Raw genomic sequence first — 115,343 nt, forward strand, 5'->3', positions numbered from 1 at the left:
TGCGTGCCCGGGTGCGCGCTGCGGCGCGCGACGTCGTGCGTGGCGCGCGGCGCGACGGCTACCTCGAGCCAGGGCGGGCGCGCCACCTCACGGAGAAGGGCGAGGCCGTGCGGGCCGAGCTCGTCGCGCTGGAGGACGCGGTCGAGCGGGAGGTCGCGGACGCCCGCGCGCACGACCACGCGCGCGAGCACGTCTCGTCCGGCGCGCTCCCGTGGGCCGTGCTGTTCGGGCACGAGCCGGGGTGGGTGCCGGTCGACCGCCGGACGGTCCGGTTCGACGTCGCCGCCGTCTGCGCGGCGGCCGACGCGCTGCGCTGACGGCCTGACGGTCTACGGCTCCGAGAGCCGCTCGTTGCGGCCGAAGTCCTGGAGGAACCGCGGTCCCGACTCCGCGAGCTCGGCCTCGAACTCGTCGCGCCACGAACCGTAGGGCCGGCTGGCCAGGGCGTCGTTGGAGAAGCGCGGGTCGTCGGTGAGCTCCGTGACGCAGAAGGCGGGGATCTGGAGGTCCGTGACGGGTCCGGTGCGCTCGCACTCCGCGACGACGAGCGGGTGGTTCGCCCCGCCGAACACGTCGACGACCCAGCCGTCCGTCCCGACCCACACCGAGTACCGGGTCTTGACGACGCGCGCACCGCCGCGCCGGATCATCTGCACGCCGACCGCGACGTCGACCTCGCGCTCCGCCTCGTACCGCGTGCCGCCCGCCATGGGCCCCTTCACGGTGAGCGTGCACAGGTCGACGGCGGGCGCGAACCGGTCGAGCAGGCGCACCGGGTCCGTCTCCGCGTCCATCGTGGCGTCCACCGTCGGCACCTTAGCGCGCAGCCGCAGCGCGTAGCCCTCGTCCGCCAGGTAGTAGCTCTGCACGATGAGCGCCGGGGCGTCGCGCAGGTCCTCGGGCAGGTCGCGCACGAGGAACCGGCGCTCGAACTCGAAGTCCCCGTAGCCGCCGTCGGTCATGGCCCCACCGTAGCGGGCGCGCGGGACGGGTGCGGGACGCGGGCGAGGTCGAGGGGTCCGGAGACGACGCGAGCCCGGCCGCCGGAGGCGGGCCGGGCTCGTCGGAGCGGAGCAGGGTGCCCTCGATAGGATTCGAACCTACGACCTTCTGCTCCGGAGGCAGACGCTCTATCCACTGAGCTACGAGGGCGAGCGCCGACGGTGTCCGCCGACGCGATGCACGAGACTACCAGCACGTCCGGGGTGCGCGGGCCCGGTGGTGCCACGCCGGTCGATCCCCGGCCCGCCGGCGCGCCGGAGAGCCCGCGAGCACCGCGTGAAACACCGCGACGGGGGGCGCGCGCGCCTCGGTAGAATCGCCCGGTGACCCCCGACGAGCTCTCCGAAGCGCTGAGCGCTGCCCTGGCCGCCGCCGTCGCCGACGGCACCCTCGCCCTGGACCCCACCGCGGTCCCCGAGCGCGTCCACGTGGAGCGACCCCGCCAGCGCGAGCACGGCGACTGGGCCACGAACGTCGCGCTCCAGCTCGCCAAGAAGGCGGGCACGACGCCGCGCGCCCTCGCCGAGGACCTCGCGACGCGGCTCGCCGCGACCCCGGGCGTCAAGGCCGTGGACGTCGCAGGCCCGGGCTTCCTCAACATCACGCTCGACGCGGCCGCCGCGGGCGAGCTCGCGCGCACGATCGTCGAGGCCGGCCCGGCGTACGGGCGCGGCGACTCCGAGGCGGGCACGAAGGTCAACCTCGAGTTCGTCTCCGCGAACCCGACCGGGCCCATCCACATCGGCGGCGTCCGCTGGGCCGCCGTCGGCGACTCGCTCGCGCGCGTGCTCGAGGCGAGCGGCGCGGACGTGACGCGCGAGTACTACTTCAACGACCACGGCGCGCAGATCGACCGCTTCGCGCGCTCGCTGCTCGCGCGCGCCCGCGGCCTGGAGGCGCCCGAGGACGGGTACGGCGGCGAGTACATCAGCGAGATCGCGGACGCGGTCATCGCGGACGCGGTCGCCGCCGGCGACCCCGACCCGCGCACGCTCCCGGACGCCGAGGCGCAGGAGGTCTTCCGGGCGCGGGGCGTCGAGCGCATGTTCGGCGAGATCAAGGCGTCGCTGCACGACTTCGGCGTCGACTTCGACGTGTACTTCCACGAGGACTCGCTGCACGAGTCGGGTGCCGTGGAGCGTGCCGTCGAGCGCCTGCGCGAGTCGGGCCACATGTTCGAGCAGGACGGCGCGACGTGGCTGCGCACGACCGACTTCGGCGACGACAAGGACCGCGTCGTCATCAAGTCGGACGGCGACGCCGCGTACATCGCGGGCGACATCGCGTACTACCTCGACAAGCGCGAGCGTGGCTTCGACGAGGTCATCATCATGCTCGGCGCCGACCACCACGGGTACGTGGGCCGCATGATGGCGGTGTGCGCCGCGTTCGGCGACACCCCCGGGAAGAACCTCCAGCTCCTCATCGGGCAGATGGTCAACCTCGTCAAGGACGGGCACCCCGTGCGCATGTCCAAGCGCGCCGGGACCGTCGTGACGCTCGAGGACCTCGTCGACGCCGTCGGCGTCGACGCCGCGCGCTACTCGCTCGCGCGCTCGTCGGCGGACCAGAACATCGACCTCGACCTCGACCTGCTCGCGCGGGCCACGAACGAGAACCCCGTCTACTACGTGCAGTACGCGCACTCGCGCACGGCGGCGGTGGACCGCAACGCGGCCGACCGCGGCGTCGCGCGCGCCGACGGCTTCGAGCCCGCGCTGCTCGACCACCCGAGCGAGGCCGCGCTCATCGGTCGCCTGACGGAGTTCCCGCGCATCGTGGCCCAGGCGGCGGAGCTGCGCGAGCCGCACCGCGTCGCGCGCTACCTCGAGGCGCTCGCCGGCGACTACCACACGTGGTACCAGCAGAAGTCCCAGCGCGTCCTGCCCTACCCGGACGAGGAGGTCACGGACACGCACCGCACGCGCCTGTGGCTCAACGACGCGGTGCGCCAGGTGCTCGCCAACGGCCTCGGCCTGCTCGGCGTCTCCGCGCCGGAGCGCATGTGAGCACCGGTCTGCCGGGGTACCCCGGCGAGCCGTGGTCGCGGGGCGTGCGCCGCGGTGAGGACGGGGTGGTCGAGGTCGCGGGCGTCGGCGTCCACGACCTCGCGGCCGAGCACGGCACGCCCGCGTACGTGCTCGACGAGGCGGACTTCCGCGCGCGCGCCCGGGCGTACCGCACGGCGTTCGAGACGGCGTTCCGCGCCGTCGGGTCGGACGTCGACGTGTACTACGCGGGCAAGGCCCTGCTGACGGTGGCCGTCGCGCGCTGGGCGCGCGAGGAGGGCCTGCGGGTCGACACCGCGAGCGGGGGAGAGCTCGCCGTCGCGCTGCGCGCCGGCGTGCCGGGCGCGGAGATCGGCCTGCACGGCAACAACAAGTCCGACGCCGAGATCGCCCGGGCGCTGGACGAGGGCGTGGGCCGGATCATCGTCGACTCGCTCGTCGAGGTCGAGCGCGTCGCGCGCCTCGCGGGGGAGCGCGGCGTGGTCGCGCCCGTCATGGTGCGCGTCACGACGGGCGTCCACGCGGGCGGGCACGAGTACATCTCGACCGCGCACGAGGACCAGAAGTTCGGCCTGTCGATCGCCGCGCCGCGCGCGACGGACGGCACCCGGACCGGCGACTCCCCGGCCATGACCGCGCTGCTCGACGTGGTCGCGCGCCCCGACCTGCACCTGCTGGGGATCCACTCGCACATCGGGTCGCAGATCCTCGACCCGTCGGGGTTCGAGGTCGCGGCGCGCGCGGTGCTGGAGCTGCGCGCCGAGCTCGCCGCGCGCACGGGCGTGCTCGTCGACGAGGTCGACATCGGCGGGGGTTACGGGATCGCGTACCTCCCCGGGGAGGTCGCGCTCGACCCGGAGCGCGTGGCGAAGGACGTCGCCGCCGCGGTGGACGCGGTGGCCGCGGACCTCGGGACGCCGCTGCCGCGGTTCTCGATCGAGCCCGGCCGGGCGATCGTCGGGCCGGCCGGCCTCACGCTCTACACCGTGGGCACGGTCAAGCCGGTGACGCTCGACGACGGCCGCGTGCGCACGTACGTGTCCGTCGACGGCGGTATGAGCGACAACATCCGCCCCGCGCTCTACGCGGCGCAGTACCACGCCGAGGTCGTCGGCCGGGCGTCCGAGGCCGAGCCGGTGCTGGCGCGCGTCGTCGGCAAGCACTGCGAGAGCGGCGACATCGTCGTCCACGAGGTGCAGCTCCCCGGCGACGTGCGCGCAGGGGACCTCCTGGCGGTCCCGGCGACGGGTGCCTACGGCCGCTCGATGGCGTCGAACTACAACCTGCTGACGCGTCCGCCCGTGGTCGCCGTGCGCGACGGCGGGAGCCGCGTGCTCGTGCGGCGCGAGACCGTCGAGGACCTGCTGGCGCTCGACGAGGGCTGACCGTGCGTCGCGCCCGGGAGGGCCGGCATCCGACCCGTGGGCACGCCCCGGGCGGTCGCACGGGGCGCCGTATCCTGTGCCTGCGGCTCCCGAGCCACCCGGGCACGACCCGGGCCGCGTGCACGGCGCCGCACCCGTCCTGACCACCCGAGGAAGGTCCGTCGTGCCCCCTGCCGCCGAGTCCCACCCGCCCCTGCGCGTCGCCCTGCTGGGGTGCGGCGTCGTCGGCACCCAGGTCGCGCGGCTGCTGACGGAGCAGGCCGACGACCTCGCGTCGCGCGTGGGCGCCCGCCTCGAGCTCGTCGGGATCGCGGTGCGCAACGCGGCCGCGCCGCGCGCCTCGTCGGTCGACCGCTCGCTCCTGACCGAGGACGCCGAGGGCCTCGTCGCGCGCGCGGACATCGTCGTCGAGGTCATGGGCGGCACCGAGCCCGCCCGGTCGCTCCTGCTGCGCGCGATCGACGCCGGCGCCGCCGTCGTCACGGCGAACAAGGCGCTGCTCGCCGAGGACGGGCCCACGCTCTACAAGGCCGCCGACGCGGCGGGCGTCGACATCTACTTCGAGGCCGCCGTCGCGGGCGCCATCCCCATCGTGCGCCCTGTGCGCGAGTCGCTCGCGGGCGACCGCGTGCGCCGCGTGCTCGGCATCGTCAACGGGACGACCAACTACGTCCTCGACCAGATGGCCACCACGGGCATGGACCTCGAGGAGGCCGTCAAGGAGGCGCAGGACCTCGGCTACGCGGAGGCGGACCCGACGGCCGACGTCGAGGGGTACGACGCCGCCGCCAAGGCCGCGATCCTCGCGAGCCTCGCGTTCCACACGCGCGTCTCGCTGGACGACGTCGCGCGCGAGGGCATCATGTCCGTCACGGCCGAGGACGTCGCGTGGGCCGCGCAGACCGGCCACGTCATCAAGCTCCTCGCCATCGCGGAGCTGCGCGAGGGGACCTCGGCAGGCACGTCGGTCGGCGCAGCGGCGGGCGCGCCCGCAGGCGTGTCCGTGCGCGTGCACCCGGCGCTCGTACCCACGTCGCACCCCCTCGCGAACGTCCGTGGGTCGTTCAACGCGGTGTTCGTCGAGGCGGAGTCCGCGGGCGAGCTCATGTTCTACGGTCGGGGCGCCGGCGGCGCGCCGACCGCGTCGGCCGTCCTGGGCGACGTCGTCTCGGCCGCGCGGCACCGCGTGCTCGGGGGCAAGGGCCCGCAGGAGTCCACCTACGCGGAGCTCGCGATCCTCCCCGCGAGCGCGGCCGTGACCCGCTACCAGGTCCGCCTCGAGGTCGACGACCGCCCGGGCGTCCTCGCCCAGGTCGCGCACGCCCTCGCCGAGCACGGCGTCTCCATCGAGGCGGTCCGTCAGCCGACGGCGCCGGGCGTCTCCGACGTCGCCGAGCCCGGGGTCGCCGAGCTCCTCATCACCACGCACGCGGCGCCGGAGTCGGCGCTGTCGGCGACCGTCGCGGCGGTCGCCGGGCTCGAGCCCGTCCGCACGATCACGTCCGTCCTGAGAGTCGAGGGAGCCTGATGGCCCACCAGTGGAGAGGCATCATCGCCGAGTACGCGGAGCGTCTGCCCGCGCACGTCACCGAGCGGATCGTCACGCTCGGTGAGGGCGGCACGCCGCTCGTCGAGGCCCCGGCGCTCTCCGCGCGCACGGGCGCGCAGGTGTTCGTCAAGGTCGAGGGCATGAACCCCACGGGGTCGTTCAAGGACCGCGGCATGACGACGGCGATCTCCGCCGCCGCGGGGCGCGGCGCGCAGGCGGTCGTCTGCGCCTCGACGGGCAACACGTCGGCGTCGGCCGCGGCGTACGCGGTGCGTGCGGGCATGACGTGCGCGGTCCTCGTCCCGGACGGCAAGATCGCGATGGGCAAGCTCAGCCAGGCGATCGCGCACGGCGCGCGCCTGCTGCAGGTCGACGGGAACTTCGACGACTGCCTCGTCGCCGCGCGCAAGCTCGCCGACTCCTACCCGGTCGAGCTCGTCAACTCCGTGAACCCCGACCGCATCGAGGGCCAGAAGACCGGTGCGTTCGAGATCGTCGACGCGCTGGGCGACGCGCCCGACATCCACGCGCTGCCCGTCGGCAACGCGGGGAACATCACCGCGTACTGGAAGGGCTTCCGGGAGTACGCCGGCCAGGGCGCCCCGGGGCACGCGGGGGAGGGCCTCCCGGCCGTCGCGACGCGCGTGCCGCAGATGTGGGGCTTCCAGGCGGCGGGCGCCGCGCCGATCGTCGCGGGCCACCCGATCACCGAGCCGGAGACGATCGCGACCGCGATCCGCATCGGCAACCCCGCGTCGTGGGAGCTCGCCGAGTCGGCGCGCGACGACTCGGGCGGCGTCATCGAGGCCGTCACGGACGAGCAGATCCTCGCGGCGCACCGGGTCCTGTCGAGCGAGGTCGGCGTGTTCGTCGAGCCCGCGTCGGCGGCCGGCGTCGCCGGGATCCTGTCGCGCGCCGAGCGCGGGCTCGTGCCCGCGGGCGCGCGCATCGTCGTCACGGTCACGGGCCACGGGCTCAAGGACCCGCAGTGGGCGCTGCGCACCCTCGACGGCAGCGAGGTGACGCCGACGCGCGTGAGCGCCGACGTCGTGTCCATCGCCGACGCCCTCGGGCTCGACTGATGCAGCTCGGCGCGGACCACGTGCGGGTGCGCGTCCCGGCGACGAGCGCGAACCTCGGCCCCGGCTTCGACGCGCTGGGCCTGGCGCTCGCGCTCCACGACGTGCTCGAGGTGCGCGCGCTCGCGACCGACGAGGTCGTGGTCGACGTCGAGGGCGAGGGCGCCGGCGAGGTGCCGGCGGACGAGACGCACCTCGTGGTGCGGGCGCTGCGGGCCGCGCTCGACGTGGCCGGCGCGCCGCAGACGGGGTTGCACCTGACGTGCGTCAACCGTGTCCCGCACGGGCGGGGCCTCGGCTCCTCGGCGGCCGCCGTCGTCGCGGGCGTCGTGGCGGCGCGGGCGCTCGTCGCCGACCCGTCGGTCCTCGACGACGACGTGGCGCTCGGCCTCGCGACCGCCATCGAGGGGCACCCGGACAACGCGGCGCCCGCGCTCCTGGGCGGTGCCACGGTCGCGTGGGACGCGGGCCAGGGCGACGGGCCCCGCGCCGTGCGGCTCGACGTGCACCCCGACGTCCGGGCCACCGTGCTCGTGCCCTCGGCCCGGCTCGCGACGAGCCGGGCGCGGGGGGTGCTCCCGACGCACGTGCCGCACGCCGACGCCGCCTTCAACGCGGGGCGTGCGGCCCTCCTCGTCGAGGCGCTCACCCGGCGACCCGACCTGCTGCTCGACGCGACGGACGACCGCCTGCACCAGGCCTACCGGGCCGACGTCATGCCGTCGTCGTTCGAGCTCGTCCAGGAGCTGCGGGCACGCGGTCTCGCCGCGACCGTCTCGGGGGCGGGACCGACCGTGCTGGTGCTCTCGACGCCGCACGGGCTGGAGGAGGTCGCTCGCGTCGCGGACTCCCTCGTCGGGGGGACCGCCGACTGGGCGGTGCACCGCCTCGACGTCGACACGCGTGGCGTCGTGGGCGAACGGCTCTGACCTCGGGCGTGCCGGTGCTAGGATGATTGCCAGCCTTCGGTCACGCTCTCGCACACCAGCACATCCGCACGCGGAGCGCGCTCTCGCCCACCGGGTGTGCCGCGACCGAGCAGTCCGAGAGAAGGCAATCCAGCCCCGCGTCAGATGACGTCGTCGTACCACTGACGCGTGGCGACACCTACGCACCGGCCGTCACGGCCGGGCGTCGACCACCCGCGGCCCGCCCTCTGAGCGGCGGGCGCAAACGAGGGGGAAGGGTCCTTCGTGACAGACACCATCGACACCGCCACGAGCAGCGCGACCGGTTCGGCCGCTGCCGGCGGGAACGCCCGGACCGGCGCGCTCTCCACGCTGCGCCTCCCGGAGCTGCAGGCTCTCGCCTCGCAGCTCGGGGTCAAGGGCACGTCCAAGATGCGCAAGGGCGATCTTGTGGACGTCATCCGCGCACGCACCGGCGAGCAGGGCGCGTCCGAGCGCCCCGCCACGCCGCGGCGCGACACGGACGGGGCGGACGCCGCGGGCCGTGAGACGAGCGAGGCGCCCGCCGCCTCCGGGCGCGGCCGCAGCCGCCGCGCCGAGCGCCCCGCCGCGAGCCCGGCGGGCACCACCGACACCGCGACGACGGCGCGTCAGGACGCGCCCTCGGCCGCGAGCCGCGAGGAGCGCACCGCCGCTCCCGTGCTCGACCTGCCCGTGCGCGCCGACGAGCAGCGCACGGACCAGCGGGGGGAGCGTCGCGACGGCCGTCGCGACTCCCGCTCGGAGGCCGCCGCCGCGGTCGCCGAGGCGCTCGGCGAGCAGGGCGTGCGCACGCGCGACACCTCGAACGAGTCCGCCGACGAGCGCGCCGCGCGCGCCGCCGCGGCGGTCGGCCTCGTCACGGGCGAGCGGGGCTCGCGCCGTGCGGGCCGCGGCGCCGGCGCCCCCCGGACCGGGGAGGGCGACGGCGACGCGACGCGCGCCGACCGTCAGCGCGACCAGCAGGGCGGCGAGCGCCAGCGCGACCAGCAGGGCGGTCAGCAGCGCGAGCAGCAGGGCGGCGGCCAGCAGACCCGCGGCGAGCGCCAGGCGGACCGGCGGGACGACCGCCAGCTGCTGGACGACGAGCGCGGCGGCCGCCGGCGCCGGGGCCGCGACCGCGGCCGCGAGCGCGACCGCAAGCGCGGCCGGAACCGCCAGGGTCCGGACGTCGCGGGCCTCGACGACATCGAGGTCAACGAGGACGACGTGCTGCTCCCCGTCGCGGGCATCCTCGACATCCTCGACAACTACGCGTTCGTGCGCACCAGCGGGTACCTGCCGGGCCAGAACGACGTCTACGTCTCGCTCGGCCAGGTGAAGAAGGCCGGCCTGCGCCGCGGCGACGCGGTCACGGGCGCCGTGCGCCAGCCGCGCGAGGGCGAGAACCAGGGCAGCACGGCGCGCCAGAAGTTCAACGCGCTCGTGCGCCTGGACACCGTCAACGGCATGTCGCCCGACGAGGCGCGCCAGCGCCCCGAGTTCACCAAGCTCACGCCGTTGTACCCGCAGGACCGCCTGCGCCTGGAGAACACCGAGGCGACGCGTCTGACGCCGCGCGTGATCGACATCGTCGCGCCGATCGGCAAGGGCCAGCGCGGCCTCATCGTCGCGCCGCCCAAGGCCGGCAAGACGATCATCATGCAGCAGATCGCGAACGCGATCACGGCCAACAACCCCGAGGTCCACCTCATGGTGGTGCTCGTGGACGAGCGGCCCGAAGAGGTCACGGACATGGAGCGGACGGTGAAGGGCGAGGTCATCGCCTCGACGTTCGACCGCCCCGCGTCCGACCACACGATCGTCGCCGAGCTCGCGATCGAGCGCGCGAAGCGCCTGGTCGAGCTCGGTCAGGACGTCGTCGTGCTCCTCGACTCGCTCACCCGCCTGTCGCGCGCGTACAACCTCGCGGCGCCCGCCTCGGGCCGCATCCTGTCCGGTGGTGTGGACGCGTCCGCGCTCTACCCGCCCAAGCGGTTCTTCGGCGCGGCCCGCAACATCGAGAACGGCGGCTCGCTGACGATCCTCGCCTCGGCGCTCGTCGAGACGGGCTCGAAGATGGACGAGGTCATCTTCGAGGAGTTCAAGGGCACGGGGAACATGGAGCTCCGCCTGTCGCGCAACCTCGCGGACAAGCGCATCTTCCCGGCCGTGGACGTCAACGCGTCCGGCACGCGCCGCGAGGAGATCCTCCTGTCGCAGGACGAGCTGAAGATCGTCTACAAGCTCCGTCGTGTCATGGGCGCCCTCGACCAGCAGCAGGCGATCGAGCTGCTGCTCGGCCAGCTCAAGAAGACCCAGACGAACGTCGAGTTCCTGCTCCACGTCCAGAAGACCACGCCCGGTGGTCTGGCGGACGACGACAACGTCGGCCGCACGATCTGACGGTCGTCCGGCAGGAGCCGACGGCGGGCGGCCCCGGGAAGTTCTCGGGGCGCCCGCGCGTTCTGGCACAATAGTTCGTCGGCCTGCGATCGTCAGGCCGCCTGTCGCCGGTTCACAGGCGCGGTCGCCGCACCTGACCCGGAGACGTCACCCCAAGGAGAAAACCGTGAAGTCTGGTATCCACCCCGAGTACGTCGTCACCGAGGTGACCTGCACCTGTGGGAACACCTTCGTGACGCGCAGCACCGAGGCGTCGGGCAAGATCAGCTCTGACGTGTGCAGCGCCTGCCACCCGTTCTACACGGGCAAGCAGAAGATCCTCGACACCGGTGGCCGCGTGGCCCGCTTCCAGGCGCGCTACGGCAAGAAGGACGCCGGCAAGTAGCCGCTCCGCAGCGCCGGTGGTCCGAGCCCGACAACCTCTCCAGGGGCAGTCGGCGAGCTCGGACCACCGGCGCTGTTGCTTTGCCCGAGCGATCCTCCGATCCTCGCGCGGTCGCCGCCCCGGCGCGCCGGCCGCGACCCAGCCCGCCACCGAGGAGCAGTCCGTGACCGAGTCGTTCGCCGCCGTCGAGCCGCTGCTGGCCGAGCACGCCGACATCGAGGGCCAGCTCGCCGACCCCGCCGTCCACGCGGACACCGGTCGTGCGCGCACGCTGGGGCGGCGCTACGCCGAGCTCAACCAGGTCGTCGGCGCGTACCGCGCGTGGCGCGAGGCGAGCGACGACGCCGAGGCCGCCGCCGAGCTCGTGGCCCTCGGGGGCGAGGACGGCGACGCGTTCGCCGCGGAGCTCCCGGGCCTGCGCGCCGCGGAGGAGGAGGCGCGCGAGCGGCTGCGCCGCGTGCTCGTGCCCCGCGACCCCGACGACGGGCGCGACGTCATCCTCGAGATCAAGGCGGGCGAGGGCGGCGAGGAGTCCGCCCTGTTCGCGGGCGACCTGCTGCGCATGTACCTGCGGTACGCGGAGCGTCGTGGCTGGAAGACCGAGGTCCTCGAGTCCACCGAGTCCGACCTCGGCGGCTACAAGGACGTCCAGGTCGCGGTCAAGGCGCGCAGCACGCCGACCGACCCCGCCGACGGCGTCTGGGCGAACCTCAAGTACGAGGGCGGCGTGCACCGCGTCCAGCGCGTGCCGGTGACCGAGTCGCAGGGCCGGATCCACACCTCCGCGGCCGGCGTGCTCGTGTTCCCCGAGGTGGAGGACGCGGGCGAGGTCGAGATCGACCCCCACGACCTGCGCATCGACGTGTACCGCTCGTCCGGACCCGGAGGGCAGTCCGTCAACACGACCGACTCCGCCGTGCGCATCACGCACCTGCCGACGGGGATCGTCGTGTCGATGCAGAACGAGAAGTCGCAGCTCCAGAACCGCGAGCAGGCGATGCGCGTGCTGCGCGCGCGCCTGCTCGCCGCGCAGCAGGAGGCCGCCGCCGCGGAGGCCGCCGACCTGCGCCGCTCCCAGGTCCGCACGGTCGACCGCTCCGAGCGCATCCGGACGTACAACTTCCCGGAGAACCGCATCGCGGACCACCGCACGGGGTACAAGGCCTACAACCTCGACCAGGTGCTCGACGGCGACCTCGACCCCGTCGTGCGCTCGGCGGTCGAGGCCGACGAGGCGGCCCGCCTCGCGAGCGCCGGCGATGCCTGAGCCGGTCGCTCCGAACCCGCCGTCGGACGCCCGCACCTCCACCTGGCTCCGCTGGGCGACGGCCGTCCTCGACGCCGCGGGGGTGCCCTCGGCGCGTGCGGACGCCGAGCTCCTGCTCGCCCACGCGCTCTCGGTGCCCCGGAGCGACGTGGCACGTCGCGCGATCCTCGGCACGCCCGTCCCCGACGACGTGGCGCCCGCCCTCGCGGAGCTCGTCGCCCGGCGCGCGCGGCGCGTGCCGCTCCAGCACCTCGTGGGCACCGCGCCGTTCCGGCACCTCGAGCTGGCCGTCGGGCCGGGCGTCTTCGTCCCGCGGCCCGAGACCGAGCAGGTCGCGCAGGTCGCCGTCGACGAGGCCCGCGCGGTCGTGGCCGGATCGGGGCGCGCGACCGTCGTCGACCTGTGCGCCGGCTCGGGGGCGATCGCGCTCGCCGTCGCGACGGAGGTCGCCGGGACCGACGTGCACGCGGTCGAGCTCGACGCCGCCGCCCACGCCTGGGCCGAGCGGAACGTGACGGCCGTGCGCGAGGCGAGCGGCGTCGTCGTGCACCTGGTGCGGGGCGACGCCCGCACGGCGCTCGCCGGGCCTGCCGCCGACGGCGGTCTCGACGGCACGGTCGACGTCGTCGTGTCCAACCCGCCGTACGTGCCCCCCGGTGCCGTCCCGCGCGACCCGGAGGTGGCCGACCACGACCCCGGCGTGGCGCTCTACGGCCTCGGGCCGGACGGTCTCGAGGTGCCGCGGGGGATCACGGCCGCGGCCGCGCGGCTCCTGCGCCCCGGCGGTCTCTACGTCATGGAGCACGCCGAGGTCCAGGCCGCGGCCGCGCGCGACATGGTCGCGGCGACCGGCGCGTTCGCCGACGTCCGCACCGTCGTCGACCTCGCGGGACGCGACCGCATGGTCGTGGCCCGGCGCTCCGGACCCGAGCGCGCCGGTGACCCGGAGCCCGCCCGTGGGCGTGGAAGGATGGACCCGTGAGCTCCGTCCACCCCGTGACCGACCCGAACACCTGGGGCGCCGGCATCGACGAGGCGGTCAACGCGATCTCCCGCGGTGGCCTCGTTGTGCTGCCCACCGACACCGTCTACGGCATCGGCGCCGACGCCTTCGACGCCGAGGCCGTCGCCGCGCTGCTCGCGGCCAAGGGCCGTGGCCGACAGATGCCCCCGCCCGTGCTCGTGCCGGACGCCCGCACGCTCGACGGCCTCGCCACGGACGTGCCCGACGCGGCGCGCCGCCTCGTCGAGGCCTTCTGGCCCGGCGGCTTCACGATCATCCTGCGTGCCCAGCCCTCGCTCGCGTGGGACCTGGGGGAGACGCACGGGACCGTCGCGCTGCGCATGCCCGATCACCCGGCCGCGCTCGCGCTCCTGCGCCGGACCGGGCCGCTCGCGGTGTCGTCGGCGAACGCGACCGGCCGTCCCGCGGCCCTCGACGTCGACGACGCGCAGGCACAGCTCGGCGACGCCGTGACGGTCTACCTCGACGGCGGCGTGGCGCCCGGCGGGGTGGCGTCGACCATCGTCGACGCGACGTCCGACACGCTGCGCGTCGTGCGCCAGGGCGCGGTCACGCTCGACCGGCTCCGCGAGGTCGCGGACGTCGCGGGCCCGGACGACCCGCCCGCCGGTGCTCCCACCGACGCGCCCACCGACGCTCAGACCACCGACGACGCCGGGGAGCCGGAGGCGAACGGCGGGTGAGGGTCTACCTGCTCGTGATGCTCGTCGCCGCCGTGGTGACGTTCCTCGCGACGCCCTTCGCGCGCTGGGTCGCGCTGCGCACCGGCGCGATCACCGCGGTGCGCGACCGCGACGTCCACACGATCCCGACCCCCCGGCTCGGCGGGCTCGCCATGCTGCTGGGCCTCGTGGTGGCGGTGGTCTTCGCGTCGCAGATGCCGTTCCTCGAGAGCGTGTTCGTCAGCGAGGTCGCGGGCCGGCTCGTGGCGGACTCGCGGGCGTGGGGGATCGTCGGCGCGGCCGCGATCGTCTGCCTGCTCGGGATCGCCGACGACATCTGGGACCTCGACTGGATGACGAAGCTCGCGGGGCAGGTGCTCGCGGCGGGGTTCATGGCGGCCCAGGGAGTCGTCCTCTTCACGCTCCCCCTCGGGATCGGCGAGCAGCAGCTCATCTGGTCCTCGCGCCTCCAGCTCGCCGCGACGATCCTCGTCGTCGTCGTCGCGATGAACGCCGTGAACTTCGTCGACGGCCTCGACGGTCTCGCGGCCGGGCTCGTCGCGATCGGCGGTGCGGCGTTCTTCGTCTACTCCTACGTGCTCACGCAGAAGGCGAGCGCCGACGACTACTCGAGCCTCGCGACCCTCGTGATCGCCGTGCTCGTCGGCATCTGCGTGGGTTTCCTGCCGCACAACTTCCATCCGGCGCGCATCTTCATGGGGGACTCGGGATCGATGGTCCTCGGGCTCGTCTTCTCCGCCGCGGCGATCGTCGTGACGGGCAAGATCGATCCCGACGCGCTCTCCGGCGCCCAGCAGATCCCGGCGTTCATCCCGATCCTGCTGCCGCTCGCGGTGATCCTCCTGCCCCTGCTCGACATGGGCATGGCGGTGGTGCGCCGGGTAGCGCGCGGGAAGTCGCCGTTCCACCCGGACCGCATGCACCTGCACCACCGGATGCTCGCGATCGGGCACTCGCACCGGCGCGCCGTGCTCATCCTCTACGTCTGGACGTCGGTGTTCGCGTTCGCCGCGGTCGCGCTCGTCCAGTGGCACTGGCACGGCGTGGCCGTGGGCCTCGCGGTCGCGGTCCTGGTCTCCGCGGTCCTCACGCTCGGCCCGCTGCGCACGCGCGGCCGGTTCCTCGACGACGACGCCGCGACCACGACGTCGTCCGTGCCCGTCACGACCACCACCTCCGACGACGACCCGAGCGAGGCCGCCCCGCCGTCCTCGCCCGCCGTCACGACCCCGCCGAAGGAAGCCCTCAGATGACCACGAGCCAGCCCGAACCCGCCCAGCCGGACGGCGCGGAGCCCGCCGAGAAGTCCGCCGAGCAGACGATCGGCCCGCACGGGCAGGCCGTCCGCGCGGTCTTCCGGACCGCGCTGCGGGACGTGCTCGTCCTGCTCGGCGCGCTCACGGTCCTCGGCGTCGCGATCGGTGCGCTCGTCGCCGGTCTGCCGGGCGTGTGGGGTGCCCTCCTCGGCGTGGGCGTGGCGCTGCTCTTCTCGGCCACCACGGTCTGGGCGATGCTCCGCACGGTGGACGCCAGCCCGACGACGACCGCGGCGGTCGTCATGGGGAGCTGGCTCGCGAAGATGGTCGTGCTCATCGTGATCCTCGTGGTCCTGCGCGGCATGGACTTCTACGACCGCTGGGTCTTCGCGGGGGTCCTGCTCGTCGGCGTCATCGGCTCCGCGGTGCTCGACTACCGGGCCGTGAGCAGGGGGCGCATCCCCTACGTCGAGCCCGACGCCCGCTGACCGACCGCGCCCCTACCAGGAGGGCGGCGCCCGGGCCAGGGACCAGTTGCCCGGAGCGCATGAGCAAAATGTCACAAGCGCCGCCAGATCGGCGTGAGCACGCCGATCCATACGTTAGGCTACTGGCGAATCCATGACGGCCAGGTCCGACGGCGTGCCCACCAACGAGTGACGGCTGCCCGGACCACACGACCATTGGGAGTCCACCCTGTCCACGCTTGCGACCCCCGTGCTCCTCGCTGCTTCCGAGAGCGAAGGTGGCTTCCACGCGCCGTCGATCGCCGACTTCTTCCCGCCGGCCATCCTCTTCGAGGGCACGATCTTCCAGATCGACCGCATCTGGATCGTCCGCGTCGTCGCGACGGTCGCCCTGCTGGCGATCTTCGTCATCGCGGCGCGCCGCGCGAAGCTCGTCCCCGGCCGGTTCCAGAACGCCATCGAGATGATCCTCGACTTCGTGCGCGTGCAGGTCGTCGAGGAGATCATGGGCAAGGAGAACGCCAAGCGTTTCGTGCCGATGATCACGACGATCTTCTGCGCGATCCTCGCGTTCAACATCACGGGCATCATCACCGGCCTCAACATGGCCGGCACCGCCCGGATCGGCATCCCGCTGCTCCTCGCCCTGTGGGTCTTCGTGACCTACTGGTACGTCGGCATCAAGAAGCACGGCCTCGGCGGCTACCTCAAGAGCAACCTGTTCCCCCCGGGGATCCCGGCGCCGATCTACCTGATCGTCACGCCGATCGAGCTGCTCCAGATCCTCATCATCCGGCCGGCCTCACTGGCCATCCGTCTCGTCGCCAACATGGTCGCCGGGCACATCATGCTCGTGCTCTGCTTCGCGGCGACGCAGTACTTCTTCTTCGAGGCGGCTCCCGCGATGAAGGCGCTCGGCGTCCTCAGCCTGGCCGGCGGCTTCGCCTTCACGCTCTTCGAGATCCTGGTCGCGGCGCTGCAGGCGTACATCTTCGCCCTGCTCGCGGCGGTCTACATCAACATGTCGCTCGAGGAAGAGCACTGACCTGACGGTCGGCGCACCTCGCCGCTCGCACCACCAGCTCGCTCCAGACGCATCAACCCACGCGACGCCGGACCACCCAGGGCCGGCGCCCAACGGAAGGAACACCCATCGTGGACGTCACCACCCTCGCCGAGGTCACCGGTAACCTCAACTCGGTCGGCTACGGCCTCGCCGCGATCGGCCCGGGCATCGGCCTCGGTATCCTCATCGGCAAGACCATCGAGGGCATCGCCCGTCAGCCCGAGGTCGCCGGCCAGCTCCGCGCCACCATGTTCCTCGGTGTCGCGTTCGTCGAGCTCCTCGCCCTGCTGGGTCTCGTCGCCGGCTTCCTCTTCCCCGCGGCGTGATGTCGGCGCTGACGAGCGCCGCCGGTTCGCTGGTGGCGCAGACGGAGGAGCCGGAGGGGATCGACCTCTTCCTGCCGGCCGGCTACGACCTGCTCTGGTCGGCGGTCGTCCTCGTCGTCATCGCGATCGTCTTCTACAAGGCCATCCTGCCCAAGTTCCAGGCGGTGCTCGACGAGCGCACCGCGAAGATCGAGGGTGGCCTCGCCAAGGCGGAGTCCGCCCAGGCGGAGGCCGCGGCGGCGCTGGCGGAGTACCACCAGCAGCTCCAGGAGGCGCGCACGGAGGCGGCGAAGATCCGCGAGGAGGCACGGGCCGAGGGCTCGGCCATCGTCTCCGACCTGCGGGCGAAGGCGTCGGACGACGCCGCGCGCATCGTCGAGACGGCGCACCGCCAGATCGAGGCCGAGCGCCAGCAGGCCGCGGTCTCGCTGCGCAACGACGTGGGTCTGCTCGCGACGGAGCTCGCCTCGAAGATCGTGGGCGAGTCGCTCGCCGACTCGGCGCGCCAGAGCCGCGTCGTCGACCGCTTCCTCGACGAGCTCGAGGCCGCGGGTCCCGCGGCGGCGAGCGCGGCGGGCACGGCTTCCGAGGAGCGCTGATGCGCGGAACGAGCGGCGAGTCCCTGACGCAGGCGCGGGACCGGTTCGAGCCGGTCCTGCGCTCGGCGGGCGAGGGCGCGCTCGCGCTGGGCGAGCAGCTCTTCGCGGTCACCGCGGCGTTCGACGAGTCGGCGCCGCTGCGGCGCTCACTCGCGGACCCGTCGCGGTCCGGCGCGGACAAGGCGGCCCTCGTGTCCGCCGTCCTCGCGTCGGGCTTCGACGAGCGGGTCGTGGACCTCGTGTCCGGCCTGGTCCGGTCCCGCTGGACCCGCGAGGGCGACCTCGCGGACGCGACCGAGCGCCTGGGCCTGGACGCGGTCCTCGCGTCGGCCGAGGCCCGCGGTGCGCTGGAGAAGGTCGAGGACGAGCTGTTCCGGACCTCGCGCGCGCTCGTCGGGCAGCGCGAGGCGCGGCAGGTCCTCTCGGACGACACGACCGATCCCGGGCGCCGTGCCGCGTTCGTGCACGCGCTGCTCGACGGCAAGGTCGACCGCGTCACCGAGGTGCTCGCGGTCCACGCGACGCGCGCGCTGCGCGGTCGCCGGTTCGTCCCGACGCTGGGGTGGATCGGGGAGATCGCGGCCGAGCGTCGCCAGCGCCTCGTCGCCTCGGTCACGTCGGCCGCGGTGCTCACGCAGGCACAGCTCGACCGTCTCGCGGGACTGCTCGAGCGGGCCTACGGGCGAGCCGTGCAGCTCAACGTCACCGTGGACCCCACGGTGCTCGGCGGGCTGCGCGTCCAGGTGGGTGCCGACGTCGTGGACTCCACCGTGCTCTCCCGGCTCGCCGACGCGCGCCGTCGCCTCGTGAGCTGACGAGCCGACCCTTCCGACCGACGACCGTCCTGCCGGCCACCGGCCGCACAACCGACAAACGTTCGACCGCACCCGAACCACGAGGTGCGGCCACGACAGGAGAAGAGCAATGGCTGAGCTGACGATCCGGCCGGAGGAGATCCGGGCCGCTCTGGACAGCTTCGTGAAGTCCTACGAGCCCGAGGGCGCCGTGTCCGAGGAGGTGGGCCGGGTCACCCTGGCCGCCGACGGCATCGCCCAGGTCGAGGGTCTGCCGGGCGCGATGGCCAACGAGCTGCTGCGCTTCGAGGACGGGACCCTGGGTCTCGCCCTCACCCTCGACGTCCGCGAGATCGGTGTCGTCGTCCTCGGCGAGTTCACCGGCATCGAGGAGGGCCAGGAGGTCCGCCGGACCGGCGAGGTCCTCTCGGTCCCCGTCGGCGACGGGTACCTCGGTCGCGTCGTCGACCCGCTGGGCAACCCGATCGACGGCCTCGGCGAGGTCGCGACGGAGGGCCGCCGCGCCCTCGAGCTCCAGGCGCCCGGCGTCATGGACCGCAAGTCGGTCCACGAGCCGCTCCAGACCGGCCTCAAGGCGATCGACTCGATGATCCCGATCGGCCGCGGCCAGCGCCAGCTGATCATCGGTGACCGCCAGACGGGCAAGACGGCGATCGCGATCGACACGATCATCAACCAGAAGGCCAACTGGGAGTCGGGCGACCCCGAGAAGCAGGTCCGCTGCATCTACGTCGCCATCGGCCAGAAGGGCTCCACGATCGCGTCGGTGCGCGGCGCGCTCGAGGAGGCCGGCGCGCTCGAGTACACGACGATCGTCGCGGCTCCCGCGTCCGACCCGGCGGGCTTCAAGTACCTCGCCCCGTACACCGGTTCGGCCATCGGGCAGCACTGGATGTACGGCGGCAAGCACGTCCTCATCGTGTTCGACGACCTGTCGAAGCAGGCCGAGGCCTACCGTGCCGTGTCGCTCCTGCTGCGCCGCCCGCCGGGCCGCGAGGCGTACCCCGGTGACGTCTTCTACCTGCACTCCCGCCTGCTCGAGCGTTGCGCGAAGCTCTCGGACGAGCTCGGCGCCGGCTCGATGACGGGCCTGCCGGTCATCGAGACCAAGGGGAACGACGTCTCGGCGTACATCCCGACGAACGTCATCTCCATCACCGACGGCCAGATCTTCCTCCAGTCCGACCTGTTCAACGCCGACCAGCGCCCGGCCGTCGACGTCGGCATCTCGGTGTCCCGCGTCGGTGGTGCCGCGCAGGTCAAGGCCATGAAGCAGGTCTCCGGCACGCTGAAGCTCGAGCTCGCGCAGTTCCGTGCGCTCGAGGCGTTCGCGATGTTCGCGTCCGACCTCGACGCGGCGTCGCGCGGCCAGCTGAAGCGCGGCGCGGCCCTGATGGAGCTGCTCAAGCAGGGCCAGTACTCGCCGTACCCGGTCGAGGACCAGGTCGCGTCGATCTGGGCCGGCACCAAGGGCAAGATCGACGACGTCCCGGTCGAGGACGTGCGTCGCTTCGAGTCCGAGCTGCTCGACCACCTGCGCCGCAACACGGACGTCCTGTCGACGATCGCGGAGACCGGCAAGCTGTCGGACGAGACCGAGGCCCAGCTCTCCTCGGCGGTCGACACGTTCCGGTCCGGCTTCCTCACGGGTGACGGCACGCCGCTCGTCGGTGGGGACACCGAGGACGAGGCCGAGACGGAGATCGAGCAGGAGCAGATCGTCCGGCAGAAGAGGGCCTGACGATGGCCGGATCCCAGCGCGTCTACAAGCAGCGGATCAAGTCGACGCAGTCGCTCAAGAAGATGTTCCGCGCGCAGGAGCTCATCGCCGCGTCGCGGATCGGCAAGGCGCGCGACCGCACGGCCGCCGCGTCGCCGTACGCCCGGGCGATCACCCGGGCCGTGTCGGCCGTCGCGACCCACACGTCGACGAAGCACCCGCTGACGAGCGAGCGCACGGACACCAACCGCGTCGCGGTGCTCGTCGTCGCCTCCGACCGCGGCATGGCCGGCGCCTACTCGGCGTCGATCATCCGCGAGACGGAGCGCCTCGTCGAGCGCCTCGTGGCCGAGGGCAAGGAGGTCGCGCTCTACGGGGCCGGTCGTCGTGCCATCTCGTACTACACGTTCCGCGGGCGCGAGCTCGCCGGGTCGTGGTCGTACGGGTCGGACGCGCCCAACTCCGAGGTCGCGGGCGAGATCGCGGACGCCCTGCTCGGGGCGTTCCTCGCGCCGGCGGCCGAGGGTGGCGTGAGCGAGCTGCACATCGTGTACACGCAGTTCGTCAACATGGTCACGCAGCGCCCGCGCGTCGTGCGGATGCTCCCGCTCGAGGTCGTCGAGGGCGTCGCACCGGCGGGCAAGCACGACGTGCTCCCGCTGTACGACTTCGAGCCCTCGCCCGAGGCCGTGCTCGACGAGCTGCTCCCTCGCTACGTGCGCAGCCGGATCTTCAGCTGCCTCCTCGAGGCGGCGGCGTCCGAGCTCGCGGCACGTCAGCGCGCGATGCACACGGCGACGGACAACGCGGAGGACCTCATCCGCAACTACACGCGGCTGGCGAACCAGGCGCGTCAGGCGGACATCACCCAGGAGATCAGCGAGATCGTCTCGGGTGCCGACGCCCTGGCGGCGTCATGACGGGCCGCACGGCCCGCGCGGCCAGCACCATCACCGACATCCTGACCGACACCGCCGGGGACCACTCCGGCACTGCGAAGCGAGGCCAGCAATGACCGCCACCACCGTGGAAGCACAGGTCGAGCACTCCAGCGGTCCCGGCGTGGGCCGGGTCGCTCGTGTGATCGGCCCCGTCGTGGACATCGAGTTCCCGGCGGACGCGATCCCCGACATCTACAACGCGCTGACCGTCGAGATCGACCTCTCGTCGCAGGGCGAGGGCGAGAAGTCGTTCACGCTCACGCTCGAGGTCGCCCAGCACCTGGGTGACTCGCTCGTGCGCGCCATCGCCCTCAAGCCGACGGACGGCCTCGTCCGCGGTGCCCAGGTCACCGACACCGGCGCGCCGATCAGCGTGCCCGTCGGCGACGTCACCAAGGGCAAGGTCTTCAACGTCACGGGCGACGTGCTCAACGGCGCTCCGGGCGAGACGGTCGAGGTCACCGAGCGCTGGCCGATCCACCGCAAGCCCCCGGCGTTCGACCAGCTCGAGTCGAAGACCACGATGTTCGAGACGGGCATCAAGGTCATCGACCTCCTCACCCCGTACGTCCAGGGTGGGAAGATCGGCCTCTTCGGTGGTGCGGGCGTCGGCAAGACCGTCCTCATCCAGGAGATGATCCAGCGCGTGGCGCAGGACCACGGTGGCGTGTCCGTGTTCGCCGGCGTCGGCGAGCGCACGCGTGAGGGCAACGACCTCATCGTCGAGATGGAGGAGGCCGGCGTCTTCGACAAGACCGCCCTCGTCTTCGGCCAGATGGACGAGCCCCCGGGCACGCGTCTTCGCGTCGCGCTCTCCGCGCTGACCATGGCGGAGTACTTCCGCGACGTGAAGAAGCAGGACGTCCTCCTGTTCATCGACAACATCTTCCGCTTCACGCAGGCGGGCTCCGAGGTGTCGACGCTGCTCGGCCGCATGCCCTCCGCGGTCGGCTACCAGCCGAACCTCGCGGACGAGATGGGTCTGCTCCAGGAGCGCATCACCTCGACGCGTGGTCACTCGATCACGTCGCTCCAGGCGATCTACGTGCCGGCGGACGACTACACCGACCCGGCGCCGGCGACGACGTTCGCGCACCTCGACGCGACGACCGAGCTCTCCCGTGAGATCGCCTCGCGCGGTCTGTACCCCGCGGTGGACCCGCTCGCGTCGACGAGCCGCATCCTCGACCCGCGCTACGTGGGCCAGGAGCACTACGACGTCGCGACGCGCGTGAAGTCGATCCTGCAGCGCAACAAGGAGCTCCAGGACATCATCGCGATCCTCGGTGTGGACGAGCTCTCGGAGGAGGACAAGACGGTCGTCGCGCGTGCGCGCCGCATCCAGCAGTTCCTCTCCCAGAACACCTACATGGCCGAGAAGTTCACGGGCGTCGTCGGCTCGACGGTGCCGCTGAGCGAGACCATCGAGGCGTTCAAGAAGATCGCGGACGGCGAGTTCGACCACGTCGCCGAGCAGGCGTTCTTCAACATCGGTGGCCTCGAGGACCTCGAGCGCAACTGGGCGCGCATCCAGCAGGAGTACGGCGCCTGATCCGACGCAGACGCGGGGCCGGGCCGCTCGGCCCGGCCCCGCGGGCGTCGCACCCGGACCCGGACACCACGCCGGGCATGAACCGCCCATGAAGGAGTTCCCGTGGCACAGCTGAACGTCGACCTCGTGGCGGCGGACCGCAAGATCTGGTCGGGCCGCGCGCAGCGGGTCACGGCCCCTGCGGCGGACGGTGAGATCGGCATCCTCGCGGACCACTCGCCCCTGCTCTCCGTGCTGCGCGAGGGCTCGGTGCGCATCGTGGCCGAGGGTGAGACCCTCGACGTGCGCGTCAGCGGAGGGTTCCTCTCCGTCGACTCCAACCAGGTCACGATCGTCGCGGACTCGGTCGAGTCCGTACCGGCCCGCTGACCCTCGCACGACCATGACGCCCCTGGCCTGGCTCGCGATCGGACTGCTCGTCCTCGTCCTTCTCGCGATCGGGCTGGGGGCGTGGCGTCTGCGCGCCCTGTCCCACCGCGTCGGCTCGTTCGAGTGCGGTGCACGGCGCGCGGGCGCGGCCGGTGCCCCCTGGGTCGCGGGCATCGCGCACTACGGCGTCGGTCGTATCGACTGGTGGCGGCTGTGGTCGGTGTCGATCCGCCCCGCCCGGACGTGGTCGCGCTACGACCTCGTCATCGCGGGCCGCGAGCCGTTCGTCGGCGACGGCCCCGACACCTACCTCGTCCGGTGCCGCTACCACGGCCAGGACTTCGAGCTCACGATGTCGCGCGCCGCGTACGAGGGGCTCGCCTCCTGGCTGGAGGCCGCGCCGCCCGGTCGGCGCAACGTCGTCGTCTGAGGCGTCGCCCGTGGGCTGACGCCGCGTCCCGGACCGCCCACCATCGACCCGGAGGACCTGCCTCATGCGTCTCGTCGTCGCCCGCTGCTCCGCCCGCTACACCGGCCGTCTCTCGGCCCACCTGCCGCTCGCGACGCGCGTGCTCATCGTCAAGGCCGACGGGAGCGTGCTGCTGCACTCCGACGGCGGCTCGTACAAGCCCCTCAACTGGATGAGCCCTCCGTGCTCGCTCGCGGTCCGCGAGCCGTCCGAGGAGGCGCGCGAGCGCGGCGTGACCGAGGTCTGGGCGGTGCAGCACGCCAAGAGCGACGACCGCCTCGAGATCGAGCTCCACGAGGTCCAGCACGACAGCTCGCACGACCTGGGCATCGACCCGGGCCTCGTCAAGGACGGCGTGGAGGCCCACCTCCAGGAGATGCTCGCCGCGCAGATCGAGCTGCTCGGCTCGGGGCACACGCTCGTGCGCCGCGAGTACCCGACCGCGATCGGCCCCGTGGACATCCTCGCGAAGGACGCGAGCGGCGCGACCGTCGCCGTCGAGATCAAGCGCAGGGGCGACATCGACGGCGTCGAGCAGCTCACGCGCTACCTCGAGCTGCTCAACCGCGACCCGCTCCTCGCCCCCGTGCGCGGCGTGTTCGCCGCGCAGGAGATCAAGCCGCAGGCGCGCGTCCTCGCGACGGACCGGGGGATCGGCTGCCTCGTGCTCGACTACGACGCGATGCGCGGCGTCGACGACGTGGACTCCCGCCTCTTCTGACGCGCGAGACTTCCGGCGCGGGAGCCGCCCACCCGGACGAGCAGGCGGTCGTGGCGCGTCTCGCAGCGGAGAAGGGCCACGACCGCCTGGTCGAGGGGTCAGGACCGCGGGCTCGGCCGACCGGTCAGCACGTGAGGGCCGCGAACGGCGCCGCGTGCTCGGTGACCGTCCCGGCGGCGTCCGTCACCTGCACCGTCGCCGAGCCCGCCGGGATCGACGCGGCGCGCGCGGAGAACGACTGGTAAGCGTTGGCGCCCGGGGCGACGCCCGTGATCGTGCGCGACCCGAACGGCGTCACGAGCTCGACGTCCACCGGGCCGCCCGCCCCGGGGCCGCCCGTCCCGGCGTACGACGCCCGGACCGCGACGTACGCCGTGCCGGCGAGGCAGCGCGGCACCGCGGTGACGTCGACCTGGGGCGTGGGCACGTCGGTGGTGCGGGAACTCACCTCGAACGACGCGACGCTCACCGTGCCGCGGTCGGCCCGGAAGCCGATCGTCGGCAGGAGCTCGGCGAGCACGTCCGGGTCGGACGTGTCGAGCGCGCCGCCGGTCGTCGTGCCGCCGTACCAGGTCCACCCGCCGTCCTCCTCGGCGAACACGTCGACGCGCGCGCCGTTCACCTGGAGGGCGATCCGGTCGCCGGGGCCGTAGCCCCGCAGGCCGAAGTACGGTGACGACCCGTCCGCGCCCCCGACGTAGTCGAGGCCCGAGGCGACGTTCGTGTGGTTGAACCACGCGAGCGCGTAGGTGCGGTCCGCCGCGGCGAGGCCGAGGAACAGCGAGTCCTCCTGCGTGCCCGCTCCGGAGAACGCGCCGATCTCCGCGATGACCACGGACGTCGGCGTCGCGCGGGCCGTGCGGTGCCCGTACAGCCCCCAGTAGCGCGCGTCGCCGGACGCGGCGAGCACCCCGTCGCCGGCCGCGACGGCCGGCAGCGCCTCGCCGGAGGGCCGCAGCGTCGTCCAGTCCGCGGTCGTGTCGGCGTCGAAGTCGTCGTGCAGCACGACGTCGTCGTACCAGGCCGGGTCGAACGTCAGCCGGGCGGTCGTCGTCGCGCGTGCCTCCTCCGGCGTGCTCGACCCGCCCCAGCGCACGACGGCGCCGATCCGCACCTCGCTGCCGGGGACGGCGTCGGGCCCGGGTGTGACGTCCCACGACCGGGTCGCCCGGTCCCACGCGCCGAGGTCGAGCGGGCCTTCCGCGCCCACGGCGACGGCGGTCCAGCCGGCCGGGAGGTCGGGCGAGACCTCGGCGCCGGCGACGGCGTCGTCGCGCGTCGAGATCGTCACGTCGACGCGCGAGGCGCGCCCGACGGCGGGCTCCGCGGCCTCGACGCGTGCCGAGACGGCGCGGGACACGGGACTCCAGGACTCGAGCTCGGTCACCCCGACGGACTTCCCGGGGGCGGCGTCGAACGTGAGGCGGTAGCTCGTCGTCCGGAGCGGCGGGAACGTGATGCGGTTCAGGCCGTTGCCGACGGGCTGCTCGGGCACGCGCGTCTGGTCGGGGACGACCTGCCAGGCCGCGCCGTCCCAGTACTCGAGCTCGTAGCCGGCAGCGGGCTGGACGGCGTCGGCGTCCTGGTAGCCGTGGAAGCGGACGTCGCCGATCGTCGTCGGTTCGGCGAACTCGACCCCGAGCCAGTCGCGCGCGTTCGGCGAGGAGTAGTTCGACCAGCGCGTGTTCTGCGGCACCTCGTCGTACCAGACCTTGCCGTCGAGGACCCGCCACGCGTCGTCGTACCGCCACGTGGAGGAGGCGACGGGGCGCGGGTAGGCGTTCCGGAGCGGGTTCGCCGACGTGTTGACGGCGTGGGGGAGGCGCTGCGGGTCGCCGCTCGGCACCGGGACCTCGACCGGGTCGGCGCCCTCGGCGACCGCGTCGGCGTCGGCGTGCAGCACCTGCTCGCCGTCGACGTAGACGCGCAGGCCCGCGCCCGCCCCGTAGCGCGAGCCGTCGCGGTCGAAGAGGACCGTGACGTTGCGCCCGTGGTAGGGCACGTTCTCCGCGGCGAACCAGTCCCAGTCGGCGGGCACGAGCGGGTCGAGCACGAGCGAGTCGTCGGACTGCGGCTGGAGGCCGAGGAGGTCCTGGAGCACGAGGTCCACGTAGCTGGAGTGCAGGTAGTCCTCGGAGTGGTTGTTCCCGTCGTAGATCCAGCGGTCCTCGTCGGGGTGGTGCGCCTCGGCGACGTACGGCTCGCCGTCGCGGAACTGCGTGCGGACGTAGGTGTCGAACAGGTCGAGGTAGTCCGCGCGCGTGAGGTCGCCCGCGGCGTCGTCGCGCAGCGCCGTCGCGACGCCGTCGAGCGTGAGCGACGTCGAGAACGGCCACGACGGCCCGTCCCACTTGCAGCAGCCCTGGTCGGACGAGCGCCAGAAGTCGGGGGAGCGGCGCTCGGTCACGGTCGGACCGTACGGCGCCGCGAACCCCTGCGGGTCGAGGAGCTGGTCGAGCGCGACCGCCTGCTCGGGCGTGGCGAGGCCGAACTTCCACGGCACGAACCCGACGTCGAGCCGGTCGCGCAGCCGCTCGTGGTCCGGGTTCTCCCAGTCCACGACGTCGTAGAAGAAGTCGCGCTCGTCGTCCCAGAGGTAGGTGTCCACGGCCTCGCGCAGCGCGGCGGCGCGGTCGCGGTACTCCGTCGCGGTCGCCTCGTCGCCGTTGAGCGTCGCGACCTCGACGAGCGCGAGCATGTCCCCGTAGAGGTAGGCGTTGATCGACGGCCGGAACGTGTGGCGACCCGCGTAGTCGCGGTCGGTCACGTACGACGCGGGCGAGCTCTCCTTGGCGTCGTACTCGGGCGTCTGCCAGTAGAGCCCGAGGTCGGCGTCGAACTGGTTCCCCCAGTCCTCGACGAAGGTCTCCAGCTCGGGCTGGAGCGCGCGCAGGCGGTCGAGGTTGCCGGTGACCTTCGCGCGCTCGACGATCGCGGTGACCGCCCAGAAGGAGTACTGGTGCGCCCAGTCGGCGGCCTCGGGGTTCTGCGCCGGCTCGATCTGGCCGGGGCCTGTGAGCCAGTAGTCCTCGTAGTCGTCGAGATAGCGCTGGTCGCGCAGCCAGCGGCCCTCGGCGAGCTGGTGGCCCGCCGCGGCGTTGATGGCCTGGTACGGCGCGGCGTAGCCGCAGCAGTCGAGGAACTCCGTGAGCACCCAGCCCGTGCCGGGCTCGGTGTAGCGCAGGTGCTCCTTGAGCACGCGCCAGCGGTAGTAGTAGACCGCCTCGGCGTCCGCGTCGGGGAGGTCGACGACCGGGACGTTGGCTGCGTACCAGTCGGGGTCGGCGTAGCCGTCGAGCTTCTCGCGGACGTCGACGAACGAGGTCCCCGGCCCGACCTCGGGCCGGTCGAGGGGCGTCGTCGGGTCGCCGGTCGTGGCAGCCGGGGACGTGGCGGGGACGGCCGCGGGGACCGGCGGTGTCGCCGCGACCGCCGGTGCCGCGAGGGCGAGGGCCAGGAGGCCGGAGGCGAGCGCCAGGGCGCCCGTCGAGCGTGGTCGTCGCATGCGTGTCCTTCGTCGTCGAAGAGCGGGTCCCGCGTGGTCCAGGCACGGGGACGTGACTGCGCTGTCGGCCACAGATTCCCACAAGAGCGAACAGAAAACAACAGGCGTCGGCCATAGCCTCCCGCGTCCGCCAGCGGGCAGGCGCATGATAGGTTTTGAACATGTTCAAAAAATGCCTCGGCGCATGAGCGCGACGCCGAAGTCCGAGCGCACGCGCGCGCACCTGCGCGACGTCGCGGTGCGGATGCTGCGCGACGTCGGGTACGAGCGCACGACCATGCGCGCGGTGGCCGCCGAGGCCGGCGTGAGCACGGGGAACGCGTACTACCACTTCCCGTCCAAGGACGCGCTCGTCCAGGAGCTCTACCTCGAGGTGCAGCGCGAGCACGCCGAGCGCGCCGCCCCCGTGCTCGCCGCCGGCGGCTCGCTCGCCGACCGGCTGCGCGGCGTCTGGGGGGCGTCGGTCGACGCGTTCGCCCCCTTCCACGCGTTCGGGGGCGAGTTCGTGTCGGTCGCGATCCGCCCCGGCTCGGACGCGAGCCCCTTCTCCGCCGCCTCCTCCGGCTCGCGCGACCTCTCGCGCGCCCTCTTCGAGGAGGTCGTCGCCGGGACGTCGACGCGCGTCTCCGAGCGGCTGCGCGCCCAGCTCCCCGAGCTGCTGTGGCTCGCCCAGCTCGGCATCACGCTCTTCTGGGTGCACGACACCTCGCCCGGGTTCGCGCGCACCCGCCGGCTGATCGACGGCGGGGCGGCGCTCGTCGGCAGCCTCGTCCGGCTCGCCCGGCTGCCCGTCGCGCGCGGTGTGGTCGACGACGTCCTGCGCCTCGTGCGCGCGGTCCACCCGGGAACGCCCGGGGCGACGGTCCCGGCGGACGCGGCCCGCGGGCGCGGGGGCGAGCCGGAGATGGGCGCGTGAGCCCCGCCGGCGCGGCCCTCGTCTCGGGCCTGGTCGTCCTCGGCATGGTCGTGGTCCTGCCGCTCGGCCTCCGGCTCCTGGGGCCCGACGTCGTCCCCGCGGCGCGCAGCGTGGCGTGGCCCCTCGCGGGGGTCGCGGGGGCCGCGGCCGTCGTGCTCCCGCACGGCACCGTGTCCGCCCTCCTCGCGCTCGTCCTCGCCGTGGGGACCGCGGTGCTCGCCCTCGCCGGCGCACGTCTGGCTGTCCGCACGGTGCGCGACGTCCGCGCCGGGCGGGTCGCCGCGGCAGCCCTCGCCGCGCGCGCGGCGACCGTGACCGCGCTGGCCATGCCGGCGGTGGGCGCGAGCGCGCTCGTCGCCGAGCGCGCCGGGTGGGGGCTTCTCGGGTTCTCCGGGACGTACCTCGCGCTCACGGTCCCGCACATGCTCTACGCCGGGTTCGGCGCGGCACTGGTCGCGGGCACGGTCGCGCGCCTCGCCGCCACCGAGGGGCTCGCGGTCGCCGGAGCGTGGGGCGTGCCGCTCGGGACGGTGCTCGTGCTGGTCGGCTACTTCGTCGGCGACGTCGCCGAGCTCGTCGGCGCGGGAGTGCTCACGCTCGCCCTGTGGGCGACGGCGGTCGCGGCGGTCCGCTCGCTCGCGCGACCTTCCGGTCCGGCGCGTGCGGCCGGAGGCGGGCACCTCGCGGCTCCCGGGAGCCCGGCGAGCACGGCGGGCGCCCGTGCGCTGGTCGGGACGGGTGCCGTCGTCGTCGGGCTGTCGATGCTGCTCGCGCTCTGGTGGGCCGCGGGCGAGGCGCTCGGGTTCGCGCACCCGAGCCTCGACGTCATGGCGGCGACGCACGGCGTCGCGAACGCGCTCGGATTCGTGCTCTGCACCCTCCTCGGGCTGCGGGTCCTCGCGGCCCGGCAGGTGCTCCCGCACGAGATCGAGGGTGTGGACGAGGGGCGCCGCGACGCGGGACAGGACACGACACGCGGGCCCGGGCGGGCCCCGGAGGGGAGTGCGGCATGACGTTCACGTACCCGGAGGTCGGCGCGACCCGGACGGACAGCTGGCCCGCGGGGTATCGCCACCTGCACGTGCGCCGTCGGCTCACGGACCGGCCCCGGACGCCCGACGACCTCGCGTGGCTCGGGGAGCAGCTCCTCACGTGGCGCGTGCACGCCGCGGCGCGCGTGCGGCTCGAGACGGGGGCGCCAGTCGCCGAGCCCGGTGCGCGGGTGACGACGCTGCTCGGTGTCGGGCGGCTCCGGCTGCACGAGCCGTGCGAGGTCGTGTGGGTCGAGCGGTCCGCGTACCGGGTCGCATTCGGGTACGGCACCCTCCCCGGGCACGCGTTCGTGGGGGAGGAGCGCTTCGCCGTCGAGCGCGACGAGGCGGGCGACCTGTGGTGGAGCATCGACGTGTTCAGCCGCCCGGTGCTGTGGTGGGTGCGCCCGCTCGCCTTCGCCGTGCCGACGTTCCAGCGGCTCTTCGCCCTGCACCTCGGCCGCGGCGCGAGGCGGCTGCTCGCCTCGCGCGACCGCTGACGTCTCGCCTCCCGACCCCCGCGCGTCCACGGCCGCACGAGTTTGCACGCCAGGTGTACGAAGTGCGCCAGAATGAGCCCATGACCGACGCCCGCAGCCCTCGTCCCGACCAGCAGCCCGGTACCGCGCGAGTCCTCGTGGGCCGCGTCGTCACCCCCACGGGAGTGCTCGACGACGGCGTCGTGGCCGTGCAGGACGGGCGTGTCGCGTGGGTGGGCGCCCGAGCGGACGCCGCGGCCGCGGGGTACGCCGACGTGCCCGCCGGCGACGGGGCGACGCTGCTCCCCGGGCTCGTCGACGTCCACGACCACGGCGGGGGCGGGTCGAGCTTCCCCGACGCGACGAGCGTCGAGGAGGCGCGCGTCGCCGCGCGCGAGCACCTGCGCCACGGCACGACGAGCCTCGTCGCCTCGCTCGTCACGGCCCCGCGCGACGTCCTGCTCGAGCGCACGGCGAACCTCGCGGACCTCGCCGACGCGGGCGAGATCGTCGGCATCCACCTCGAAGGGCCGTTCCTCTCCGAGGTGCGGTGCGGCGCGCAGAACCCGCACGACATGCTCGAGGGCGACCCGGACCTCGTGCGCGCGATCGCGGCCGCGGCGCGCGGGTACCTGCGGACCATGACCGTCGCGCCCGAGGTGCCGGGCGTCGTGGGCGCCGGGGGAGTGATCGAGACGCTCGTCGAGGTCGGGGCGCTACCGTCGATCGGGCACACCGACGCGAGCACGGAGCAGACCGAGGCGGCGATCGCGGCAGGCGTCGCGGCGCTCGCGGCCGCCGGTCGGCCCGGCGCGCGGCTGACCGCGACGCACCTGTTCAACGGCATGCGGCCGCTGCACCACCGTGAGCCCGGCCCCATCGCGGCGTGCCTCGCGGCGGCCGCGCGCGGCGAGCTGGTCGTCGAGCTCGTGGCCGACGGCACGCACCTCGCGCACGGCACGATCCGCAGCGTCGTCGAGCTCGTGGGGTCGCACGTCGGTGCCGACGGCGCCGTCGCCGGGCCGGACGCCGTCGCGCTCGTCACCGACGCCATGGCCGCGGCGGGCATGGCGGACGGCGCCTACGAGCTCGGGCCGATGCGCGTCACCGTCGCGCACGGCGTCGCGCGGCTCACCGAGGGCGGTTCCATCGCGGGCGGCACGTACCACCTGCTCGACGTCGTGCGCGAGACGGTCGAGGCCGGCGTGCCGCTGGTCGACGCCGTCCGTGCCGCGTCGTGGACGCCAGCCGGCGTGCTCGGCCTCGACGACCGCGGCGGCCTCGTCGCGGGCCGCCGCGCCGACGTCGTCGTCACGGACGCCGGCCTGCGTGTCCGCGAGGTCCTGCGCGCGGGCGACCCGGTCGACCTCGCGCCCTGACCCGCCCGCGCCCGCACCCGTCGCGCGGCCGACCGCACCCGCCGAACCCGGGGTCGTTCCTCACCCAGCCCGTCCCGTGAGGAGCGACCCCGGTCTCGTCCGGTCGGGGGAGCGCGGCGACCCCGGGGTTGCGGGCGACCTGCGGGTCGAAGCCACCGATATGCCCGGGTTCGGCGCTCCGCAGGGCTGGCGGGTCGTCTCCCGCGTCGGCCCAGGTCGGCGGGGGTGCCCTCAACCAGAGAGCGCGTTCTCGCTCCGCGGGCTTGACTCTCCTCATTTGTTCATCCAATACTCGTAACAGCGAAGCGCTTCGACGATGCGTTTCGACGAAGCGCTTCGACGGACGAGGCGACGGACCGGACCACAGGGGAGTGGTGACGATGGCGACGATGCAGGACGTGGCGCGACGCGCTCAGGTCTCGCTGAGCACGGTCTCCTACGCGCTGTCCGGGACCCGTCCCGTCTCCGACGCCACGCGCCGCCGCATCGAGGACGCGATGGCCGAGCTCGGCTACCAGCCCAACGCGATGGCCCGCGGGCTCGCGTCGCGCCGCAGCCACGTGCTGGCGCTCATCTACCCCGCGATGGAGAAGGGCCTCGGCGGCACGGTCGCCGAGTTCGTCTCGTCCGCCGCGGAGACGGCGCGCGAGAACGGCTACCACCTCGTGCTGTGGCCCTTCCGCACGACCCAGGCCCCGGAGGTCCGCGACCTCGTGCGCCAGGGGATGGCGGACGGCGTCCTGCTCATGGAGGTCGCGCTCGACGACGACCGGGTCGACGTGCTCGACGAGGCCGGGGTCCCGTACACGATGATCGGCCGGACGCGCGACGTCACGGACCGGCCGTCCGTGGACATCGACTTCGAGCGCACGACGGACGACGCGGTCCAGCACCTCGTCGACCTGGGGCACCGGCACGTCGCCCTCGTGAACCACTCGCAGGCGACGGCGGACGACGGCTACGCGCCGACGTTCCGCGCCGAGGAGGGCTTCGAGGCGGCCATGCGTCGCCGCGGGCTCGAACCGATCGCGCTGCGCGTCGACGAGTCCCCGCGCGCGGGCCGCGACGCCGTCGCGACGTTGCTCGAGCGAGAGCCGCGCCTGACGGCCTTCGTCACCATGAACGAGATCGCGACGTTCGGCGTCGTCGCCGAGCTGCAGCAGCGCGGCGTCGCGATCCCCACCGACATGTCGATCCTGTCGATCGTCACGTCGCCCGGCGTCGGGGAGATGAGCAACCCGCCGCTGACCACGATGCACGCGCCCGGGGCCGAGCTCGGCCGACTGGGCGTGCAGAAGCTGCTGTCCCTCGTGGACGGCTCCCGTCCGAGCACGCCGAACGTGCTCATCCCGTGCGTCCTCGAACCCGGCAGCAGCGTCGCCCCCGCGGCCGGCCGGGCCCCGGACGACGACGACCGCGAGCCCGAGGCTCGCTGAACCGACCGGCCGGGCGACGCCCCGGTCACCCTCCGGCTCCAGCGCCGGAACTCGATGAGGAGGACACGCACATGCTGCGATCCCGGAAGATCTCGCTCGTCGCTGCCGTGGCAGCGCTCCCACTCGCCCTGGCGGCGTGCGGGGGCTCCGGCGGCAGCGGCGGGTCCGACGACCAGACCCTGACGATCTGGCACTACGAGAACGAGGACTCCGCCATGGGCCAGGCGTGGGCCAAGGCGATCGAGATCTTCGAGGAGGAGAACCCGGACGTCGACGTCGTCGTCGAGAAGCAGACGTTCGAGCAGATCCAGAAGAACGCCAAGATCGTCCTCACCGGCAACGACGTGCCCGACGTCATGGAGTACAACAAGGGCAACGCGACCGCCGGCCAGCTCGCGGCGCAGGGCCTGCTCACCCCGCTCACCGACGCGGCGACCGAGCGCGGCTGGGACGAGAAGCTCAGCGGCTCGCTCCAGACCACCGCGACCTACGACGACCAGGGCCTCATGGGCTCGGGCGAGTGGTACGGCGTCCCGAACTACGGCGAGTTCGTGCAGGTCTACTACAACAAGGACATGTTCGCCCAGTACGGGCTCGAGGTGCCGACGACGCTCGAGGAGCTCGAGACCGTCATGCAGGCCTTCAAGGACCAGGGCGTGACCCCGCTGGCCGAGGCCGGCGCCGAGTACCCGATGGGCCAGCTCTGGTACGAGCTCGTGCTGGCGAACTCCGAGCGCGACTTCATCGACCAGTACCAGCTCTTCGACGGCGACCCGGACTTCCACGGCCCGGAGATGACGGAGGCGACCGAGAAGCTCGACTCCTGGATCAAGTCCGGGTACGTCGCGTCCGACTCCGCCGCGCTGACCGCCGAGGACATGGGCGTGTCGTTCATCAACGGCACCTACCCGATGATGGTCTCCGGCTCGTGGTGGTTCGGCCGCATCGTCGAGGAGATGGACGCCGACTGGGGCCAGTTCAACTTCCCCGGCAACACGCTCCAGGTCGGCTCGTCCGGCAACCTCTGGGTCGTCCCCGCGAACGCGGACTCGCCCGACCTCGCCGAGGAGTTCATCGACATCACGCTGCGCCCCGAGGTGCAGAACATCCTCGCGGAGAAGGGCGGCCTGCCCGTCGCCGGTGACGCGTCCGTCATCACGGACGAGCGCACGCAGCAGCTCACCGAGAACTTCCAGGCGATCCTCGACGACGACGGCCTCGCGTTCTACCCGGACTGGCCCGTGCCCGGCTACTACGACGTGATCGTCAGCGAGCTCCAGTCGCTCATCAACCAGTCGAAGTCGCCGACCGAGGTGCTCGACGGCCTCGAGTCCGCGTACGTGGACGGCAAGGCGGACCTGCTCGACAGCTGAGCGGACGCACGCGCCCGGCCGGCCGGGGCCGATCCCAGGATCGCCCCGGCCGGCTCGGCCCCCCACCCGAGGACCTCCCGCGAAAGAGACCGTCATGACCACCCGCACCGACACCGTGCCCGAGGCCGGGCCCGGCCCCGCGCGCGAGGCGTCGCGCGCGACCGCGGCGCCCCGCCGCCGTCGCCGGCCCGCCTGGCTCCCGTACCTGCCCTACCTCCTGCCCGGCGCGGTGGCGTTCGTCGTCGTGATCGGCTACCCGTTCGTGATGAACGTCTACTACAGCCTGTTCAAGTGGCGCGGCGGCATGGCGCCGATGCGCTGGTACGGGCTGGGCAACTACGCCGACCTCATGAACGACTCGGCGTTCTGGACCTCGTTCCAGAACTCGATCGCGATGATCCTCGCGATGGTCGTCGCGCCGACCCTCATCGGCCTCGTCCTGGCGGCCGTGCTGTTCGACTACCTCGGCCGCCGGTTCGGCCCGCGCGTCGCGGCGTTCCTGCGCGCCACGTACTACCTGCCGCAGATCCTGCCCGTCGCCGTCGCCGGCGTGCTGTGGAACTGGATCCTCAACGCCCAGACCGGCGCGCTCAACGTGATCCTGCGCGGGATCGGCATCGAGAACCCGCCGAACTGGCTCGGCGACACGACGACCGCGCTGCCGAGCGTCATGCTCGTCCTGATCTGGGTGCAGATCGGCTACCCCGTCGTCATCTTCATGTCCGCGCTCCAGCGCGTGGACCCCGAGCTGTACGAGGCGGCCGAGCTCGACGGCGCGGGCTGGTGGCGCCGCTTCCGGGCCATCACGATCCCGCAGATCCGCCCGGAGACGTTCGTGGTCACGCTCACGTGCACGGTCGCCGCGCTCAAGGTGTTCGGCCCCATCTACGTGCTCACGCGCGGCGGGCCCGAGAGCTCGACGCTCGTCCCGAGCTACTACTCGTACCTCAACTTCTTCGACAAGTCGAAGGTCGGCTACGGCGCCGCGGTGGCGACCGTGCTGACCCTCGTCATCATCGTCGTCGCCGTCGTGATCCTCGCGCTGCAGAGCCGCGCCGAGCGTCGTGAGCAGGAGGGCCGCTGATGTCCACCGTCACCACCACCCCGACCGCGGGCGGCACGCCCGCGGCGCCCGCGCCGTCGTCCGGTTCCCGCCGCCCTCTGCGGGCCACGCGCCAGGACGAGCGCTACCGCCGCGGCGTCGGTCGCTGGTTCGTGCTCGCCGCGGCGATCCTCGTCGCCCTGCTCATGCTGTCGCCGTTCGTCATCATGGTGCTCAACGCGTTCAAGTCGCCGGCCGAGTACTCCCAGGACGGTCCGCTGAGCATCCCGAAGGAGCTCTACCTCGAGGGCGTGCAGAACTTCTGGACGCGGACGAACTTCCCGCAGAAGCTCTGGAACTCCGTCTTCATCTCGGCGCTCGTCGCCGTGTTCGGCACGCTCCTGTCGCTGCTCAGCGCCTACGCGATCGGCGTCGGCCGCATCAAGGGTCGCCTGTGGATCGTCACGCTCTTCCTCGTGGCCAACATGCTGCCGCAGGAGGCGCTCATCTACCCGCTGTTCGACATGGCGCAGAAGGTGGGCCTGTCGAACTCGCAGTGGTCGATCATCATCATCTTCACGGTCATCCAGGCGGCGTTCGGCACGTACCTGCTCGCGTCCGTGCTCGGCACGTTCCCGCCCGCGCTGCTCGAGGCCGCCCAGCTCGACGGCGCCGGCCGCTGGCGCATCCTGTGGCAGGTCGTCTACCCGATCGTCAAGCCCACGCTCGGCGTCCTCATGATCTTCTTCTTCATCTGGACGTGGAACGAGTTCTTCATCCCGCTGGTCATGCTGACGACCAACGACACCCAGACGATCCCCATCGCCCTCGCGTCGCTCCAGGGCGACCGGATGATGGACGCCCCGACGACGAACGCGGGCGCGCTCGTCTCGCTGATCCCCGCGCTGATCTTCTTCCTCATCTTCCAGCGCACGCTCACCCGGGGCGTCACGGCCGGTGCCGTGAAGTGACCGCGGCCCGCGGCCGCCCCCGAGACTCCTGAACGCACCGACGAAGGAAGCACCACCCATGAAGTTCACCGACGGGTACTGGCAGGTCCGGCCCGGCATGCACCCCCTCTACGCGGTCGAGGTCGACGACGTCCGCGCGGACGAGGCGGCCGGCACGCTCACCGTGTACGCGCCGACGGCGAAGATCCGCGGTCGTGGCGACACGCTCAACCGCCCGATGCTCACGACGACGTACTCCTCGCCCGCGCCCGGCGTGATCCGCGTGCGCGTCGAGCACCACCAGGGCGCGGTGCGCCGCGGCCCGGCGTTCCAGGTGACCGGCGAGCCCGGGTTCCGTCCCGAGGTCGAGGTGCACGACGACGTCGCGGTCCTGCGGTCCAAGGACCTCGCGGTGCGCGTGCACCGGGGCGACCGGTGGCGCGTCGACTTCGAGGCGGACGGCGAGGTGCTGACCTCCTCGCTGCCCAAGTCGGTCGGGCACGTCACGGCCGACGACGGCCGCGCCTGGACGCACGAGCAGCTGGCGCTCGAGCCGGGCGAGCTCGTCTACGGCCTGGGGGAGCGGTTCGGCCCGTTCGTCAAGAACGGCCAGGTCGTCGACATCTGGAACGAGGACGGCGGCACGTCGAGCGAGCAGGCGTACAAGTCCGTCCCGCTCTACCTGACGACCAAGGGCTACGGCGTGTTCGTCGAGCACCCGGAGAAGGTCTCGTTCGAGGTCGCCTCGGAGGTGAACACGCGCGTCCAGTTCTCGGTCGAGGGGCAGGCGCTGGAGTACCTGGTCATCCAGGGCCCGACCCCCAAGGACGTGCTGCGCCGGTACACCGCGCTCACCGGCCGCCCCGCGCGCGTCCCGGCGTGGTCGTTCGGGCTGTGGCTCACCACGTCGTTCACGACGAGCTACGACGAGCAGACCGTGCACGGCTTCATCGACGGCATGGCCGAGCGCGACCTGCCGCTGTCGGTGTTCCACTTCGACTGCTTCTGGATGCGCGAGTACCAGTGGGTCGACTTCGAGTGGGACCCGCGCACGTTCCCCGACCCCGAGGGCATGCTGCGCCGCCTGCACGACCGGGGGCTCAAGGTGTGCGTGTGGATCAACCCGTACGTCGCGCAGCGCTCGCCGCTCTTCGCGGAGGCCGCGGAGCAGGGCTTCCTCGTCAAGCGCGAGGACGGGTCCGTGTGGCAGTGGGACCTGTGGCAGGCGGGCATGGGCCTGGTGGACTTCACCAACCCCGACGCGACCGCGTGGTACGTGGGCAAGCTCGAGGGCCTGCTCGACCAGGGCGTCGACTGCTTCAAGACCGACTTCGGCGAGCGGATCCCCGTCGACGGCATCGCGTGGCACGACGGCTCCGACCCGAAGAAGATGCACAACTACTACGCCCAGCTCTACAACGAGGCGGTCTTCCGGCTGCTCGAGCGCACGCGCGGCGAGGGCGAGGCGGTCCTGTTCGCGCGGTCCGCGACGGCGGGCGGGCAGCAGTTCCCCGTGCACTGGGGCGGCGACTGCGACTCGACGTACGCGTCGATGGCCGAGTCGCTGCGCGGCGGCCTGTCGATGTCGATGTCCGGGTTCGGCTACTGGAGCCACGACATGGGCGGCTTCGAGGGCACGCCCGACCCGGGCGTGTTCAAGCGCTGGACGGCGTTCGGCCTCCTCTCGTCGCACTCGCGCCTGCACGGCTCGGGCTCGGTCCGGGTCCCGTGGGCGTTCGACGACGAGGCCGTCGACGTGACGCGCAAGTTCACGCACCTCAAGCTCTCGCTCATGCCGTACCTCGGGCGCGTGGCCGAGGAGGCGCACACCGACGGCGTGCCGATGATGCGCCCGCTCGCGCTCGAGCTGCCGCACGACCGCGCGGGCTTCACCGCGGACACGCAGTACCTGCTGGGCGACGCGCTCCTCGTCGCGCCCGTGTTCCGCGCGGACGGCCGCGTGGAGTACTACGTGCCGGAGGGCACGTGGACGCGCCTCGTCCAGCCCGACGACGGCCCCGCCCTGAGCGAGACCGTCACGGGCCCGCGCTGGGTCACCGAGACCCACGGGTTCGACTCGCTCCCGGTGCTCGTGCGCCCGGGCACCGTCCTCCCGGTGGGCGCCCGCACCGACCGGCCGGACTACGACTGGGCCGACGGCGTCACGCTGCACGCGTTCGAGCTGCCGGAGGGCTACGACGAGCTCGTGGTCGTCCCGCCGTCGGACGGTGCTCCGGGGGCGACGTTCCGCGTGCGCCGGTCGGGCGCGACGCTCACCGTCTCGTCCGACGACGCCGCGGCGGGGTGGTCCGTGCGGGCCGGCTCCGCGGTGGCCGCGGCGCGCGGTGCGACGAGCGTGACGATCGACCTCGGCTGACGACGTATCCTGGGCGAGCATGTCATGGAAGCGCTCCCATGGCATGCTCGCCCTGGCACTTCCCGCGCGTGCCCCGCTCGCACCCGCCGAGACCGCACGAGCACCCACCGACCACCGTCGCGGACCGCGTCGTCCGACGACCGAGCAGCGAGGATCCTCGTGACCACCGACACCACCGCCCCCGACGCCGTCGACGTGCAGGCCGCGCCCGCGCCGTCGGGCCGCCGGACGTTCCCGACCGACTTCCTCTGGGGCTCCGCCACCGCCGCGTACCAGATCGAGGGCGCCGCCGCCGAGGACGGCCGCACGCCGTCCATCTGGGACACCTACTCCCACACCCCGGGCCGCACGCTCAACGGGGACACGGGCGACGTCGCGGACGACCACTACCACCGGTGGCAGGAGGACGTGCAGCACATCGCCGACCTCGGCCTCGGCGCGTACCGCTTCTCGATCTCCTGGTCCCGCGTCCAGCCCGGCGGCACCGGCCCGCTCAACCCCGAGGGCGTCGCCTTCTACTCGCGCCTCGTCGACGCGCTCCTCGAGAAGGGCGTCAAGCCCGTCGTCACGCTCTACCACTGGGACCTCCCGCAGGAGCTCGAGGACGCCGGCGGCTGGGCCAACCGCGACACCGCGCACGCGTTCGCCGAGTACGCCCGCCACATGGCGCGCGAGCTCGGCGACCGGATCGACACGTGGACGACGCTCAACGAGCCCTGGTGCTCCGCCTACCTCGGCTACGGCTCCGGCGTGCACGCGCCCGGCCGCACCGAGCCGGCCGCGGCGCTCGCGGCCGTGCACCACCTCAACCTCGCGCACGGCCTCGCCGTCCAGGCGATCCGTGACGAGCTCGGCGAGGACGCGAGGACGTCCGTCACGCTCAACCTCCACGTCATCCGGCCCGACGACCCGTCGTCCGCGGGCGACCTCGACGCCGTGCGGAAGATCGACGCCCTCGCCAACCGTGCGTTCCTCGCGCCCATGCTCGACGGCGAGTACCCCGCCGACCTGCTCGCCGACACCGCGCACGTGAGCGACTGGTCGTTCGTGCAGGAGGGCGACCTCGAGACGGTGCGCCAGCCGCTGTCGATCCTCGGCGTCAACTACTACTCGACCGTGCGCGTGCGCCACTTCTCCGGCGACGGCGAGCGGTCGGAGAACGACGGCCACGGCGCGTCGAGCCACAGCCCGTGGATCGGCGTCGACGACGTGGAGTTCGTCCAGCAGCCCGGCCCGTACACCGCGATGGGCTGGAACATCGAGCCCGCCGGCATGACCGAGCTGCTCGTGTCCGTGGCGAGGACGTACCCGCACCAGCCGATGATGGTCACCGAGAACGGCGCCGCGTTCGCCGACGAGGTCACGGTCGACGCCGACGGCACCGCCCGCGTGCACGACGACCGCCGCGTCGCGTACCTGCACGACCACGTCGACGCCGTGGGTGCCGCGGTCGACGCGGGCGCCGACGTGCGCGGGTACTTCGCGTGGTCCCTGCTCGACAACTTCGAGTGGGGCTACGGCTACGACCGCCGGTTCGGCATCATCCGCGTCGACTACGACACGCTCGAGCGCACGTGGAAGGACTCCGCGCACTGGTACCGCCGGCTCGCGACGTCGAACACGCTCCCCACGGTGGACGAGACCGCCTGACGAATCTGCTCGTCGCCCGCGCGAGGGCCCGTCCGGTCGCACCGGGTGGGCCCTCGTCGTGCACCGCGGCCCGTGCGGGCGGCCTCCGTCTCGCCCGGACGGGGTGAGGCGCGACCCGGGCGACCTTCCCTAGCCTCGCAGCCATGAGCGATGTCGAGGTCAAGACCAGGACGGGCGGGGTGCTCGCCGCCGCGTGCCTGTCGACGCTGGTCGTCAACGCGAACACGTCGGCGGTGAGCATCCTGCTCCCCGCGATCAGCGAGGACACGGGTACGAGCGTGACGACTCTCCAGTGGGCGGTCACCGGCTACTCCCTGGTCGGGGCCGCCGTGATCGTCACCTCGGGAGCCCTGGGCGACGTGTTCGGTCGCAAGCGGGTGTTCCAGCTCGGGCTCCTGCTCTTCGTCGCGTCCTGCGTGCTCATCGCGCTCGCCCCGTCGGGCGGCATGGTCATCGCCGGGCGCTTCGTCCAGGGTGCGGCCGGGGCGACGATCGTGGCGTGCGGGCTGAGCCTGCTGTCGGTGGCCAACAGCGGCGACGCCCAGCTCCGGGCGGTGTCGTTGTGGGGTGCGGCGTCCGCCGTCGGTGCCGCGGCGGGTCCGCTGCTCGGCGGGGTGCTCGTCAACCTCACCGGGTGGCAGGGCCTCTTCTGGGTCGACGCCGTCGTCGCCGCGGCCTGCGTCGTCCTGACGTACGTCGTCGTGTCCGAGTCGCGCGACCCCGACCGCTCGCGCTCGATCGACTACGCGGGAACCGTGCTCGTCGCGCTCACCCTCGCTCCTCTCATCCTCGCGCTGAGCAAGGGCAGCGACTGGGGGTGGGGCTCGCTCGCGACCCTCGGCAGCCTCGCGGTCGCCGTCGTGGCGGGCTGCCTGTTCGTCGTGGTCGAGCGCCGGGTCGCGGTCCCGCTCCTCGATCTCGCCCTCCTGCGCAACCGCGTGCTCGTCGGCGCGACCGTGGCCATCCTCATCGGCTCCGGCACGATCAACGGGCTCATGTACCTGCTGAGCATCTACTTCCAGGACCCCGCCACCCTGGGCCTCAGCCCCCTCGAGGCGGGGCTCGCGACGCTGCCCGCGACGGCGGGCCTCGTGATCGTCGCACCGCTGGTGCCGAAGCTCGCGGCGAAGGTCGGGGGACGGCAGGTCGTCGGGCTCGGGTTCCTGCTCACCGCCGTCGGGTTCGGCGTCGTCGGCGTCGTCCAGGCCGACTGGCGGTACGGCGCCTTCGTCCTCCCCCTGATCGCGATCGCCGTCGGCATGGGCCTGTCGAACGGGCCGGCGTCCTCCGCCTCCACGGCGTGCGTCTCCGCGAACGAGGTGGGCGCAGCGTCGGGCGTCTCCAACATGGCGCGCTACGTCGGTGCCGCGGTCGCGACGGCGGTCGTGGCCTCGATCTACGCGGCGGTGGTCGCGGACCGCACCGCCGCGGGTGCGACGACCGCCGACGCCCTCGCCTCCGGTCTCGGCACCGCCTCCTGGGTCATGGCCGGGACCAGCGCGCTCGGGGTCGTCATGGCGGTCGTCATGGGACGGCGGTACCGGGCCGAGCGAGGAACGGTGCACGACGCCGCGTCGGCCGCCGCCGCGGTGACGCACACCCTGCCCACGTCGGCCACGCCGGTCGCAGCGAGGGCGACGGACTGACCGTCGCCCTCGCCCTCCCCTCGCCCTCGCCCTCGCCCTCTCCCCGTCCCCGGGACCGTGCCGGCCCCGGCGCGGGGTCAGCCCTTGACCGTGTCGTCGAGGTGCAGACCGTCCACGAGGTCCTGGAACCCGGCGAGCTCGTCCGGGCAGTAGATCTGGATGATGAGGAGCTGTCCCTCGACGACGCGGTTGTCCGCGACGACGGGCCGGATGCCCGGGCCCGCGGCCCCGTTGACGAGCTGACCCAGGAGGGTCGCCCGGCCCAGCGCGCTACCGGGGTCCTCGCACGTGGCTCCGCCGTCGTCCCCGAGGACCCGCACGACCTGGTCCACCTGCGGTGTCGGCGCGCCCGCGGCGGCGAGCGCGGTGAGGAGCTGCTCCGCCTTCTGCTCGGCCTCCGTCGTCGTCTCCCGCTCGCCACGTACCAGCAGCGCGACGACGACGAGCGCGACGACCACGACGGCCGCGACGACGTAGATGGTCCGGCGCTCGCGGCGCGGCTGCCGTTCCGTGACCTCGCTCATGGTGCGCTCGCCTCCTTCTCCTGCGTCGTCGCGTCCGGGAGCCTCCACGACGGCTTGCGCAACCGGTAGAACAGGTACGGCACCAGGAGGCCCAGGCCGAGGGCCCCGCCGGCGACGATGACGAGGTACGAGCCGGGGCTCCCCGACCCGAACTGCGACGGCGGGATGAACCCGACCAGCAGCGCGGCGAGCGACGCGACGAAGCCGACCCCGCACAGCGCCCCGAGCATCGGTGCGCGGTACCCGCGTGCGTGGTCGGGCTGCTGGCGGCGCAGGCGGATCGCCGCGACGAACATGAGCAGGTACATGATCAGGTACACCTGGGTCGTGATGACCGAGAAGATCCAGTACGCGCTCGAGACGCTCGGGATGAGCGCGTAGCCGAGCGCGATCACCGTGGTGACGACGCCCTGCGTGACGAGGATGTTCTGCTGGACGCCGTTCTTGTTGAGCTTCTGGAGGAACGGCGGGAGGTAGCCCTCCTGGCGCGAGATGAGCAGGAGGCCCTTGGACGGCCCGGCCAACCACGTGAGCATGCCGGCGACGGACGCCGTCACGAGCATGATCCCGATGATCGGCGTGAGCCACTGCGAGCCGAAGTAGGCGAACACGGCGTCGAAGGCCTGCATGATGCCCGCGGTCAGCGAGAGCTGCTCGGCCGGGACGACCCAGCTGATCGCGAGCGCGGGGAGGATGAAGATCAGCAGCACCATGCCCATGGCGAGGAAGATCGAGCGCGGGAACTCGCGTGCGGGGTTGCGCAGCGACCCGACGTGCACCGCGTTCATCTCCATGCCGGAGTACGACAGGAAGTTGTTGACGATCAGCACGAGGCTCGACAGGCCGGCCCAGGCGGGCAGCAGGTGCTCGGCGTCCATCGGCGCGGCGGACGCGTTGCCCTGGCCGAGGAACACGACGCCGAGCGTCACCAGGATCACGCCCGGGATGAGCGTGCCGATGATGAGCCCGCCGCTCGCGAGCCCCGCCACGCCCTTGGTGCCGCGCGACGAGACCCACACGCCGGACCAGTAGACGACGACGATGACGATCGCCGTCCACACGCCGCTGCTCGCGAGGCTCGGGTTGATGACGTAGGCCAGCGTGCTCGCGACGAACCCGAGCAGGCTCGGGTAGTAGAAGATCGTCATCGCGAACTGGCACCACACCGCGAGGAAGCCCATCGGCTTCGAGATCCCCTCGGACACCCACTTGTAGACGCCGCCGCTCCAGCCGGAGGCCAGCTCGGCGGAGACGAGCGACGTGGGAAGGAGGAACACCACGGCGGGCAGGAGGTAGAGGAAGACGCACGCCAGCCCGTAGACGGCCATCGTGGGCGCGGCGCGCAGGCTCGCGACGGAGCTCGTCGTCATCATCGCGAGGGCGATCCACGAGATGTAGTTGCTCGCCGGGATGGCGGCGCGCGCCCGGGACGACGTGGCGGGTACCGCCGGCCCCTCGGCGGCGTCTGCCGCGCTCATGTCGCCCGCTCCTCGTCGCTGCGGTGCACTGCTGCGTGCTCTGGGTGCATCTCGACCGCCTCCTCGGCGCAGTCGTGGACGTCCGACGAGCCGATCGTCCACCGGGGCAGCGCGCGGGCGTATCACCTGCACCGGGTGACTTGGCGGTCGGGCGACACCGGGCGAAGCGCCCGAGCCGGGTGCGGGCACGGCGGCAGGGACCGGGCATGGCGTACGACACGCCGACGGCACGACACGCCGAGAGGATCACGAGATTCTGAGTCCGTATTGGGCTGTTTGTCGTGCAGGTTCGGGCGCCCCGCACGACTCCGTGCCGGCGTCCCGCAGAGGTGTCGGCGCGTCGCACAGGGTGTGGACCGACGCCGTCCCCATCCTGTGGACGGCTCGTCGCGGGGCGCGAGAACGAGCCGTTCCGGACACCTCCGGCGGTGGACGACGGGCTGTGGACGACGCCCTCCAGGGGCGTGTCAGAGGGGGGTGGGACCATGGATCCATGGCTCTTACCACATGCCGACGGGTGAAGTTCGACCACGACATCTAGTGCGGTGGCACGGTGTCGACCACTAGGTATAGTGGTTGCACACCCAGGGGGCCGGAGGCCTTCTGGCGAATCACACAGACGTAGTTCCACCGGTGTCCTTCGAGGTCAGAGACGTTTCTCCCTCCCCGAGGACCGATCCCGGACAGAGCGCGAGAGACGAGGAGTCACCCCATGAGCGTCACGGTCTACAGCAAGCCGGCTTGCGTTCAGTGCGACGCGACGTACCGCGCTCTGGACAAGAAGGGCATCGAGTACTCCGTCGTGGACATCAGCCAGGACGCCGAGGCGCTCGAGCTCGTGCGCGGGCTCGGCTATCTGCAGGCGCCCGTGGTCGTCGCCGGGGACGAGCACTGGTCCGGGTTCCGTCCCGACCAGATCAACGCCCTCGCGCAGAAGGTCTCGCCGGTCGTCGCCTGACCGGCCTCCCGGGGCGCCGCGAGGCGCCCCGACCACGTACGGAAGCAGGCGGAGCAGGGCAGGACGGAGGTGCGTCCCCGTGGGGTCGCTCGTGTACTTCTCCAGCGTCAGCGAGAACACGCACCGGTTCGTCCAGCGGCTCGACCTGCCGGCCCTCGGCATGGACGTGCAGCGCATCCCGCTGCGTCCGACCGAGGGCTTCCTGCGCGTCGAGGAGCCGTACGTGCTCATGGTCCCGACCTACGGGGGCGGCAACGAGGGCGGTGCCGTCCCGCGCCAGGTCGTGAAGTTCCTCAACGACGTGCACAACCGGTCGTTGATCCGCGGCGTCATCGCCGCGGGCAACACCAACTTCGGCGAGGCCTACTGCATCGCCGGCGACATCATCTCCGCGAAGTGCCAGGTGCCCTACCTGTACGCCTTCGAACTCCTGGGAACAGCCGAGGACGCCGTGCGCGTCCGCGACGGATTGGGACGATTTTGGCAACGACAGTCACGGATTCCGGCGTGAACTCCGCGAGCGCAGTGGCGGGTGACGTCGAGCTCGCGCCCCAGCAGGTGCCGCTGGCGAGCACCCAGCTCGACTACCACGCGCTCAACGCGATGCTGAACCTCTACGGCCCGAACGGCGAGATCCAGTTCGACAAGGACCGCGAGGCCGCGCGCGCGTACTTCCTCCAGCACGTCAACCAGAACACGGTCTTCTTCCACGACCTGCAGGAGAAGCTCGACTACCTCGTCGAGAACAAGTACTACGACCCGGCCGTCCTGGCGAAGTACGACCGCGCGTTCGTGAAGTCCCTCTTCGAGTTCGCGTACGCCAAGAAGTTCCGGTTCGAGACGTTCCTCGGCGCGTTCAAGTACTACACGTCGTACACGCTCAAGACGTTCGACGGGAAGCGGTACCTGGAGCGCTTCGAGGACCGCGTGTGCATGGTCGCGCTCGGCCTCGCGGACGGGAACGAGCAGGCCGCGCTCGACATCGTCGAGGAGGTCATCTCGGGCCGCTTCCAGCCCGCGACCCCGACGTTCCTCAACGTCGGCAAGGCGCAGCGCGGCGAGCCCGTGTCCTGCTTCCTGCTGCGCATCGAGGACAACATGGAGTCCATCGCGCGCGGCATCAACTCCGCGCTGCAGCTCTCCAAGCGCGGCGGCGGCGTCGCCCTGCTCCTGTCGAACATCCGCGAGCACGGCGCGCCGATCAAGCACATCGAGAACCAGTCGTCGGGCGTCATCCCCGTGATGAAGCTGCTCGAGGACTCGTTCTCCTACGCGAACCAGCTCGGCGCGCGCCAGGGTGCCGGCGCCGTGTACCTGCACGCGCACCACCCGGACATCCTGCGGTTCCTCGACACCAAGCGCGAGAACGCGGACGAGAAGATCCGCATCAAGACGCTCTCGCTGGGCGTCGTGATCCCGGACATCACGTTCGAGCTCGCCAAGAAGAACGAGGACATGTACCTCTTCTCGCCGTACGACGTCGAGCGCGTCTACGGCAAGCCGTTCGCCGACATCTCGGTCACCGAGAAGTACGACGAGATGGTCGACGACTCGCGCATCCGCAAGACGAAGATCAAGGCGCGCGACTTCTTCCAGACGATCGCCGAGCTCCAGTTCGAGTCCGGCTACCCGTACATCATGTTCGAGGACACGGTGAACAAGGCGAACCCGATCAAGGGCCGCATCACCCACTCGAACCTGTGCTCGGAGATCCTCCAGGTCTCGACGCCGTCGACGTTCAACGAGGACCTCTCGTACGACCACGTCGGCCGCGACATCTCCTGCAACCTCGGCTCGCTGAACATCGCGAAGACGATGGACTCGCCCGACTTCGCCAAGACGATCGACACCGCGATCCGCGCGCTCACCGCGGTCTCGGACCAGACGAGCATCGAGTCGGTGCCGTCGATCAAGCGCGCGAACGAGGCGGGCCACGCCATCGGCCTCGGCCAGATGAACCTCCACGGCTACCTCGCGCGCGAGCGGATCCACTACGGCTCCACCGAGGGCGTCGACTTCACCAACATCTACTTCTACACGGTCGCCTACCACGCGATCGCGGCGTCGAACCGCCTCGCGATCGAGCGCGGGCGCGCGTTCGGCGGCTTCGAGGACTCGAAGTACGCGTCGGGGGAGTACTTCGACAAGTACACCGACCAGGTGTGGGAGCCGGAGACCGAGCGCGTGCGCCAGCTCTTCGCCGACGCCGGCGTGCACGTGCCGACGCAGGACGACTGGAAGGCCCTCAAGGCCTCGGTCATGGAGCACGGGATCTACAACCAGAACCTCCAGGCCGTCCCGCCGACCGGCTCGATCTCCTACATCAACAACTCGACGTCCTCCATCCACCCGGTGCCGTCGAAGATCGAGATCCGCAAGGAGGGCAAGATCGGGCGCGTCTACTACCCGGCGCCCTACCTGACGAACGACAACCTCGAGTACTACGAGGACGCGTACGAGATCGGCTACGAGAAGATCATCGACACGTACGCCGCCGCGACGCAGCACGTCGACCAGGGCCTGAGCCTCACGCTGTTCTTCAAGGACACGGTCACGACGCGCGACGTCAACCGCGCGCAGATCTACGCGTGGCGCAAGGGCATCAAGACGCTCTACTACATCCGTCTCCGCCAGATGGCCCTGGAGGGCACGGAGGTGGAGGGCTGCGTCAGCTGCATGCTGTAGTCGCCTGAGGCAACCATCGGTTGCCTCGATGCCCGACGCCGTCGGCCACGTCCCCGAGAGGCGTGGCCGACGGCGCAGGGTCCGGTCCCACGAAGTCGTCCCGGTCGGTCCGGGGTCAGCAGGAGAGAAGAAGGCAGATGTCGCCCACGGGGAAGCTCAAGCTCATCGATCGCGTGAGCGCGATCAACTGGAACCGTCTCGAGGACGAGAAGGACCTCGAGGTGTGGGACCGCCTCGTCGGGAACTTCTGGCTGCCCGAGAAGGTGCCGGTGTCGAACGACATCCAGTCGTGGCACACGCTCACGGCGGAGGAGCAGCAGCTCACGATGCGCGTGTTCACCGGTCTGACGCTGCTCGACACGATCCAGGGCACGGTCGGCGCGGTGTCGCTCATCCCCGACGCGATCACGCCGCACGAGGAGGCGGTGTACACCAACATCGCGTTCATGGAGTCGGTGCACGCCAAGAGCTACTCGTCGATCTTCTCGACGCTGTGCTCGACGCGCGAGATCGACGACGCGTTCCGCTGGTCGGAGGAGAACCCGAACCTCCAGCGCAAGGCCGAGATCGTCATGGAGTACTACAAGGGCGACTCGCCGCTCAAGCGCAAGGTCGCGAGCACGCTGCTCGAGTCCTTCCTCTTCTACTCCGGCTTCTACCTGCCGATGTACTGGTCGTCGCGCGCCAAGCTGACGAACACGGCCGACCTCATCCGCCTCATCATCCGCGACGAGGCCGTGCACGGGTACTACATCGGCTACAAGTTCCAGAAGGGTCTCGAGAAGCTCTCCCCGGAGGAGCGCGACGAGCTCAAGGCGTACACGTTCGAGCTGCTCTTCGAGCTGTACGACAACGAGGTGCAGTACACGGAGGACCTCTACGACGGCGTCGGGCTCACCGAGGACGTCAAGAAGTTCCTGCGGTACAACGCGAACAAGGCGCTCATGAACCTCGGCTACGAGGCGCTCTTCCCCAAGGACGAGACCGACGTCAACCCGGCGATCCTCTCGGCGCTGTCGCCGAACGCGGACGAGAACCACGACTTCTTCTCCGGCTCCGGCTCGTCGTACGTCATCGGCAAGGCCGTGAACACCGAGGACGACGACTGGGACTTCTGACCGTCGCCAATCCGGCGCCGAGGGCCCGGACCTGCACAAAGCTGCGGGTCCGGGCCCTCGGCGTCTGGCATAGTCCCGCCATGGGCATGCTCAGGGAGCGGCTGCGCGCCGCGGGCCTCGACGACGTGACCTCCGTCGAGCCGGTGAGCGGTGGGCTCGCCGCGACGGCCGGGCTGGCCCGGCGGGCCGACGGCGAGCCGCTGTTCGTCAAGGCGTTCGACGCGGACGCGCCGGGCGACGACGTCTTCACCGTCGAGGCCGAGGGCCTGGCTGCGCTCCGCGCAGCCGGGCTGGAGACCCCCGAGGTGGTTCACGCGGGCCGGGACCTGCTCGTGCTGTCGGCGCTCGCTCCGCGGCCGTCGACGCCGGTCTTCTGGGAGGAGCTCGCCTGCTCGCTGGCGCGCGTGCACACCACGACGCGGAGCGACCGCTTCGGGTGGCACCAGGACGGCTGGCTCGGCCGCTGCCGGCAGGTGAACACGTGGACGGAGGACGGCTTCGAGTTCTTCGCGCAGCACCGGCTGCTGCGCTGGCTCGACGAACCCCGGGTCCACGCCGCGCTCGACGCCGCGGACCGTGCAGCGCTCGAGCGCCTCTGCGCGCGGCTCCCGGAGGTGCTGCCGGGAGGACCGGCCTGTCTGACGCACGGCGACCTGTGGGCGTCGAACGTCATGGCGACCGCCGACGGCCGCCCGGCGCTGATCGACCCGGCCGTCTCCTACACGTGGGCGGAGGTCGACCTCGCTCACGTGTGGACGACCGCGCCCCCGCCCGAGGCCGACGCCTTCTTCGGGCTCTACGCGGAGCTCACGGGTCTCGACGACGACTGGCGTGCGCGCCTTCCCGTCGTCCAGCTCCGGCAGCACCTGGCCGTCATCGCGCAGTTCGAGCCCGACTGGGGCGCGGCGGAGGCTGTCCGCGCGACGCTGGCCCCCTTCCGGACGCGCTGACCGACGACGATCGTCGGCTCAGTCGTTCGGGCGGGACTGCGCGCCCTCGACGGGCGGGTCGGCCGACCACGGGAACGTGATCCAGAGGTCGGTGTCCTTCCACGAGTAGTCCGGCTGGATGATCGTGCGCGGCTTGGTGTAGAGCACTGCGGACCGCGCCTCGGCGCCGTGGTTGCTCAGCATCTCCATGACCAGGGCGAGCGTGCGGCCCGAGTCCGCGACGTCGTCGACCACGAGCACGTGCGCGCCCGGCAGGTCGGACGTGTCCATGAGCGGCGGGAGGACGCGCGGGTCGGTGAGGGTCTGGCCGATGTCGGTGTAGAACTCGACGTTGAGCGTCCCGACGCCCTTGGTCCCGAGCGCGTACGCGACCGCGCCGCCGGGCAGGAGCCCGCCGCGCGCGACGGCGACGACGACCTCCGGGCGGAACCCGCTCGCGACGACCTGCTCGGCGAGCTCGCGCGCGGCGACGCCGAACGTCTCCCACGTGAGCACCTCGCGCTCGGGCGGGACGGCGGGGCTCGGCGACAGCGCGTCGTCGGGCACCGCGGGGACCGGGTTCGTGGAGGCGTCCGTCATGGACCGAGCGTACGTCGCGCGACGCGCGGGCTCTGCCGGTCCAGGTCCCGGCGGTCCGGGACCCACGGCCCGGACCCGCGACCCCTACCGACGCGACGAGGGCCGCACCCCGCTCGGGGTGCGGCCCTCGTCGAGACGTGTCGGCTCAGTGCCGGTCAGTACGCCGCGAGGATGTCCACGACGAAGACGAGCGTCTCGCCCGCGAGCTCGTGCGTGTTCTCGTCGCTCTTCTCGCCGTAGCCGAGCGACGGCGGGATGACGAGGAGCACCTGGCTCCCGACGGTCTGGCCGGACAGGCCCTGGGTCCAGCCGGCGACGACGCCGCTCAGCGGGAAGGTCGAGGGCTCACCGCGGTCCCACGACGAGTCGAACTGCTCGCCGTCGAGCTTCCAGCCGGTGTAGTGCGCGATGACGGTCTGGTCCTCGGTGACCTCGGGGCCGGTGCCCTTGATGAGCGGCTGGACGACCAGCTCGGTCGGCGCGGTGTAGCCCTCGGGGATCTCGATCGACGGCTTGCCCGTGTCGTCGAGCGTGACGACGGGCAGGCCCTCGGCGGGCGTCACGGCCTCGCCCTCGGCGCGGTCCGGGACGTCCGCGGGGTCGGGGGCGACCGGGGCGTCCTTGACGGCGGTGACCTCGCCGACGGTGAGGATCGCCGTGCCGTCCTGGCCCGGCGCGGCGAACAGGAAGCGGGTCCCGACCTTCTTGCCCACGAGTACCTCGATGAGCTGCGGGTACACGCTGTCGTCGAGCGGGACCGACTGCGCCGAGTCGTCCACCCAGGTCGACCCGACCTTGGAGCCGTCCGCGCCGGAGTACGCCGCCTGGTGCAGCGTGACCTCCTGGCCCTTGGCGATCTCGTCGCCGTCGCCGTCGTTCAGCGAGATCGCGGCCGCGCCCGACACCTCGAACGGCGTCTCGAACTCCACGGTGGGCTCTGCGCCCGGGTCGCCGGTGACCGTCACGGCCTCGAGCGCCGCGACGTCCTCGGGCGCCGACGTCGCGGCGTCCGCGCTGTCGGTCTCGGACGGGCTCGGCGACGTCTCGTCGCCGGACCCGCCCTCCGACGAGCAGCCGGAGAGGACGAGGGCGGCGCCCAGGGTGAGCGCGGCGACGCCGCGCAGGGTGCGGTGCTTCACGAGAGGGGGTCCTTCGGTCGGTGGGACGACGCGGGGTCGTCGGGTCTGGGCCGCACCCCGCAGGACGGCGGTCGTCGGCGTCCCGGGTCGGGGCCGCCTCGCGTCCGCGTGCCGGGTGCAGCACCGGCGCGGACACTCTAGCGGTCCTGCCTGGACACCCGCTGGGAGCCGCCGGCCCGACGGCTGCGCCCGTACGTCGCCCCGCCCGTCAGTCGCCCCCGCGCGCGGCGCCCGGGGGAGAATGGGCGCATGCCGTCCCGCCGACCGTCCCGCAAGCGACCCTGGGGAGCGGAGCCCGCACCCCTCGACCTGGACCGGGCTCTCGGCGGCGCGCGCCGCGAGTCCGGGGCCGACGGCGAGTGGCAGGTCCGGACCGTACGCGGCGGGTCCAAGACCTACCTGTGCCCGGGGTGCAACCAGGAGATCCCGCCCGGGACGGGCCACGTCGTGGCGTGGCAGGAGGACTCGTTCTTCGGCGCCGAGACGGCGCTCGACCACCGCCGGCACTGGCACACGTCGTGCTGGCAGGCGCGCGGGCGCCGTCGCCCCCGGTAGAGGTCCGCAGTGGACGAACTAGGCTCGACCCTGATGAGCACCGCACCCGATCCCGCGCCCGCCGGAGCCGACGCACCGGCCGGTCCGACCCCCATCCGGTCCCTGACGGTCCTGCCCGCACGGCGCGAGGACGTCGAGCTGCACACGGCGGACGGGCTGACGCTCGTCGGCGAGCTTGCGCTCCCCGCCGACCGCGACCCGGTCGCGACCCTCGTGACCCTCCACCCGCTGCCGACGCACGGCGGCTACATGGACTCGCACGTCTACCGGAAGGCGGCGTGGCGCCTGCCCGCGCTCGCCGACCTCGCGGTGCTGCGGTTCAACACGCGCGGGACGTCGTCGCCCCGCGGGACGAGCGAGGGTGCGTTCGACGGCGGCGAGGCCGAGCGCTTCGACGTCGCCGCGGCCATCGAGCTCGCGGAGTTCCGCGACCTGCCGCACCGCTGGCTCGTCGGGTGGTCGTTCGGGACCGAGCTCGCGCTCAAGCACGGGACCGACCCGGCCGTGGAGGGCGCGATCCTGCTGTCGCCGCCGCTGCACCGCGCGACGGACGAGGACCTCGACCGGTGGGACGCGTTCGGCAAGCCGCTCGTGGTGCTCGTCCCCGAGCTCGACGACTACCTGCGCCCCGACGAGGCGCGCCGACGCTTCGCGCGCGTGCGCAACGCCGAGGTGATCGGCGTCGACGGCGCCAAGCACCTGTGGGTGGGGGAGCCGTCCGTGCGGCGCGTGCTCGACGAGATCGTGGGCCACGTCCGCCCCGGGTTCCCGCTGCCGCTGCCGACCGAGTGGTCCGGCGACGGGACCGGGGCCGTGACGGCCGAGCGTGACACCGCCGACTCCGACCAGGCGAGCTACGACGCGAGCCGGTCGGACGGCGTCGACGACTGACAGCCCCGGCGGGCCGGTCGCGGTCGTGGCACGGTGGGACGAGACCCGACGACGACGGACGCACGACCTGAGGAGGACGACGTGACGACGGCCCCGCTCGAGACCTTCACGCTGCGCGAGGGGTACGGGACCCCGCTCGTGCTGCTGCACGGCTTCCCGCTGGACCACCGTATGTGGGCCGACGTCGCGGCCGCGCTGCCGGGCGAGCCCACCGTCGTCGCCGTCGACCTCCCGGGGCTCGGCGCGAGCCCGCTCGCGGGCGGTCCGCCGTCGATCGACGCCGCCGCGGACGCCACCGCCGCCGCGCTCACCGCGGCCGGGATCACGCGCGCGGTCGTCGCGGGGCTGTCGATGGGGGGCTACGTCGCCCTCGCGCTCGCGGAGCGGCACCCCGACCTGGTCGCCGGGCTCGGGCTCGTGGACACCAAGTCGACGGCCGACACCGACGAGGCCGCCGCGAACAGGCTGCGCATCGCGGACGACGCCGCGCGGTCCCAGACCGTCGAACCCGTCCTCGGCATGCCGGGCGTGATGCTCGGCGAGACGAGCAAGGCCGCGCGCAAGCACCTCACCGCGCGGCTCGAGGAGTGGATCCGCGGCCAGCGGCCCGACGGCGTCGCGTGGTCGCAGCGCGCGATGGCGGCCCGGCCGGACCGCACCCACGTCCTCGAGGGGTTCGCCGGCCCGGTGGCCGTCGTCGTGGGGGAGGAGGACGCGCTCACGCCCGCGGCCGAGGCGGAGCACATGGCCGACGCCGCGCCCGCCGCACAGCTGGTCCTCGTGCCCGGCGCCGGGCACATGAGCGCGGTCGAGGACCCCGCGGCCGTGGCGGACGCCCTGGGCGACCTCCTGGCCCGCGCCGCGACCTGACGGGTCGGGCCGTCCCCGGCGCTCCCGGGCCGCCGTCGGTCAGCGCCCGTCGAGCACCAGCGCGAGCGCGTCCGCGAGGTCGATCGACTCGCCGTCCCGGCCGCCCTTGCCCAGCACGAGCGGCGGGTCCGACGGCTCGACGTCCACCCCGCGCAGCCGCCCCAGCACGGTGCCGGGCACCCCGAGGACGTAGAACTCCCCGTGCTCGCCGACGGCGACGCTGCGGTTGCGGCGCAGGTACCAGCCCTTGAGCGGGGTCCGGTACGTGGCGCTGCCGTCGAACGACCGGGCGCGCAGCGGCTCGGGCGCGAGGCCGCGCTCACGAGCGCGCACCACGAACTCGGCGAGGAGCGCTCGTGCTGCTGCGCTCTCCCGCGCGCGCTGGCGGTCGAGCTCGCGTTGTTGGTGCGCGGCAGCCTCGGTCCGCTGCCGACGCCAGTCGTCGGCAGCGGACCCGGTGCGGCCCGAGGGGTCCGCGGAGGACATCGGTCAGGCCGGCGCGGGGGCGTCGGACTCGGCCTCGGCCTCCGCCTGACCGGCGGAGCCCCGCTTCGTCGAGGCGCCCGACCCGCCCTTCGGGGCCGGCTCGTCGGCGACGACCGGGAACTCCGCCGTCATGAGCGTCGCCGCCCGCGCCTGCTGTGCGGGCGTGCCCGCGGGCACCGCCGCCTTCTTCGTGGCGGGAGCCTTCGCGGCCTCGGCCTCGCCGCCGAGGAGCCCCCGCAGCTCGTCGAGGTAGGTGTTGATCGAGTCGTGCTGGCGCGTGAGGTCCTCGAGCTGGCGCTGGGCCACGTTGCGCTGCTGCTCGGCCTCCGCCTTCGCGTCGCTCACCGTCTGGTCCGCGAACGACCGCGCCTCGGCGACGATCTGGTCCGCGTTGCGACGGGCCGTCGACATGAGGTCCTTGACGTACGCGTCGGACTCCCGGCGGACCTTCTCGGCCTGCTCCAGCGCGAGCGCGACGCGCTTCTCGGCCTCCGCCGCGTGCTCCTCGGCCGTGGAGACCAGCTTCTCCGTCTCGGCCTTGGCGGCGGCGTGCCGCTCCGCGTTCTCGCGTTCCGCCTCCTCGCGGCGACGCACGACCTCGAGCTCAGCGTCGGCGAGCGCGGTGCGGGCCTTGTCGCGCAGCTCCTCCATCTCCGACGTGACCGCGTTGGCGGCCTCGGTCGCCTTGCGCTGCGCCTCGTCGACCTGGCGCTGCGCCTCGCGACGCGCGTTCTCCAGGAGCTCGGCGGACTCGCGCTCGGCGGACTCGCGCTGGGCGGCGGTCTCCGCCGCCACACGGGCACGCAGCTCGGCGGCCTCGCGCTCGGTGGTCACGCGCAGCTCCGTCGTCTCGCGCTCGGCCGTCGCCTTCAGCGTCCCGAGCTCGCGCTCGAGCGACGCGCGGCGCTCGCTCTCCTCGGTGGCGATGGCGCTCTGGATGCGCGCGGCCTCGCGCTCGGCGGAGCCGACGAACTCCTCGGCCCGGCGCTGGGCGCTGAGCAGCGTGCCCTCGGCCTCCGACGCGCTCGTGGCGCGGACCTCCTCGGACTCGAGCCGCGCGCTGTTGAGAAGCTCCGCGACCTCGTTCTCGGCGCGGGAGCGCACCTGCCCGGCCGAGAGCTTGGCGCGCGCCATGATGTCGGCCGCCTGGGCGTTGGCCTGGGAGAGGATGTCCGCGGACTGCTCCTCTGCCGAGCGCATGAGCTGCTCGATGCGGGAGCCGAGGCCGGCGTACGAGGGGCGCTCCGCCTCGCGGAGCTGCCGCTGGGCGTCGGAGAGCTCGCTCGTGAGCTGCATGGCGCGGGCGTCCGCGGCCTCGACGCGCGAGCGCGCGTCCTCCACGGCCTTCTCCAGCTTTGCGAGCTGAGCCTCGACCTGGACGCGGTCGTAGCCGCGCATCGTGATGGGGAAGAGCGTGCGCTCGTCGGACACGTCGATGACCTCCGGTGCTGGTTCGTCGCGGCGTCCGCCGCCGGGCGGCGTCCCTCGCGAGGAGGGAGGGCGCGGCGGTCGTGCCACGGCCCCGCCGTGCTCCGACCAGGATACGGGGATCGCGCTGTCCTGAATACCCGGATTGGAGCAGGTGAGACGATGGTCGCAGTGCTGCGGGACGGACGGCACAGGGCGAGGCGGCAGGCTGGTCCGGCGGCGTCGCGCGCCCCCTCCCTGAAGGTCGGCTGACGAGCGTGGGACCGTGGGGAGAGGGGCTCGTGAACGGATCGTGAGGATCCGCGCCCGATGCCCCGCGGTCGATCTACGAGGGGTTCCGCACCTATTCTGGAACGTCGATCGACGAAGGGAAGCTCGGTGCTGCAACGAATCATCGCCGCCCTCCTGCTCGTGGGAGGGCTGGTGGCCGTCGGCCTCGGCGTCGCGTCCGCCACGGTGTGGCGGGACAGCGACACGGTCGTGGCGACCACGGCCTACACGGGGGACGGCACCATGCTCGTCACCGAGCCCGGGGTCCTGGACCTCGTGGCCGAGGACGTGACGATCCGTGCCACGGCACCGGGCGAGCAGCAGGTCACCCTCGCGATCGGCCGCGAGGTCGACGTGACGGGATGGGTCGGGGAGGACGCCCACGGCGTCGTCACCGGGCTCAGCGACTGGGACGCGCTCGCGACCCGTGCGGCCGAGCCGGCCGCCGCGGAGGAGCCTGCCGAGGGCGAGACGCCCGCCGAGGGCGAGAGCCCTGCCGAGGGGGAGACCCCGGCCGAGGACGCGCCCGCCGAGGGCGAGACGCCTGCCGAGGGTGAGGCGGCCGAGGGGGAGACCCCTGCGGACGGCGAGACCCCCGCCGAGGGCGAGACCCCGGCCGAGACGGCCGTCGTCGGCGTCGACCCCGCCGGGTCGGACATGTGGTTCGAGGAGTCGACGGGCGCGGGCTCGGCGAGCCTGCGCTGGTCCGACCAGCCCGGCCGCTGGCAGCTGCTCGTGGCCGGCGTCGGTGAGGGTGCCGTCGCCCCGACGCTCGAGCTCTCCTGGCCGCGCCAGGTCGAGACGCCGTACCTGTGGCCGGGCGTCATCGGCGGTGCGGTCCTCATCCTCCTGGGCCTCGGGATCGGCGCGGCGAGCCTGCGACCGAAGCGCCGCGGCCCGTCGGGGCGCGGCACCGCGACGTCGGCCACTCCTGCGGTCGCCCCGGCCGCGGCTGCGCCGGGAACGTCGTCGGGCAAGCGCGACGGCGACGCGTCCGACGGCGAGGTGCCGACCGACACCGCGCAGGTGCGCATGCTCACGCGACGCGAGCTGCGCGAGCGCGAGGAGGCCGAGCGGCTCGCCCAGCAGCAGACGCGCGCCCAGAAGCCCCGGCGCGCGTGGCTCACCGGCCAGATCCCGATCGTCGCGCGGGGCGAGCGGCGACCCAAGACCGCGGCGCAGCCGGCCGTCGACGCGGCGGACGGGCACCCGACCACCCAGGACAGCGCGACGACGCGTGCCGACGCCTGGCGTCGGGCGTGGGGATTCACCCCGGGCAGCACGGGGTCGGGCGAGGCACCTGACGCGCAGCGCGACACGGACGAGACGAAGGACAGCACCCGATGATCAGCACCGCCCGCGACACGGCACGCCCGCGCGGCGCGCGCCGGTACCTCGCCGGGGTGGCCGGCGGTCTGGTCGGCGCGCTCCTGCTCGCCGCCTGCTCCGCCCCGCTGCCGACGGCGCAGCCCGACCCGACCCAGGACCCGCCCCCTCCCGTCCTCTCCGAGGCGCAGGAGACCGTGGTGCTCGACGCGGTCGCCTCGGCGCTCGCCGCGGCGAGCGAGGCGAACGACCCCAAGCAGCTCGAGGGCCGCGTCACCGGCCCGGCGCTCGCCATCCGCACGAGCCAGCTCGCCGTCGCGGCCGCACGCGGCAACGCAGACCTCGTGACGGAGCTGCCGACCGAGGCCCAGCAGGTCGTCATCCCGACGACGCAGACCTGGCCCCGCACCTCGTACGCCGTGAGCGTCCAGCCCGAGAGCCTCCAGACGCCTCGACTGTCGGTGCTCGAGCAGGCCGGCGCGCGGGATCCCTACCAGCTCTGGGCGTGGGTCCGGCTGCTCCCCGGCGTGACGATGCCGAGCTTCGCGGACCCGAGCATCGGGAGCGAAGCCGTCGCACCCGACGACTCGAGCCTTCTCGTCACGCCCACGGACGCCGTCGCGCAGTACGCCGACGTGCTCAACCTGGGGACGGGCTCCGGCTACGCCGAGTCGTTCGAGGACGACTCCTTCCGCACCCTCCTCGCGGAGCGCGCCCAGGCCTGGACGACGGCGCTCGAGCCCGCGGCCGGAAAGTACGCGCTGACTTTCACGCCCAACGCCGACGAGCCGGTCCGCTCGGTCCGCACCGCGGACGGCGGCGCGCTCGTGGTGGGGGCCATGACGTCGCAGGAGTCGATGACGGCGGAGGAGGGGGCGCAGGTCCCGCCCGACACCGAGACGATCAAGGCGCTCTACGGCGACAAGACCCCGACGAACGTGCTCAAGGTCGGGTACCAGGACGTCGTCGCGCTCTACGTCCCGCCCGCAGGGTCGGAGGAGAAGATCCGCGTCGTGGGCAACGAGCACGTCGCGACGTCCGTCGCGAACAGCTGACCCTCCCTAGGATTGCGTCCATGAGCGAACCTACCCAGCAGCCCGCGTTCGACGTGCGCGGAGCGGTCGACCTGTCCGCGCTGAACCGGCCGCAGTCCCCGCCGCCGGGGGAGGAGGGCGGCGCGCCCGCGGCCGGAGGCTACGTCGTCGACGTCACGGACGAGACGTTCGGCCAGGTCGTCCAGGACTCGACGCAGTACCCGGTCGTCGTCCTGCTGTGGATCCCGACCGACCAGGCGAACGCGCAGCTCGGGACCGACCTCGGCGCGCTGGCGGACGAGTACGCCGGCCGCTTCCTCCTGGCCCGCGTCGACGCCCAGGCGTACCCGCAGATCACCGCCGCGTTCCAGGTCCAGGGCGTCCCGACCGTCGTCGCGATCCTCCAGGGCCAGCCGGTGCCGCTCTTCCAGGGCGCCGCGCCCGTGGAGCAGGTGCGCTCGGTGATCGACCAGGTGCTCCAGGCCGCCGAGGCGAACGGCGTCACCGGCCGGGCGCCGGCCCAGGGCGGCGACGGGGAGCCGGTGCCCGCCGAGCCGGCCCCGGAGCCTGAGCCCGAGCTCCCGCCGCTGCACCAGGAGGCGTACGACGCGATCGAGCGCGACGACCTCGACGCCGCCGTCGCGGCCTACGAGAAGGCGATCAAGCAGGACCCGCGCGACGCGCTCGCCGTCGCGGGTCTCGCCCAGGTGCGGCTCCTCCAGCGCACGCGCGACGCCGACCTCGGGACCGTCCGCGCCGCGGCCGCCGCCGCACCGCAGGACGTCGACGCCCAGCTCGCCATCGCCGACCTCGACATCCTCGGCGGCCACGTCGACGACGCGCTCGGCCGCCTGCTCGACCTCCTCCCCGGCGCCGACGCCGACGCCAAGGAGAAGCTGCGCGTGCGCCTCCTCGACTACTTCGAGGTCGTCGGCCCCACCGACCCGCGCGTCGGCAAGGCCCGCCAGCGCCTCGCGATCAGCCTCTACTGAGACACGAGCGCGGCGTAAGCACCCCTCTCGACGGCGGCCGGTCACCTTGCGGTGACCGGCCGCCGTGGCGCTGAGGGATGCACCGCACAAGGCGAGACGAAGCCGGGTGGGTGGGGTGGTGGCGCCGGGTCGTGGCGGGGCTGGCGGGAGCCGCGAGGGACGAGCGGCGGATGGTAGACCCGGCGCCACCACCCCACCCACCACCCAGGGTGACCAGACCTCGACGTCGGCAGACCAGACCTCGACGTCGGCGGACCAGACCTCTACCTCGGTGACGGGACGAGGTACAGCGCGCCGAGCGGGGGCAGGCGCAGGGTCGCGGAGTGCGCGCGGCCCTTCCACGGCACGGCCTCCGCCTCGACCTCGCCGAGGTTGCCGACCCCCGACCCGCCGTAGACCTCGGCGTCGGTGTTGAGCACCTCGCGCCACGCCCCGCCGGACGGCAGCGCGACGCGGTAGCCCTCGTGCGGCGTGCCGGCGAAGTTCACGACGACGGCGACCTCGCCCCCGTCGCGCCCGCGGCGGACGTAGGCGAGGACGTTGTGGTCGGCGTCGTCGGCGTCGAGCCACTCGAAGCCGGCGGGGTCGTGGTCGAGCTCCCAGAGCGCGGGAGTCGCGCGGTAGAGGGCGTTGAGGTCGCGCACGGTGCGCTGGACACCCTGGCGCCCGGGGTCGGCGGCGAGGCCGTCCCAGTCGAGCGACCGGCCCTCGTTCCACTCGGAGTGCTGGCCGATCTCGCTGCCCATGAAGAGGAGCTGCTTGCCCGGGTGGGACCACTGGTAGGCGAGGAACGCGCGCACGCCGGCGCGCTTCTGCCAGTCGTCGCCGGGCATCTTGCCGTAGAGCGAGCCCTTGCCGTGCACGACCTCGTCGTGGCTGATCGGCAGGACGAACTGCTCGGAGTAGGCGTAGACCATCGAGAAGGTGATCTCGTGGTGGTGGTACCGGCGGTTGATCGGCTCCTCGGCGACGTAGCGCAGGGAGTCGTTCATCCAGCCCATGTTCCACTTGAGCCCGAACCCGAGGCCGCCCGCGGAGGTGGGCCGGGTGACGCCCGGCCATGCCGTGGACTCCTCGGCGATCATCATGACCCCGGGCGTGCGCCGGTACGCCGTGGCGTTGGCCTCCTGGAGGAACGCGATGGCCTCGAGGTTCTCGCGCCCGCCGTGCACGTTGGGGTGCCACTGGCCGGGGCCGCGCGAGTAGTCGAGGTAGAGCATGGAGGCGACGGCGTCGACGCGCAGCGCGTCGACGTGGAACTCCTCGAGCCAGTACGTCGCGTTGGCGACGAGGAAGTTGCGGACCTCGTTGCGCCCGAAGTCGAACACGAACGTGCCCCAGTCGGGCTGCTCCCCGCGCAGCGGGTCGGCGTGCTCGTAGCAGGGCGTGCCGTCGAAGCGGGCGAGGGCCCACTCGTCGCGCGGGAAGTGGGCGGGCACCCAGTCGACGACGACGCCGATGCCGGCCGCGTGCAGGCGGTCGACGAGGTAGCGGAAGTCGTCGGGGTGGCCGAAGCGTGACGTCGGGGCGTAGTAGCCCGTGACCTGGTAGCCCCACGAGCCGCCGAACGGGTGCTCGGCGACGGGCAGGAGCTCGACGTGCGTGAAGCCCTGCTCGACGACGTACGCGGTGAGCTGCTCGGCGAGGTCGCGGTACGACAGCCCCTGGCGCCACGACCCGAGGTGCACCTCGTAGATGCTGAGGGGCTGCGTGTGCGGGTCGTGGGCGGCGCGCGCGGCCAGCCACGCGTCGTCGGTCCACGCGAACTGCGACTCGACGACGATGCTCGCCGTCGCGGGCGGCACCTCCGCCGCCTTGGCGAGCGGGTCCGCCTTCTGCCGCCATGAGCCGTCGGGGCCGAGGATCTCGTACTTGTAGCGCGCGCCCGCGCCCACGCCCGGGACGAACAGCTCCCAGACGCCGGTCGAGCCGAGCGAGCGCATCGGGTGCGTCGCGCCCCAGCCGTTGAAGTCGCCGATGACGCGGACCGCGCGTGCGTTGGGTGCCCACACGGCGAACGCGGTGCCGCTGGTGTCGCCGAGCGCGCTGGGATACGTGCGCAGGTTGGCGCCGAGCGCGCGCCACAGCTCCTCGTGCCGCCCCTCCCGAATGAGGTGCAGGTCCACCTCGCCGAGCGTGGGCAGGAAGCGGTAGGGGTCGTCGTCGGTCGTGGCCTCGTGGCCGTAGCGCGCCCGGACGCGGTAGTCGGGGGCGTGCCGGGTGCCGTCGGCGTCCTGGTGCACCGGGACGACCGCGGCCCACACGCCGTCCTGCTCGTGCGCGGCCGCGTGCTCGCCGTCGGTCGTGACGACGACGACCTCGTCGGCGAGCGGGCGCAGGACCCGGACGACGGCGCGCGCGTCGCCCGGGTCGGGCGCCAGGTGCGGGCCGAGCACGGCGTGCGGGTCGAACGTGCGGCCCGCCGCGGCGGCGGCGAGCGCGTCCGGCGGCACGACGACGGGGGGCGGGGTGGTGGAGTCGGCTGGCCCGGTCATGGGGCAACCTTTCCACGTCGGCTCGCCGCGCACCTGACAGGCTCGCCCGGCGATCGCGAGGGGGCGCTCGCGACCGCCGGGCGAGCCGGACCGGGGAGTCAGGACGGCAGGGTCCACCGCTGGTTCGCGGTGCCCGTGCAGTCCCAGACCTGGAGCCGCGTCCCGTCCGCCGACGACTGGCCCGTGACGTCGAGGCACTTGTTCGCCTGCGGGTTGCGCAGGGACTGCGTCGCGGCCGAGTACACCCACTGCTGCGCGCCCGAGCCGTTGCAGTCCCAGATCTGGACCACCGTGCCGTTGGCCGTGCCCTGCCCCGCGACGTCCAGGCACCTGCCCGCGTTCGGGTTGCGGATCGTGCCGTCGGAGCGCACCTCCCACGTCTGCGCGACGCCCGGCGCGCACGTGTAGAGCTGGACGGCGGTCCCGTTCGCGGTTCCCGACGCGGCGACGTCGATGCACTTGCCGGCAAGCCCGACGATCGCGCCGGTCGCGGGCGTCGGGCCGGGGTCGGGTGATCCGCCGCCGGAGCCGAGCTGCACCTCGCCCTGGTTGAGCACGCGCGGGTGGAAGTAGGCCGCCTGGATCTCCGCGTTCGTGTTGCTCCCGCGCAGCTGCTCGGACCAGACCATGAAGTAGCTCCAGCGCGGCTGGGCCGTGAGGAGCGCGTCGTTCGGGACCTTGCCCATCTCGGCGATCGCAAGGGGCTTGCTCCCGGCGATGGACTGGAGCTGCTGGTAGTCGGACTGGCTGGGGTGGTTCTTGTACCAGACGTCGAGGCTCACGACGTCGACGTACGAGCTGCCGGGGTAGTAGCTCGACCAGTTCGCGTTCGGGTTGTCCTGGACGTTCCAGACCCAGATGAGGTTGTCGAGCCCCTGGGAGTCGAAGTAGTCCTTCATCTGCTGGTAGATCTTCGCGCCGCCGTTGACCCCGGCGCGGCCGCCCCACCAGTTCCACGTCTCGTTCATCTCGTGGAACGGCCGCCACAGCACGGGCACCCCGGCGTCCTTGAGCTGGCGCAGGTACGGCACGACCTCGGCCATGCGCGCGCGCCAGGTCTGGTTGAGCGCGGTGCCGCCCGTGACGACCTGCTCGAACTGGTTCTGGCTGATCTGCGTCTTGACGCCGCCCTCGAACTCGCACGTCGCCGGGCCGGTCGGGGAGCACGCGTGCCACGTGAGCGCGACGAGCGATCCGTTCGCCCACTCCGTCTTCGCCTGGTCGACGACGCGCTGCCGGTTCGCCTGGTCCTCGCCGCGGAACATCAGGTCGCCGCCCCACAGGCCCGGGTACTGGCCGGTGATGTCGCGGACCTGCTGCGTGTACTGACCGGGTGCCGAGGCCGGCTCCTTGTTGTGCTGGCCCGAGACGATCGAGGTCCCGGTGATGGACCGCAGGTAGTCGATCACCGCCTGCTTGTTACGCGCCGGGAAGGCGTGCGCGGCAGGGGCCGTCGGGACGAGCGTGGCCACGAGCAGGGCCGCGAGGCCCGCGGCGAGCGCGGCGAGGGCTCGTCGTGGGGTGCTCGGGCGGGCGGTCGTCGTCGCGTCGGGTCGAGGCCCGGATGCGTTGCCGGGTCTGCCGTGGGCTGGGGTGAGGTGTCGCATGCGTCCTCCGCGTCGTTGCGTGAGTGGTGCCTGACGGGCGGCAACGGTAGTACCGTGCCGATAGGTCTGTCTACCGTTGTCATGAACCGCTTAATGCACTGGTATCTCTAGCCTCGAGCGTGGGAGCGGTATCATCGTGACAGCGTTGACATGCTGCATCGTCACGATCTACGGTCGCCCTGCGTCGGGCGGCCGGCGCGCCACCGACGCGAAGGAGCGGACGATGACCCCACGACCACTGCGTGCGGCGAGGCCCCGCGCGGGCGACGCCGACACCCACCGAGGCCGACCGCACGCCGGACGTCGGCCACCTGCCGGGCGCCGACCGCTCGGCCTGGCGACCGCCGTCGTGCTGGCGCTCGCGGGTACGGTCGTCCCCGTCGGCGCCGCCGCAGGCAGCGCAGACGGCAGCCCGGCCAGCACCGCCGCCGCCCCGACGAAGGAGATCCCCGCCGTGAGCGCACCCCTCGGCGAGAGCCGCAACACCTCGTTCGTCGAGCGCGACGGCACGCGCCTCGTCCTCGACGGCGAGACGTTCCGCTTCAACGGGACGAACATCTACTGGCTCGGCCTCGACGAGAACGTCCCGCCCGGCACGGTGGACTACCCGACGGCCTTCCGCATCCGCGACGCGCTCGACACGGCCTCGAACCTCGGCGTGACGGTCGTGCGCTCGCACATGCTCGCGTCGACGGGTACGGAGCTCGCGATCCTGCCCTCGAAGGAGGAGGGCTACCACGAGGAGGCCTTCGCGAGCGTCGACTACGCGGTCGCGTACGCCGCGTCGAAGGGCATCCGTCTGATCCTGCCGCTCACCGACGAGTGGGCGTACTACCACGGCGGGCACCGCGACTTCGGGGCCCCGTACGGGCTGTGCGCGCCGACGACGCCGCTCACGCCGTGCGCGGAGTTCTACTCCGACCCGCGCGTCGTCGCGGACTTCACGGACTACGTGCGCCACGTCATGGATCACGTGAACCCGTACACCGGGCTCGCGCTCAAGGACGACCCGACGGTCCTCGCGTGGGAGCTCGGCAACGAGCTCGAGGGCATGACGCCGGAGTGGATCGAGCACGTCGCCACCGAGATCTCCGAGCGCGCGCCGCGCCAGCTCGTCGCGGCGGGCAAGCGATTCGGCATCGACGACGACACGCTCGCCTCCCCGCTCGTCGACATCGTCGACGTGCACTACTACCCGCCGACGGCGAGCGGCGTCCGCGCGGACGCGGCCCGCATCACCGACGCCGGGAAGGTGTACGTCGCCGGCGAGTACGCCTCGACCGCCGCGACGCCCGAGCTGCTCGAGCCGCTCGCGGCCGAGCCCGACGTCACGGGCATGATGTTCTGGTCCCTCTTCGGGCACGATGACGCGTCCGGCCTCGTGCCGCACGACGACGGCTTCACGCTGCACTACCCGGGCACCGACGACCGCATGCGTGGCAACGTCGCGGCGATCCGCGGCTATTCGGCGGCGCTCGCGGGCGCTCCGATCCCCGTCGAGGTGGGGCAGCCGTTCGTGACGTCGGTCGGCAGCACCTACGGCTTCCACGAGGTGTCGTGGCGCGGCGCTGCTGGTGCGGCGACGTACCGGGTGGAGCGCGCGGCGGTGTCCGACGGCGTCCCGAGCGGCGCGTTCGAGGCCGTCGCCGAGGGCCTCACGGACACGGGTGAGCCGTATCTCGACACGTCCGCGGGCGGCGACGCGGCCTACCGCGTCGTCCCGGTCGGCGCGGACGGCGCGGACGGCCCGGCCTCCGAGCCGGTCGTCGTCGCGGCGGGCGAGCAGGTCGTCGTCGACCCGCTCGAGACGCAGCGCCCGCTCGTCGACCATGCCGGGCTCCGCGTCATGCCTGACGGCGACGCCGCGCTCCTCGGCCCGGCCGGTGACGACCCCGCGCACGCGACGTGGGCCCACGACGGCCTCACGGGCGCGGAGCTGCGCGTGCGGGCGGCGACCGCCGCCGACGTCGCGGCGCTCGTCGTGGAGACCAGCGCCGACGGCGAGACGTGGGCCGCCGCGAGCACCGTCGTCGGGCCGGACGGGGACGGGCGCTTCCGCGTCGCGGTCTCGGCGGCGCACGGCGGGCAGCTCCGCGTCACATGGCCGGCAGGCTCGTCGGCGCGGCTCGAGCGCGTCACGCTGCGCGGCGCCGCCGACCTGCCCGTGGTCGACGACGCTCTGGACGACCTGGCGGGGGCGAGCGTCGAGGGGTCGGTCGGCATCGACACCGGCAACCCGGGCCTGTTCGGCGGGGACGCCGGACGGGCCAAGCGTGACGCGCCCGGCGCGGCCTCGCTCGCGTGGGAGGCGGACGGCCTGACGCGGCTCGAGGCGACGGGGTGGTACTGGCCGGACGCCGATCCGGCGCACCTGACGTTCGAGGCGCGGGTCGACGGCGCGTGGCGCGGTCTCGAGGTCGGGGTCGCCGGCGCTCCGGGGACCGTGGGCGGCGCGTGGGGTCGCTTCGCGTACACCGCGCCCCTGCCCGCGGGAACCGACGCGGTGCGCGCCGTCTGGCCCGCTGCCGCGACGCCCGAGTGGGCGCAACAGCTCGGCGACGTGCGCCTGTTCGGTACGGGCGGGGAGCTCGCCGCTCCCGGCGCGTTCGCGGCCCTCTCACCCGACGACGGCGCGCCCGCCCTGCGCGGCACGCCGACCCTGCGGTGGGAGCCGGCGGCGCAGGCCGCGACCTACCGCGTGACGCTCGCCCGGACCGACGCCGTCGGCACGCCGCTCGTGTCCGCGGAGGTGCGCGGCACGAGCCTCGCCCCGGCCGTGGAGCTCGACCCCGCGACGTCGTACACGTGGCACGTCGAGGCCGTGAACGGGGCCGGGAGCACGGGCATGACGGGCGGGCCGCGGAGCTTCGCGACCGACGCGCTGCCGACCGAGCCGCTCGTGGTCGAGGACTACGAGGGCTTCGCCGACGACGCGGCGCTCACCGCCGCGCACCGCGCGAACGCCGGGGGAGACCCGATCACGTCGACGCTCGTCCCCGGCGCCGACGGCGGTCAGGCGATGCGGCTCGCGACGACGCTCGCGTCGTCCGGGTACGCGGGCGTGACCCGCACGTTCGACGCGCCGCAGTCGTGGTGGGGCTACGAGGGCCTCGACCTGTGGCTCGACCGCTCCGGCCTCGGCGCGGGGCAGAACGTCACCGTGCAGGTCGTCGCGGGCGGCCAGTTCTGGGAGACCGTGCTGCCCGATGTCGGCCCGCAGCCCGCGGGGGTCGTGCACGTGCCGTTCGCCGACCTCGCGCTCCCGCCGTGGGCGGGCGGCGGCGGTCGCCCGGACCTCCAGACGGTCACGGAGATCTCGTTCTACCTCGGGGGCGGCGGGCCGGCGGTGCTCGTCGTCGACGACGTCCGGACCGCCGTCGCGGGACCGGGTGTGCCCGTGACCGTCGAGGCGACCTCGCGGTGCCTCGCCGGCAAGGCGTACGTCGCCGTCCGGGCGACGAACGACGGCGACGCGCCCGTCGCCGTGACGCTCGGCACGCCGTACGGGAGCAGGGTCTTCGCGGCCGTCGCGCCGGGGGTCAACGCGTACCAGTCGTTCGCGGTCCGCGCCACGTCGGTGCCCGCCGAGTCGGCGGTCGTCACCGTCGGTTCGGGCGGCGACGCGGTCGAGCTCGACGCCCCGTACGCGGCGGCCGCCTGCGGCTGATCAGTCGGAGAGACTGGCACGACGACGGCCCGCGCGCGCCGGAAGGGCCGCGCGGGCCGTCGTCGTGCCCGGGGCGCTCCGCCCTGGGTGCACGCTGCTCTGGGTACGTGGCGCGCTCGGGTGCTCGGCGACCGCCGGCGGGCGCCTATCCTGTCCGCCATGGCGTGGTCGGTCTGGACGACCCTGGCGGCCGCCGGGGTGCTCATCTCGCTCACGCCGGGCGCGGGAGCGGTCAACACGATGGCCAACTCGATCGGCGTCGGATGGGCGCGGTCGATCTGGGGGATCCTCGGCCAGCAGCTCGCCCTCGTCGCGCACGTGGCGATCGTGGCGGCCGGCGTCGGCGTGCTCGTCGCGGGCTCGCCCGTCCTGTTCGACGTCGTCCGCTACGGCGGCGCCGCCTACCTCGTCTACCTCGGGATCCGGCAGTGGCGGTCGCGGCCGAGCGGCGACGACGGCGACGCCGTCGCGCGCGGCCCGGAGCCGCGGTGGTCCATGGTCCGGCGCGGGCTCCTCGTCAACCTCACGAACCCGAAGGCGATCGTCTTCTTCCTCGCGTTCATCCCGCAGTTCGTCCGTCCGGACCGGCCGCTGCTGCCGCAGTACGTCGTGCTCGGGGTGACGGTCGTCGTGATCGACGTCCTCGTCATGTGGTTCTTCTTCGCGACCGCTGCGACAGGGTTGCGGCGGCTGACCCGCAGCCCGCGCGGGCAGCGCACCGTCAACCGGCTCTTCGGCGGACTCTTCGTCGGGGTCGGTGTCCTGCTCGCCGCCGTCCACTGAGGGGGTGAAGGTCGGGCTCGACGAGCCGGTACGGCGCGGGGCACCCATGGTCACCGGACGCAGGGTCTCTGGGTGCACGGTCGCTGGGTGCAGGGCCCGACGGTGCGAGGCCGAAGGTGCGGGGCCCGACGGAGCGAGGACGCCCCCGCCGCCCGGGCGGGCGGCGGGGGCGTCGTTCGACGGTGGACGACGTGCGGGGAGGTCGGACGCTACCCGCAGGTCGTGGCGTCGTACGGCGCGTCGAGCGTCGTGATGCCGTCGCCCGCGGTGACGGTGACGGTCGCGGTTCCCGCCGGGAACGCCGTCGCCCGCGACGCGAACGACTGGTAGGCGCTCACGCCGGGCGCCACGGCCGAGTACGTCCTGCTGCCGTACGGCGTGGTGAGGGTGACGCCCACCGGGGCGTCGCCGTCGTTCGTCGCCCGGACCGCGACGTAGGCCTTCCCGGCGAGGCAGCGCGCCGACGCCTCGACCGAGACCGCCGGGTCGCCGTCGCGCGACTGCGCGAAGAGCCAGTCGAGGACGACCGGGTTCGCGTAGGTCGGGATCCACGACGAGTGCGGGTACGCCAGCTGGTCCGGCGTGCCCGTCGTGCCGGGCGAGTACGCGGTGTGGAGCACGTCGCTCCCGGCCGCGCGGGCCTCGTCCCACAGCGCCTGTGCCCGCGCCGCGGCCGCGTCGCGCGGGAGGTTGCCCGCCCACTCGCCGCGCGTCACGACGGCGCCCGCGTGCTCGAGGCCCTCGAGGGCGGTGAGGGTGAGGCCGTACGGCGCCGTCGGGTCGTCGATCGCATGGTGCACCCAGACCGGCAGGTCGGCGATCTGCGCCGTGAGCTCGGCCGACTCACCACCTGCGACGAGCAGCGCTCCGGCGAAGAGGTCGCCGTCCTCGGCGAGCAGCGGCCAGCTCGCGCGCGAGCCGCGCGAGAGCCCGGTGAGGTACACGCGGTCGGGGTCGACCGGGTAGCGGTCGAGCAGGTCCTCGACCATCCCGACGAGCGCCTCGCGCCCGCTGGGCGTGAGCCAGTCCTGGTCGGGCGCGCGCTGGGGCGACAGGACGAAGGCCGGGTCGCTCGCCTGGCGCTCGGGCGCGGCGAACGCGACCGAGAGCTGGTTGCCGAGGAGCTGGACGGCGTTGTCGGTGCCGGTCTCGCCCGTGCCGTGGAGCGTGAGCACGAGCGGGTAGAGCGTGTCGTCGTCCGGCGCCTCGCGGTACGCGTGCGGCGTGAAGAGCCGGTACCGGAACGCGTCGCCCGGCCCGGCCCACGTCCCGGCCTCGTACTCGTCGACGACGGGCGTGTCGACCGCTGACGCCGCGACCGGGTCGAGAGACGCGGGCACGGTCGTCGCGCCGACGCTCAGGTCGGCGACCTGCGTGACGGAGTACGCGGCGGCCAGGTCGTACGTCTGCGTCGTCCCGGAGTAGAACGTCCCGGCCGCGTTGGCGTCGGACGTGTCGAGCTCGAGGACCACCCACGCGCCGGGCGCGGGCTCCTGCCCGGGCGAGCCGGCGCCGTCGGGCCCTGCTGCCGTGAAGGCTCGGACCACGGTGCGCGGGCCGTCCGACGAGGTCTCCGGCGTCGGGCCGTCGAGATCGGCCCGCACGGCGAACGCCGCCGGGTCGAGCTCGCCCGCGGGCAGGGGCGCGGAGTAGCGCACTGCGAGCGCGGCGACCTCGTACCCGTGCGGGTTCACGACGCCGACGACGCGCGCGTCCGTGGCCGTCGGTGTCGCCGTGTTGTCACGCGTCGTGAACCGGGGCAGCCCCGCGGCACCGATGCTGTGCTCGTAGAACGTCGCCATGGCCTGCGGCGTGTTGTAGTTCCACGTCCGCACACCCCACGGCATGGCGAGCGACCAGTCCGGCTGGGCGGCGATCTCGTCCTGCGTCGGGAAGACGAACGTCTCGCCGACGATCATCGGCTTGCCGTCGCGCTGCGCGATGCGCTGCGCCTGCTCGTAGTGCCGCGGCGCGTAGCCCTCGACGTCGTAGAAGTCGACGGACAGCACGTCGTAGTAGTCCGCGCCAGGGCTGAAGCTCGACCAGTCGTTGGCGTCGTACTCGGGCAGCCCGCCCTCGAGGCCCTCGTAGCGGTCGAACTTGGGATCCCCGTCGGCAAAGCCGTAGTCGTCGGGCAGGTCCTGGACGTTCCAGACCCACACGATGTTCGACAGCCCTTTCTCCTGCTCGAGGTAGTCGTGGACCATGCGGTACAGGCCGGCGCTGCCGTCGAGCCCGGGCCGCCCGCCCCACCAGAACACGTGCTGGTTCATCTCGTGGAACGGGCGCAGCATGACCGTCACGCCCGCGTCCTCGAGCGGCTGGAGCAGGCGCGCGTACTCGTCCAGGCGCAGCTTCCAGTTCTCGTTGAGAGCCGTGCCGTCGGTGAGCAGCTCGTCCCACTGGTCCTCGTAGAGGAACGAGTAGATCCGGTTGGGGCTCGGGAGCGTCTCGTGCGCCTGGTCGCCGCCCCAGCCGCCCTGCACCTCCTGGGCCACGGTGTACTGCGGCGGCGAGACGTGGAACATGATCTGCACCAGGTTCCCGGCGTCCCACTGACGGCGCACCTCGTCGACCATGTTCTCGCGGTAGGGGACCGTCTGGCCGGTGAGGAAGTCCGCGCTGTACAGCGCCGGGTAGACGCCGAACTCGTTCGCGACGCGCTGGTGCAGCACGTCGTTCGCCGCGGGGTTCGCGTACGACTGGTCGTGGTGCATCGCGGAGAGCATCCCGGTGCCCGTGATCGCGTCGAGGTAGTCGACGACGTCGACCGGCGCGGGCAGGTCGGTCACCTCGACCTCGAGGTGGGTGTCGACGTCGACGGCGAACGTCGTGCCCGCGCCGCCGTCCTCGGCCGGGACGAAGAGGCGTACCTGGTGGAGGTCGACGCCGACCCGGCCCTCGGCGCGGAAGTCGCCCTTGGGTTCCGGCCGGGTCGCGTCGCGCAGGACCGCCTGGTCGTCGGACGTCCACGTCGCCTGGACGGCCCGTGCGCCGTCGGGGACGACGGCGTGCTCGGCGAGCAGCGTGAGGAGGTTCCCGGCGCCGTCGGTGCGCAGCTCCGTCACGGGGAACGTCACCTCCGGGACCGGCGGTGCGACGTCGAACAGCAGATCGATCTCGTCGACCACGATGGTGCCTCCCGTCCCCGCCCCGACCTGGTTGACGTAGAGCGCGAACGAGGTGATCCCGCTCGTGCGCAGGATGCCGGTCCCGGACTTGGGGCGGAAGTCCTCGATCGGGACGCGCACACGCTGCGCCTCCGTCGACGTCGGGTCGAACCCCGCGACGTCGTTCAGGTGCGCCTCGAACGACGCGCCGTCGGAGAGCTGCAGCAGCACGTCCTGACCGGGCGTCCCGTTCGTGATCCACAGCTCGACCGCCTGCAGGCCGGGCCAGTAGCCGTCGACCGCGCGCGAGCGACCCGAGTAGCCGTTGGTGAACGCGTAGTCGAACCGCATCGCGCTCCCGAGGTCCTCGCCCTCGGCGTCGAACGGCGAGTCGACGAGCGTCGCTGTGTTCGTCCCGCCGTTCGTGTTGCGGGGGTACAGCGACGACAGCGCCGCGTCGTCGCCGTAGCCGTCGAAGTCGTCGAGACTCACCACGACGGGCTCGCCGCCGGGCGGGTCGGCGGCGGAGGACCCCGCTGCCGGACCGGGAGAGGACCACGCGGGCGTCGCCGCGAGCGTGAGCGTCGCGAGGAGCGACAGCGCCGCCGCAGCGGCTGTGGCGCACCGACGTGAGCGTCGGGACATGAGGACTCCTTCGTCCGAGGGGTGTGCTGACCCAGCGGACGCTAGGGCCGAGCTCGACGAATGTCAACGTTGACATGAGGCTAGGCGAGCGAAGATGCCCGTAGTCGCCGGGAGGGGCCGGGTGGTCGGCGCGCTCGGATGCCATCGTTGGCATGGCGGGGTCCCAGACTCGAGATGGGGACGTGCGGTCGTGAGGTGGCACTCCCGAGGTTCCCACCTCGCGACCCTGGGTCCGACCCGGTGAGCAGCCTCCTGGGCCTAGCGATCTCGGGTGTCCGGGCCTCTAGCTCGACCGAGCGGGCGGACGCTCGCCGGAACCGCGGGCGACGAGGTGGGTGGGGATGCGGACGTGGACCGGTGCGCCCTGCGGGTCGGCGAGCCGTTCGAGGACGCGGCGTGCGGCGGCGCGGCCGATCTCGCGGGTGTCGTAGGCGACGACGCTGAACCCGAAGGCGTCGGCGAGGTCGAAGTCGTCGAACCCGACGTACGCGAGATCGTCGCGCGCTGGACCGAGCGCGCGGACGAGCGCCGCGCTCGCACGGTTGTTGCCGGTGACGACGGCGGTCGGAGGATCCGGCTGGTCGAGGACGTCCAGCACCGCGGCCTCGGTGCTCCTCCCGCCGGCGTCGTCGAGACGCTCCCACGCGGACGAGTCCGTGACGCCGACCTCGCGCAGCGCTTCCCGGTAGCCGGCGAGACGTTCGGCGTGCGTGTACAGGTCCGCCGGGCTGCACACGAACGCGATGCGGCGGTGGCCGAGCCGCGTGAGCGCCCGGACCGCCTCCGCGGTGCCCTCCCGGTTGTCGAGGACGACCGAGTCGGCGAGGAGGTTGTGCGCGGGGCGGTCGATCGTCACGACGGGCGTGCCGAGCCGGCGCTCGCTCTCGAGGTAGGACTGGTCCTGGGCGATCGGCACGAGGACGAGCGCGCGGACGCGCTGGGCGAGCAGCGTCCCGGCGACGCGCTCCTCCTCGGCGGGGTCGTCCTCGGTCGCCGTGAGGACCATCGTCAGACCGTGCAGCGCGAGCTCGCGCTCCATGCCGGCGGCGACCTGGAAATAGAACGGGTTGGTGAGGTCGCCGAGCACGAAGCCGACGGCGGACGAGACCCCGCCGTGGCGAAGGTCGCGCGCGAGGAGGTTGGGCCGGAAGCTCAGGCGCGCGGCGGCCTCCTCGATGCGGCGCCGGGTGTCGGGGGAGACGTTGGTGCTGCCGTCGTAGACCCGGGAGACGGTCTTGGCGCTCACCCCGGCGAGCCGCGCGACGTCGGCCAGGGTGGCTCGTTGCTGCGGCCTCTGCACGGGCCGACCCTAGCAGCGGCGACGGGGGCGGGTGGCCGGGCGCTGCGGCGTCCGACTGGTGGTTGCCGCCGCGTGCCGAGGCGCGGCAGTTGACAGGTGAAGCGCTTCAGTGCAGCGTGTGGGCGACGGCACGGGGGCCGTCCCGACGACGAGGAGAGCGCACCATGGCCCGGATCACGATCGCGGACATCGCTCGGCGGGCAGGCGTGTCCACGGGTGCGGTGTCGTACGCGTTGAACAACCGGCCGGGGGTGTCGGCCGAGACGCGATCGCGCATCCTCGCTGTCGCCGCGGAGCTGGGCTGGGAGCCGAGCTCGGCCGCGCGCTCGCTCTCGGGGGCGCGCACGGAGACCGTGGGCCTGGTGCTCGCGCGCGACCCGAGCACGCTCGGCTTCGAGTCGTTCTACATGCAGTTCATCGCGGGCATCGAGTCCGAGCTCGCGGCGCGGTCGTACGGCCTGCTCCTCCAGGTGGTCCCCGATCTCGACGCCGAGCTGCGCGCCTACCGCAAGTGGCGGGCCGCGCGCCGGGTCGACGGCGTCGTGACCGTGGACCTCCGCCTCGACGACCCGCGCGTCGCCTGGCTGTCCGAGCCGGACGCGATCCCCGCCGTCGTGGTGGGCGACCCGGCGCTCGCCGGCGACCTCACGAACGTGTGGACCGACGACGCCTCGGCCATGCGCGAGTCGGTCCGCTACCTGCACGCCGTGGGTCACCGGCGCATCGCGCGCGTCGCGGGGGTCACGAGCTTCGGGCACACGCACATCCGCGACGAGGCGTTCCGCGAGGAGGTGGCGCGCCTCGGCGTGCGCGGCGAGATCGGACGGACCGACTACACGGCCGACCAGGGGGCGAGCGCCACGCGCACGCTCCTGACGGGACCGGAGCGGCCGACGGCGATCATCTACGACAACGACGTCATGGCCCTCGCGGGTCTCGGCGTGGCGAGCGAGCTCGGCGTCCGTGTGCCGTCGGACCTGTCGATCATCGCCTGGGACGACTCCCCGCTGTGCCAGGCGACGTACCCCCGGCTGTCGGCTCTGAGCCACGACGTGACGAGCTTCGGCGCCCACGTCGCGAGGCGGTTGTTCGACCGCATCGACGGCCGGACGGGCGGCAGCTTCCTGGACTCCACGCCGACGCTGCGCCCCCGGGGCACGACCGCACGCCGCGTCGAGAGCTGACACCGGGCCCGGCCCGGGCGCCCGGTCCGCGCGGACGGTCCGGGCGGACGGGTCCGTCCTCGAGGCCGGCGCGCCCGGGGTGCACGCTCTCGTCGTCGTGACCGAACCGTGACCGAGCGCCGTTGACTTACGATAACTTAACCGCTTCACTCGTCCTCATCGACACCGGACCTGATCATCCGGTGCACCACACAGCCGAACGGCTTAAGCGCTGTATCCGCATCGGGGCGGCGCGCACTGTCAACGACGACGATAATGAGGGATCGAGATGGCGAAGAGGCGCATCCTTGCCGCGAGCACGGCCGCGGCCGTGGTGCTCGTGCTGGGAGCCTGCTCCGGCGGCTCCACCGGCGGAGACGACGGGGACGGCGACGGCCCGTCGGGGACGATCACCGTCCTGACGAACCGCACGGACATCGTCGACACCGTGCTCCAGGACTACGTGACCGAGTTCCAGAAGACCTACCCGGACGTCGACGTCGAGTTCGAGGCGGTGACGGACTACGAGGGCGACGTCTCGATCCGCCTCAACTCCGGCGACTACGGCGACGTCCTGCTCATCCCGAACACCGTCGACGCGGACCAGCTCTCGACCTTCTTCGAGCCCCTCGGGACGGTCGACGAGCTCGGCGAGGAGTACCGCTTCATCCACGACAAGGCGTACGAGGGCCAGGTCTACGGGCTCGCGACGTTCGGGACCGCGATGGGCTACGTGCTCAACAAGCCGGTCTGGGAGAAGGCGGGGATCACCGAACCGCCCGCGACGCCCGAGGAGTTCCTCGACGCGCTGAAGGCGATCAAGGACAGCTCGCCCGACACCGTCCCGTACTACACGAACTACGCGGACGGCTGGCCGCTCACGCAGTGGCAGTCCAACCAGGGCTCGATCGACGGCCCGGAGGCCGTGAACCTGCGCACCGAGCAGGACGCGCCGTGGACCGAGGGCGAGGAGCAGTACGCGATCGACTCGCTCCTGTTCGACGTCGTGGAGGCCGGCCTCTCCGAGCCCGACCCGACCACGACGAACTGGGAGGAGTCCAAGAACCTCGTCGGCACCGGCCAGGTCGCGAGCATGGTGCTCGGCTCGTGGGCCGTGACGCAGATGCAGGACGCCGCGGAGGCGGCGGGCAACCCGCGCGAGGACATCGGGTTCTGGCCGATGCCGTGGCAGACGGACGGCGCGTTCCACTCCACGGTCGGGGCGGACTACAAGCTCGCGATCTCCAAGCACTCGGAGAACAAGGAGGCCGCCGAGGCGTGGCTGTACTGGTTCCTCGACGAGTCGGGCTTCGCCGCGAGCCAGGGCGGGCTCGCGCCGCAGGTGGGCGGGGAGTCGCCGGAGATCCTCGCCGACTTCGAGACGTTCGGCGTCGAGGAGGTCGAGATCGCCCCGGCGCCGGAGGGTGAGGAGAACCTCCTGGCCGACATCTACAACGCCGCGGAGATCGACCTCAACGGCGACCAGTTCCGGCGCCAGTACATCGACGTCGCGCGCGGCGCGGCGGACGGCGACAAGGCGTCGTTCTTCGCCGACCTCAACGACCGCTGGGCGACGGCCCGCGCCGAGGTCGTCGGCTGACGAGGCGGGCGGCCGCGCGCCCGACGGCACGCGGCCGCCCCGCCCGGGGCGCGACCGCCCCCGGCACGAGCCTCGCCGGCCCCGGCGAGCGACGACCCAGCGAGCACGAACGAAGGAGGCGACTGCGATGGCCGCGGTCACCGGACCGGCCGGTGCGCTCCGAGCGACGCGCCCGGCACGCCTGAGGGGACGACGTCGTCCCGCCCCGGGCGGGGGAGCGACCAAGGGCGGGTGGCGGGTCACGCCGTGGCTCTTCCTGCTCGTCCCCGTGGGCATGCTGCTGCTGTTCACCTACGTCCCCGTGGCGAACATGGTGTGGTACAGCTTCACGTCCTGGGACGGGCTCGACCCCGTCAAGGAGCCCGTCGGCTGGAAGAACTACGTCGAGATCTTCACGCGCCCTGAGATCTTCCGCGTGTTCCTCGTGAGCCTGTACTACCTCGTGGGCGCCGCCGTGCAGCTCGTCCTCGCGCTGTACTTCGCGACGATCCTCAGCTTCAGCACGCGGTTCCGGAACTGGTTCAAGGGGATCATCTTCTTCCCGTACCTCATCAACGGGGTCGCGATCGGGCTCGTCTTCCTCTACTTCTTCCGGCCCGGCGGGACGCTCGACGCGTTCCTCGCCGCGTTCGGGTTCACGGAGCCGCCGCTGTGGCTGGGCGACCCGTCGCTCGTCAACGTCTCGCTCGCCGCGACGAGCGTGTGGCGCTACATGGGTCTGAACTTCGTGCTCTTCCTCGGGGCGATCCAGTCGATCCCGAACGAGCTCTACGAGGCGGCCGACCTCGACGGCGCCAACGCCTGGCAGAAGTTCCGCTTCATCATCGCCCCCGGGATCCGGCAGATCATCGGGCTGTCGGTGATCCTCGCCGTGTCCGGAGCGCTGTCGGTGTTCGAGATGCCGTTCATCATGACGGGCGGCGCGAACGGGTCGGAGACGTTCGTCATCCAGACCGTCAACACGGCCTTCACGTTCTCGAAGGTGGGTCTCGCCTCGGCGATGGCGGTCGTCCTGCTGATCATCGTCCTGCTCATCTCGTGGGTGCAGCGACGCATCGTCCCCGACGAGAGAGGTGACCTCGTATGAGCGCCGCACCGCTGCGCACGTCCGCCGCGCAGGACGACGCCTCCCGGGCGGAGGACGCCCCGGCGCCCCGGACGGCCCCCGGTCCGCGCGACGTGCCCGCCCGCCCGCTCCCCGCGCCGTCGGCCACCGACCGGGTCCGGTCCGGCTGGGCGCGCTGGACGCGCGGGGCGAGCCCGGTCCTCGGCCCCGTCGGCACCACGCTCAAGTACGCGTCGCTGGTCGCGGCATGCCTCGTCGCGGTCGTGCCGCTCGTGACGATCTTCATGGCGTCCTTCAAGACGCAGGCCGAGTTCCGCGAGACCGGGCCGCTCGACCCGCCGTCGAGCTGGACGAACCTCGACAACTTCGTCACGGCCTTCACGCGCGGGGGCATGCTCCAGGGTTTCGTCAACACGACGATCATCCTCGTGGTGGCCCTCACCGGGACGATCATCATCGGCACGATGGCCGCCTACGCGATCGACCGCTTCACGTTCCGGGGCCAGCGGCTCGTCGTCGGGGCGTTCCTGCTCGCGACGCTCGTGCCGGGGGTCACGACGCAGGTGGCGACGTTCCAGATCGTCAGCGGCCTCGGCCTGTTCAACACCCGGTGGGCCGCGATCGTGCTGTTCATGGGCACCGACATCATCTCGATCTACATCTTCCTCCAGTTCATGAAGTCGATCCCGCGGTCGCTCGACGAGGCGGCCATGCTCGACGGCGCCAACCGTCTGACGATCTACGCGCGCATCGTCTTCCCGCTGCTCAAGCCCGCGATCGCGACCGTGATCATCATCAAGGGGATCGCGATCTACAACGAGTTCTACCTGCCCTGGCTCTACATGCCGAAGCGGGACCTCGGCGTCATCTCGACGTCGCTGTTCCGCTTCAAGGGCCCCTTCGGCGCACAGTGGGAGGTGATCTCCGCCGGGACCGTGCTCGTCATCGTCCCGACGCTGGTCGCGTTCCTGCTGCTGCAGCGCTACATCTACAACGGACTGACCTCAGGAGCCACCAAGTGACGAGCACGACCGCCCCGACGCCGACCGCACCCGCCGTGCCGGCGACCGACCCCGCGCGCCTCGTCCGGCGTCAGCTCCACGCGGGCTGGACGGCGCGCGCCGTCGCGGGGCCCGTCCCCGCGCACGTCGCGGGCGTGGAGGTCCCGGCCACGGTCCCCGGCAGCGCCCACACCGACCTGCTCGCGGCGGGGCTGATCCCCGACCCCTACCTCGACGACCACGAGAACCTCGTCGCCTGGGTGGGGCGCTGCGACTGGGAGTACCGGACGACGTTCGCGTGGTCCGCGTCCGACGCACCCGGCCTGGACCGGCACGACCTCGCCTTCGACGGGCTCGACACGGTCGCGACGGTGTCGCTCAACGGCACGCGCGTCCTGAGCGCGCGCAACCAGTTCCGCACGTTCCGCGTCGCCGTGGCGGACCTGCTGCGCGAGGGCGAGAACGAGCTCGTCGTGCGGTTCGCGTCCCCCGTGCGCTACGCCGACCGCGAGTCCCTCGCGCTCGGCTACCGCCCGCAGGTCAACAAGCACCCGTACAACGCGATCCGCAAGTCCGCGTGCAGCTTCGGGTGGGACTGGGGGATCGACGCGCCGTCGGTCGGGCTGTGGAAGCCGGTGCGCCTCGAGTCCTGGTCCACGGCGCGGGTCGCGTCCGTGCGCCCGCTCGTCTCGGTGGACCTGCCCGACGACGCGTCCTCCCGGGCGGGTCACCTCGCGACGGCGCCGGGCCGGGTCGCGGTGCACGTCGACGTCGAGCGCGCGCCGCTCGACCCGGGCGCCCCCGGTCCCGGCAGCGACGGTCCGCTCGCCGTGCGCGTCGCGCTGCGGGGTCCCTCCGGCCGCCACGACGCCGAGGTGGCGCTCCCCGCGGGCGCGACGACCGCCGTCGTGCCGGTGGACGTCCCGGACGCGGCGCTGTGGTGGCCGCGCGGGTACGGGGAGCAGCCGCTGTACGACGTCGAGGTGACCCTCGCCGCGGGCGACGGCGCGCTCGACGGGTGGGCCGGGCGCACGGGGTTCCGCGACGCGCGGCTCGACCTCACGCCGGACGCGCACGGGACGTCGTTCACCGTCGTGGTCAACGGACGCGAGGTGTGGGTCAAGGGTGCGAACTGGATCCCCGACGACGTGTTCGTGCACCGCGTGACGCGTGAGCGCTACGCCGCCCGGCTCGACCAGGCGGAGCTCGCGAACATGAACCTCCTGCGCGTGTGGGGCGGCGGGATCTACGAGGCCGACGACTTCTACGACCTGTGCGACGAGCGCGGCATCCTCACGTGGCAGGACTTCGCGTTCGCGTGCGCCGCGTACTCCGAGGACGAGCCCCTCCGGTCGGAGGTCGAGGCCGAGGCGCGCGACAACGTCACGCGCCTGGCCCCGCACCCGAGCCTCGTCGTGTGGAACGGGAGCAACGAGAACATCTGGGGCTTCGGCGCGTGGGGCTGGGAGCTGCGGCTCGAGGGCAAGTCGTGGGGACTGGGGTACTACACCGAGCTGCTCCCGGGCGTGCTCGACGAGCTCGACGGGACGCGCCCGTACACACCGTCGAGCCCGTGGTCGGGCAGCCTCGACGTGCACCCCAACGACCCCGACCACGGCTCGATGCACTCGTGGGAGCTGTGGAACCGGCAGGACTGGCCGCGATATCGCGACGACGTGCCGCGCTTCATGGCGGAGTTCGGCTGGCAGGGCCCGCCCACGTGGTCGACGCTCACGCGCGCGATCAGCGACGACCCGCTCACGCCCGAGTCGCCCGGCATGCTCGTGCACCAGAAGGCCGCGCAGGGCAACGACAAGCTCACCGACGGCCTCGTGCGGCACGTGCCGCTGCCGGACGACATGGAGGACTGGCACTGGGCGATGTCCTGGAACCAGGCGGTCGCCGTGCAGGTCGCGGTCGAGCACCTGCGCTCGTGGGCGCCGCGCACGATGGGCTCCGTGGTGTGGCAGCTCAACGACTGCTGGCCCGTGACGTCCTGGGCCGCGGTGGACGGCGACGGGCGCGCCAAGCCGCTCCTGCACGCCCTCGCGCACGCGCATGCCGACCGCCTCCTCACCGTCCAGCCGCGGTCGGCGGACGGCGGCGTCCCGGCCGGCGACGAGACCGACCGGCTCGTCGTGGTCGTGGCCAACGACACGGACGAGACGTGGTCGGGCGACGTCGTGGTGCGACGCCTGTCGTTCGACGGCACGGAACGGCGGGTGACGTCGGTCCCGGCCCGGGTCGACGCGCGCGGGACGACCAGCATCGAGGTGCCGCGCGACGTCGCGACGCCCGACGACGCGGCGGCCGAGCTGCTCGTCGCGACGCTCGGCGGAGCTCGCGCGCTGTGGTGGTTCGCCGAGCCGCGCGACGCGTCGCTCACGCCACCGCGCCTCGTCACCGAGGTGCACCGCGAGCCCGCCGGGTGGGCCGTGCGGGTGACGGCGGAGAACCTCGTGCGCGACGTCGCGCTCCTGGCCGACAAGCTCCACCCGGGTCTGCGCGCGGACGACATGCTCGTCACGCTCCTGCCCGGCGAGTCCGTGACGTTCCACGTCACCGGACCCGACGCGGCGCTCGCAGGCGTCGAGCCCGGGGCCCTCGTCGCCCCGCGCGTGCTGCGCTCGACGAACCAGCTCGTCACCGGTCGCGGTCGGCGCTGACCCGTGTCCGGAGGGAGGGACCCGGCGACCGACCGGGTTCCTCCCTCCAGGGCTCCCGGGTCAGGCGTTGCCCGCGAGCAGGCGGTCCACGGCGGCGAGGGGGATGGGCTCCCAGTCCGGGCGGTTGCGCGACTCGTACACGACCTCGTAGAGCGCCTTGTCGAGCGTGAGCGCCCGCACGAGCGCCTCGGACGTCGCGCGGTCGACGCCGGCCGTGTCGGCCCGGTCGTACGCGTCGAGGAACGCGGTGCGTGCCTGGACGGCCCACGCGGCGTCGCGCGCGCGCCCCACGGCGGCGGCGTAGTCGAACGACCGCACGATCCCGGCGACGTCGCGCAGCGCGAGGTCCGGGCGCGTGCGTTCCGCGACGGGCCGCAGGGGCTCGCCCTCGAAGTCGAGCACCTTCCAGCCGAACCGGCGTGCGTGCAGCACCTGGCCGAGGTGCAGGTCGCCGTGGACGGTCTGGAGCCGGGGGAGCGCGTCGGGGACGCGCGTGACGTTCGCGAGCCGCGCGGACGTCCGGTCCCAGAACGCGGCGACGTCCGCCGCGCGCCGTCCGAGCGCGCTGGAGGACGCGACGGCCTCGTCCGCGCGCCGTCGCAGGTCCGCGACGAGCCAGCGCGCGTCGACGGGCGAGCCCACGCCGAACGCGCTGCGGAGCGCGCCGTGCAGGTCGGCGAGGACGCGTCCCAGGTCGGCCGCGAGGTCGGCGAACGAGGCGTCCTGCCCCGCGTAGGAGCAGGCGAGGTCGAACCCGTCGCGCGCGCCCTCGACGAACTCGCTGAGGATCGCCAGGTGCGCGGAGCGGGTCGCCGCCGGACCCGCGCCGGTGCCCGACGGCGGCGCCCCGCCCCCCGCGGTCGGCTCTCCCGGTCGGTGGTCCGCGCCCGGGTCGACGGCGGCCGGGTCGTCCGCCGCGTCCCACGTCACCTCGAGCCACGCGAGCGGCCGGGGAACCCCGGCCCAGCCCTGGGCCGCCAGCGCGCGGGGGATGGTGACGTCGGGGTTGGGTCCGATCGCGATGGCGCGCAGGACCTTGAGCATGCTCCCGCCGGCGACCCGCGGCAGCAGCACCGAGCTGTTCGACTGCTCGACGCTCAGCGCGCGTCCACCGGTGAGGTCGGTGTCGGCGTCGGGGCCTCCGCCGCGGGGACTCGCCCCGTCCGGTGCCGTGCCCGGGTTCTCCCACTCCGCCACGGCCAGGAGGGCCGCCCAGCACGCGGGGTGCGCGGCGCCGTCGTGCACGACCCACCCGCCGTCGTCGGCGCCGCCCGGGGGGAGCGTCCCGATCGGCGCCGCGCCGCCCGGCGTCGTGTCGCCCAGGGCTGGGTCGCCCGGCGGGGTCACCGGCTCGAGCACGAGGGGCACCTGCACGACGAGGTCCACGCCGTCGCCGACGAGCCGCAGCAGGTGGAGCTCGACGCGCGTCCCCGGCCACGCGTCGTCGGGCGGTCCGGGCGTCGCGGCGGACGCCGGGACGTCGAGCGCGAAAGACAGCCACGGCACGTGGCGCACGGCGACTCCCTTGACGGGGTACCACCGCCGCGCGGGCAGCCAGGCGTCCAGGAGCTCCATGAGCTCCGCCGAGGGCGGGTCCGTCCGCCGTACCGTCACACGTGCCTCCCGGGTCCAGGTCGCCTACATGCCATCACGCGAGCGCCTCGCCCGCCGCACGAGGCGCTGTGGGTGGCGGCGCGCACACTGTCCGGACACGCCCACGGGCGCTGAGGAGGGATACCGATGGACTGTCCGCACCCGGCCGTCACGCTCACGGAGGAGCCGGTGCGACTGAGCCACTGCGTCTCGGTCGTGCACTGGTTCACGTGCGACGCGTGCGGGGAGCGCGCCGCGGTGGTCACCCGGACGGAGATGTTCCTGGACCGAGGGTGAGCCGCACGGTCAGGCGGGGTCGCTCACCACGAGCCAGTAGAAGTCGCGCGACCCCCACGTCATGACGACACGCTCGTCGTCGTCGACGGCGGGGAAGTGGGCCCCGCCGAACACGTCGGTGAGCGTCGCGCCGGCGTGCCCGGGCAGGTGCACCGAGGCCGAGCGCGCGGTCGCGGACAGGTTCGCGACGCACAGGATCGTCTCGGTGTCGGTGCGGCGCAGGAACGCGAGGATCGACTCGTTGTCGCACTCGAGCGCGACGAGGTCGCCCGTGCCGAACGCCTTGTGGCGGCGCCGGACCTTGAGCATCCCGTGCACCCAGTGCAGCAGGGACGTCGACTGCTCGAGCTGCGCCTCGACGTTGACGTAGCCGTAGTGGTGCACGAGCGACTGCACGAGCGGCAGGTACACCTTGCCGGGGTCGGCGGTCGAGAACCCGGCGTTGCGGTCGGGCGTCCACTGCATGGGGGTGCGCACCGAGTCGCGGTCGGGCAGCCAGATGTTGTCGCCCATCCCGATCTCGTCGCCGTAGTAGAGGCACGGGCTGCCCGGGAGGGAGAGCAGGAGCGCGTGCGCGAGCTCGACCTCCTTGCGCGAGTTGTCGAGCAGGGGCGCGAGCCGGCGGCGGATGCCGACGTTCGCGCGCATGCGCGGGTCGGGCGCGTACCACCCGTACATGGACGCGCGCTCCTCGGTGGAGACCATCTCGAGCGTGAGCTCGTCGTGGTTGCGCAGGAACGTGCTCCACTGGGCGCCGGGCGGGATGTCGGGCGTGTCGGCGAGGATCTCGAGGACCTGGTTCGCGCGCTGGTCACGGATCGCGTAGTAGATGCGGGGCATCACGGGGAAGTGGAAGCACATGTGGCACTCGGGCTCGTCCTCGGTGCCGAAGTAGTCCACGACCTCGCGCGGCCACTGGTTCGCCTCGGCGAGCAGGATGCGCCCCGGGAACTCGGCGTCGACCATGCGCCGCACGCGCCGCAGGAACTCGTGCGTCTGCGGCAGGTTCTCGCAGTTGGTGCCCTCGGCCTCGTAGAGGTAGGGCACCGCGTCGAGCCGGAACCCGTCGACGCCCATCTGCAGCCAGAACCGCGCGACGTCGAGCATCGCGTCGGCGACGCGCGGGTTCTCGAAGTTGAGGTCGGGCTGGTGGGAGAAGAACCGGTGCCAGAAGAACTGGCGCCGCACGGGGTCGAACGTCCAGTTGGACGTCTCGGTGTCGACGAAGATGATGCGCGCGTCCTGGTAGCGCGTGTCGTCGTCGCTCCACACGTAGAAGTCGCCGTACGGGCCCTCGGGGTCGGCGCGCGACGCCTGGAACCACGGGTGCTGGTCGCTCGTGTGGTTCATGACGAGGTCGATGACGACGCGCATGCCGCGCGCGTGCGCCTCGCTCACGAGCTCCGCGAAGTCGGACGTGGAGCCGTACTGCGGCGCGATCGCGGTGTAGTCGGAGACGTCGTAGCCGCCGTCGCGCAGGGGCGACGGGTAGAACGGCGGCAGCCACAGCGCGTCGATCCCGAGCCACTGGAGGTAGTCGAGGCGGTCGATGAGGCCGCGCAGGTCGCCCGTCCCGCTGCCGTCGGAGTCGGAGAACGCACGGACGATCACCTCGTAGAAGACCGCGGTGCGGTACCAGTCCGGGTCGTCGGACAGGCCGGGGCGCGCGTCGACGGGCGCGGCCGGCTGGCGGCGCGGCGGGAGCGCCGCGACGGGGACCGGCGCGGTGATGGGCGGCACGGGGGCGGGGCCGGCAGCCGGCCCCCGGACGGGGTTCGGGATCTGGACCGGACGAGCGTCGCGGGGGAACGTCATGCGGGCCTCACGTGCACGACGTGCGCGACCTGGCGCATCGGCTCGAGCCGCACGTACACGTCCTGTCCCCAGCCGTAGCTCTCTCCGGACAGCTCGTCGTGCGCGACGAACGACGGCGCCCAGGGGTCGTGGCCGTCCGGGAGCGCCGGGAGGCCGAGGGCCTCGAGGTCGAGGTGCACGTTCGACTCCTGCGGGGAGTGGGGGTCGAGGTTCACGACGACGACGACGGTGTCGGCCTCGCCGGTCGGGGAGTGCTCGGCGGGCAGGTGCCGCGAGAACGCGAGCACCTGGTCGTTCGTCGTCGGGTGGACGGTGAGGTTGCGGAGCTGGCGCAGCGCCGGGTGGTCACGCCGGACCTCGTTGAGGCGCGTGAGCAGCGTCGAGATGCCGATCTCCTCGGCGAGCGCCCAGTCGCGCGGCTTGTACTCGTACTTCTCGTTGTCGATCTGCTCCTCGACGCCCGGGCGCGGCACGTTCTCGACGAGCTCGTACCCGGAGTAGATCCCCCACGTGGGCGACCCGGTCGCGGCGAGCACCGCGCGCACCGCGAACCCGGCCACCCCGCCGTGCTGGAGGTACGGCGGGAGGATGTCGTGCGTCGTCGGCCAGAAGCTCGGCCGCATGTACGCTCCGGCCTCGCCCGAGACCTCCTCGAGGTACTCGGCGAGCTCGTCGCGGGTGTTGCGCCACGTGAAGTAGGTGTACGACTGGTGGAACCCGATGCGCGCGAGCGTGTGCATCATCGCGGGCTTGGTGAACGCCTCCGAGAGGAACACGACCTCGGGGTTCGTCGCGCGTACCTCGGCGAGCAACCATTCCCAGAAGTCGAGCGGCTTGGTGTGCGGGTTGTCGACGCGGAACGCCGTGACGCCCCGGTCGATCCACACGCGGACCACGCGCAGGACCTCGGCGTAGATGCCCTCGGGGTCGTTGTCGAAGTTGAGCGGGTAGATGTCCTGGTACTTCTTGGGCGGGTTCTCGGCGTACGCGATCGAGCCGTCGACGCGGGTCGTGAACCACTCGGGGTGCTCGGCGACCCACGGGTGGTCGGGCGAGCACTGGAGCGCGAGGTCGATCGCGACCTCGAGCCCGTGGCGCCGGGCCTCCTTGACGAACGCGCGGAACGTGCGGTCGCTGCCGAGCTCGGGGTGGATCGCGTCGTGGCCGCCGTCCTTCGAGCCGATCGCGTACGGGCTGCCCGGGTCGCCCGGGAGCGCGGTGAGGGAGTTGTTGCGGCCCTTGCGGTGGGTCGTGCCGATGGGGTGGACGGGCGTGAGGTAGACGACGTCGAAGCCCATCGCGGCGATCGCGGGCAGGCGGCGGGCAGCGGCAGTGAACGTCCCGGAGCGCCAGCGACCGTCCTTGAGCCGCCGCGCGCCCTCGGAGCGCGGGAACATCTCGTACCACGCGCCCGCGAGCGCCAGCGGGCGCTCCACGCGCAGGGCGTACGTGGCCGACGCCGTCACGTGGTCGCGCAGGGGCGCGCGACGCAGGACGTCGCGCACCTCGGGCGACGTCGCGGCGGCGAGCCGGGCCTGCGCGGGCCGGCTCGCGTCGGCGAGCGCGGCGGCCGCGTCGGCGAGCGTGCGCGCGTCCTCGGGGGAGCGGGCTCCCGGGGTGCCGTCCGCGCCCGGCAGGGGGACGGCGTCGGCCAGGACGCGCTCGAAGAGCCGGATGCCCTCGGCGAGCATGAGGTCGACGTCGACGCCCGCCTCGATCTTGATCGTCGCGTCGTGGGACCACGTGCCGTACGGGTCGCTCCACGCCTCGACGCGCAGCGACCAGTCGCCGACCGCGTCGGGGTGCAGCGTGGCGCGGAACCGGTCGAGGCCGGGCGCGACGTCGACCATCGGCGCGGTGCGCTCGGTCCCGTCGGGGGCGACGAGGACGGCCGTGGCGGCGACGGCGTCGTGCCCCTCGCGGAAGACGGTCGCCTCGACCGGCACCATCTCGCCGACGACGGCCTTCGCGGGCCACCGGCCGCCCTCGACGACGGGCGAGCGGTGCGGCGCGCGGGCCGGAGGGGTCGTCGTCACACGCACAACGTATCGAGGCCGCCGGGGGCCAGGCACCTGGGAGCGGGGGTCGGCGCGTCGCACGTCCGTGCGCGCAGGCGGCGCGCACCCGGGTGAAAGTTCATGCAAGCGTTACGTGCGGGTGACAGCGCGAGGGTGTGCAGCGGCCCGAGCCCCCGTAGTCTCGTCCCCGTGAGAGCGATCCGACGGTTCACCGTCCGCACCCTGCTGCCCGCCGAGCTGCGCGACCTGGACGAGCTGGCGCACAACCTGCGCTGGTCCTGGCACGCCCCGACACGCGACCTGTTCGCCGGCATCGACCCCGAGGCGTGGGCGTCGGCGCACGGCGACCCCGTCGCGCTGCTGGGCGCGCTCGGCCCGGAGCGCCTCGCGGAGCTCGCCGCGGACGGCGCGTTCGTCGAGCGCGTGCGCGCGGCGGCTGCCGACCTGCGGCACTACCTCGACGACGCGCTGTGGTACCAGCAGCGGGCGGCCTCGGACGAGGGGAGCGACTCGCTCCCGGCCGCGATCGCGTACTTCTCGCCCGAGTTCGGCATCACGTCGGTGCTGCCGCAGTACTCGGGCGGCCTCGGCATCCTCGCGGGCGACCACCTCAAGAGCGCGAGCGACCTCGGCGTGCCGATCGTCGGCGTCGGGCTCCTGTACGGCGCCGGGTACTTCAAGCAGTCCCTCACGCGCGACGGCTGGCAGGTCGAGACCTACCCGCTGCTCGACCCGGACGGCCTGCCCCTGACGTTGCTGCGCGACGACGACGGCACGCCCGCGCGCGTGTCCCTCGCCCTCCCGGGCGGGCGCACGCTGCACGCGCACGTGTGGGTCGCGGCCGTCGGGCGCGTGCCCCTGCTCCTGCTCGACTCGAACGTGCCCGGCAACGACGAGGCCGCGCGCAAGGTCACCGACCGCCTCTACGGCGGCGGCGGCGAGCACCGCCTCCAGCAGGAGCTCCTGCTCGGCGTGGGCGGCGTGCGCGCGCTGCGCCTGTGGTCGCGCCTCACCGGCGCGCCCGAGCCGGAGGTCTACCACACGAACGAGGGCCACGCCGGGTTCCTCGGCGTCGAGCGCATCCGCGAGCTCGTCGAGCAGGGCCTCACGTTCGACGAGGCGCTCGAGGCGGTGCGCGCCGCGACCGTGTTCACGACCCACACGCCCGTGCCCGCCGGGATCGACCGGTTCGGCCGCGACCTCGTCACGCAGTACTTCGGCGGCGACATGGCGGTCGACGGCCTGCCCGTCGAGCGGGTCCTCGCGCTCGGGGCCGAGGACTACGACGGCGGCGACCCGACCGTCTTCAACATGGCCGTCATGGGCCTGCGCCTGGGCGGTCGCGCCAACGGCGTCTCGCTGCTGCACGGCGAGGTCTCGCGCGGCATGTTCGAGGGGCTGTGGCCGGGCTTCGACGCGCGCGAGGTCCCCATCACGTCCGTGACGAACGGCGTGCACTCGCCCACCTGGGTGGACCCGGCGTTCGCGGCCCTCGAGGCCGACCGGCTCGGGCTCGACGAGCTCACGGCCGACGCCGCGTCGTCGGGCTGGCTGCGCGGTGCCGGGGACGGCGGCGTGAGCGACGGCGAGCTGTGGGCGATCCGCCGCGAGATGCGGGGCCGCCTCGTCGACGAGGCACGCCGCCGCGTGCGCAAGTCGTGGCGCGAGCGCGGCGCGACCCCGGCCGAGCTCGGCTGGGTCGACGACGTCCTGTCGCCCGACGTGCTCACCATCGGCTTCGCGCGCCGCGTGCCCACGTACAAGCGGCTCACGCTCATGCTGCGCGACCCCGAGCGGCTCAAGGCGCTGCTGCTGCACCCCGAGCGCCCCGTGCAGCTCGTCGTGGCCGGCAAGTCGCACCCTGCGGACGACCAGGGCAAGCGGCTCATCCAGCAGCTCGTGCGCTTCACCGACGACCCCGAGGTGCGCCACCGCATCGTCTTCCTGCCCAACTACGACATCGCCATGGCGCAGTCGCTCTACCCGGGCTGCGACGTCTGGCTCAACAACCCGCTGCGCCCGCTGGAGGCGTCGGGGACGTCGGGCATGAAGTCGGCGCTCAACGGCGGTCTCAACCTGTCGATCCTCGACGGGTGGTGGGACGAGTGGTTCGACGGGGAGAACGGCTGGGCCATCCCCACCGCGGACGGCGTGGAGGACGCGGACCGTCGTGACGACCTCGAGGCCGCCGCGCTCTACGACCTCGTGGAGCAGCAGGTCGCGCCCCGCTTCTACGACCGCGACACCGACGGCGTGCCCGGCCGATGGCTCGAGATGGTGCGCCACACGCTCGCGACGCTCGGGCCCAAGGTCCAGGCGACGCGCATGGTCGGCGAGTACGTCACGCGCCTGTACGCGCCCGCCGCCGCGGCCGGGCGGACGCTGGCCGCCGACGGGCTCGCCCCGGCGCGCGAGCTCGCGCACTGGAAGGAGTCCGTGCGGTCCGGGTGGTCGCGGGTGCGCGTCGACCACGTCGACTCGTCCGGCATCGGCGAGGTCCCGCAGGTCGGGGACCGCCTCACCGTGCGCGCGTACGTGTCGCTCGGCGACCTGCGCCCCGAGGACGTGCAGGTGCAGGTCGTGCACGGCCGCGTCAGCGAGGCCGACGTCATCGAGGAGTTCACCGCCGAGCCGCTCGCGCTCGCCGAGACGTACGAGGCCGGCCGCTACGCGTTCGCCGGCGACGTCGTGCTCGACGCCTCCGGCCCGTTCGGGTACACGGTCCGCGTCGTCCCGACGCACACCGGCCTCCCCAGCGTCGCCGAGCTCGGCCTCGTCGCCAACGCGTGACGCCTCGCGCGAAGTAGAGCCTCCGGTCGCGAGGTAGAACCCCGTGTGTTCTACCTCGCGACCGGAGGCTCTATCTCGCGGTACGCGGCCGGTGACGAGACTGGCGCATACCGCTAGCGGTTTTCCACAGGCCCCTGCCCAGCCCTGGCTGTGGCCGGCCTGCTCGGACAGTCTGTGCCCATGAGCACGGACGAGCACGAGGTCGAGCAGGCGCGTCGGACGGTGAGCCGTCCCCGGGACGCACGGCGTCCGCCCGGGCGTCACGACGACCCGTGCGCCTCTGCGCCGTTGCCGTCGGTGGTCCGGTTCTCGACGGAGCGGCGCGCGGAGATCGTGGCAGGCGTCCGCCGCGGCACGCTCGTGCGGGTGCGTCAGGGTGTCTACGCGGCCCCGCCGGACCCGGCGGCCTCGCCGGCACAGCGTCGGCGCGAGGCCGTCGTCGCGCGCGCCGTGGCGCTCTCGGGACGGTTGACGACGGACTACTGGTTCAGCCACTCGACCGCCGCCGTCCTGCACGGCCTGTGGACCTGGCGCCTCGCGGACGAGGTCCACGTGACGCAGCTCGGGAACCCGTCCGTGCGCCGGACCGACCCGGGTCTCCGCAGGCACTGGACGTCGCTGCCCGAGAGCGACCGTGGCGAGCTCGACGGCCTCCCGGTCACCTCGCTGGAGCGCACGATCGTCGACTGCGCGCGCTCTCTCAGCCCGGTGGCGGGCATCGTGGTCGCGGACTCGGGGCTCCGCGCGGGCGCTGACGTCCGTCGGGTCGAGGCGGCTCTGGCGGCGGCCGCCGGTGGACGTGGCGTGCGACGTGCGCGTCGAGTGCTCGCCGAGGCAGATGCGCGCTCGGAGTCGCCGGGCGAGAGCCTGGTCCGCTGGTTGGTGGTCGACGCAGGCCTCCCGCGCCCCGAGCCGAACCTCGCGGTGACCACCTGGCGAGGCTCGTACCGGCTCGACCTCGCATGGACGACGCATCGCGTCGCGGTGGAGTTCGACGGAGCGGTCAAGTACTCCGGCGGCGAGTACGGCGACCCGCGGGGACGGCTGCTCGCGGAGAAGGCCCGGCACGACGCGCTGGTGGAGGCCGGTTGGCTCGTGCTGCGGGTGACGTGGAACGACCTCGCCGAACCTGACGTGCTTCTCCGTCGCATCCGGGCAGCGCTCGCGCGACGCTCCGCGAGATAGAGGCTCCCGCCGCGAGGTAGAGCTCCGCGCGCTCTACCTCGCGACCGGAAGCTCTACCTCGCGGCTGTCCAGGAGGGTGAGGTAGCGGGAGCGGGTGCGGACGACGTCGGCGAGCTGAGTCTGGATCCCGTCGACGAACTCCTCGCGGTAGACGGCGTCGACCTGGACGGAGATCGCGTAGTACAGACCGGTGAACGTCGCGATCGCGACCGAGACGCGCAGGAGGGTCTGCGTGACGACGAGGTCCGCGCCGCCGACGCCACCCCCGCCCGCGAGCGAGAACGTACGCTCCCACGTGCCGCCGTCGACGTCCCAGAGCGCCATGACCTCCGGCGTCACGGTGAGCGTGCCGAGCGCCATGAAGAACAAGCCCATCCCGAGGCTCACGACGAGCACCTGGAGCAGCTGGCTCGTCGCGATCATCGCGGCGAGGTTCGCGCGTTGCCGCGGGGTGAAGCGGGCGGCGCGCTCGTGCTCCGGCATGTCGGCGACGGTCTCCGCGAGCGCCTCGCGCGCCTCCCCAGGCACGCGCAGGCCGACGAAGACCACGACGAGCAGGGCGAAGAACGCACCGAGCACGATGTCCGCGACGCCGTGGGTGCGGTCGAAGACCTGCCACACCTCGGCGTTGTAGAACAGCACGAGCGAGAAGACGAGCAGCAGTGGCAGCAGTCGCACGAGGCGCAGGAGCGACGCGCCGAGCTCGTCGACCACCCGCGCGAGGCCCCACCACAGCGACGACAGCACCCCGTACCCGACCACGACGCGCACGGCCCCGAGCAGGACCAGGTTGCCCGCCACCGTGAGCAGTGCCTCGTCCCACTGCCCGCCGAACACGAGGGGCAGCAGGGCGGGCACGAGGACGAAGAACGCGAGCTCGGGCACGCCGACCGACTGGGGGAGGGTCGACCACGGGCGGCCACGAAGCACGTTGAGGCCGGCGTACGCGGCCGCGACGATCGCGGCGCCCCCCAGGAGCGCCAGCGCGTTGGCCCAGGCCGGCCAGCCGGACCGGATCGCGCCCGTGAGCTCGGCGAGCAGCACGACGAGCAGGAACGGTGCCGACCGCCCGAACACGTCGCGGTCGAGCGAGTGCCCCTCGACGAGCAGCGGCAGCCCGTTGCGGCGGAAGACGCGCTCGCACGCGGCGACGTCGGGGGGTGCGGCCGCCGGGTCCGTGCCAGGCTGCTCGACGGCACCCGGACCGGCCGGATCGTCGTGCCTGACCGGTCCCGTGCCCGAGGCTGGGGCGGGTCGCCCGGTTCGGGGCGCGTCGTCGTGCACGCTCATGCTCGGTGACCCTACCCGCCGCGGCACCGTGCGCGACCGACGCCGACGGACGATCCTCAGCGACCACGGTTCTACCTCCCGTGACCAGGCCTCTACCTCGGCCGACCAGGCCTCTACCTCGCGGGGGTCAGCCGAGCTCGGCCGCGAGCGAGCGGCCCGCGACGCGGCCGGAATAGAGGCAGCCGCCGAGGAACGTGCCCTCGAGGGCGCGGTGGCCGTGCACGCCGCCACCGCCGAACCCGGCGGCCTCGCCCGCCGCCCAGAGCCCGGGCAGCACCGTGCCGTCCTGGCGAAGCACGCGCGCGGAGGTGTCCGTCCACAGCCCGCCGAGCGTCTTGCGCGTGAGCACGGACAGGCGCACGGCGAGCAGGGGCCCGTCCTTGGGCGTCGTGAGCGGGCGCGGGGGCGAGACGCGGATGAGCCGGTCGACGCGGTAGCGTCGCGCCATCGCCGTCGCGACGACCTGCGGGTCCTTGCCGAGCCCGGTGCGGACCTGCTCGTCGCGCAGGTGGACGATGCGCGCGAGGGCGTCGGGGTCGACGTGGCCGCGCGAGCCCGGTGTCGCGTCCACGAGCGCGTTCATCCCGGCCGCGAGCTCCTCGGGCGTGTCGGCCCAGACGAACTCGGGCGACTGCTCCGCGAACCGCGCGACCGGTCCGACGGCTCGCGGCAGGACGCGCTGGGCGAGCAGCCTGACGTCCTTGCCGGTGAGGTCGGGGTTCTGCTCCGAGCCGGACAGCGCGAACTCGGACTCCATGATCGCCTTGTTGAGCACGAACCAGGAGTGGTCGTCGCCGCGCTCGGCGACGTGCTGGAGCGCGCCGAGCGCGTCGAACCCGGGGAACAGGGGCGCGGGCAGCCGGTTGCCGTCGGCGTCGAGCCACAGCGAGCTCGGGCCGGGCAGGATGCGGATGCCGTGGTCGGTCCAGACGGGGGAGTGGTTCGCGATGCCCTCGGGGTAGTGCCACATGCGGTCCTCGTGCACGAGCGCGGCGCCCGCGTCGGCGGCGACGCCGATCATGAGCCCGTCGGTCGAGTCGGGGACGCCGGAGAGCATGCGCGCGGGCAGCCGGCCCGCCGTCTGGGGCCACCGCGAGCGCACGAGCTCGTGGTTGGCGCCGATCCCGCCCGACGTCACGACGACGGCGCTCGCCGCGATCTCGACCTCGCCGACGACCTCGCGCGACGACGGTGCGCCGCGCTCGACGTCCGACGGCGCGAGGACCTCCGCGCGCACGCCGGTCACCGCGCCGTCGGTCACGACGAGCGACGTGACGCGGTGGCGGAACCGCAGGTCGAGCAGCCCGGCGGCGCGGGCGTCGAGCGCGGCGCGCACGAACGGCTCGAGGATCGCGGGCCCGGTGCCCCAGGTGACGTGGAAGCGCGGGACGGAGTTGCCGTGGCCTCCCGCGGCCGTCCCGTCGGCGCCCGAGGTCACCGGGTACCCGCCGCGTTCGGCCCACTGGACGAGCGGGAACCACCGCACGCCCTTGTCGTGCAGCCAGCCGCGCATCTCGCCCGCGGCGAAGTCGACGAAGCCGCGCGCCCAGGCGTACCCGTGGCGGTCGGGGCCCTCACCGCGGTCGGCGCCGGGCGCGAACCGCGCGGAACCGAGCCAGTCGTCGAACGCGAGCTCGGCGGAGTCGGTGACGCCCATGCGCCGCTGCTCGGGCGAGCCGACGAGGAACAGGCCGCCGAACGACCACCACGCCTGCCCGCCGAGGCTCGCGGCGGGCTCCTGGTCCAGCAGGACGACGCGCCGCCCGGCCGCGGTGAGCTCGGTCGCCGCGACGAGCCCGGCGAGGCCGGCCCCCACGACGACGACCTCGGGGTTCTCGATCGTGGGGGAGCTGACGGAGGAGTCGACCGCGCTGTCACTCATGCGGGAAGAGTAGAGCACGTGTCCAGCCACCGGCAGGCCCGGGTAGTCGTGCGCGACCACGCCTCTACCTCGTGCGACCGAGCCTCTACCTCGGCGGGGTGGAGACGTAGACGCGCAGGCTCAGGGCCTCGAGCCCGACGACGTCGCCCGCGCGGGCGGTGCCGTCACCGTTCGCACGGTCCCGGTCCTCGGGGTGCTCCCAGTCCGAGTCCCACGCGAGGTCCCAGCGCTCGGCGTCCGCGTCCGAGGCGGCGCGCACGCCCGGCAACGTGACGTCGACCGGGTCGAGCCCGCCCGCGAGCACCATGAGCACGTCGGCGTCGCCGGGCTCCGGGGCGGTGCGCAGCATCTGCAGCGTCCGGACGGCGGGGTCGTGCCAGGCGGAGTGGTCGAGGAGCTCGCCGTCGGCGTCGAACCACACGAGGTCGGGCACGCCCACGTCGCTCCCCGGTCCCCGTGCGCCGGCACCCCCGCCCGAGGAGTCGCTGGGCCGCGGGCGGCCGGTGTAGAACGTGTCGGGGCGCAGCGCGGGGTGCTCGCGCCGCAGGGCGAGCAGGTACCGCGCCGTCGCGAGCAGGTCCTTGCGCCACGGCGAGAGGTCCCACGACACCCAGGACGTCTCGTCGTCCTGCACGTAGGCGTTGTTGTTGCCGCGCTGCGTCCGCCCCATCTCGTCGCCCGCGGTGAGCATGGGGGTGCCGGCGGCGAGGACGAGGGTCGCGAGGAGGTTGCGGATCGACCGGCGGCGCAGGGGCGCGATCTCCACTCCGATCCCGAGCGCGTCGATTCCCGCGCCCGGCCCCCCGCCCGCCCGCGCGTCGGGTGCCGCGACCGGGCCCTCGAGACCGTGGTTCCAGGAACGGTTGTCGTCCGTCCCGTCGCGGTTGTCCTCGCCGTTCGCGAGGTTGTGCTTGTGGTCGTACGCGACGAGGTCGGCGAGCGTGAACCCGTCGTGCGCGGTCACGTAGCTCACCGACGCGACGGGTCCGCGCAGCAGCGGCGGGTCGGAGTGGCCGAACAGGTCCGCCGACCCCGCGAGGCGGGTCGCGAGGTCGCGCACGCCGTGGCCGGGCCGCCCGTGGGACGCCTCGCGCGCGTCGGCGAGCCAGAACTGCCGCGCCGCGTCGCGGAACCGGTCGTTCCACTCGGCGAGCGGCGGCGGGAACTGGCCGGTCCGCCAGCCGCCGGGTCCCACGTCCCACGGCTCCGCGACGAGCTTGAGCCCGCACAGCACCGGGTCCGTCTGCAGGGCGACGAGGAACGGGTGGTCGGGGTCGAACCCGGCCGCTCCGCGCCCGAGCGTGACCGCGAGGTCGAACCGGAACCCGTCGACCCCCACGACCTCCGCCCAGTACCGCAGCGAGTCCAGGGCGGCGCGCACCACGGCCGGGCGCCGGAAGTCGAGCGAGTTGCCCGTCCCGGTGACGTCGGCGAGCCGGGCGGGCGAGCCGCCGTCGTGCAGGTAGTAGCCGGCGTTGTCCAGCCCGCGCCACGACAGGTGGTACCCGTCGGCGCCGCCTTCGCACGTGTGGTTGTGCACGACGTCGAGCAGCACCTCGATCCCCGCCTCGTGCAGGAGGTGGACCATGCCGCGGACCTCGTCGAGGACGGCGCCCGGCCCGGCCTCCCGCGCCGCGCGCGTCGCGTACGCGGCGTGGGGCGCGAAGAACCCGAGCGTCGAGTAGCCCCAGTAGTTGGTGCGGCCGCTCGCGAGCAGGTGCGGCTCCGGCACGTTCGCGTGCACCGGCAGGAGCTCGACCGTCGTCACGCCGAGCGACCGCAGGTGCTCGATCGTCACCGGGTGCGCGACGCCCGCGTACGTGCCGCGCAGGTGCTCGGGCAGGGCCTCGAGCCGCTGCGTGAGGCCGCGCACGTGCGCCTCGTAGACCACCGTGTCGCGCCACGGGACGCGCGGCCGGGGCGCCAGGGTCCCGGTCGGCTCGGCGACGACGACCGCGTGCGGCACGAACGGCAGCGAGTCGGTCGCGTCCGCCGGGCCGTACGGGTCGCTCCCGACCTGGCCGTGGACCGCCGGGTCGTCGACCAGCTCGCCCACGAGGCCGCGCGCGTACGGGTCGACGAGCAGCTTCGCGGGGTTGTGCCGCAGCCCGGCCGCGGGCTCCCACGGCCCGTGCGCGCGGAACCCGTAGCGCTGCCCCGGCCGGACGCCGGGGACGTGGGCGTGCCAGACGCCGTACGCCGGCCCGGCGAGCGGGACGCGGCGCTCGCGGTAGCGGGCCGGGTCGTGGGCGGGCAGCGACGCGTCGACCACGTCCACGAGGCACAGCTCGACGGCGGTCGCGTGCGACGCGAGGACGGCCACGTCCACGCCGTCGCCCGCGACGCGGACGCCGAGCGGCGGCACGAGGGCGTGCCGGTCGACGGGCCCCGTCGGGAGCGGGAGCGCTGCCGGGACGGTGCCGGGGGTCGGTTCGGGGACGGCGGAGGGGCGGGGCACGTGCACCCGTCCATTGTGGCGGGTGTCACCGGCTCGTCCCGCCGCCCGCCGGTAGGCTGCCCCGAGCGGGCCGGGAACCTCTCCGGCCGACCGCCCAGCGCACAGGGAGAGCAGCCGATGCGGATCGTCGTCGCCGTGAAGTACGTCCCGGACATCCACGCGGACCGGGGCTTCGAGGGCGGGCGCGTCGTGCGCCGGGCCGACGAGGGGACGCTCAACGAGCTCGACGAGAACGCGGTCGAGGCCGCGCTGCGCCTCAAGGAGGCGCTGCCGGAGGCCGAGCGCGAGACCAGCGAGGTGATCGTCCTCACGGTGGCCGGGCCCGACGCCGACGGCGCGGTGCGCCGCTCGTACCAGCTCGGCGCGGACCGCGGCGTGCGCGTGAGCGACGACGCCGTCGCGGGCTCCGACTACTTCGGCACCGCGCGCGTGCTCGCCGCCGCGGTGCGCCGTCTCGCGGACGAGGCGCCGGTGGACGTCGTCGTCACCGGCATGGCCGCGCTCGACGGGCTCGGCTCGGTCGTCCCCGCGCTCCTGTCGGCGGAGCTCGGGCTCCCGCAGCTCACGCTCGCGGGGAAGCTCGAGGTCGAGGGAGAGCCCGGCGCTCGGACGGCTCGCGTCACGCGCGAGCTCGACGGCGTCGAGGAGGTCCTCGAGGCGCCGCTGCCCGCCGTCGTGTCGGTCACCGACCACGCGAACGACCCGCGCATGCCCAACTTCAAGCTCATCATGGCGGCGCGCACGCGCCCGGTGGAGGCGTGGAGCCTCGCCGACCTCGGCGTCGACCCGGCGCTCGTCGGCGACGCCGGCGCGCGCTCGCGCGTGACCGACGCGTCGCCCCGCCCGCCGCGCCCCGACGCCGAGATCGTCGTCGACAAGGGCGAGGGCGGGCGCGCCCTGGCCGAGTTCCTCATCCGCAACGACCTGGTCTGAGAGGCGTCCGCACATGAGCACCCCCGGGACCCGTACCGTCCTCGTCCTCCTCGACTCCGCCGGCACCGAGCTGCGCTCGCCCGTGCTGGAGCTGATCACCGTCGGCCGCTCGCTGGGGCGCGTCGAGGCCGTCGCCCTGGAAGCGCCGAGCGTCGACGTGCTCGCCCAGCTCGGCGCCTACGGCGTCGCGCTCGTACGCCAGGCGGAGCCGTCGACGGGCGGAGAGGTCGTGACCGGCGACGCGCTGCACCTCACGCCCGTCGTGGCCGAGGTCCTCGCCGCCGCGACGCGCGCGTCCGACGCGGACGCCGTCCTGCTCACGTCGTCCTTCCCGAACAAGGAGGCGGCGGCGCGCCTCGCGTTCCTCACCGAGGCGGGCCTCGTCGTCGACGCGTCCGCGCTGACCGACGGCGGCACGCACCTCGTCGCGGACAAGCGCGTCTTCGCCGGGTCCTGGGACGTGCGCAGCGAGATCGTCACCGACCCCGCCGTGCTCACGCTGCGGGCGAACTCCGTCGTGCCGCAGCCCGCAGAGGTCGCCGTGGCGACCGAGGTCGCTGCGCTGCGGCTCGAGCTCTCGCCCGCCGCGACCGCGGCGCGCGTCGTGTCCCGCACGGTCGACGAGTCGGCCGGCGCCGGGCGCCCGGCGCTCGGCGAGGCCGCGATCGTCGTCGCCGGGGGCCGTGGCACCAACGGTGACTTCGGTCCCGTCATCGAGCTCGCCGACGCGCTCGGCGCGGCCGTGGGCGCGACGCGCGACGCCGTCTACGAGGGCTGGCACGACCAGTTCGTCGGGCAGACGGGCGTGACCGTCGCTCCGCGGCTGTACATCGGCGCGGGCATCTCCGGCGCCCCGCACCACCGCGGCGGCATGCAGGCCTCGCAGGTCGTCGTCGCGGTGAACAACGACCCCGAGTGCCCGCTGTTCGAGATCTCGGACTTCGCGGTCGTCGGCGACCTCGCGGACGTGCTGCCCCAGGCGGCCGAGGTGCTGCGCGAGCACCGGTCGTCCCAGGGCTAGGGGCCCGATGGCCTGGTGGGAGGACGAGCGGTCGAACCTCGCCGACCAGCTCGCGGACTCGAGCCGGCCCGTACGGTCGGCGTCGCCCTACGAGGGCGACCGCTCGGGCGCGTGGGCGACCCTGCCGTGGTGGCTGCTGCTCGGAGCGGCGGTCACGGCCGCCGGTGTCGTGGTGCTCCGGCTCGCGGGCACGGTCGCGGGGACGAGCTTCGGCGCCACCGTCCTCGCACTGGGGATCTTCTACCTCAGCCAGTACGGGGTCCTGGCCTTCTACGCGCTCCAGGCCGGTCGCCTGCGGGACCGGCGCGTCGCGGCCGCGCTCGCGCACGAGCCGCCGCCCGCCCTGACCGACCACGACGTGCGGCAGTTCCACGTGCCGTTCCGTCGCTCGTACTCCGGCTCCGCGTCCATCGGGCTCCTGGACCCCGGCGAGGGACCCTCGCCGGCGGCCCTGCGCGTCGCGCGGGTCGTCGGGGGTCTGTGCATCGCGGTCTTCGTCGTGGGAGCCGTCGTGACGGTCGTCGCCGGGACGCTCGCGCGCGCCTGAGGGCACACCCACCGGTACGTGAGCACCGGTCCGTCTCCGCGCTCGCCGCCCAGGGGGCGGACAGCCGGTGCCGAGAATTCACCCGGCGTCCTCCGGGTGGTGGCCGGCCGGTCATCGACCGTTCCTAGCGTCGGGCCGACTCCCCGGTGACGGGGAAGCCCCCCGACCTGTGGAGACGACCGATGACGATCACGCCTGCCCCCGAGCATCGACCCCTGCTGTCCGTCGCGCCGCACGCGCGTGGCAAGCGCAGCCCCGTCACCTGCCGGCTGAAGTGCGCGGACGCGTGCTCGCACCCGGTCCCCAACGAGAGCGCCAACGAGACGTTCCGCGACGTCGTCGCGGGCGCGATGTCGCGCCGTGCGCTGCTGGGCGGGCTCGCGGTCGGCGCCGCGGCCGTCGTGCTCGGTGCCCAGACCGTCGGTGCCCCGCCCGCCGCGGCCCAGCCGCTGCCCGCCCACGGTGGTGGCCTCGGCGGAGGCCGCCCGCAGAAGGGCCTGGCCTTCGGCGCGATCTCGCCCCAGCCCGCGGCGCGCGACGCGTTCGTCGTGCCCGAGGGCTACCGGTGGCGCCCGGTGATCCGCTGGGGCGACCCGATCCTGCGCGGCGCCCGGCCGTTCGACGTCGCGCGCCAGACCCCCGAGGCCCAGGCCCGGCAGTTCGGCTACAACAACGACTACCTCGACATCCTGCCGTTCGAGCGTCAGCACGCCCTCGCCGGCGCGCAGGGCCGGGGCAAGGGCCCGGGCCGCGGCACGCGCGGCCTGCTCGTCGCGAACCACGAGTACACGAACCCGGCGATCATGTTCGACGCCTCGTACGACGCCGCGACCCGCCGCGCCATCGAGCGCGCCGCGCACGGCATGTCCGTGGTCGAGGTGCGTCGCCGTCGGACGGGCACGCCGTGGGACTACGTGGCCGACAGCCGGTACAACCGCCGCGTGCACATGACGACCGAGTTCCGCCTCACCGGTCCGGCGGCCGGCTCGGACCTCGTCAAGACCGTCGCGGACCCGTCGGGGACGCGCGTGCTGGGCACGTTGAACAACTGCGCGGGCGGCACGACGCCGTGGGGCACCGTGCTGTCGGGCGAGGAGAACTACAACGGCTACTTCCGCACGTCGGGTGCGGGCCACGACGCGCGCTACGGCCTGCGCGACGCCGCGACGGGCTACGGCTGGGAGCTGGACGACCCGCGGTTCGACGCCCGCAACCCCGGGTACGAGAACGAGCCCAACCGCTTCGGCTGGATCGTCGAGATCGACCCGTACGCGCCCGACGAGCCGCCGGTGAAGCACACCGCGCTCGGCCGGTTCAAGCACGAGGGCGCCAACGTGATCCTCTCGCGCCGGGGCAACGCGGTCGCGTACATGGGCGACGACGAGCGCTTCGACTACGTGTACAAGTTCGTCTCGTCGCGCACGATGCGCCCGGGGAACGGCGAGGCGGCGCGTCGTCACAACAAGACGCTGCTCACCGAGGGCTCTCTCTATGTCGCGCGGTTCCGCGGCGACTCGCCCGCGTCCGAGATCGACGGGTCGGGCGCGGTGCCGTCCGACGGCGCGTTCGACGGCCGGGGCGAGTGGGTCCCGCTCGTCCTCGACGGGCGGAGCGAGGTCGAGGGCATGAGCCTCGCCGAGGTGCTCGTCTACACGCGCGTCGCGGCCGACAAGGTCGGGGCGACGAAGATGGACCGCCCCGAGGACGTCGAGCCCAACCCGGTCACGGGCCGCGTCTACGTCGCGTGCACCAACAACACGTCGCGCGGGCCCGCGGCGGCCGAGGCCGCGACCGAGCCGAACCCGCGCAACACCAACCGCGACGGGCACGTCGTGGAGATCGTCGAGGACCGCGACGACGCCGCGTCCCTGACGTTCCGGTGGAACCTCCTGCTCGTCGCGGGCGACCCCGCGACGAACACCTCCACGTACTTCTCGGGCTACCCGAAGGAGAAGGTGTCCCCGATCTCCTGCCCGGACAACCTCGCGTTCGACGCCGAGGGGAACCTCTGGATCTCGACCGACGGTCAGCCGAGCACGATCCAGAAGTGCGACGGGCTGTTCAAGGTCACGCTCGACGGCCGCGAGCGCGGTCGCGTCGAGCAGTTCCTCTCCGTCCCGCGCGGCGCCGAGACGTGCGGGCCCCTCGTGGACTCCACGGACCGCATGGTCTACGTGGCGGTCCAGCACCCGGGCGAGGACGGGTCGTTCGACGCGCAGGCGTCGTACTTCCCCGACTACCTCACGCCGGGCGCCCCGGTGCCGACGGGTGCCTTCGCAGGCCCGCGTCCGTCCGTCGTCCAGGTCTGGCGCGACTGACGTCTCCCGATCGACGGAGGGGCCCGGAGCCGCGACGGCGCCGGGCCCCTCCCTCGTCCGCGGTGGGACTCTCAGAGACCGAGGTGCTCCAGCCAGGCGACGGCCGCGACGCCCTGGGCGCGCTGGAACGCGCGCAGGCGGGGGATCGTCGGGACGGCGGGCTTGCGGGCGGAGTGCAGGAAGTACCCGGCGATCCCGGCGACGACCGAGCGCAGGTCGGCGGGGTGCACGTCACGCCCGAGGGGGTGCGCGGCGAAGGTCGACGCCGCCCACGCGCCGCCCCGCGCGCGGCGGGTCGCGTCGGCGCTCACCGTGACCGGCTCGCAGACGTCCACGACGCCCTGCATGACGACGCTGGGCAGGAACATCGCGAGGTCGAGCCAGGCCGCGCCGCGCGACGCGTGCGGCCAGTCCACGAGGTAGACCTTCTCCGGCGTGAGCAGGACGTTGTCGGCGCGCAGGTCGCCGTGCACGAACGACTCGCCCTCGCACGCCACGAGCGCCCCGCGCTCGGCCTCCGCGAGCGCGTCGAGGTGCGTGGCCGCCCAGGGCGCGACGGCGGGCAGGCGCGGGTCGGGGTCCGCACGGAGCGCGCGCCACCCGGTCGCCATGTCGGCGAAGTCGGGCCCGGTCGGCGGCAGACGCATCGCACGGGCCCCCGGGACGGCCGCGACGCGGACGAGCGTGGTCAGGACCCGGTCGAGCTCGTCGGGGTCCCAGGGCGTGGCGGGCACGTGCCCGTCGACGACCTCGAACGCGAGGGCGATCCAGTCGCCGTCCCCGTGACCCCAGGCGAAGCGCGGGGCGGGGACCGCGCGCGGCAGCCGCGTCGCGACCTTCGCCTCGGCGCGGTGGAGGTTGGCCGCCACGGGCTCGTCCGCGGTCCGGGCCGCCTTGACGAAGAGGCGCGTGCCGTCGTCGAGCGTGAGGACGGACGCGAGGCCGGGGCTGAACCCGGACGAGATCGAGCGCTCCTGCACGACCCGGCCCCCGGCGACCGCCTCCAGCTCGTCGCGCAGCGCGAGCGGCAGGTCTCCCCAGAGCAGGCGGCCGCCGCCCGAGGCGACCGGGACGTCCCCGGCGGCCTCGACGGCGGGCGGTGCGGCGTCGTCGGGCATCGAGATGCCACTTCCCCTGTCGGTGGCTGGACGGTCTCGTCCTCGGCACGTTTCCGTCCCGCGGCGACGTGTGGCGCGCGACGGCGGTCCTGCGACCGGGACGAGCGCCCGGCGACGGCCGGGCGCAGACCTCCCACAACCTAGCGCTTCTCGCCGGGAAGTCCAGCGCCGCCCACTCCTCGGACCGCGAGCGCCGCGAGCGTTCGTAGACTGGGTGACCGTGACCCATCCATCCGGCCCTGTCCCCGCGGCGGCCGCGTACCTCGACCACGCCGCCACGACGCCGCTGTCCGCGGCGGCGCGCGAGGCGTTCGTCGACGAGCTGTCGCGCACCGGCAACCCGTCGTCGCTGCACGCCGCGGGGCGTGCCGCCCGCCGCACGGTCGAGGAGGCGCGCGAGTCGATCGCCGCGGCGCTCGGCGCGCGCCCGAGCGAGGTGGTGTTCACCGCGGGGGGCACCGAGGCGGACAACCTCGCGATCAAGGGCCTGTTCTGGGGGCGGCGCACGACGGACCCGCGCCGGCTGCGGATCGTCGTGTCCGCGGTCGAGCACCACGCGGTGCTCGACCCCGCGTTCTGGATGGCCGAGCACGCGGGCGCGGAGATCGTCCTGCTGCCCGTCGACGGCGAGGGCCGCGTGGACCTCGCGGCGCTGCGCGCGGAGATCGCCGAGCACGCGGACGAGATCGCGCTCATCTCGGTCATGTGGGCCAACAACGAGGTGGGCACGCTCCAGCCCGTGCAGGAGGTCGTGCAGCTCGCGCGCCCGCACGGCATCCCGGTGCACTCCGACGCGGTGCAGGCGGTCGGCCAGGTCCCGGTCGACTTCGCGGCGAGCGGCCTCGACGCGATGACGGTGTCCGGGCACAAGCTCGGTGGCCCCGTCGGCGTCGGCGCGCTCGTCGCGCGCCGCGACGCCCCGCTCACCCCCGTGCTGCACGGCGGCGGCCAGGAGCGTGGGGTGCGCTCCGGCACGCTCGACGCGCCCGCGATCCGCGCGTTCGGCGTCGCGGTCGCCGAGGCCGTCGCGCGCCGCGAGGAGCGCGCCGCCCACCTCGCGGCCCTGCGCGACGAGCTCGTCGCGGGCGTGCGCGAGCGCGTCCCGGACGCCCTCCTCAGCGGGCCCGAGCCGGGGTCCGGCGACCGCGCCGCCGCCCGCCTGCCCGGCAACGCGCACTTCACGTTCCCGGGGGCCGAGGGCGACTCGCTCCTCTACCTTCTCGACTCCGCGGGCGTGCAGGCCTCGACGGGCTCCGCGTGCCAGGCCGGAGTGCCGCAGCCGTCGCACGTGCTGCTCGCGATGGGCGTGCCCGAGCAGGACGCGCGCGGCGCGCTGCGGTTCACGCTCGGCGTCACGTCCACGCCCGACGACGTCGCGCGCCTCCTCGACGCCCTGCCCCCCGCCGTCGAGCGCGCGCGGGCGGCGGGCCTCGCGTCAGGCCCCACCCGCACCGCGGTCCCCAGCCGCGCGGGAGGTGCCGCATGAGGGTGCTCGCCGCCATGTCGGGCGGCGTCGACTCCGCCGTCGCCGCGGCGCTCGCGGTCGAGGCGGGGCACGAGGTCGTGGGCGTCCACATGGCGCTGTCGCGCAACCGAGACCAGTTCCGCACCGGGTCGCGCGGGTGCTGCTCGATCGAGGACGCGGGGGACGCGCGGCGCGCGGCCGACGTGCTCGGCATCCCGTACTACGTGTGGGACCTCTCGGAGCGGTTCGAGGACACGGTCGTCGCCGACTTCCTGGCGGAGTACGAGGCGGGCCGCACGCCCAACCCGTGCGTGCGCTGCAACGAGCACATCAAGTTCGAGGCGCTGCTCGACAAGGCGACCGCGCTCGGCTTCGACGCCGTCGCGACGGGCCACTACGCGCGCGTCGTGACGCGCGAGGAGGCCGACGCGTCGGCCCCGGGCGGGGTGCGCACGGTGCGCGAGCTCCACCGCTCCCCGAACACGGCGAAGGACCAGTCGTACGTCCTCGCGGTCATGGGGCCCGAGCGCCTCGCGCGCGCGATGTTCCCGCTCGGGGACTTCGCGTCGAAGGACGAGGTGCGCGCCGAGGCCGCGCGGCGCGGGCTGTCGGTGTCCGCGAAGCCCGACTCGTACGACATCTGCTTCGTCGCCGACGGCGACACCCAGGGATTCCTGCGCGACCGTCTCGGCACGCGGCCGGGCGAGATCGTCGACGCCGAGGGGACGGTGCTCGGCGAGCACGACGGCGCCTACGCGTACACGGTCGGCCAGCGCAAGGGCCTGGGCATCGACCGCCCCGCACCCGACGGCCGTCCGCGGTACGTGCTCGACGTGCAGCCCGCGAGCAACCGCGTGGTCGTCGGGCCGGCCGAGCTGCTGAGCGTCGACCGCATCGAGGCCGGCGCGGCGGTCTGGTTCGACGACGCGCGCCCGGCGGCGGGAGAGCAGGCCGACGTCGAGGTGCAGGTCCGCGCGCACGGTGCCCCGGTCGCGGCCCGGGTCCGGGCCGTCGGCGACGCGATGGAGGTCGAGCTCACGGGGACGCCGCTCCGGGGCGTCGCCGCCGGGCAGTCGCTCGTCGTCTACGCCGGCGCGCGCGTGCTCGGCCAGGCCACGGTGGACCGGGCCTACCGCGCCGCGGCGCGACCGGCCGCCGAGGCGACCGCGCGACCGACCGCTCAGCCGACGCCGACGGGCGCGGGGTGAGCCAGCGCCCGCACGAGCGCGGACTCGTCGCGCACGCACCAGTGCTCGGCCTCCTGGCCCTCCACGAACCGGAGCACGTGCATCTCGCGCACCCGGAACCGGCGTCCCGTCGGGGCGACACCGCGGAAGAACCCGGTGTGCCGCGCGCTGAGCTCGACGTGCAGCGCGACGAGGTCGCCCTCGGCGACCGCGTGCAGGACCTCCACGCGCTGGTCCTCGAACGCCTCGTCGTACCAGTGCATCGTCGCGAGGAGGGCGTCCGCGCCGCCGTCGCAGCCGGGCGACGTGTCGTGGTTGCGGAACCCGGGCGCCAGCAGCGTCGCGAGCGCGTCGCCGTGGTTGCCGGGGATCGCCCGCGTGTGCACGGCGACCGCCGTGGCCTTGTTCTCGTGCGTTCCCATGTCGGAGCCCTTCCGCACACCCTCGTGCTCGGCGGCCGCGCGGCCCCCGGACCCCGGCGGGGTCGCGGCACGGCTCGGTTTCCCAGTGTGCTCCTGGAGAGAGGTGGTCGGCACGTGGTTCGTGACGAGAGGGCGCTCGGCGCCCGGGACGAGGACTTGCGCGGGGGTGCGGCATGACCGCGGTGAGCGGGCTCGGCCCGTGGCCTGGCGGCGAGGGCGTGGACGTGCTGGAGGCGCAGCTCACGGTGCTCGGTGATCTCGCCGAGGTCCCGACGGGCGTGCGCGGGGTGCCGTTCCTCGTCCAGCTCCCGGGGCGCGGTCCCGGCGCGGACGCGACCGGGCGGACGGCCGCGCTGCTGCCCGGCCTCCCCGTCGAGCTGGGCCCCCACGGGTGGAAGCTCGCGGACCACGGGGGTGCGGACCTGCGCCGGGCGGACGCGTACCTGCGCGAGGACCTCGAGGCGCTGGCCATCGCGGGCGCAGGGTACTCCGGGCCGCTCGCCGTGACCGTCACCGGTCCCTGGACGCTCGCCGCGGACGTGTACCTCGCGCGCGGCGACCGCGTGCTGTCGGACCGGGGCGCCGTGCGTGAGGTCGTCGAGGCGCTCGCCGTGGCCGTGGGCGAGCACGTCGCGCAGGTGCGCCGGCAGGTCCCCGGGGCGGACGTCGTCGTGCAGGTGGACGAGCCGCTGCTCGCCCAGGTCGGGACGGGCGTGCTCCCGTCGTTCTCGGGCTACTCGCGCCTGCGCGCGGTCCCCGGCCCGGACCTCGTGGACGGGCTGCGGCCCGTGCTCGACGCCGCGCGCGCCGCGTCGGCGTCGACGGTCGTCCACGTGGGTCCGGCGTGGGTGGGCGTGGCGCCCGTCGTGCTCGCCGGCGCGGACGCCGTCGGCCTCGCTCTCGGCGCGTGGGACGAGCGGCTGTGGGAGACCGTCGCGCGTGCCGTCGAGCGGGGCGTCGGCCTCTGGGCCGCGCTCCCGCCCGCGAAGGTGTCGCAGTGCGCCGGCCCCGCGCTGGGCGAGCTCGCCGACGCGGTGAGCGTGCCGTGGCGCCGCATCGGGCTCCCGCTCGCCGCGCTCGACGACGTGACGCTCCTGGGCGCCGCGCGCGCCGCCGGGGGAGGGCCGGGCCGCGGCGTCGCGGGCACCCCGGACGAGCACCGCGCGCTGCTCGCGAACCTCGGCCGCGTCGCCGACGTCCTGGCCGAGCGCGCCCACGCCTGAGCGCTGCCTGGGCGTCGGCTCGGCGGCTTCCCGCGCACCGCTCGTCGTGCGTACGCTTGACCTCGCGCGGCGGTCACGACGGCGACGTGCGGACGGCCGCGCCCCGGCTCTCCGGACGGCACGGACGTGGCCCGGCGCCGATCCCGTCCCCTCACCGCGAAGGACCCCCATGCCCTTGCTGCGAGCCGTGCTGTTCGACCTCGACGGCGTCCTCACGCCCACCGCCGAGCTCCACATGCGCGCCTGGGAACGGCTGTTCGCGCCCTTCAGCGCCGCGCACGGCCTCGCCCCGTACACCGCCGCGGACTACTTCGCGTCGATCGACGGCAAGCCGCGGTACGACGGCGTCGCGACGTTCCTCGCGTCGCGCGGCGTCGAGCTGCCGCGCGGCGAGGTCACGGACGCGCCCGGCGAGGGCACGGTGTGCGCGCTCGGCAACCGCAAGGACGAGATCGTCAACCGCATGTTCGCCGACGAGGGCATCACGCCCTACCCGGGCTCGGTCCGCTTCCTCGACGCCGTGACCGGGGCGGGCGCAGCCGTCGCGGTGGTGTCGTCGTCGCGCAACACGCCCGCGGTCCTCGCGGCGGCGGGCCTGGCCGACCGGTTCGCGGTCGTCGTCGACGGGAACGTCGCGGCCCGCGAGCACATCGCCGGCAAGCCGGCCCCCGACACGTACCTCTACGCGGCGCAGCTCCTCGGCGTCCCGGCCGCGGAGGCGATCGTCGTGGAGGACGCGCTCTCGGGCGTCCAGGCCGGCGCCGCCGGGGACTTCGGGCTCGTGCTCGGCGTCGACCGTGGCGTGGGCGCGGACGCGCTGCGAGCCCACGGGGCCGACGTCGTCGTCACCGACCTGGGCGAGCTGGACGCGACGGTCCTCGACCGCCCGCGCACCGCCGCGGCGTCGACCACGACCGCACGACCCGACGAGGAGAGCGCGTGATCCGCAAGACCGCCGACGAGCAGAGCACCGTGGACCGCCTGCGCTTCCCGGCCGAGCCGTGGCGCCTCGTCGAGTCGCAGTTCTCCGCCGAGGACCTCGGCGTGACCGAGACGCTCTTCGCCGTCGCGAACGGCTACCTCGGCATGCGCGGCAACGTCGAGGAGGGGCGCGAGTCCCACTCGCACGGCACGTTCGTCAACGGGTTCCACGAGACGTGGTCGATCCGGCACGCCGAGGAGGCGTACGGGTTCGCGCGCGTCGGGCAGACCATCGTCAACGTCCCCGACGCGAAGGTCATCCGGCTGTACGTCGACGACGAGCCGCTCCTGCTGCCCGTCGCGGACCTCGTCGACTACGAGCGGTCGCTCGACCTGCGCGACGGCGTCCTGCGCCGCGAGCTGCTGTGGCGCACGCCGTCGGGCAAGCGCGTGCAGATCCGCTCCGAGCGCATGGTGTCGTTCGTCGAGCGCCACCTGGCGATCATGACGTTCGAGGTCACGCTGCTCGACGCCGCGGCACCCGTCGCGATCTCGTCGCAGATCCTCAACCGGCAGGACGGCCAGGACGAGTACCACGTGCGCTCCGCGTCGCTCGGGGAGGGGTTCGACCCGCGCAAGACCGACCAGTTCTCCGGTCGGGTGCTCCAGCCGCAGTCCCAGTGGGGCGACGACGAGCGGCTCGTGCTCTCCTACCGCGCCACGAACTCGGGCATGACGCTCGCCGTCGCGGCGGACGACCTGCTCGAGACCGAGAACGAGTGGGACGTCCGGACGCAGGTGGACGAGGACCTCGCCAAGCACGTGTTCCGCGTCCACGCGGAGCCCGGCCGGCCCATCCGGCTCACCAAGCTCGTGGCGTACCACACGTCGCGCGGCGTGCCGTCGCGCGAGCTCGTCGACCGCTGCCGCCGCACGCTCGACCGCGCGCGCGAGACCGGCGTCGAGGCCCAGGTCGCCCTCCAGCGCGAGTGGCTCGACGACTTCTGGGCGCGCTCCGACGTCGAGGTCCCCGGCCAGCCCGGCATCCAGCAGGCCGTGCGCTGGAACCTGTTCCAGCTCGCCCAGGCGACCGCGCGCGCCGAGGGCAACGGCGTCCCCGCCAAGGGACTCACCGGCTCCGGGTACAGCGGGCACTACTTCTGGGACACCGAGATCTACGTCCTCCCGTTCCTCACCTACACGAGCCCCCGGTACGCGCGCAACGCGCTGCGCTTCCGCTACCAGATGCTCGACGCCGCCCGGCGGCGCGCGGCCGAGCTGTCGCAGAAGGGCGCGCTCTTCCCCTGGCGCACGATCAACGGCGAGGAGGCGTCCGCCTACTACGCGGCCGGCACCGCGCAGTACCACATCGACGCCGACGTCAGCTACGCGCTCGTGCAGTACGTGCGCGCGACGGGCGACATCGACTTCCTGCGCCGCGAGGGCGTCGACATCCTCGTCGAGACCGCGCGCATGTGGGAGGACCTGGGCTTCTGGCGCGCGAACGGCGACGACAACTTCCACATCCACGGCGTGACCGGCCCCGACGAGTACACGACCGTCGTCAACGACAACCTGTTCACCAACGTCATGGCGCGGTTCAACCTCCGCGCGGCGGCGATCGTCGTCGAGCGCATGAAGGCCGAGCACCCCGAGGACTACGCGCTGCTCGTGGACCGGCTCGGGCTCGGTGCGTACGAGGCGGCGGAGTGGGTCCGTGCGGCCGACCACATGTCGATCCCGTACGCCGAGAGCATCGGCATCCACCCGCAGGACTCGCACTTCCTCGAGCGCGAGATCTGGGACCTCGCGCACACCCCCGCGAACAAGCGCCCCCTCCTGCTGCACTACCACCCGCTCGTCATCTACCGCTACCAGGTGCTCAAGCAGGCCGACGTGGTGCTCGCGCTGTTCCTCCAGGGCCAGCACTTCACCGCGGAGGAGAAGCTCGCCGACTTCGAGTACTACGACCCGTTGACCACGGGCGACTCGACGCTGTCCGGCGTCGTGCAGTCGATCGTCGCGGCGGAGGTCGGGTACCACGAGCTCGCGCTCGAGTACTTCGTGTCGTCGCTGTTCGTCGACCTCGCGAACCTCCACGCGAACGCGGCCGACGGCGTGCACGTCGCCAGCGCGGGCGGCACGTGGTCCGCGCTCGCGTGCGGGTTCGGCGGGATGCGCGACTCCGACGGCGAGCTGAGCTTCGACCCGCGCCTTCCCCAGGACTGGGAGTCGCTGACGTTCCGGGTCCAGTGGAACGGGTCGCGCCTGCGCGTCACCGTGCTCCCCGACGCGATCGAGCTCGACGCCGAGACCGGCGACGGCGCGCAGGTCACCGTGCGCGGCGAGAAGGTCAAGGTCGTCCCGGGTGAGGTCGCGCGCGTCGCGCTCGACGGTCAGGGCCCCGTGAAGCCCGGTCGCCCGAGCCTGCGCGCGCTCTCCGGCAACCGCCGCGACGACGGCACCCTCATCACCGCGACGGTCCCGCACTCCTGATCCGGGCTCTTCCGTGGCGGCGCTCCGGCCCGCCGAGGTAGAGCCGTGGTCGCGCGAGGGAGAGCCGTGGTTCTTGGGTTCGACGGCGCGTGGTCGCCCTGGGTGGGCGGGGTGGGTGGTGGTGCCGCGTCTACCATCCGCCGCTCGTTCCTCGCGGCTCCCGCCAGGCCCGCCACGACGCGGCACCACCACCCACCCCGCCCAACGTCGGCTCGCCCTGGTCGGTCCTCACCCGGGTGACCGCCCGCCGTGTCGGGTTCGCCTGCACCTTCCCCCTGCCGCACGCGGTCTCCGCCGTGGACCCGGCCATGCCGGCACGGGACCTGGCCTCACGCCGGGGACGCTCGCGGGAACTGCCCGGGATCTCCCCGCGTCGTCCCAGGTCGTGGTGCGCCGACGGCGGTAGGTTGCCGACGAGAGCGGGTCGGTCGAGCGCGGGGGAAAGAGATGAGCGGTCGTCGGTACGGGCGCGCGTGGACCGTTGCGGTCGCGGGCGTCGGCGTGGGGGCGGTGCTGTCGGCGTGCGACGGCGGCGGGGACCTGGAGGTCGCCAACGACAGCGGGGAGGTCGTGACCGTCCGGACCGGGGACGAGGAGTCGGAGGTCGACGGGGGCGGTGGGGTCGTGCTCCTCGACTACGGCTGCACGCCGGGTGACGTGACGGTCGTGCGGGCGTCCGGGGCCGAGGAGGTCGTGGACGGGCCGGTGTGCCCGGACGAGAAGATCGTGATCCACGCCGACGAGGTGGTGCTGGTCCCCGTCGACGTGGACGACGACTCCTGAGCAGACGTCAGCCGAGGCGCTCGGCGAGGAATCGGTAGTGCACCGCGGCCATGTGCGCGGCCTGGGCGTTGTTCGCCGCGCCGCCGTGGCCGCCCTCGATGTTCTCGTAGTAGGTGACGTCCTTGCCCTCGCCGAGCATCTTCGCGGCGAGCTTGCGCGCGTGGCCCGGGTGGACCCGGTCGTCCTTGGTCGACGTCGTGAAGAGCACGGGCGGGTACTCGCGCTCGGCGTCGAACAGGTGGTACGGCGAGAACGTGCGGATGAACTCCCACTGCTCCGGGTCGTCCGGGTCGCCGTACTCCGCGGCCCACGACGCCCCGGCGAGGAGCTGGGTGTACCGGCGCATGTCGAGCAGCGGGACGCCGACGATCACGGCGCCGAAGAGCTCGGGGTACTGCGTGAGCATGTTGCCCGCGAGGAGGCCGCCGTTGGAGCGACCCTCCATGCCGAGGTGCTCGTGGGTCGTGATCCCGCGGGCCACGAGGTCGCGCGCGACGGCGGCGAAGTCCTCGTACGCGCGGTGCCGGTTCGCCTTGAGCGCGGCCTGGTGCCAGGCCGGGCCGTACTCGCCGCCGCCGCGGATGTTCGCGACGACGTAGACGCCGCCGCGCGAGAGCCAGGCCCGGCCGAGCGCGCCGGAGTAGGCGGGCGTGAGCGAGATCTCGAAGCCGCCGTACCCGTACAGCAGGGTCGGCGCGGTCCCCGTGCCGCCGTCGCCCGCCCCCGCGACGAGGTCCGCGCGGCCGACGACGAAGTACGGCACGCGCGTGCCGTCGTCGGACGTGGCGAAGTGTTGGGCGACGGTCATGCCGTCGGCGTCGAAGAACGCGGGGTTGGACTTGACGACCTCGGGCGCACCGGCGTCGCCGGGACGCTCCCCGAGCGACAGGAGCGAGAGCGTCGTCGGCGTGAGGTAGTCGGTCGTGACGAGCCACAGGTCGTCGGTGTCGACGGGGTCGACGGCCCCGACGGCGACCGTGCCGAGCTCCGGCAGGCCGGGGATCTCGGAGCGCACCCACGGCGCGTCGGCGGTGTCCTGCCCGACGGCGGTCCCGCCGCCCCCGGGCGCGGCGGCCTCCGGCGGCGTCAGCACGTGCAGGCGGTTCTTCACGTCGTCGAGCACGTTGACCACGAGGTGGTGGCGCGTCCACGTCGCGCCGGCGAGCGACGTCGTCGCCGTAGGCTCGAAGAGCACGGTGAAGCCGCGGTCGCCCGCCAGGAAGTCGTCGAACCGTGCCGCGAGGAGCGACCCGGCGCGGTACGTGGTCCCGCCGACTGTCCAGTCGTCGCGCAGCTCGACGAGCATCCACTCGCGCCGCACGCCGACCTCGGCGGAGTCGGGCACGTCGATCTTCGTCAGGCGCTGCTCAGGCGTGCCGGTGCGCTCGGCGAGGTAGAGCTCGTCGGAGTAGAACGCCCTGGAGCGGTGGACGAAGTCGCGCTCGAACCCGGGCGTGTGCGAGCGCCAGGCGGAGATGTACATGTCCTCGTCGGTGCCCTCGTAGACGGTCACCGCGGCGTCGAGCGGGGTGCCGCGCGTCCAGCGCTTGACCACGCGCGGGTACCCGGACGGCGTGAGCGTGCCCTCGCCGAAGTCGGTGAAGACGTAGACGGTGTCGGCGTCGATCCACCCGAGCGAGCCCTTGGCCTCGGCGCGGTGGAAGCCGCCGTCCTCCGGCGCGACGAACCGCTTCTCGACGAGGTCGAACTCGCGCGTGACGTCGGCGTCGGAGCCGCCGGGGGAGAGCTCGACGAGCGCGTGGCGCCACGGCTCGCCCGCGGCGAGCTGCTCGGGCGTCGGGCGCAGGACGCTCGCGCCGTGCCACACCCACGACTCGCCCTCGGCCGCGGCGAGCGCGTCGAGGTCGAGCACGGTCTCCCACTCGGGGTCGTCGGTGCGGTAGGAGTCCAGCGTCGTGCGGCGCCACAGGCCGCGCTCGTGCTGCGCGTCGCGCCAGAAGTTGTAGTACCGGTCCCCGATCTTGGAGACCTCGGGAATCTTGGCGTCGGAGTCGAGCACCTCACGGATCGCGCGCTCGGTCGTGGCGAACTCGTCGGCGACCTCGAGCGTGTCGGCGACCTCGGCGTTGCGGGCGCGGACCCAGGCCAGCGCCTCGTCGCCCTCGACGGACTCGAGCCAGAGGTACGGGTCGTGGGGCGCGCCGTCGTCGGGGAGAGCGGTCTCGGAGGGGTTCTGGGGCGCGGGCGCAGGGCTCGTCGTCTGCTCGGCGGTCATGGTCCCCCACCCTACGGCGGCGCGGGCGGTGGTGCGGAGGTCACCGGGGGACCGGGACCTTCGACCTCGAACGGCCCTCCAGTCTTGCTCCACCGACAGGCTTGTGAAAACATTCACAAGTAGAGAGACCGCTGAAGGAGCCGGGGCAATCCGGCCCCGGCAGCACCCGCGGCCCGACGCCCGGCCCCGGCCGGGCACCGGAGGGGACGCATGAGCGCGAAGAGCGCCGGCACGAAGGTCGAGAACCGCACCGAGGACACCCGCACGACCCAGGAGATCGACGTCCTCGTCGAGCGAGCGCGCAAGGCGCTCGACCAGTACATGAGCCTCACGCAGGAGGACGTCGACCGGATCGTCCTCAAGGCGTCCGTCGCGGGCCTGCACCAGCACGGCCACCTCGCGCAGATGGCCGTCGCCGAGACCGGGCGCGGCGTCTTCGAGGACAAGGCGACCAAGAACATCTTCGCGTGCGAGCACGTGCCCAACTCGATGGCGAACCTCAAGACGGTCGGCATCATCGGCCGTGACGAGCTCACGGGCGTCGTCGAGATCGCCGAGCCCGTCGGCGTCGTGTGCGCGGTGACGCCGGTGACCAACCCGACGTCGACCACGATCTTCAAGTCGCTCATCGCGCTCAAGACGCGCAACCCCGTCGTGTTCGCGTTCCACCCGAGCGCGCAGCGCTCGTCCGTCGAGGCGGCCCGCATCGTGCGCGACGCCGCGGTCGCGGCCGGCGCGCCCGACGACTGCATCCAGTGGGTCGAGCACCCGTCGATCGAGGCGACCAACACGCTCATGCACCACCCGGGCGTCGCGCTCATCCTCGCCACGGGCGGCAACGGCATGGTCCGCGCCGCCTACTCGGCCGGCAAGCCCGCGCTCGGCGTCGGGGCCGGCAACGTCCCCGCCTACGTCGAGAAGAGCGCCGATCTCGGCCGCGCGATCAACGACGTCGTCATGTCGAAGTCGTTCGACAACGGCATGGTCTGCGCGTCGGAGCAGGCGCTCATCCTCGACGACGTGATCTACGACGACGCGATGCGCGAGCTGGCCCGTCTGCACGCCTACCGCGCGACGCCCGCCGAGAAGGCGATGCTCGAGCGCCTGATCTTCGGGGTCGAGGCGAACGGCACGAACTGCGCCGGCGCCAAGCTCAACCCGAAGGTCGTCGGCAAGTCGCCCGTGTGGATCGCGCGCGAGGCCGGGTTCGAGGTCCCCGACGACACGTCGATCATCCTCGCGGAGATCGACGACGTCGGCCCGGACGAGCCGCTGAGCCGCGAGAAGCTCACGCCCGTCCTCGCCGTGCTGCGCGCGCGCGACACCGAGCACGGCGTCCGCCTCGCGGAGCGCATGGTCGAGCTCGACGGCCTGGGGCACTCGGCCGCCATCCACACGGCGGACCAGGAGCTCGTCGAGCGGTACGGCTCGCGGGTCAAGGCCGTGCGCGTGCTGTGGAACAGCCCGACGTCGCTCGGCGGCATCGGCGACATCTACAACGCGCTGCTCCCGTCGCTCACTCTCGGGTGCGGCAGCTACGGCGCGAACTCGGTGTCGAACAACGTGTCGGCGGTCAACCTCATCAACGTCAAGCGGATCGGGCGGCGCAACAACAACATGCAGTGGTTCAAGGTGCCCGCCAAGACGTACTTCGAGCCGAACTCGATCCAGTACCTCGCGCAGATGCGCGACGTGCACCGCGTCACGATCGTCACCGACAAGGTCATGAGCCGCATCGGCGTCGTCGACCGCGTGCTGGACGTCCTCGCCCGCCGCGAGGAGAAGGTCGCGATCCAGATCATCGACGCGGTCGAGCCGGAGCCGAGCGTCGGCACCGTGAACCGCGGCGCCGAGTCGATGCGGGACTTCGAGCCGGACACGATCATCGCGATCGGCGGCGGCTCGCCGATGGACGCGGCCAAGGTCATGTGGCTGCGCTACGAGCACCCGGAGATCGAGTTCTCCGACATGCGCGAGAAGTTCTTCGACGTCCGCAAGCGCGCGTACAAGTTCCCGGAGCTCGGGGGCAAGGCGAAGCTCGTGTGCATCCCGACGTCGTCGGGCACCGGCGCGGAGGTGACGCCGTTCGCGGTCATCACCGACCCGGAGACGGGCTTCAAGTACCCGCTCGCGGACTACGCGCTCACCCCGACCGTCGCCATCGTCGACCCCGTGCTCACGGACACCATGCCGGCGAAGCTCGCGGCCGACTCGGGCTTCGACGCCCTCACGCACGCGACCGAGGCGTTCGTCTCCGTCTACGCGAACGACTTCACCGACGGGCTGTGCCTGCAGGCGATCAAGATGGTCTTCGAGCACATCGAGGACTCGGTCACCCAGGGTGCGGCCGCCCCGAAGGCGCGCGAGAAGATGCACAACGCGGCGACCATCGCGGGCATGGCGTTCGGCTCGGCGATGCTCGGCATCGTGCACGCCATGGCGCACACCGTGGGCTCGACGTTCCACCTCGTGCACGGGCGCACCAACGCGGTGCTCCTGCCGCACGTGATCCGCTACAACGGCCAGGTGCCCACCAAGCTCACGAGCTGGCCCAAGTACGAGCGCTACGTGGCTCCCGAGCGGTTCCAGGAGATCGCGAAGCACCTCGGCCTCCCGGCCTCCACCCCGGAGGAGGGCGTCGAGTCGTACGCGAAGGCGGTCGAGGAGCTGCGCGCCAAGGTGGGCATCGAGTCGACGTTCGCCGCGCAGGGCGTCGACGAGACGGCGTTCCTGAGCCGCCTGGACGACCTCGCGCTCCGGTCGTTCGAGGACCAGTGCGCCCCCGCGAACCCGCGGATGCCGGTCCTGGAGGACATGCGCGACATCCTCGTCGCGGCCTACCGCGGCAGCAGCCGCGAGGTCGTGCGCGCGGAGCGGCTCGCGGCCCACGAGGCCGCGAGCGCCGAGGACGGGCAGGCGGCGACCCCGCCTGCCGAGACCGTGGCGGCCGGCTGACCCTTCCTGGCCCCACGAAACCCGGAGCCCGACGGCGCGAGTCCCCTTCCGCCGTCGGGCTCCGTGCGTCCTCCGGACGTCCCCCGTTGCGTCCCCTGTGCGTCCCCGAGACGTCAGGCGCGCGTCCCCGGGCGCACGAGCCCGGCCTCGTAGGCGAGGATCACGAGCTGGACGCGGTTGGTCAGCCCGACCTTGGTGAGCAGC

88 protein-coding genes and 1 tRNA gene (2 of these 89 cut by a window edge) are annotated in these 115,343 nt (G+C 73.4%); 66 read left to right on the forward strand and 23 right to left on the reverse strand.

Annotation, left to right across the window (positions count from 1 at the left end; translation table 11 throughout):
• On the forward strand, positions 1-317 hold the 3' portion of the coding sequence (locus A0J59_RS00485; RefSeq protein ID WP_064314877.1) for a hypothetical protein. It extends 247 nt beyond the left edge of the window; only the last 317 of its 564 coding nucleotides appear in the window; its start codon lies off the left edge, out of view; the stop codon is at positions 315-317.
• Positions 318-329: 12 nt separating this feature from the next.
• On the opposite strand, the gene A0J59_RS00490 is transcribed toward A0J59_RS00485, so the two are convergent.
• A complete protein-coding gene (locus A0J59_RS00490; protein ID WP_053370015.1) occupies positions 330-962 on the reverse strand; it encodes a CYTH domain-containing protein in 633 nt (210 codons plus the stop codon).
• 117 nt (positions 963-1,079) lie between these two features.
• Positions 1,080-1,152 (reverse strand) — tRNA-Arg (locus A0J59_RS00495).
• Between the two features lie 173 nt (positions 1,153-1,325).
• On the opposite strand from A0J59_RS00495, the gene argS reads away from it, so the two are divergent.
• From argS to nucS, 22 genes are all read left to right on the forward strand, one after another.
• Positions 1,326-3,011, forward strand: coding sequence for an arginine--tRNA ligase (argS, locus tag A0J59_RS00500; RefSeq protein ID WP_047232157.1), 1,686 nt, complete (start codon positions 1,326-1,328; stop codon positions 3,009-3,011).
• Positions 3,008-4,396, forward strand: a complete 1,389-nt coding sequence (lysA, locus tag A0J59_RS00505) for a diaminopimelate decarboxylase (protein WP_064314878.1) — start codon at positions 3,008-3,010, stop codon at positions 4,394-4,396. The genes argS and lysA overlap by 4 nt, the downstream gene beginning before the upstream one ends.
• A 163-nt stretch (positions 4,397-4,559) precedes the next feature.
• Positions 4,560-5,924, forward strand: a complete 1,365-nt coding sequence (locus tag A0J59_RS00510; protein ID WP_047232159.1) for a homoserine dehydrogenase — start codon at positions 4,560-4,562, stop codon at positions 5,922-5,924.
• Positions 5,924-7,027, forward strand: coding sequence for a threonine synthase (gene thrC, locus A0J59_RS00515; RefSeq protein WP_053370013.1), 1,104 nt, complete (start codon positions 5,924-5,926; stop codon positions 7,025-7,027). Before A0J59_RS00510 ends, thrC begins: the two co-directional genes overlap by 1 nt.
• The gene (gene thrB / locus A0J59_RS00520) at positions 7,027-7,953 is read left to right on the forward strand and encodes a homoserine kinase (protein ID WP_053370012.1); all 927 of its coding nucleotides are present in this window, start codon (positions 7,027-7,029) and stop codon (positions 7,951-7,953) included. Before thrC ends, thrB begins: the two co-directional genes overlap by 1 nt.
• Positions 7,954-8,217: 264 nt before the next feature.
• Complete coding sequence (rho, locus tag A0J59_RS00525; protein ID WP_053370011.1) at positions 8,218-10,356, forward strand: transcription termination factor Rho; 2,139 nt, start codon at positions 8,218-8,220, stop codon at positions 10,354-10,356.
• A gap of 166 nt (positions 10,357-10,522) precedes the next feature.
• Entirely contained in the window at positions 10,523-10,741 is a 219-nt protein-coding gene (gene rpmE, locus A0J59_RS00530) for a 50S ribosomal protein L31 (protein WP_047232891.1), read from the forward strand.
• A gap of 163 nt (positions 10,742-10,904) precedes the next feature.
• The gene (prfA, locus tag A0J59_RS00535) at positions 10,905-12,008 is read left to right on the forward strand and encodes a peptide chain release factor 1 (RefSeq protein WP_047232892.1); all 1,104 of its coding nucleotides are present in this window, start codon (positions 10,905-10,907) and stop codon (positions 12,006-12,008) included.
• Positions 12,001-12,990 (forward strand): peptide chain release factor N(5)-glutamine methyltransferase, encoded by a 990-nt coding sequence (gene prmC, locus A0J59_RS00540; RefSeq protein ID WP_047232893.1) that lies wholly within the window; start codon positions 12,001-12,003, stop codon positions 12,988-12,990. Before prfA ends, prmC begins: the two co-directional genes overlap by 8 nt.
• Complete coding sequence (locus A0J59_RS00545) at positions 12,987-13,715, forward strand: L-threonylcarbamoyladenylate synthase (RefSeq protein ID WP_053370010.1); 729 nt, start codon at positions 12,987-12,989, stop codon at positions 13,713-13,715. The genes prmC and A0J59_RS00545 overlap by 4 nt, the downstream gene beginning before the upstream one ends.
• A complete protein-coding gene (locus A0J59_RS00550) occupies positions 13,712-14,968 on the forward strand; it encodes an MraY family glycosyltransferase (protein WP_047232895.1) in 1,257 nt (418 codons plus the stop codon). The genes A0J59_RS00545 and A0J59_RS00550 overlap by 4 nt, the downstream gene beginning before the upstream one ends.
• Positions 14,965-15,459 carry a hypothetical protein gene (locus tag A0J59_RS00555; protein ID WP_052877585.1) on the forward strand — a complete coding sequence of 165 codons (495 nt, stop codon included), beginning with the start codon at positions 14,965-14,967 and terminating at the stop codon, positions 15,457-15,459. The genes A0J59_RS00550 and A0J59_RS00555 overlap by 4 nt, the downstream gene beginning before the upstream one ends.
• 229 nt (positions 15,460-15,688) lie before the next feature.
• Positions 15,689-16,483 carry a F0F1 ATP synthase subunit A gene (atpB, locus tag A0J59_RS00560; protein ID WP_231581804.1) on the forward strand — a complete coding sequence of 265 codons (795 nt, stop codon included), beginning with the start codon at positions 15,689-15,691 and terminating at the stop codon, positions 16,481-16,483.
• Positions 16,484-16,593: 110 nt separating this feature from the next.
• Positions 16,594-16,830, forward strand: a complete 237-nt coding sequence (locus A0J59_RS00565) for an ATP synthase F0 subunit C (RefSeq protein ID WP_047232897.1) — start codon at positions 16,594-16,596, stop codon at positions 16,828-16,830.
• Complete coding sequence (locus A0J59_RS00570) at positions 16,830-17,429, forward strand: F0F1 ATP synthase subunit B (RefSeq protein WP_047232898.1); 600 nt, start codon at positions 16,830-16,832, stop codon at positions 17,427-17,429. Before A0J59_RS00565 ends, A0J59_RS00570 begins: the two co-directional genes overlap by 1 nt.
• The gene (locus tag A0J59_RS00575; RefSeq protein WP_047232899.1) at positions 17,429-18,244 is read left to right on the forward strand and encodes a F0F1 ATP synthase subunit delta; all 816 of its coding nucleotides are present in this window, start codon (positions 17,429-17,431) and stop codon (positions 18,242-18,244) included. The genes A0J59_RS00570 and A0J59_RS00575 overlap by 1 nt, the downstream gene beginning before the upstream one ends.
• Positions 18,245-18,353: 109 nt before the next feature.
• Entirely contained in the window at positions 18,354-19,985 is a 1,632-nt protein-coding gene (gene atpA, locus A0J59_RS00580; protein WP_047232900.1) for a F0F1 ATP synthase subunit alpha, read from the forward strand.
• A 2-nt stretch (positions 19,986-19,987) separates the two neighbouring features.
• Positions 19,988-20,884 carry a F0F1 ATP synthase subunit gamma gene (locus tag A0J59_RS00585; RefSeq protein ID WP_047232901.1) on the forward strand — a complete coding sequence of 299 codons (897 nt, stop codon included), beginning with the start codon at positions 19,988-19,990 and terminating at the stop codon, positions 20,882-20,884.
• A gap of 91 nt (positions 20,885-20,975) precedes the next feature.
• Positions 20,976-22,457, forward strand: coding sequence for a F0F1 ATP synthase subunit beta (gene atpD, locus A0J59_RS00590; RefSeq protein ID WP_047232902.1), 1,482 nt, complete (start codon positions 20,976-20,978; stop codon positions 22,455-22,457).
• A gap of 102 nt (positions 22,458-22,559) precedes the next feature.
• A complete protein-coding gene (locus A0J59_RS00595) occupies positions 22,560-22,826 on the forward strand; it encodes a F0F1 ATP synthase subunit epsilon (protein WP_047232903.1) in 267 nt (88 codons plus the stop codon).
• A 13-nt stretch (positions 22,827-22,839) separates the two neighbouring features.
• The gene (locus A0J59_RS00600) at positions 22,840-23,256 is read left to right on the forward strand and encodes a DUF2550 domain-containing protein (protein WP_064314879.1); all 417 of its coding nucleotides are present in this window, start codon (positions 22,840-22,842) and stop codon (positions 23,254-23,256) included.
• 64 nt (positions 23,257-23,320) lie between these two features.
• On the forward strand, positions 23,321-24,016 hold the full coding sequence (gene nucS, locus A0J59_RS00605; RefSeq protein ID WP_047232905.1) for an endonuclease NucS: 696 nt from the start codon (positions 23,321-23,323) through the stop codon (positions 24,014-24,016).
• Positions 24,017-24,140: 124 nt separating this feature from the next.
• Here the strand turns inward: nucS and A0J59_RS00610 are convergent, their stop codons facing one another.
• The gene (locus A0J59_RS00610; protein ID WP_064314880.1) at positions 24,141-27,521 is read right to left on the reverse strand and encodes a trehalase family glycosidase; all 3,381 of its coding nucleotides are present in this window, start codon (positions 27,519-27,521) and stop codon (positions 24,141-24,143) included.
• Positions 27,522-27,705: 184 nt separating this feature from the next.
• Here A0J59_RS00610 and A0J59_RS00615 point away from each other — a divergent pair, with 184 nt between their 5' ends.
• The 11 genes from A0J59_RS00615 to A0J59_RS00665 all read left to right on the forward strand — a co-directional run bounded on the left by A0J59_RS00615 (position 27,706) and on the right by A0J59_RS00665 (position 41,800).
• Positions 27,706-28,437, forward strand: a complete 732-nt coding sequence (locus A0J59_RS00615) for a TetR/AcrR family transcriptional regulator (RefSeq protein ID WP_064314881.1) — start codon at positions 27,706-27,708, stop codon at positions 28,435-28,437.
• The gene (locus A0J59_RS00620) at positions 28,434-29,450 is read left to right on the forward strand and encodes a YndJ family transporter (protein ID WP_064314882.1); all 1,017 of its coding nucleotides are present in this window, start codon (positions 28,434-28,436) and stop codon (positions 29,448-29,450) included. The genes A0J59_RS00615 and A0J59_RS00620 overlap by 4 nt, the downstream gene beginning before the upstream one ends.
• Positions 29,447-29,968, forward strand: coding sequence for a DUF1990 family protein (locus tag A0J59_RS00625; RefSeq protein WP_047232906.1), 522 nt, complete (start codon positions 29,447-29,449; stop codon positions 29,966-29,968). Before A0J59_RS00620 ends, A0J59_RS00625 begins: the two co-directional genes overlap by 4 nt.
• A gap of 80 nt (positions 29,969-30,048) precedes the next feature.
• Complete coding sequence (locus tag A0J59_RS00630) at positions 30,049-31,326, forward strand: N-acetylglucosamine-6-phosphate deacetylase (protein WP_064314883.1); 1,278 nt, start codon at positions 30,049-30,051, stop codon at positions 31,324-31,326.
• 380 nt (positions 31,327-31,706) lie between these two features.
• Positions 31,707-32,762, forward strand: coding sequence for a LacI family DNA-binding transcriptional regulator (locus A0J59_RS00635; protein ID WP_064314928.1), 1,056 nt, complete (start codon positions 31,707-31,709; stop codon positions 32,760-32,762).
• Between the two features lie 71 nt (positions 32,763-32,833).
• The gene (locus A0J59_RS00640; RefSeq protein WP_064314884.1) at positions 32,834-34,135 is read left to right on the forward strand and encodes an ABC transporter substrate-binding protein; all 1,302 of its coding nucleotides are present in this window, start codon (positions 32,834-32,836) and stop codon (positions 34,133-34,135) included.
• A gap of 94 nt (positions 34,136-34,229) precedes the next feature.
• Entirely contained in the window at positions 34,230-35,219 is a 990-nt protein-coding gene (locus A0J59_RS00645; protein ID WP_082918619.1) for a carbohydrate ABC transporter permease, read from the forward strand.
• A complete protein-coding gene (locus A0J59_RS00650; protein ID WP_082141220.1) occupies positions 35,219-36,148 on the forward strand; it encodes a carbohydrate ABC transporter permease in 930 nt (309 codons plus the stop codon). Before A0J59_RS00645 ends, A0J59_RS00650 begins: the two co-directional genes overlap by 1 nt.
• A 58-nt stretch (positions 36,149-36,206) precedes the next feature.
• Entirely contained in the window at positions 36,207-38,504 is a 2,298-nt protein-coding gene (gene yicI / locus A0J59_RS00655; protein ID WP_064314885.1) for an alpha-xylosidase, read from the forward strand.
• Between the two features lie 195 nt (positions 38,505-38,699).
• The gene (locus tag A0J59_RS00660) at positions 38,700-40,154 is read left to right on the forward strand and encodes a GH1 family beta-glucosidase (protein WP_064314929.1); all 1,455 of its coding nucleotides are present in this window, start codon (positions 38,700-38,702) and stop codon (positions 40,152-40,154) included.
• 143 nt (positions 40,155-40,297) lie between these two features.
• Entirely contained in the window at positions 40,298-41,800 is a 1,503-nt protein-coding gene (locus A0J59_RS00665) for an MFS transporter (RefSeq protein ID WP_064314886.1), read from the forward strand.
• A 77-nt stretch (positions 41,801-41,877) separates the two neighbouring features.
• On the opposite strand, the gene A0J59_RS00670 is transcribed toward A0J59_RS00665, so the two are convergent.
• Together A0J59_RS00670 and A0J59_RS00675 are read right to left on the reverse strand one after the other, a co-directional pair.
• Positions 41,878-42,324, reverse strand: coding sequence for a hypothetical protein (locus tag A0J59_RS00670; protein WP_064314887.1), 447 nt, complete (start codon positions 42,322-42,324; stop codon positions 41,878-41,880).
• Positions 42,321-43,802: an APC family permease gene (locus tag A0J59_RS00675; protein ID WP_047232912.1), complete on the reverse strand. Its 1,482-nt coding sequence runs from the start codon at positions 43,800-43,802 to the stop codon at positions 42,321-42,323. Before A0J59_RS00675 ends, A0J59_RS00670 begins: the two co-directional genes overlap by 4 nt.
• 712 nt (positions 43,803-44,514) lie before the next feature.
• Between A0J59_RS00675 and nrdH the strand changes: the two genes are divergently transcribed.
• The 5 genes from nrdH (at position 44,515) to A0J59_RS00700 (ending at position 49,513) form a co-directional block, all read left to right on the forward strand.
• Positions 44,515-44,760, forward strand: coding sequence for a glutaredoxin-like protein NrdH (gene nrdH / locus A0J59_RS00680; protein ID WP_047232913.1), 246 nt, complete (start codon positions 44,515-44,517; stop codon positions 44,758-44,760).
• Positions 44,761-44,839: 79 nt separating this feature from the next.
• A complete protein-coding gene (nrdI, locus tag A0J59_RS00685; protein WP_064314888.1) occupies positions 44,840-45,271 on the forward strand; it encodes a class Ib ribonucleoside-diphosphate reductase assembly flavoprotein NrdI in 432 nt (143 codons plus the stop codon).
• Positions 45,241-47,445: a class 1b ribonucleoside-diphosphate reductase subunit alpha gene (gene nrdE, locus A0J59_RS00690; RefSeq protein ID WP_369799733.1), complete on the forward strand. Its 2,205-nt coding sequence runs from the start codon at positions 45,241-45,243 to the stop codon at positions 47,443-47,445. The genes nrdI and nrdE overlap by 31 nt, the downstream gene beginning before the upstream one ends.
• A 137-nt stretch (positions 47,446-47,582) precedes the next feature.
• On the forward strand, positions 47,583-48,563 hold the full coding sequence (gene nrdF, locus A0J59_RS00695) for a class 1b ribonucleoside-diphosphate reductase subunit beta (protein WP_047232915.1): 981 nt from the start codon (positions 47,583-47,585) through the stop codon (positions 48,561-48,563).
• A gap of 80 nt (positions 48,564-48,643) precedes the next feature.
• Positions 48,644-49,513 (forward strand): fructosamine kinase family protein, encoded by an 870-nt coding sequence (locus tag A0J59_RS00700; protein WP_064314890.1) that lies wholly within the window; start codon positions 48,644-48,646, stop codon positions 49,511-49,513.
• Between the two features lie 18 nt (positions 49,514-49,531).
• Here A0J59_RS00700 and A0J59_RS00705 read toward each other — a convergent pair whose 3' ends face one another.
• On the reverse strand, positions 49,532-50,092 hold the full coding sequence (locus A0J59_RS00705; RefSeq protein ID WP_082918620.1) for a phosphoribosyltransferase: 561 nt from the start codon (positions 50,090-50,092) through the stop codon (positions 49,532-49,534).
• Positions 50,093-50,247: 155 nt separating this feature from the next.
• The gene (locus A0J59_RS00710) at positions 50,248-51,231 is read right to left on the reverse strand and encodes an FKBP-type peptidyl-prolyl cis-trans isomerase (RefSeq protein WP_047232917.1); all 984 of its coding nucleotides are present in this window, start codon (positions 51,229-51,231) and stop codon (positions 50,248-50,250) included.
• Positions 51,232-51,480: 249 nt separating this feature from the next.
• On the opposite strand from A0J59_RS00710, the gene A0J59_RS00715 reads away from it, so the two are divergent.
• The 3 genes from A0J59_RS00715 to A0J59_RS00725 all read left to right on the forward strand — a co-directional run bounded on the left by A0J59_RS00715 (position 51,481) and on the right by A0J59_RS00725 (position 53,547).
• Positions 51,481-51,786: a hypothetical protein gene (locus A0J59_RS00715; RefSeq protein ID WP_047232918.1), complete on the forward strand. Its 306-nt coding sequence runs from the start codon at positions 51,481-51,483 to the stop codon at positions 51,784-51,786.
• Positions 51,787-51,819: 33 nt separating this feature from the next.
• Complete coding sequence (locus A0J59_RS00720; RefSeq protein WP_047232919.1) at positions 51,820-52,677, forward strand: alpha/beta hydrolase; 858 nt, start codon at positions 51,820-51,822, stop codon at positions 52,675-52,677.
• An 81-nt stretch (positions 52,678-52,758) separates the two neighbouring features.
• Positions 52,759-53,547, forward strand: a complete 789-nt coding sequence (locus A0J59_RS00725) for an alpha/beta fold hydrolase (RefSeq protein ID WP_082918633.1) — start codon at positions 52,759-52,761, stop codon at positions 53,545-53,547.
• Positions 53,548-53,586: 39 nt separating this feature from the next.
• On the opposite strand, the gene A0J59_RS00730 is transcribed toward A0J59_RS00725, so the two are convergent.
• Together A0J59_RS00730 and A0J59_RS00735 are read right to left on the reverse strand one after the other, a co-directional pair.
• Complete coding sequence (locus tag A0J59_RS00730) at positions 53,587-54,033, reverse strand: hypothetical protein (RefSeq protein WP_047232920.1); 447 nt, start codon at positions 54,031-54,033, stop codon at positions 53,587-53,589.
• A 3-nt stretch (positions 54,034-54,036) separates the two neighbouring features.
• Positions 54,037-55,464, reverse strand: a complete 1,428-nt coding sequence (locus A0J59_RS00735; protein ID WP_064314891.1) for a hypothetical protein — start codon at positions 55,462-55,464, stop codon at positions 54,037-54,039.
• 375 nt (positions 55,465-55,839) lie between these two features.
• Between A0J59_RS00735 and A0J59_RS00740 the strand changes: the two genes are divergently transcribed.
• From A0J59_RS00740 to A0J59_RS00750, 3 genes are read left to right on the forward strand one after another with little or no spacing between them, the layout of a single operon-like run.
• Entirely contained in the window at positions 55,840-57,078 is a 1,239-nt protein-coding gene (locus A0J59_RS00740; protein ID WP_064314892.1) for a hypothetical protein, read from the forward strand.
• Positions 57,075-58,112 carry a hypothetical protein gene (locus A0J59_RS00745; protein WP_052877589.1) on the forward strand — a complete coding sequence of 346 codons (1,038 nt, stop codon included), beginning with the start codon at positions 57,075-57,077 and terminating at the stop codon, positions 58,110-58,112. Before A0J59_RS00740 ends, A0J59_RS00745 begins: the two co-directional genes overlap by 4 nt.
• 20 nt (positions 58,113-58,132) lie before the next feature.
• Positions 58,133-59,083 (forward strand): tetratricopeptide repeat protein, encoded by a 951-nt coding sequence (locus A0J59_RS00750; protein WP_064314893.1) that lies wholly within the window; start codon positions 58,133-58,135, stop codon positions 59,081-59,083.
• A gap of 263 nt (positions 59,084-59,346) precedes the next feature.
• Here A0J59_RS00750 and glgB read toward each other — a convergent pair whose 3' ends face one another.
• Together glgB and A0J59_RS22175 are read right to left on the reverse strand one after the other, a co-directional pair.
• Positions 59,347-61,578 (reverse strand): 1,4-alpha-glucan branching protein GlgB, encoded by a 2,232-nt coding sequence (gene glgB / locus A0J59_RS00755; protein ID WP_064314894.1) that lies wholly within the window; start codon positions 61,576-61,578, stop codon positions 59,347-59,349.
• A gap of 98 nt (positions 61,579-61,676) precedes the next feature.
• Positions 61,677-63,185, reverse strand: a complete 1,509-nt coding sequence (locus tag A0J59_RS22175; protein ID WP_082141223.1) for a glycosyl hydrolase — start codon at positions 63,183-63,185, stop codon at positions 61,677-61,679.
• 223 nt (positions 63,186-63,408) lie between these two features.
• Here A0J59_RS22175 and A0J59_RS00765 point away from each other — a divergent pair, with 223 nt between their 5' ends.
• Entirely contained in the window at positions 63,409-66,852 is a 3,444-nt protein-coding gene (locus tag A0J59_RS00765; RefSeq protein ID WP_156532710.1) for a cellulase family glycosylhydrolase, read from the forward strand.
• A 159-nt stretch (positions 66,853-67,011) separates the two neighbouring features.
• Positions 67,012-67,635, forward strand: a complete 624-nt coding sequence (locus A0J59_RS00770) for a LysE family transporter (RefSeq protein WP_047232925.1) — start codon at positions 67,012-67,014, stop codon at positions 67,633-67,635.
• 209 nt (positions 67,636-67,844) lie between these two features.
• On the opposite strand, the gene A0J59_RS00775 is transcribed toward A0J59_RS00770, so the two are convergent.
• Complete coding sequence (locus A0J59_RS00775; protein ID WP_064314896.1) at positions 67,845-71,390, reverse strand: glycosyl hydrolase; 3,546 nt, start codon at positions 71,388-71,390, stop codon at positions 67,845-67,847.
• 283 nt (positions 71,391-71,673) lie between these two features.
• The gene (locus A0J59_RS00780; RefSeq protein WP_082918621.1) at positions 71,674-72,690 is read right to left on the reverse strand and encodes a LacI family DNA-binding transcriptional regulator; all 1,017 of its coding nucleotides are present in this window, start codon (positions 72,688-72,690) and stop codon (positions 71,674-71,676) included.
• Positions 72,691-72,854: 164 nt separating this feature from the next.
• Between A0J59_RS00780 and A0J59_RS00785 the strand changes: the two genes are divergently transcribed.
• The 5 genes from A0J59_RS00785 (at position 72,855) to A0J59_RS00805 (ending at position 80,186) form a co-directional block, all read left to right on the forward strand.
• Positions 72,855-73,874: a LacI family DNA-binding transcriptional regulator gene (locus A0J59_RS00785; protein ID WP_047232926.1), complete on the forward strand. Its 1,020-nt coding sequence runs from the start codon at positions 72,855-72,857 to the stop codon at positions 73,872-73,874.
• 268 nt (positions 73,875-74,142) lie between these two features.
• Complete coding sequence (locus A0J59_RS00790; protein WP_047232927.1) at positions 74,143-75,453, forward strand: ABC transporter substrate-binding protein; 1,311 nt, start codon at positions 74,143-74,145, stop codon at positions 75,451-75,453.
• A gap of 127 nt (positions 75,454-75,580) precedes the next feature.
• Positions 75,581-76,540, forward strand: coding sequence for a carbohydrate ABC transporter permease (locus A0J59_RS00795; protein WP_082141224.1), 960 nt, complete (start codon positions 75,581-75,583; stop codon positions 76,538-76,540).
• On the forward strand, positions 76,537-77,541 hold the full coding sequence (locus A0J59_RS00800; RefSeq protein WP_064314897.1) for a carbohydrate ABC transporter permease: 1,005 nt from the start codon (positions 76,537-76,539) through the stop codon (positions 77,539-77,541). Before A0J59_RS00795 ends, A0J59_RS00800 begins: the two co-directional genes overlap by 4 nt.
• The gene (locus A0J59_RS00805; RefSeq protein ID WP_255364853.1) at positions 77,538-80,186 is read left to right on the forward strand and encodes a glycoside hydrolase family 2 protein; all 2,649 of its coding nucleotides are present in this window, start codon (positions 77,538-77,540) and stop codon (positions 80,184-80,186) included. Before A0J59_RS00800 ends, A0J59_RS00805 begins: the two co-directional genes overlap by 4 nt.
• Before the next feature lie 60 nt (positions 80,187-80,246).
• On the opposite strand, the gene A0J59_RS00810 is transcribed toward A0J59_RS00805, so the two are convergent.
• Positions 80,247-81,800, reverse strand: coding sequence for an aminoglycoside phosphotransferase (locus tag A0J59_RS00810; RefSeq protein WP_255364854.1), 1,554 nt, complete (start codon positions 81,798-81,800; stop codon positions 80,247-80,249).
• 126 nt (positions 81,801-81,926) lie between these two features.
• On the opposite strand from A0J59_RS00810, the gene A0J59_RS21425 reads away from it, so the two are divergent.
• Positions 81,927-82,076 carry a hypothetical protein gene (locus A0J59_RS21425; protein WP_154798248.1) on the forward strand — a complete coding sequence of 50 codons (150 nt, stop codon included), beginning with the start codon at positions 81,927-81,929 and terminating at the stop codon, positions 82,074-82,076.
• 9 nt (positions 82,077-82,085) lie between these two features.
• On the opposite strand, the gene treS is transcribed toward A0J59_RS21425, so the two are convergent.
• Both treS and A0J59_RS00820 read right to left on the reverse strand, forming a co-directional pair.
• The gene (treS, locus tag A0J59_RS00815; RefSeq protein ID WP_082918622.1) at positions 82,086-83,891 is read right to left on the reverse strand and encodes a maltose alpha-D-glucosyltransferase; all 1,806 of its coding nucleotides are present in this window, start codon (positions 83,889-83,891) and stop codon (positions 82,086-82,088) included.
• Positions 83,888-85,927 (reverse strand): alpha-1,4-glucan--maltose-1-phosphate maltosyltransferase, encoded by a 2,040-nt coding sequence (locus tag A0J59_RS00820; protein WP_064314898.1) that lies wholly within the window; start codon positions 85,925-85,927, stop codon positions 83,888-83,890. Before A0J59_RS00820 ends, treS begins: the two co-directional genes overlap by 4 nt.
• 171 nt (positions 85,928-86,098) lie before the next feature.
• On the opposite strand from A0J59_RS00820, the gene glgP reads away from it, so the two are divergent.
• On the forward strand, positions 86,099-88,699 hold the full coding sequence (gene glgP, locus A0J59_RS00825; protein WP_064314899.1) for an alpha-glucan family phosphorylase: 2,601 nt from the start codon (positions 86,099-86,101) through the stop codon (positions 88,697-88,699).
• A 180-nt stretch (positions 88,700-88,879) separates the two neighbouring features.
• On the forward strand, positions 88,880-89,884 hold the full coding sequence (locus A0J59_RS00830) for a hypothetical protein (RefSeq protein ID WP_064314900.1): 1,005 nt from the start codon (positions 88,880-88,882) through the stop codon (positions 89,882-89,884).
• Positions 89,885-89,917: 33 nt separating this feature from the next.
• Here the strand turns inward: A0J59_RS00830 and A0J59_RS00835 are convergent, their stop codons facing one another.
• The 3 genes from A0J59_RS00835 to glgX form a co-directional block, all read right to left on the reverse strand.
• Positions 89,918-91,174, reverse strand: coding sequence for a hypothetical protein (locus A0J59_RS00835; RefSeq protein ID WP_082918623.1), 1,257 nt, complete (start codon positions 91,172-91,174; stop codon positions 89,918-89,920).
• 127 nt (positions 91,175-91,301) lie between these two features.
• A complete protein-coding gene (locus A0J59_RS00840) occupies positions 91,302-93,056 on the reverse strand; it encodes an FAD-binding dehydrogenase (protein WP_064314936.1) in 1,755 nt (584 codons plus the stop codon).
• An 85-nt stretch (positions 93,057-93,141) separates the two neighbouring features.
• Positions 93,142-95,421, reverse strand: a complete 2,280-nt coding sequence (glgX, locus tag A0J59_RS00845) for a glycogen debranching protein GlgX (RefSeq protein ID WP_064314937.1) — start codon at positions 95,419-95,421, stop codon at positions 93,142-93,144.
• Positions 95,422-95,631: 210 nt separating this feature from the next.
• Between glgX and A0J59_RS00850 the strand changes: the two genes are divergently transcribed.
• From A0J59_RS00850 to A0J59_RS00865, 4 genes are all read left to right on the forward strand, one after another.
• Positions 95,632-96,447: an electron transfer flavoprotein subunit beta/FixA family protein gene (locus A0J59_RS00850; protein WP_053369979.1), complete on the forward strand. Its 816-nt coding sequence runs from the start codon at positions 95,632-95,634 to the stop codon at positions 96,445-96,447.
• Positions 96,448-96,460: 13 nt separating this feature from the next.
• The gene (locus A0J59_RS00855; RefSeq protein WP_064314901.1) at positions 96,461-97,468 is read left to right on the forward strand and encodes an electron transfer flavoprotein subunit alpha/FixB family protein; all 1,008 of its coding nucleotides are present in this window, start codon (positions 96,461-96,463) and stop codon (positions 97,466-97,468) included.
• A gap of 7 nt (positions 97,469-97,475) precedes the next feature.
• Positions 97,476-98,015, forward strand: coding sequence for a hypothetical protein (locus tag A0J59_RS00860; RefSeq protein WP_064314902.1), 540 nt, complete (start codon positions 97,476-97,478; stop codon positions 98,013-98,015).
• A gap of 182 nt (positions 98,016-98,197) precedes the next feature.
• On the forward strand, positions 98,198-100,333 hold the full coding sequence (locus A0J59_RS00865) for a PhoX family phosphatase (RefSeq protein ID WP_064314903.1): 2,136 nt from the start codon (positions 98,198-98,200) through the stop codon (positions 100,331-100,333).
• A 71-nt stretch (positions 100,334-100,404) separates the two neighbouring features.
• Here the strand turns inward: A0J59_RS00865 and A0J59_RS00870 are convergent, their stop codons facing one another.
• Positions 100,405-101,451: an aminoglycoside phosphotransferase family protein gene (locus A0J59_RS00870; protein ID WP_082918624.1), complete on the reverse strand. Its 1,047-nt coding sequence runs from the start codon at positions 101,449-101,451 to the stop codon at positions 100,405-100,407.
• A gap of 214 nt (positions 101,452-101,665) precedes the next feature.
• On the opposite strand from A0J59_RS00870, the gene A0J59_RS00875 reads away from it, so the two are divergent.
• Together A0J59_RS00875 and mnmA are read left to right on the forward strand one after the other, a co-directional pair.
• The gene (locus tag A0J59_RS00875; protein WP_156532712.1) at positions 101,666-102,937 is read left to right on the forward strand and encodes a cysteine desulfurase family protein; all 1,272 of its coding nucleotides are present in this window, start codon (positions 101,666-101,668) and stop codon (positions 102,935-102,937) included.
• On the forward strand, positions 102,934-104,124 hold the full coding sequence (gene mnmA / locus A0J59_RS00880) for a tRNA 2-thiouridine(34) synthase MnmA (protein WP_064314904.1): 1,191 nt from the start codon (positions 102,934-102,936) through the stop codon (positions 104,122-104,124). The genes A0J59_RS00875 and mnmA overlap by 4 nt, the downstream gene beginning before the upstream one ends.
• Here the strand turns inward: mnmA and A0J59_RS00885 are convergent.
• Positions 104,097-104,525, reverse strand: a complete 429-nt coding sequence (locus tag A0J59_RS00885) for an ester cyclase (protein WP_156532714.1) — start codon at positions 104,523-104,525, stop codon at positions 104,097-104,099. The genes mnmA and A0J59_RS00885 overlap by 28 nt on opposite strands.
• 173 nt (positions 104,526-104,698) lie before the next feature.
• Between A0J59_RS00885 and A0J59_RS00890 the strand changes: the two genes are divergently transcribed.
• The 4 genes from A0J59_RS00890 (at position 104,699) to A0J59_RS00905 (ending at position 109,948) form a co-directional block, all read left to right on the forward strand.
• Positions 104,699-105,748 (forward strand): hypothetical protein, encoded by a 1,050-nt coding sequence (locus A0J59_RS00890; protein ID WP_053369973.1) that lies wholly within the window; start codon positions 104,699-104,701, stop codon positions 105,746-105,748.
• Positions 105,749-105,917: 169 nt separating this feature from the next.
• The gene (locus A0J59_RS00895) at positions 105,918-106,691 is read left to right on the forward strand and encodes an HAD family phosphatase (protein ID WP_053369972.1); all 774 of its coding nucleotides are present in this window, start codon (positions 105,918-105,920) and stop codon (positions 106,689-106,691) included.
• Entirely contained in the window at positions 106,688-109,165 is a 2,478-nt protein-coding gene (locus A0J59_RS00900; protein ID WP_047234109.1) for a glycoside hydrolase family 65 protein, read from the forward strand. Before A0J59_RS00895 ends, A0J59_RS00900 begins: the two co-directional genes overlap by 4 nt.
• A 447-nt stretch (positions 109,166-109,612) precedes the next feature.
• Positions 109,613-109,948, forward strand: coding sequence for a hypothetical protein (locus A0J59_RS00905; RefSeq protein ID WP_064314906.1), 336 nt, complete (start codon positions 109,613-109,615; stop codon positions 109,946-109,948).
• A gap of 7 nt (positions 109,949-109,955) precedes the next feature.
• Here A0J59_RS00905 and A0J59_RS00910 read toward each other — a convergent pair whose 3' ends face one another.
• Positions 109,956-112,184, reverse strand: a complete 2,229-nt coding sequence (locus A0J59_RS00910; RefSeq protein WP_064314907.1) for a prolyl oligopeptidase family protein — start codon at positions 112,182-112,184, stop codon at positions 109,956-109,958.
• Between the two features lie 210 nt (positions 112,185-112,394).
• On the opposite strand from A0J59_RS00910, the gene adhE reads away from it, so the two are divergent.
• Complete coding sequence (gene adhE, locus A0J59_RS00915) at positions 112,395-115,139, forward strand: bifunctional acetaldehyde-CoA/alcohol dehydrogenase (RefSeq protein WP_082918625.1); 2,745 nt, start codon at positions 112,395-112,397, stop codon at positions 115,137-115,139.
• 113 nt (positions 115,140-115,252) lie between these two features.
• Here the strand turns inward: adhE and A0J59_RS00920 are convergent, their stop codons facing one another.
• Positions 115,253-115,343, reverse strand: partial view of a response regulator transcription factor gene (locus A0J59_RS00920; RefSeq protein WP_255364856.1) — the end only. It continues 653 nt past the right edge of the window; 91 of the gene's 744 nt are visible here — the last part of the coding sequence; its start codon lies beyond the right edge, outside the window; its stop codon occupies positions 115,253-115,255.

The organism is Cellulosimicrobium sp. I38E (assembly GCF_001647255.1).
Classification (GTDB): Bacteria; Actinomycetota; Actinomycetes; order Actinomycetales; family Cellulomonadaceae; genus Cellulosimicrobium; species Cellulosimicrobium cellulans_E.

Coding starts and splice junctions, on each gene's coding strand:
- A0J59_RS00490 (WP_053370015.1), bottom strand. CDS start 962: ATGACCGACGGCGGCTACGGGGACTTCGAGTTCGAGCGCCGGTTCCTC.
- thrC (WP_053370013.1), top strand. CDS start 5,924: ATGGCCCACCAGTGGAGAGGCATCATCGCCGAGTACGCGGAGCGTCTG.
- thrB (WP_053370012.1), top strand. CDS start 7,027: ATGCAGCTCGGCGCGGACCACGTGCGGGTGCGCGTCCCGGCGACGAGC.
- prmC (WP_047232893.1), top strand. CDS start 12,001: ATGCCTGAGCCGGTCGCTCCGAACCCGCCGTCGGACGCCCGCACCTCC.
- A0J59_RS00555 (WP_052877585.1), top strand. CDS start 14,965: ATGACCACGAGCCAGCCCGAACCCGCCCAGCCGGACGGCGCGGAGCCC.
- A0J59_RS00570 (WP_047232898.1), top strand. CDS start 16,830: ATGTCGGCGCTGACGAGCGCCGCCGGTTCGCTGGTGGCGCAGACGGAG.
- A0J59_RS00575 (WP_047232899.1), top strand. CDS start 17,429: ATGCGCGGAACGAGCGGCGAGTCCCTGACGCAGGCGCGGGACCGGTTC.
- atpA (WP_047232900.1), top strand. CDS start 18,354: ATGGCTGAGCTGACGATCCGGCCGGAGGAGATCCGGGCCGCTCTGGAC.
- A0J59_RS00585 (WP_047232901.1), top strand. CDS start 19,988: ATGGCCGGATCCCAGCGCGTCTACAAGCAGCGGATCAAGTCGACGCAG.
- atpD (WP_047232902.1), top strand. CDS start 20,976: ATGACCGCCACCACCGTGGAAGCACAGGTCGAGCACTCCAGCGGTCCC.
- A0J59_RS00600 (WP_064314879.1), top strand. CDS start 22,840: ATGACGCCCCTGGCCTGGCTCGCGATCGGACTGCTCGTCCTCGTCCTT.
- nucS (WP_047232905.1), top strand. CDS start 23,321: ATGCGTCTCGTCGTCGCCCGCTGCTCCGCCCGCTACACCGGCCGTCTC.
- A0J59_RS00610 (WP_064314880.1), bottom strand. CDS start 27,521: ATGCGACGACCACGCTCGACGGGCGCCCTGGCGCTCGCCTCCGGCCTC.
- A0J59_RS00615 (WP_064314881.1), top strand. CDS start 27,706: ATGAGCGCGACGCCGAAGTCCGAGCGCACGCGCGCGCACCTGCGCGAC.
- A0J59_RS00625 (WP_047232906.1), top strand. CDS start 29,447: ATGACGTTCACGTACCCGGAGGTCGGCGCGACCCGGACGGACAGCTGG.
- A0J59_RS00630 (WP_064314883.1), top strand. CDS start 30,049: ATGACCGACGCCCGCAGCCCTCGTCCCGACCAGCAGCCCGGTACCGCG.
- A0J59_RS00635 (WP_064314928.1), top strand. CDS start 31,707: ATGGCGACGATGCAGGACGTGGCGCGACGCGCTCAGGTCTCGCTGAGC.
- A0J59_RS00640 (WP_064314884.1), top strand. CDS start 32,834: ATGCTGCGATCCCGGAAGATCTCGCTCGTCGCTGCCGTGGCAGCGCTC.
- A0J59_RS00645 (WP_082918619.1), top strand. CDS start 34,230: ATGACCACCCGCACCGACACCGTGCCCGAGGCCGGGCCCGGCCCCGCG.
- A0J59_RS00650 (WP_082141220.1), top strand. CDS start 35,219: ATGTCCACCGTCACCACCACCCCGACCGCGGGCGGCACGCCCGCGGCG.
- yicI (WP_064314885.1), top strand. CDS start 36,207: ATGAAGTTCACCGACGGGTACTGGCAGGTCCGGCCCGGCATGCACCCC.
- A0J59_RS00665 (WP_064314886.1), top strand. CDS start 40,298: ATGAGCGATGTCGAGGTCAAGACCAGGACGGGCGGGGTGCTCGCCGCC.
- A0J59_RS00670 (WP_064314887.1), bottom strand. CDS start 42,324: ATGAGCGAGGTCACGGAACGGCAGCCGCGCCGCGAGCGCCGGACCATC.
- A0J59_RS00675 (WP_047232912.1), bottom strand. CDS start 43,802: ATGAGCGCGGCAGACGCCGCCGAGGGGCCGGCGGTACCCGCCACGTCG.
- nrdH (WP_047232913.1), top strand. CDS start 44,515: ATGAGCGTCACGGTCTACAGCAAGCCGGCTTGCGTTCAGTGCGACGCG.
- nrdF (WP_047232915.1), top strand. CDS start 47,583: ATGTCGCCCACGGGGAAGCTCAAGCTCATCGATCGCGTGAGCGCGATC.
- A0J59_RS00700 (WP_064314890.1), top strand. CDS start 48,644: ATGGGCATGCTCAGGGAGCGGCTGCGCGCCGCGGGCCTCGACGACGTG.
- A0J59_RS00705 (WP_082918620.1), bottom strand. CDS start 50,092: ATGACGGACGCCTCCACGAACCCGGTCCCCGCGGTGCCCGACGACGCG.
- A0J59_RS00715 (WP_047232918.1), top strand. CDS start 51,481: ATGCCGTCCCGCCGACCGTCCCGCAAGCGACCCTGGGGAGCGGAGCCC.
- A0J59_RS00720 (WP_047232919.1), top strand. CDS start 51,820: ATGAGCACCGCACCCGATCCCGCGCCCGCCGGAGCCGACGCACCGGCC.
- A0J59_RS00730 (WP_047232920.1), bottom strand. CDS start 54,033: ATGTCCTCCGCGGACCCCTCGGGCCGCACCGGGTCCGCTGCCGACGAC.
- A0J59_RS00745 (WP_052877589.1), top strand. CDS start 57,075: ATGATCAGCACCGCCCGCGACACGGCACGCCCGCGCGGCGCGCGCCGG.
- A0J59_RS00750 (WP_064314893.1), top strand. CDS start 58,133: ATGAGCGAACCTACCCAGCAGCCCGCGTTCGACGTGCGCGGAGCGGTC.
- glgB (WP_064314894.1), bottom strand. CDS start 61,578: ATGACCGGGCCAGCCGACTCCACCACCCCGCCCCCCGTCGTCGTGCCG.
- A0J59_RS22175 (WP_082141223.1), bottom strand. CDS start 63,185: ATGCGACACCTCACCCCAGCCCACGGCAGACCCGGCAACGCATCCGGG.
- A0J59_RS00765 (WP_156532710.1), top strand. CDS start 63,409: ATGACCCCACGACCACTGCGTGCGGCGAGGCCCCGCGCGGGCGACGCC.
- A0J59_RS00770 (WP_047232925.1), top strand. CDS start 67,012: ATGGCGTGGTCGGTCTGGACGACCCTGGCGGCCGCCGGGGTGCTCATC.
- A0J59_RS00775 (WP_064314896.1), bottom strand. CDS start 71,390: ATGTCCCGACGCTCACGTCGGTGCGCCACAGCCGCTGCGGCGGCGCTG.
- A0J59_RS00785 (WP_047232926.1), top strand. CDS start 72,855: ATGGCCCGGATCACGATCGCGGACATCGCTCGGCGGGCAGGCGTGTCC.
- A0J59_RS00790 (WP_047232927.1), top strand. CDS start 74,143: ATGGCGAAGAGGCGCATCCTTGCCGCGAGCACGGCCGCGGCCGTGGTG.
- A0J59_RS00795 (WP_082141224.1), top strand. CDS start 75,581: ATGGCCGCGGTCACCGGACCGGCCGGTGCGCTCCGAGCGACGCGCCCG.
- A0J59_RS00800 (WP_064314897.1), top strand. CDS start 76,537: ATGAGCGCCGCACCGCTGCGCACGTCCGCCGCGCAGGACGACGCCTCC.
- A0J59_RS21425 (WP_154798248.1), top strand. CDS start 81,927: ATGGACTGTCCGCACCCGGCCGTCACGCTCACGGAGGAGCCGGTGCGA.
- treS (WP_082918622.1), bottom strand. CDS start 83,891: ATGACGTTCCCCCGCGACGCTCGTCCGGTCCAGATCCCGAACCCCGTC.
- A0J59_RS00830 (WP_064314900.1), top strand. CDS start 88,880: ATGAGCACGGACGAGCACGAGGTCGAGCAGGCGCGTCGGACGGTGAGC.
- A0J59_RS00835 (WP_082918623.1), bottom strand. CDS start 91,174: ATGAGCGTGCACGACGACGCGCCCCGAACCGGGCGACCCGCCCCAGCC.
- A0J59_RS00840 (WP_064314936.1), bottom strand. CDS start 93,056: ATGAGTGACAGCGCGGTCGACTCCTCCGTCAGCTCCCCCACGATCGAG.
- A0J59_RS00850 (WP_053369979.1), top strand. CDS start 95,632: ATGCGGATCGTCGTCGCCGTGAAGTACGTCCCGGACATCCACGCGGAC.
- A0J59_RS00855 (WP_064314901.1), top strand. CDS start 96,461: ATGAGCACCCCCGGGACCCGTACCGTCCTCGTCCTCCTCGACTCCGCC.
- A0J59_RS00860 (WP_064314902.1), top strand. CDS start 97,476: ATGGCCTGGTGGGAGGACGAGCGGTCGAACCTCGCCGACCAGCTCGCG.
- A0J59_RS00865 (WP_064314903.1), top strand. CDS start 98,198: ATGACGATCACGCCTGCCCCCGAGCATCGACCCCTGCTGTCCGTCGCG.
- A0J59_RS00870 (WP_082918624.1), bottom strand. CDS start 101,451: ATGCCCGACGACGCCGCACCGCCCGCCGTCGAGGCCGCCGGGGACGTC.
- mnmA (WP_064314904.1), top strand. CDS start 102,934: ATGAGGGTGCTCGCCGCCATGTCGGGCGGCGTCGACTCCGCCGTCGCC.
- A0J59_RS00885 (WP_156532714.1), bottom strand. CDS start 104,525: ATGGGAACGCACGAGAACAAGGCCACGGCGGTCGCCGTGCACACGCGG.
- A0J59_RS00890 (WP_053369973.1), top strand. CDS start 104,699: ATGACCGCGGTGAGCGGGCTCGGCCCGTGGCCTGGCGGCGAGGGCGTG.
- A0J59_RS00895 (WP_053369972.1), top strand. CDS start 105,918: ATGCCCTTGCTGCGAGCCGTGCTGTTCGACCTCGACGGCGTCCTCACG.
- A0J59_RS00905 (WP_064314906.1), top strand. CDS start 109,613: ATGAGCGGTCGTCGGTACGGGCGCGCGTGGACCGTTGCGGTCGCGGGC.
- A0J59_RS00910 (WP_064314907.1), bottom strand. CDS start 112,184: ATGACCGCCGAGCAGACGACGAGCCCTGCGCCCGCGCCCCAGAACCCC.
- adhE (WP_082918625.1), top strand. CDS start 112,395: ATGAGCGCGAAGAGCGCCGGCACGAAGGTCGAGAACCGCACCGAGGAC.